The sequence below is a fragment of the Aeromonas allosaccharophila genome (assembly GCF_000819685.1).
GTDB lineage: Bacteria > Pseudomonadota > Gammaproteobacteria > Enterobacterales > Aeromonadaceae > Aeromonas > Aeromonas allosaccharophila.
Window position 1 is genome coordinate 55,609 of sequence record NZ_CDBR01000034.1, and the last position, 115,343, is coordinate 170,951.

The following is a 115,343-nucleotide window of genomic DNA, read 5'->3' on the forward strand; positions in this document are numbered from 1 at the left end:
GTGGTTCAATATTTATTTTGGTGTTTTAAGTGGTCTGATTAGCGGTGTGCTTTGGGGGCGTACGTTGAATTTATATTTTACCTATCGACAAGCCAATTCATGCGGTTAACTACTATCCCAAACTGCCTCGTTATATAGAAGGCTAGACTATATTATTAGTACAGCCTTCCATCTAGTCACTATTATGACTGTAAGTTCTGAATGTGGAGAAAAAATATGGTGATTCTATATGTTTGCTTTTTTTGGTTTCTGATATCGGCTATCGCAGCATATCGAGAGAATGGAACAAGTATCAGAATTTATTGTGAAGCCCAATGCTCGCTCGATAAGGAAACAGCTTATGCTGCATATCTTGGAATTCCGGAGTTCTATACTAGCTTAAGTAAAGCACATAAAGAATTTTGCGTTCTTGACAAAAATTGGGAAGAAGGCGGACTTATAAGGATCAAGGAAAGTGCAGGCTTTCAGGATGTAGTTCACCACTACGTTCTCAAAGAGTTGATCCCTGGCGATAAGATTTATTTGGTTTCACTGAAAAGTAAGGTGAGAGTACTTGGCGTTATTCATACGACAAATCGGACGGATGTTACTTTTTCATTTTCAAGGGGTGAAAAAGACTCCAAACTAGGTTTGGAAATTCTAATTATATTTTCCAATCGCATTAGTCAAATTATAGCATTTGCGACGGGTACTAAGATTATTTGGAATCGTCATGCAGTTGATGAAATGAAAGGTCTCATTCGTGAATTGGACAGAAGAGCATATAAATGAAATTCCTCGCAAGGCTATCAAACTCTCGTCTCCTGCGCTACTTCCGGCAACGTTATATGTAACAAGAAAATTCATCTAAAAGGTTAATTAGGAGTTCATACACGCCTACGTTAGAAGAAATGAATTGTATTATCCACAACTAGCGAAGCATATTCTGCACGTCGTGAATAATCCAGTTCCACATAAGTAATGATTGGAGATTTACTCCGCGGGCCCAGATTGGCTACCGCAGTGTGGTTCACAGCAGGGCAAGGTGGTCGCCGTTTATTGAGCAATATTGGTCTGTGCTATAGGCGTTTTTAGATGATTAAATTGGTATATGTAGTTCTAATTAGGTGATGTTTGGTCACACACTGATTTGTTGCTCAAACAAATTATGCGGATGCCCTAGTTAAGTATCTTAGTATAATAATTTTGGTCATTTTTATCGATTGGCATTTGATAATTGAAAATATTTCATTGTGCAAAAACATATCTTTATTTAATTGATGATACTCATCCATCATCAATATAAAAAACAGCAATCTCGGAAGATTGCCGTAATGCTGTTTAAATAGGCGATTTTTTTGACTGATTATTCATAAATGCGACTTTAGTTGGGGGGGCAAGGCTGTTTTCAGTCAATCTTCCTCCAGCCTTTAGACTGCGTGGCTTGCAATAGAAAGAGGGAGGCATCATGCCTCCCTCTCTTTTTAGCCCTGATACTACGTGGACTGGAACTCAAATTCGCTTAAGTGAACAGCATTGCGGCAGGTTGCCGGTGCGGGTCTTGGCAATCAGTGCGGCACGCACCGCCTGATTGCTGCGCGCCCCTAACTGGCGTGAGTGGGGCAGGGGGTGGCAATCAGGGTATCATCCTCGTAGCGCCACAGGGTGAGGCTATTGCCCCAGACGCAGCCGGTATCGAGCGCCTTGATATCGCTTTTGCCGGTGTTGCCCATCAGGGCTGCCCAGTGACCGAACACCAGGATGGGGTCGTCCACATGGTGCTCCCGCTGCTCGAACCAGGGGCGCAGCCCCGGGGTCGACTCTTTGGGCCCCTTTTTGCATTTGAAGTCGAGACGACCATCGAAGTAGCAGAAGCGCATCCGGGTGAAGGTGTTGATGATGTAGCGGTAGCGGTCGATCCCGACCAGATCATCTTTCCAGCCATCGGGCAGGTCGCCATACATGTTGTGGAGTAGCCACTGGTACTGGTCACCGCGCAGCAGGCTCTCTACCTCGCGGGCGCAGTTGCGGGCGGTGCGGGCATCCCACGCGGGGGAGATACCGGCATGCACCATCATGATGGGCAGATCCGGATGCTCGGCCAGCAGCGGGCGGTGGCGCAGCCACTCCAGCAGTTCATCCCGATCCGGGGCATCCATCAGGCTCTGCAGCTTGTCTTTCTTCTTGAGCGGCGCAACGCCATTGGCGACAGCCAGCAGGTGCAGGTCGTGGTTGCCGAGCACGGTGACGGCGCGATTGCCCAACCCTTTGACGAAACGCAGGGTATTGAGGGAGTCCGGGCCGCGGGCGACCAGGTCGCCGCAGAGCCAGAGTACGTCTTTGTCGGGATCGAATGCGGCAAGATCCAGCAGACGGCGCAAGTCGTCGTAACAGCCCTGGATGTCACCGACAAAACAGTTCGCCATGAAACCTCAGTTGATAATATTGGGGATGGCCAGCGTGAAGGGGGCGATAGGCGCCTCGAACTGCTGACCAGAGCCATCTTGCAGGGTATAGCTCCCTTCCATCACCCCGAGCGGGGTCGCCAGCGGCACGCCGCTCTGGTAGCGGTAGGTCTCACCTTCGGCAATGACGGGTTGCTCCCCGACCACGCCCGAGCCTGCCACTTCCAGCATCTTGCCATTGGCATCGGTGATGAGCCAGCGCCGGTGCAGCAGTTGCACCGGGCCGGGCCCCAGATTCTCAATCTCGATCAGATAGTGAAACTGGTAAGGGTCTTTGGAGCCCGCCACATACACGGGGTATGGGCGGATCTCGATGTGCGGGTGAGCCACAGGATCAGGCCTGTTGCTGATCTGCCAGCCAGTTGGCGATGGTGACGAACTGCTCGAGGGAGAGGTTCTCCGGGCGCAGGTTGCCATCGATACCAAGCTCGGTCAGCTGGGCGTCGGTGATGAAGTTGGAGAAGCTGTTGCGGATGGTCTTGCGACGCTGGCCAAAGCCCTCGGTGCAGACGCGGCTCAGGCAGCGCATGTCTTTCGCGACCAGTGTCGGGTTCTTGTGGGGGATCAGGCGAACCACGGCAGAGTCCACTTTCGGCGCCGGTTTGAAGGCGCCCGGGCCCACTTCCAGCACAGGCACAACCTGGCAGTAGTACTGCACCATGACGCTCAGACGACCATAGGCCTTGCTGCCCGGGCCGGCACACATCCGCAATACCACCTCTTTTTGCAGCATGAAGTGCATGTCTTCAACCCGGTCGGCAAATTCGCACAGGTGGAAGATGAGCGGGGTGGAGATGTTGTAGGGCAGGTTGCCGAAGATGCGCAGCGGCGGCTTGCCTTCACCCATCAGGGTGCCGAAGTCAAAACGCATGGCATCCGCTTCGATGACGGTCAGTTTGTCCTTGAGGGTCGGATGCTCGCGCAGGCGAGCGGCCAGGTCCCGGTCAAGTTCGACCACGGTCATCTTGTCCATCTGGGAGGCGACCGGTTCGGTCAGCGCGGCCAGACCCGGACCGATCTCCACCAGATTCTGACCCGGCTGTGGGTTGATGGCGGCGACGATCTGGTCGATCACATAACGGTCGTGCAAGAAGTTCTGACCGAAACGCTTACGGGCCGTGTGACCCATGTGCACCTTATTGCTCTGCACCTTACTGCTCATATCTTTTTTTCTCTACCATCTTGATGGCGTGGTTAATCGCGGTGATCAGGCTGCCAGGATCCGCCAGGCCCTTGCCTGCCAGATCCAGCGCGGTGCCGTGATCCACCGAAGTGCGAATGAAGGGAAGCCCCAGGGTGATATTGACCGAACTGCCGAAGCCCTTGTATTTGAGCACAGGCAGCCCCTGGTCGTGGTACATGGCGAGTACCGCATCCGCATCCTTGAGGTATTTCTCCTGGAACAGGGTGTCGGCCGGCAGGGGGCCGACCAGATCGATCCCCTCCTGGCGCAGCGTGGCCAGGGCGGGTTCGATCACGTCAATCTCTTCACGTCCGAGATGGCCACCTTCCCCGGCATGGGGATTGAGGCCGCAGACGTAAATACGGGGTTTGGCGATGCCAAATTTGGTGGCGAGATCCTCGTTGAGGATCCTGATCACCTTGCCGAGGCGATCCTCGGTGATGGCCATTGCCACATAGGCCAGCGGAATATGGGTGGTCGCCAGCGCGACCCGCAGCCCCTCGGTTGCCAGCATCATCACCACATCGGCGGTGCCCGACTGCTGGGCAAAGAACTCGGTGTGGCCGCTGAACGAGACACCGGCCTGATTGATGATCCCCTTGTGCACCGGTCCGGTCACCACGGCGGCAAATTCGCCGCTCATGTTGCCATCGCAGGCGCGTTGCAGGGTCGCCAGCACATAGGCGCCATTGCCTTCGTCGAGCATGCCCGGCACCACGGGGGCGCCGAGGGTGATCGGACAGACGGTCAGGGTGCCCGCCCGCTGCGGATGGGCAGGGGCGGTGGCATCGTAGGGCTCAAGCTCGATGCTGAGCCCCAGCAGGGCGGCCCGCTCGCGCAGCAGCGCCGGATCGGCGATCACCACCAGCTGGTGGGGCCAATCCTGTTGGGCAATCTGCAGCACCAGATCTGGGCCGATCCCGGCCGGTTCGCCCGGGGTAACGGCAAGGCGACGGCAGCTCATCAGCTACCGGCGCCTTCGATCTGGATGTAGGCCTCGTCACGCAGCTCATCCAGCCACGCCTGGGACTCTTCCACGAAGCGGCGGTTGTAGATCAGCTGGTAGGCGCGCTGCTCCTGAGCCTTGTCGGTGGCATCCTGGCTGCGGCGATCTTCCACCTGCACGATGTGCCAGCCGTGGCTGGTACGGAACGGTGCACTGATCTGGCCCGGTTGCAGGCGGTTGACCATGTCGCGGAACTCCGGCACATAGACGTTGGGATCAGACCAGCCCAGTTCGCCGCCCTGCACCGCAGAGCCCGGATCTTCGGAGTACTTCTCCGCCATGCTGGCGAAGTTGGCCTTGCCGCTCTTGATGTCGTGCAGAATGCCGTCCAGCATCCCCTTGGCCTTCTCTTCGCTCAGGATGATGGAGGGCTTGATCAGGATGTGGCGGGCTTTCACCTCGGTCTGCATCACTTGCTGCTGACCCTTGGTGTCGAACACCTTGACGATGTGCAGACCGGCGCCGGAGCGCAGCGGGCCGACGATGTCGCCCTTCTTGGCACCCTGCACCGCTTCGGCCATCAGAGTCGGCATCTCTTGCGGGCTCATCCAGCCCCAGTCTCCCCCTTCCAGCGCCTTGGGACCGTTACTCTCGGCAATGGCCAGTTTGCGGAAGTCTGCGCCCTCTTTCAGGGCGGCCAGAATGCGCTCGATCTTGCTCTTGGCGGCATCCAGCTGGGCGGCGGTGGGGTTGTCCGGCAGGGCAATCTGGATATGACCGACGTGGTATTCATCCTGCTGTTGACCCTGTTTCTTCAGGATCTCCACCACCTGCTTTACCTCCTGCTCGGAGATGTTGATACGGCGGCGTACCTGATTGCGGCGCACCTCGTTCATCAGGATCTCGCGGCGCACCTCTTCCCGATACTGGGCATAGGTCAGCCCTTCACGGGTGAGCTGGGCACGCAACTGATCCAGGGTCATCTTGTTGTCGGCAGCGATGCCCTGAATAGCCTGTTCCAGCTGGGTATCGCTGATCTTCAGCCCCTGGCGATCCGCCAGTTGCAGTTGCAGGCTCTCCTGGATCAGACGATCCAGCGCCTGTTTGCGCAGGGTGGCGTCGTCAGGCAGGGACTGGCCGCTCTCCTGGGCGGAGAGTTTTACCTTGTTGACCAGTGCGTCCTGTTGACTGGACAGCACTACGTCCTTGTTGACCACGGCCAGCACCTTGTCCATCAGCTCGGGTGCCGCCAGGGCGGCCTGGCTCATGGCGCCGAACATTCCCGCGGTCAGCAGGGCAATCAGGGTCTTTTTCATATCCATCTCTCAAGGCTGGGCCAGCATCATTGCTGGCCTTTCAGATTAAACGGGCGAACATAGGGCAACAGCTCGGTATCCAGTGTGACGCTGCGGCCACCGGTACCCACGCTGCCAAGTCCCTTCATTTCAAACTGCAGACCAATGACTTTTTCCGAAGTGGGGGTCAGGGTGACGTTGTCCGGCTGATTGTGCCACTCCAGGCTCATGTTGATGCTCCAGCAGCAGGAGTCGTATTTGACACCGATCTTGCGGTCAATGTTCACATCCTGCTTGATATCGCGGTAGTAACCGCCATACATCTGCCACTGATCGGCGATCGGTGCCATCACCACCAGCCCCGCTTGGCTCAGATCTTCCGCCAGCGCCATATTGGTCGGATTGCGGTAGTCCAGGTTGCCATCCTTGATGTAGCGGTAGTTGACCTGGGTGGTCAGCTTGCCGGTCCGGTATTCGACTGCACCGTTGCCTGCGGTAAATTCACCTTCCGAGGTGTCGTACTGGGTGCCGGCATGGGCGAACCACTCATCGGTGATCCGGGCATCCCCCTCGAACGACAGCAGGGAGCGGGCGTTGGTGCTTTCCGGATTTGAAGGGTAGAGGCGCACCTTGGGTGGCGTCATCTCGAAGGCCTGGGCCACAGCCAGACGCAACCGCTCATCACCCGCATTGTCATAGACCCGGCTGGTCAGGCCAACGGTGATCCGGTTGGCATCACTGATGCGGTCGAGACCGGCAAAGCGGCGATCGCTGAACAGGCTGTAGTAGTCTTGGCGGGTGGTGGTTGTGTCGTAGATCCCGATCTCGTCCTGATTTTTGTAAGGGATATAGAGATACTGGAATTCGGGCTCCAAAGTCTGGGTGCCCTTGCCATCATACCAGTCGAGCGGACGATCGAAGTTGACGCCCCCCTTGAGGCGGAAGGACGGTAGAGTTCGGGTAATGGTGCCGTCCTTCAGTGCTGATTCGTTCCCTTGCATATACAACAGAGCATTGCGATTTAACGCAGTGTTACCGCTTCGGTTGGGCTGTTTATAAGTATCAGGTACCTCCTGGTTATAAGAGGTAAACATCAGTTTATACTGACTGGTCAGGTAGTAACCCGGTGCATCCACCAGCGGCACTGTCAGGGTGGGGGCCAAATGCAGGCGGGTGGCGGTATAGCGTTCACCGGCCTGCTGGGTAGTGGCACTGCTGCTGTCATAGCCAAACTTGGTCAGCTCGCTGTTCCAGGCCAGATCGAACCACTTGCCCTGCTGGTAGTAGTTGTAGTCGATACGCGGCAGCATCTCGTGAGGCAGCAGCGCATAGGGACTCAGGATCTGGTAGCGGCGCACCTCGGAGGTGAGGTTCCAGTTGTGCTGGTAGTAACCGGCGGTAAAGGATTGCTGCAACTGGCTGTCGACCTGGGTGCCCACTTGCGGGCTGAAGTCGTTGAAGTAGTTGTAATCCTTGTCCCGCACCTGGGTGTAGTCGATGCCAAAACGCAGTGAACCATCCATCAGGGTTGAGCCGTGACGGATGTTCATCAGGTAGCGATGACCATCGGACAGGCCCGCCAGACTCTCATTGCTCGGGCTGTACTGCTTGTCATCCGCCAGATTTTCAAAGTAGAGAATACCGGCGTGGGCGGGGTCCGGCATATAGCGGAACTCCACCTGCTCCATCAGGCCGCGCTTGTCCATAAAACGGGAGGTGATGGTGGCATCGTAGTTGGGGGCAATGTTCCAGTAGAAGGGCTGGGTGATATCCATGCCGTTGCTGGAGCTTTGCTTGTAACCCGGGTAGAGCAAACCGGTCTTCCGCTCATCCTTGATGGGGAAGTTGATATAGGGGAAGTAGAACACCGGGTAGTCATAGAGCCAGAGGCTGGCGTTCCAGGCTTCGCCGAACACCTCTTTCTGGTCGATGTCGATGCTGCCCGCCTTGAGGGTCCACACTTCCTGACCGGGGGGGCAGGTGGTGTACTGGGCCCCCTCCATGGTGATGTTCTGGTTGTTGTTGGTCATCACCACGCGCTTGGCAAAGCCGCGCACCGGTGAACCATGCACCTGATATTTGCCCTCTTCCAGTTCGGAGTTCTTGGTATCCAGGTTGGATTTGAGGGTCTTGTCGCTGGTGACGGTCACCTGACCGTCGTTGTAATAGATGTTGCCGATGGCGATGACATCCCGGCTCTTCTGGTCGAGCTGGGCATAGTCGGAGTCAAACTTGCGAACACCCTGACGAACCTTGACGTCGCCTTCATAGACGGCGGTGCCGCCCTGTTTGGCTTCGAGACGGTCGGCATCAACCTCGACCGGCTGTGCGTTGGCCTCCTGATCCGATGCAGGCTTCTCTATCTTGGGAACATAGTCATAGCAGAGACTATCGAGAATGCCGGTGGCTGACGGCGTTTCGAACGGGGCTGCCTGCACCACCATTGGGGCGAGTGCGGGGGCCAGGCTGATAGTCAGGGCGATGGGATAGCGGTACCCCAGTGTCCATTTGGTCATGTGAAAGACTCGTGCAATCCGTGATAGATACGGTTGATCCAAGGCATGCATTTTACGACAGGTTTCATCGAGTTGACATTGCATGTCATTGCTTTATGTTAGCCGGCAATGATAAAGCATTATTGCGGCCAGGGCTAACAGCCAAGTGCTGCTTCCACCTTGGTCTTCTTAATTATGCACGATCGCGATTCCCTGCTATTGCAGTGGGCACGCCGTATTTCCGGTGATGCCACTCTCACGCTTACCCTCATTTCCGGTGATGCCAGTTTCCGCCGCTACTACCGTGGCGGTGGTCTGGTGTGGGTGGATGCCAATCCGAAAACAGAAAAAAATCATGAGTTTGTTCGTAACGCGGCCGCCTTGCAGGCGCGTCAGTTGCTGGCGCCAGAGGTCAAGGCGGTGGACTACGAACAGGGACTGCTGGCGGTCAGTGACCTGGGCGATACCCAGCTGATCAGCTGCCTGAACGAGCACAACGTGCTGGCCTGGTATGGCAAAGCCATTGATCTGCTGCCCCGACTGGGGGCGGTCGAACTTGCGCTTGAGCCCTTCGATACGGCTTTTATGGCGCGGGAGAACAGCATTTTCCCCGAGTGGCTGCTTGGTCATCATCTGCAACTGACCCTGAGCTATGAAGAACAGCAGTTGCTGGACGAGACCTTTGCCTGCCTCAACGCCTGTAATCTGGCCCAGCCGCAAGGGGTGATGCACCGGGATTTTCACAGTCGCAACCTGATGGTGTGTGGCGGTGATACCCCCGAGAGCAGCACCCTTGCCATCATCGATTTTCAGGATATGGTCATCGGGCCGCTTACTTATGATCTGGTTTCCCTGCTGAAAGATTGCTACGTGCGCTGGCCGGACGAGGTGATCGATGAAGGGATGCGCCACGGCTTTGCCACCCTGCAACAGGCGGGGCTGCTTGGCGAACTCGATTATGCCAGTTTCCGTCGTGGTGCCGACCTGACCGGCATGCAGCGCCACCTGAAAGCGGCGGGGATCTTCACCCGGCTCTATCATCGCGACGGCAAGTCCGGTTATCTCAAGGATATTCCCCGTACCCTCGGCTACGTGGTGGATGTCTGCCGCATTCACGGTAGCGCCTATCCGGTACTGGCCCGTTTTGGTCAGTGGCTGGAGCAGGTGGTGTTGCCCGGGATGGCCAAGGTTGGAGTGAAACCATGAAGGCGATGATCCTGGCCGCTGGCCGTGGCGAGCGGATGCGCCCGCTGACCGACCTGTTGCCCAAGCCGCTGCTGGCGGTGGGGGGCAAGCCGCTCATCGTCCACCATATCGAAAAGTTGAAGTCTGCTGGCGTGACCGAGCTGGTGATTAACCACGCCTGGCTCGGCCACAAGCTGGTCGAAGTGCTCGGTGATGGCAGTGCGCTTGGGGTGACCATCCACTGGTCGGCCGAGGAGAGTGCGCTGGAGACCGCGGGCGGCATCGTGCAGGCGCTGCCACTGCTGGGTGCAGACCCTTTTCTGGTGATCAACGGCGATACCTGGCTCGATCTCGATTATCACACCCTGGTCAGCCAGCCCCTTGGCGATGATCTGGCCCACCTCTGGCTGGTGCCCAACCCGCCCCAGCATCCGAGCGGGGACTTTGCCCTGCAAGGGGGGCGAGTCATAGATACGCCAGCGTTTACCTTTAGCGGGGTCGGACTATATGATCCGGCGGCCTTTGCCGGTCTCGCGGGCGGCGCCCGCAAGCTGGCGCCGCTGCTGCGTGACTGGATGGCGCAAGGGCGGGTGGGCGGCAGCCTGCTCGCTGGCGAGTGGCGCGATATCGGCACGGTCGATCGACTGCGTGAGCTGGATGACCAGCTCCAGGCCCGCACTCATTAACTTCAAGAGGTCTTGAACCATGCGTATTTGGGGTAAGGTGCTGGGCGCCTTCTTCGGTTTTCTGCTCGGCAATATCATCGGTGCCCTGATTGGCCTGTGGATTGGCCACCGTTTTGACCGTGGCATGGGGTTGCAGGGGGCATTTCGTCGCGGCCCGAGTCAGGAACAGCAAGCCGTCTTTTTCCACGCCACCTTCTCGGTGATGGGTCACATCGCCAAGTCCAGCGGTCAGGTGACCGAACAGGAGATCCGGGTTGCCTCCAACCTGATGGATCGGATGCGGCTGGCGGGCGAACAGCGTGCCCGGGCGCAGGAGTCGTTTCGTCTCGGTAAAGAGGCCGATTTTCCGCTGCGTGAGACCCTGGCCGAGTTTCGCCGTGCCAGTCTGGGCCAGCGCGATATCCTGCGCTTCTTCCTCGAGGTGCAGTTGCAGGCGGCCTTTGCCGACGGGCGGGTAGAGGAGGGCGAGCGTGCCATTCTGCACACCATTGCCGACGAGCTGGGGTTCAGCCGCATCGAGCTGGCCCGCATTCTGGCGATGGCCGAGGCGCAGATGAACTTCTTCAATCAGGCCCATGGCCAGTATCAGGGGGGCCATTCCGGTGGCCAGCAGTATCGGCAGGAAGCACCTTCTGCGGATCGTCTCAAAAATGCCTACCAGCTGCTGGGGGTGAGCGAGAGCGACAGCGATCAGGATATCAAGCGTGCCTACCGCAAGGAGATGAGCAAGCATCACCCGGACAAGCTGGCCGCCAAGGGGTTGCCGCCAGAGATGATGGAGATGGCCAAGGAGAAGACCCAGGAGATCCAGCAAGCCTGGGAGTGGATCCGCGAGGCACGCGGCATTCGTTAAGCGCTGCAGCCTGATAGACCTGAACAGCAGACAATAAAAAGCCCCGCAGCAGTGCGGGGCTTTGTTTTGTTGTTTTATCCGGGCTGGCTTACTTGGCCGGAATGGCTTCCAGCACGTGCACCAGCAGTTGCCAGAAACGCTCGACTGCCGGGATGTGCACCTTCTCGTCAGGGGAGTGAGCACCACGGATGGTCGGGCCGAAGGAGACCATATCCCACTCCGGATAAGCGCTCTTGAACAGACCACACTCGAGACCGGCGTGGATCACCATCACGTTGGGCATGGTGCCAAACAGGGTCTGGTAGCTGTTACGTACCAGCGCCATGACGGGGGAGTCCACGTTCGGCGCCCAACCCGGGTAGGCACCGGTGAATTCGCAGCTGGCACCCGCCAGGGTGAACAGGGAGCGGGTCATCTGCTCGATGCTCTCGCGGCCGGAATCGATCAGGGAGCGGATCAGGCACTGGACATACACTTCGCCATCTTGGGTCTTGATGACCCCCAGGTTGGTCGAGGTTTCGGTCACGCCGGGCATGGCATCGCTCATGCGCATCACGCCGTTCGGGCAGGCCAGCAGGGCATCCAGCAGGCGTTGCTGCAGGGAGACGCTCATCAGCTTGGCCGGTTTGGTGGCGCTGTTGACCAGCAGGGTCAGGTTCGGCTCGGTGGCGGCCAGTTCGGTCTGGTAGATACCGGTATAGCGGTCAACCAGCGCCTTGAACTCGTTCACGCTGGCGGCGGGCACCAGCAGGGTGGCGCGGGCTTCGCGCGGGATGGCGTTGCGCAGGGTGCCGCCGTGGATCTCGACCAGACGGATACCCAGCGGCTCGGCTGCTTTGAGCAGACGCACCAGCAGCTTGTTGGCGTTGCCACGACCGCGATGAATGTCGCAACCTGAATGACCGCCACGCAGCCCTTTGACCGCCAGCTCGAACGCTTCGCCTTCGCTGGCATCAACCAGCTCGAGCGGGAAGCGGATATTGGCATCCACACCGCCAGCGCAGCCCATGTAGACCTCGCCATCCTCTTCGGAGTCGGTGTTGAGCAGGATTTCGCCTTCCAGCCAGCCCGCTTCCAGACCGAAAGCGCCGGTCATGCCGGTCTCTTCGTCGGTGGTCAGCAGCACTTCCAGCGGGCCGTGCTTGATGGTCTTGTCAGCCAGCACTGCCAGGCAACCGGCCATGCCGATGCCGTTGTCGGCACCCAGAGTGGTGCCACGGGCAGTGACCCACTCGCCATCCACATAGGCATCGATGGGATCGGTCGCGAAGTCGTGCTGGGTGTCGGCGTTGGCCTGCGGCACCATGTCGATGTGGGCTTGCAGCACCACTGCTTTGCGGTTTTCCATCCCCGGGGTGGCCGGTTTCTTGATGATGATGTTGCCGACCTTGTCCTGCTTGACTGCCAGACCTTCTTCCTGTGCCCACTGGATGATCCAGGCGCTCAGTTTGGCTTCATGCTTGGAAGGGTGGGGAATGGAGCAGATCTGTTCGAAGAAATGCCAAATCAGTTTGGGAGAGAGAGAGCTAAGCTGTGCCACGTCGGGACTCCTTACCAGCACGGAATAAACAGGGCCCCATCAGCGGGCCGGGGAAGAGGGTAACGATAATACAGTCAATCACACAAAAATGTGAGCAATCAGCGCAAATCGCAGGCAGCTTGTGCTGGCCCATGGCAACCAGGCAGTACGATCGTCAGGTTTGGACGACGCTGACCGGTAGAAAAGAAATTATGTGACCGATCTCACAAAAAAGTTGAATTTAACGCGCCGACTGGTAAATTAGCTCCCGTGGTTCGCCACCCGTCAGGATGACGATGAAAGCCTCCAGGGAACCGAAGCAAAGCAAGTGCGCCTCCATGGAACCGAGTGTTCGTTCAAGGATTTGAGCCCGCATTAAAGGTACGTAACTTGTTAAGCAATCAGGAGTTTCAATATGCCAGGCAGCAACTCAACCTATTGGTTTGCCCCGTCTTTGTATACCCAGGGTTTCAGCTACCCTAACCCCTTCGTCACTCGTCGCTAAGACGAGCTGCCTGACAGGGCAGAGGCGAGAAAGCAGCAGGTGCGTGAGGTCAAACCTCCCCCTGCTATTTTTTTATCTGCGATTTGCCGCTACGCCCATTTTGGTGTCATCAGCAGCGGCGACAGGTTGGTCGTTTGGCTCTCTGGATGTGCCAAATGGAGAGGGTGATGCCGATTTTTCCTAAATTTGGCATACGTTTGCCAGGCATTTTCTCTGTAAACGGTGCTATCATATCGGCCCAACAGCCTGTCCGCGGTTTGGACACATCATCGAACCGATCGCCGGATACGCCCATCTTGCTTCCATTGTTATCAGATTTGCTGCCGAGGCTCAGCCCTGAGGCAGCCGAAGTGCAATCTGAATTCAGTCGGGCAAGGGCCGCCATTTGCTGACATCCGCAGGGAAATCTGCGGGTGTCATTATTTTAAGTGATTGTTTTTATATAACTATTTGAGATCGATAACATGCCGAAAAAGTTCTATGTGTCGTGGGACAACCTGCAACGTGAAGCTCGCCGTCTGGCCCGTCGTCAGCTGCCTGTCAGCCAGTGGAAAGGTATCATCGCAGTCAGCCGTGGTGGTCTGGTGCCCGCTGCCCTGATGGCCCGTGAACTTGGCATTCGTAATGTGGAAACCCTCTGCATCTCCAGCTATGACCACGACAACCAGCGCGAGCTGGTGGTTGTGAAGGCCGCCACCACCGCTGGTGACGGCGAAGGCTGGCTGGTGGTGGAAGATCTGGTAGACACCGGCACCACCGCCAAGGCGATCCGCGAGCTCTACCCGAAAGCCAAGTTCATCGCGATCTTTGCCAAGCCGATGGGCGAAGCGCTGCTGGACGATTTCGAAGTGGCGATCCCGCAGGATACCTGGATCGAACAGCCGTGGGATATGGCGCTGGAGTTCGCCACACCGATCTGCGACGAAAAGTAACAGGATCGGAATTTGACGTTCACTGCGTCAATTGGCCGCACGCGGCAAGAATGGTTTCACAGGGCTCCAATTAGGAGCCCTGTTTTTTTGTCTATCAATCTGTTGCGGGGTGGCTGAGTGGCGCTAAAAGTGGTTAAGATGGGCCATTGCCTGATATGAATGAGACACTATCTTGGACTTGAACGACGACCTAAACCTGACCGAACAGCTCTTTACCCGCGTCAAGAAGGTATTGGAAACATCCGAGATCTCCAACTCCAGCCCGGCTGATCTGGCGGAGGCCGCGTCAGACGAGATGTTTATCGACGGCTCCATGTCAAAGAGCTGGTATCGCCTGCTGCGCCGACCCTCCTGGGCCTGGCAGGGGGCTGATCCGATCGAGGTGGAGCAGACCCTGGCCCGCATCGCCATGGCGACGGGTGAGCGCACTCACGACTGCTATCTCGATACCATCAAGGGCTATGTGCCCGGCAACTGGATCTACGAATGGAGCCAGGTGGCTGGCAACTACTTCAAACAGGGCCGCGAGCTGCGCGAGCAGGGGGATGCCTCGGGCGCGCTGAAACAGCTGCTCAAGGCGGTGCGCTACTACTCCATCGCCAGCTATCCCCATCTCAAAGACGACGAACTGGCGGATCAGGCCCAACTGCTTGGCAACATGGCCTATCGCGAGGCTGGCCGCCTGTTCAAGGTGCCGCTCAAAGAGATCCAGGTGCCCTTTCGCGGCAAGAATATTCAGGGTTATCTCCACCTGCCGACCACCGACAAACCGGTGCCGCTGGTGATCATCAGCGGCGGGATCGACTCACTGCAGCTCGATTTCCTCAACTTCTATCTCAAGCGACTCGAACCCCATGGCATCGGCATGCTCTCTCTCGACATGCCGGGCATCGGCTATGCCGAGCATTGGCCGCTGGTGCAGGATACCAGCCGACTCCATCAGGCGGTGCTGCATTACCTCTCCGAGGTGGCCTGGGTCGATCATCAGCGTATCGCCATGGTGGGGATGCGTCTGGCGGGGAATGTCGCCGCCAGATTGGCCTTTATCGAACCGTTCAAGCTGCGTACCGTGGTCTGTGTCGGGGCCGGGGTCAATCAGGTGTTTACCAATCAGGAGCTGTTTGCCAAGTGCCCGCGCATGATGCGGGACAGTCTGGCCAACCGGTTGGGGGCCGATGCGGCGCAGTGGGATGCCATGCGCACCAAGTGCCAGGTATTTTCACTGAAAACGCAAGGATTACTGGGGACTCGCACCTCTGTGCCGATATTGAGTATTGGACACAAGCGAGATTTTATTTGTCCCGAGCAGGATGTTCGGGCATTGGCGGCGGCCAGTCGTAATGGCAAGGCTATCGTCTTCGACAAGCAGCCTTTGCTGGAGGTGTATGACAAGGCGCTGGACGAAATCGTCGAGTGGCTGAAACAGCATTTGTGTACCTGATATTGCGCTAAAAAACTGACGCCATCCCGAGGTGGCGCGGCTTGTTTAACAGGGAGGTTAACATGTCTGAAAAAGTGACCTACAAGCGACTGCTGCGGCAGTTCGCTGCCATTGGCCCCTATTTGCGCGAAGATCTCTGCGAAGAGGGGCGTTATCGTTTCGACTGCCTGTCGGTCTGCGTCAGCGCCAAGCCGGCGCCGGACAAACGGGAGTTCTGGGGCTGGTGGCTGGTGCTGGAGCAGGACGATCACCATTTTCGTTATCACTATCAGCTCGGTTTCTACAATGCTGATGGCGAGTGGCTGGACAAGCCGATCCCCAAGAAGCACCAGGTCGAGGTGGAGCGAACCCTCAACCGTTTCTACAAGCTCATCAGCGACAAACTGACGGCACTGGAGTGCCAGTTGGTGCCTGCCGAGCAGGTCACCAACGAATTGAGCGTCACCGCTGCCTGAGCCCTGATGCCCGGCAAGCCGCGTTACGCTGCTTGCCGGGCCATCAGTCAGTTATTTTCCACTCCGCTCGCAACAATCAAGGCCTTTTCCCCCATCTCCTCACCCCCGACGTTAATTGCCTTGCAGGGCTCCATGGCCGTGGGTATAAAGATATTCCTTACTTTTTTAGCCTTTATGCTCCCATGGAAAACAGAACCATAGTCGTCAAGTTGGGCACCAGCGTGCTCACAGGGGGGTCTTCCCAGCTCAATCGTGCCCATATGGTCGAGCTGGTCAGACAGTGTGCGGCCTTGCACCGTCACGGCCATCGGGTCGTGGTCGTCACCTCGGGGGCTATCGCCGCCGGGCGTGAACATCTGGGCCACCCGCCACTGGCGCCAACCCTGCCCAACAAGCAGATGCTGGCGGCCGTTGGTCAGACCCAGCTTATTCGGGTATGGCAGGATCTGTTCAACCTCTATGGCTTGCATATCGGCCAGATGCTGCTGACCCGTGCCGATCTGGAAGATCGCGAACGCTACCTCAACGCCCGCGACACCCTGCGTACCCTGCTTGATCACCGGATCATTCCGGTGATCAACGAAAACGACGCGGTGGCGACCGCCGAGATCAAGGTGGGCGACAACGACAACCTCTCCGCTCGTGCCGCCATCCTGGCGGATGCGGATCTGCTGATCCTGCTGACCGACCAGAAGGGGCTGTTTACCGCCGATCCGCGCACCAATCCGGATGCCCAGCTGATCGAAGAGGTGCAGACCATCGACGATACCCTGCGCTCGCTGGCGGGTGACAGCGTCAGTGGCCTTGGCACCGGCGGCATGGCTACCAAGCTGCAGGCGGCCGATGTGGCGCGCCGTGCCGGGGTCAACGTGGTGATCGCCACCGGCCAGATGCCGGAGGTGATCGGTCGTCTCGCCAAGGGCGAGCGGATCGGCACCCTGTTCCCGGCGCTGGCTTCCCCGCTGGAGGGGCGCAAGAGCTGGATTTTGGCAGGCCCACCCCCTCACGGCGAAGTGCAGGTGGATCAGGGGGCTGTCGCCGCCATGAAGGATAAAGGTTCCAGCCTGCTGCCCAAGGGGATCGTCGCGGTCAGGGGCGACTTCATCCGGGGCGATGTGGTGCGCATTCTCGATCCCAAGGGGGTTGAGCTGGCGCGCGGCATCTGCCGTTACGACCATCTGGAGCTGGAGAAGCTGCGCGGTGTTCACTCGGATCAGATTGAGCAGGTACTGGGCTATGGATATGGTTCAGTAGCCATCCATCGAGACGATATGGTGCTGCTCTGAGTGGATCGGTGTTAGCAGCCCAGAGCCAACGATGGCTACGGGATCTGTGGGCTATCCACCGAGATAATAGGGTGCTGCTCTAATCAGGGCGGCACAGCATGAATAAAAGGGAACCGAGATGAGTCTGGAGAAAATGGGGCAGGCGGCCCGTGAAGCCGCCTATCAGCTGGCCACCATCAGCACGGCGCAGAAGAATCGGGCGCTGGCCGCCATCGCCGACGAGCTGGAGGCGCGAAGCGAGCAGATCCTCGCGGCCAACGACAAGGATATCGCGGCTGGCCGTGAGGCTGGCTTGTCAGAGGCCATGCTGGATCGCCTGCTGCTCAATCCGGCTCGTCTGGCCGGGATCGTGGCCGATGTGCGCAAGGTGATCACGCTGGATGATCCGGTCGGTGCCGAAATGGATAGCCGGGTGCTGGAGAATGGCTTGCGGCTCTCCCGTCGGCGGGTGCCCATCGGCGTTATCGGCGTCATCTATGAGGCGCGCCCCAACGTCACCATCGACATCGCCAGCCTCTGCCTCAAGACCGGCAATGCCAGCATACTGCGTGGCGGGCGCGAGACCTTCCACTCCAATCTGGAGCTGGTGCAGGTGATCCAGCATGCGCTGGTCGCCTCCGGCTTGCCGCAGGCGGCGGTGCAGTACATCGACAATCCGGATCGGGCGCTGGTCGGCGAGTTGCTGCGCCTCGATCGTTATGTGGACATGATCATTCCCCGCGGTGGTGCCGGGCTGCACAAGATGTGCAAGGAGAACAGCTCCATCCCGGTCATTATCGGCGGGTTTGGCATCAGCCATATCTTTGTCGACGAGAGCGCCGATCTGGATCGCTCCCTGGCGGTTATCGACAACGCCAAGGTGCAGCGCCCCTCCGCCTGCAATGCCCTCGATACCTTGCTGGTACACGAGAAGGTGGCTGCCACCTTCCTGCCGCAGCTGGTGACGCTGATGAACGAGCGCAAGGTGACTATGGTGGCCGCGGCCAACGCCATGGCGCTGCTGGCGGGGGCCGACAACCTGTGCGAGGCGGGGCCGGAGGATTTCGATACCGAGTGGCTCGGGCTGACCCTGGGGGTCAAGCTGGTGGCGGATGTGAACGAAGCGCTGGCCCATATGCGCGAGCACAACGCCGGCCACTCCGATGCCATCCTCACCAACGATCTGGCCAATGCCGAGCGTTTCGTCAATGGCGCCGGTTCGGCGGCGGTCTACGTCAACGCCTCCACCCGCTTCACCGATGGCGGCCAGTTTGGTCTGGGCGCTGAAGTGGCGGTCTCGACCCAGATGCTGCACGCCCGTGGCCCCATGGGGCTGACCGAGCTTACCAGCTACAAGTGGGTAGGGCAGGCCGATTACCTCAGCCGTGCCTGATAACCTGTTGTGTCAGATACAAAAATGCCGACTCTTGGGTCGGCATTTTATTTGGTGGATATCGGGAAGATATCAGGCGATCGGGTTATTCCCCGTGATAGAGCGCCTTGTCACCGGACTTGAGCACATAACCCTTCCAGATAAAGAGGGTGTAGCCGCTGCCCTGCCACGACCAGTTGCCCTCCGCACCTTGACGGGTCAGCAGGTGCTGCTCGCCGCTTGGTAGATGCAGTTCGGCCTGCGTCTGGTCGGTGTTGAACAGCACGAAGGCGCTGCTGGTCTGGCTGGCATCGGTCGGATTGAGCCGGATACCCTGCTCAAACAGGCGCACACATTTGCCAGTCAGTGCTGACCACTGATAGCCCGCACTGCCGATACAGCCGTGACTGTCGCGATCGCTGCCCACCAGATGTTGTTCCTGTGTACTGCATGCCGCCAGCAGCAGAGAAGCGGCCATCAGAGTCAAGGTGCGCATGGTTACTCCTGAAGATCCCGTTCGATGACGATGTTGGAGAATCCCAACTCTTTGAAGTAGTTCTCCTGATAATCCTTCACGCTCTTTTTGTCACGGCGACAAACCTGAGCCAGCTGGGCCTCCATGGCGTGAAAACTGGTGAGATCCAGCCCTTCGGCAGCGGCGATGGCGTCGTAGATGCTGCGGAACTTGTCGTTCGCGTAGCCGATCTCTTTGGCCTGTTTTTTATAGGTGTAGGTAATCTTAAAGGCCATCTTGCCCTTCCTTCTTCGATTTGGCTTGCTTGCGCTGGACGTAGAGGTAGAGGCTTTCGACCTTCTCCCGAGCCCAGGGGGTCTTGCGCAAGAACTTCAGGCTGGACTTGATGCTGGGATTATCGGTGAAGCAGCGGATATTGATCTGCTGCCCCAGCTCTTCCCAGCCGTAGTATTCGACCAGCGCGGTGACGATGGCTTCCAGCGTCAGCCCGTGCAGCGGGTTGTTCTTCTGCGAGGCGTTCGGTTGCTCGCTCATGCCTGCTCCGCCAGCTTGGCAAAGGGCTGACCCATGCGGGTGGTGACGCCATTGGCCAGATGGGGTTCGAAACCGGCCAGCATGCCCGGGCCAAACAGGCAGACCACGGTGCTGCCCAGCTTGAACAGGCCCATCTCGGCGCCTTTCTGCAGGGTAATGGCCTCATCGCCGGTGTAGTCCCAGCGCACCACCTTCTTCTCTTTGGTTGGCGCAATGCTGCCGGCCCAGATGGTTTCGATGCTGGCCACGATAGTGGCACCGACCAGCACCAGCGCCATGGGGCCGTGCGGGGTGCGGAAGGTGGCCACCACCCGCTCGTTGCGGGCAAACAGGTTGGGCACGTTCTCGGCGGTGAGCGGGTTGACGGAGAAGAGATCCCCCGGCACGAACACCATGCTCTCCAGCACGCCGTCCAGCGGCATATGGATGCGGTGGTAATCCTTGGGCGCCAGATAGATGGTGGCGAAGTCGCCATCCTTGAACGGCGCCACCAGATCCTCATAGCCACCCAGCAGCTCGCGGGCGCTGTAGTCGTGGCCCTTGGCCTGAATGATGCGGCCCTGCTGGATCGGACCGAGCTGGCTGACGGTGCCATCCACCGGCAGCGCCAGAGTCATGGCATCGTCAACCACCGGGCGGATACCGGGCTTGAGCTCGCGGGTGAAGAAGGCGTTGAAGCTCTTGTAGTGGGCCGGACTCTCGTGCAGCGCCTCGCCCATGTCGACCTGATACTGCTTGATAAAAGCCTCGATCACTTTGGTCGTGAGGTTGCCCGCTTCGGCTGCGGCAAACTTGCCGATCAGACGGGAGAGGGCGTGCTTGGGCAGACAGTATTGACCGGCAATTTTCAGGTTGTCAGTAATGCTCATGTTCATCATCAACGTAGGTTTATTAGGGTCACAGGCGCGCCTGTTGGCGACCGTGACGGGCTTCCTGCATGGTTTCCAGGATGCGGTGATAGTTGTGGAAGCGATCGGCGCTGATGGCGCCACTGTCGACTGCCGCCCGCAGGGCACAGCCGGGATCGTCCTTGTGGGTGCAGTCGCGGAACTTGCAGCCACCCAGATAGTCACGGAACTCGATAAAGCACCAGGTGATGCGATCGGCTTCCAGATGCCAGAGGGCGAACTCTCGGATCCCCGGGGAGTCGATCAGATCGCCGCCGCTCGGGAAGTGGTAGAGTCGCGCCGTGGTAGTGGTGTGCGTACCGAGTCCCGAGTTTTCGGAGATCTCGCCGGTGAGCACATCCAGCCCCGGCATCAGGGCGTTGGTCAGGGACGATTTGCCTACCCCGGACTGGCCGACGAAGATGCTGATCTTGCCTTCAAACTGGGCCTTGAGCTCATCGAGCCCTTCGCCGCTCTCGCAGCTCACCAGGATCACCTTGTAGCCAAGCTTGCGATAGGGTTCGAGCTGGCGCTCGATGCGCTTGCGCGCCGCGTCATCCAGCATATCGACCTTGTTCAGCACGATGAGCGGCTGGATCTCCACATCCTCGGCGGCCACCAGATAGCGGTCGACGATGTTGGTGGAGAACTCGGGCATCACCGCCGAGACGATGATGATCTGGTCGATATTGGCGGCGATGGGTTTGACCCCGTCGTAGAAGTCCGGCCGGGTCAGTACCGAGTGGCGCGGATGTACCGCCTCGATGACGCCCGCTGTCGCGGCATTGAGGCCAGGACGCCACACCACCTTGTCGCCGCACACCAGACTGCTGATGCTGCTGCGGCGCAGGTTGCTGCGGTGGATGGTGCCATCGACCGCTTCCACGTCTGCGTGTTGACCAAAACGACTGATCACCACCCCTTCGATGGCCGGGCCAAACAGGGTGTCATCCACCACAGTGGTGTGATCTTTTTGCAGCCGCCGTTCGCGGTTGGCCTGGACGCGCCTTTGTTGACCCAGATTGAGTTTTGCTTTCTTTGCCACTCGATTCGCCAGTTTATGAACAGATCCAAAGCCAGTATGATACATGCAAATTGGCAAAATTCCGCCATTCCTCCCAATAGAGAGAGCAATCATGACAGTCAGCGCGCAGAACCTGGTATGGATCGACATGGAGATGACGGGTCTGGACCCCGAACAGAACGTGGTACTGGAGATCGCCACCATCGTCACCGACAAGGATCTGAACGTACTGGCCGAAGGGCCGGTCATCGCCATTCATCAGAGTGATGAAGAGCTTGCCAAGATGGACGACTGGAACGTCAACACCCACACCAAGAGCGGTCTGGTGGCCCGGGTCAAGGCGAGCCAGCACGACGAGGCGAAAGCCATTGCCGAGACCCTCGACTTTATCCGCCAGTGGGTGCCGGAGCGCACCAGCCCGCTGTGTGGCAACAGCATCGGTCAGGATCGCCGCTTCATGGTCAAGCACATGGCCGAACTGGAAGCCTTCTTCCACTACCGCAACGTCGATGTCAGCACCATCAAGGAGCTGGTCCGTCGCTGGCAGCCGGAATTGCTGGATCAGTTCACCAAGAGCGGCACCCATCAGGCACTGGATGACATCCGCGAATCGATCGCCGAACTGCGCTTCTATCGCAGCCACGTCTTCAAGATCTGAGTCACTGGCAAGGAGTTGCCCCGGTTTGGTTGCTAAAATCGACAGTTCGGCCAGCTTTTGAGCGAACGCGCGCAACCAGACAAAAAAGCCCTTGCAATTGGAATGTCTGCTCTTATAATTCGGCTCCCGTACAGTAGCGCAAGCAACCAAATGCTGTACGGCCTGTTTTAAGGTAGTTGCGGGAATAGCTCAGTTGGTAGAGCACGACCTTGCCAAGGTCGGGGTCGCGAGTTCGAGTCTCGTTTCCCGCTCCAATAAGTGATGATGAAACTGGTTCAGTCCAGCCCGATGCGGGAATAGCTCAGTTGGTAGAGCACGACCTTGCCAAGGTCGGGGTCGCGAGTTCGAGTCTCGTTTCCCGCTCCAATCATCATTGCACCTTCGAACACAATTTGTTGCGGGAATAGCTCAGTTGGTAGAGCACGACCTTGCCAAGGTCGGGGTCGCGAGTTCGAGTCTCGTTTCCCGCTCCAATCTATTTGCAAATGACATTCCGTTGCGGGAATAGCTCAGTTGGTAGAGCACGACCTTGCCAAGGTCGGGGTCGCGAGTTCGAGTCTCGTTTCCCGCTCCAATCATTTGCAAATGACAATCTGTTGCGGGAATAGCTCAGTTGGTAGAGCACGACCTTGCCAAGGTCGGGGTCGCGAGTTCGAGTCTCGTTTCCCGCTCCAAACAGTTTCTGGTAGATATATGTAAGTGATATTCCGTTGCGGGAATAGCTCAGTTGGTAGAGCACGACCTTGCCAAGGTCGGGGTCGCGAGTTCGAGTCTCGTTTCCCGCTCCAATCACTTGCAAATGACATTCTGTTGCGGGAATAGCTCAGTTGGTAGAGCACGACCTTGCCAAGGTCGGGGTCGCGAGTTCGAGTCTCGTTTCCCGCTCCAAATCTCTCTCCTCGAAGTACGTCAATCCAATCTCTCAAGACACTCACAGCAACACCTAGTTGGTAGAGCATGATCCGTGCTTGCCAAGGCTGGGGTCGCGAGTTCGAGTCTCGTTTCCCGCTCCAAATATCTCTCCTCGAAGTACACCAATCCATATTCGAAATTGCCCATCACATCGCGCTGCGATGCTTTGTCGTATCTGGCGTTTACTCCGCGCGTTTCAGCCAAACAGGAAGGGCATGCGGGGGCTCACTCTGTGGGCTGAACGAGACAAGCGGTGGTGACCGGAGAGGGTAAATTGCGGGCAAAAAAAGAGGAGGGGCCTTGGCTCCTCCTGCATGATTCACTGGCGCGGGTTTAGACCAGAGTAACGTTCTCAGCCTGGGGGCCTTTTTGGCCCTGGGTCACAGTGAACTGGACTTTTTGACCTTCAGCCAGGGTTTTGAAACCGGTGCTCTGGATGGAGGAGAAGTGAACGAAAACGTCCGGACCCTGAGATTGCTCAATAAAGCCAAAACCCTTGGTTTCGTTGAACCATTTTACTTGGCCGGTGCGAATGTCAGACATGTGCTAAATCCTATCAATAACAAAATGAAACTAAGCCCGTGCTGGGCTGCATTTGCCTTGCAAGCAGGGGTTGGCTCATGACTGACCACGTCTATTTGTCCCAGTAGCACGTAGAACAATCCCTGTCTAAAGCACAAACGATTGTACGTTAGCGCCGATCCTTGTCAATTTGACCCCTTTCGTTTTTTGAACAAGCTAAAAATATTGTGAAGTCAGTAGCTTATTTGAAGAGATTTGACCGAAAAAAACGGGAGGCCAGCGCCTCCCGTGTTGTTATTCCTTGAGGGCGAACCCTTCACCCTGCCGGTCGTAGCGGTAGACCGCCTGACCGTAGGAGCGGATCTCCACCCGCTGGATGCGGCTGGTGTCGTCTACCAGAATAAAGACCGATCGGCCCGATTGCAGACGGGTCAGGGGGCGATCCGGCCCCTCGATGGCGATCAGGCGGCTCAGCTCGGCACCCGGCAACTCGAATTTACGCCAGATGGAGTAGAGGGTCTCACCCGCCTGCACATCGTGTTGCAGCCAGGTGCCGTTGACCTTCTCTTCGACCGGTTTGGTTGCCGCAGGCGCACTGCCTGCCGTGCCGTTACCGACGGTGAGGGCCTGAGCAGGCACGGCCAGCGGCACTTCCAGCGAGCCGGAAGGGGCGGCTTTGGGGGCGGACGGTGCCGGCTCCCAGGCCAACACCAGCAGCCAGAGCGGGACCAGGATCAGCAGACCTATGGTGTTTTTGCGGGGCAGCGGGCTGGACAGCTTGAATTTGCCTGCTTTGGCATCCTGGCGGCGTTGGCCAAGGTTGCTCATCCCTTGGCCAAAACGTTGGCGCAGGGACAGGGTCGCGGCATTGATGCGATGGAGCAGGGATCCTTGTGATTCGTCTTGGCGACGCTGCTGGGCTCGTCTGTTATGGCCTCGTGGGCGACGGTCCGGGGTGGGCACGGCATTTACCTCTCACTACATTGCCTGCCATCAGGCAAATTCGTTGCCTATGGTAAACGGACTCGCCCCCGAGGGGGAGAGTCCGCGAGAGGAAAATTATCAGCTGAGACGAAATTGACCCAATAATTGCTGCAATTTGTCGGCCGCCTGACGCAATGCCTGACTGGCTTTGGCCGTTTCGGTCGCATCCTGAGCAATGTCGTTGGCCAATGCGTTGGTTTTTGACAGGTTGCCGGAGACGGTTTCGGAGACCGAGCTCTGCTCTTCGGCGGCGGAGGCAATCTGATAGGTCATGTCGTTGATGGTGGAGATAGCCTTGTAGATGCTGCCGAGCGCCTCTTCCGCCAGATCCGCTTCGCTCACCGCCTGATGAGTCAGCTGCTGGCTCTGGGTGATGGCGTTGACCGCATTGCTGGAACTCTGGCGGATCTTCTCGATCAACTCCTGGGTGTTCTGCACCGCTTGCTGGGTATTACCCGCCAGTTTGCGCACCTCGTCGGCGACCACCGCAAAGCCACGTCCCTGTTCACCAGCCCGTGCTGCCTCGATGGCTGCGTTGAGGGCGAGCAGGTTGGTCTGATCGGCAATCCCCTGAATGACGGTAAGGATGCTGGTGATCTGGGCGCTGTCGTGAGCCAGCCCTTCGACCACTTCGGCCCCTTTCCCTGCTTCTGCCGCGACTTTGTGCATCGACTGGATCACCTGCTGGAAGCGCTCCTTGCCCTGATCCGCCGCGCCTTGCGCCTGTTTGGCCGAGTCGGCGGTGTTGTTGGCGTGGGTGGCGACCTCCTGACTGACATAGGACATCTCCTGTACCGCGGTCAGCATCTGCTCCATCTCCGCCTGATGATGTTGCAGGTTGGTGTCGGTCTGACCGGCGATGCGATCGGTGTCGCAGGCGTGACGGTTCACCTCGCTGGCGGTTTTCAGCACATCCCCGAGCAGCCCTTGCAGCTTGTCGATAAAGCGGTTGATCCCCTTGGCAAGATCCCCCAGCTCATCCACCGAGCGGGTCGCGAGGCGTTTGGTGAGATCCCCCTCGCCATCGGCGATGTCATCCACCAGGCTGACCATCTGACGGATGGGGCCTGTGATGCTGCGGGCAATCACCAGCATGGTGGCCAGCGCCAGTACCAGCACGATAAAGGCGCCGACCAGTTGCTGGGTCACGGCGGCCCGGTTCATCTCGTTGAGTTGGCTCTCCAGCTGATCGGCCCCAGCTAGCACCACCTTGTAGGGCAGGGTGACGATGATGGCCCAGTTGCGGCTCATCCCCGGCACCATGATGGGGACTGAAATACGGAATGATTCGTCCAGCTCCTGACGCTGTACTTCCGGTTTCAGGTACTGCTGCCACTGATTGCCGAGCAATTTGTCGGCGCGGCTGCCAAGCAGGCTGGCATCACCGCTGGTGCCGGTAATGACGCCAGCGGCGCTGACGATCAGGGTTTCCCCCTGGCCGTCATAAATGTTGCTGTTGAGGCTCTTGGCCTGACGGCTGATGGAGTCCACCGCCAGGTCCAGCGCAGCGATCCCCTTGAACTGACCGCCCACCAGAATGGGGGTAGTGATAGTGCTCACCAGCACCTGCTGGCCGTTGATGTCCACCTTGAAGGGGTCGATCAGGCAAGAGCGACCTTCCCGTTTCGGGCAGGCGTAGTAGTCGTTGGCGGGATTGCCGAATTCGTCCGGGTTGGTTTTTTCGATGGAGAGCAGCAGATCGGTGCCAATTTGCTCCTTGTCGCGATAGAAGTAGGGCACGAAGCGCCCCTTGTCGTCACTGCCCAGCGCCGTCTGGCCAGCGAAGGCGGCATCCTGACCGTCGAAACCGTTGGGCTCGAAGCCGGCGAAGGCGCCATAGAGCTGTGGTTCCAGGTTGAGCTGTGCCTTGAGCAGGTCGGTCGCCTGCTGGCGATCCAGCGGCAGTTTGCCCTGTTGTTGCAGGGCGAGGGCGCTCGCCATCTGCTGGGTATAGGAGAGCCCCTTTTGCAACAGTTGGGTGATGGTGGCCGCTTCGGCGCGGGCGTTGGCGCTGACCTTCTGCCATGCCTCCTGCTGCAGCGCTTCACGGCTGGAGCTGATGGTCAGTTGTTGGGTTTGTTGGCCGGAGTATTGGTTGAGCAGGATCAGGATGACCAGGGCTGCGGTCATGGCGATCCCGGCCATCACTAGAATGCGATTCTGGATAGAACGGAACTGCATCGTCTCTTCCTTGTGCGTGAGAAGTGTGGTGAGCGTTATCTGAGTATCGACCGGAGGAGGCAGCTCTCCAGCATTGTGCATAGCAAATCGGAAACGGGGCTTCTGTTTTGCGATCCTCTTCAAATATCGGGCTACAGATGAAAATGGTGACAGATTTAATCCCCTACTTTAGCCCGCAATGGCGTCATGGTTTTCCCATCCGTGATGGTCGGTGCTAAAATACGACGGTTTTTTCTAACGAATTGGCCCAAGGCCCTCTACACAAGGCTTAAAGATGAAAGTCAAAACCCGTTTTGCTCCCAGCCCGACCGGCTTTTTGCATGTCGGCGGTGCCCGTACCGCACTCTATTCCTGGTTGTTTGCAAAGAACCAGGGCGGTGAGTTCGTGCTGCGTATTGAGGATACCGACCTGGAACGTTCCACTCAGGAGGCGATCGACGCCATCATTGAGGGCATGGAATGGCTGGAGCTGAACTGGGATGAGGGCCCCTACTACCAGACCAAGCGCTTCGATCGCTACAACGGCATCATCGACGAGATGCTGGCCGATGGCCGCGCCTACAAGTGCTACTGCTCCAAGGAGCGTCTGGAAGCGCTACGCGAAGGCCAGATGGCCAACGGCGAGAAGCCCCGTTATGACGGCAAATGCCGCGATCACGCCCACGATCACCCGGCCGATGCGCCGCACGTCATCCGCTTCCGCAACCCGACCGAAGGCTCAGTGGTGTTCGATGACCACGTTCGTGGCCGCATCGAGTTTGCCAACACCGAGCTGGACGATCTGATCATTCGCCGTACCGACGGCGCGCCGACCTACAACTTCTGCGTAGTGGTCGATGACTGGGATATGGAGATCACCCACGTGGTGCGTGGTGAAGACCACATCAACAACACCCCGCGCCAGATCAACATCTACAAGGCGTTGAACGCGCCGGTACCGGAGTTTGCCCACGTCTCCATGATCCTGGGTGACGACGGCGCCAAGCTCTCCAAGCGCCACGGTGCGGTTTCCGTGATGCAGTACCGCGATGACGGCTACCTGCCGGAAGCTCTGCTGAACTATCTGGTGCGTCTGGGTTGGTCCCACGGCGATCAGGAGATCTTCACTCTTGATGAGATGATCAAGCTGTTCAGCCTGGATGCCATCTCCAAGTCCGCTTCAGCCTTCAATACCGACAAGCTGCTGTGGCTGAACAACCACTACATGCGCAGCCTGGATCCGGTCTATGTGGCCAAGCATCTGGCCTGGCACATGGCCGACCAGAAGATCGACACCAGCAAGGGCCCGTCGCTGCCAGAGGTTGTGACCCTGCTGGCCGAGCGCTGCAACACCCTGGTCGAGATGGCCGCCCAGAGCCGCTATCTGTTCGAAGATTTTGAGGCGATCGACGAAGCCGCTGCCAAGAAGCATCTGCGCGGCGTTGCTGCCGAGCCGCTGACACTGGCCAAGGCCAAGCTGGCTGCACTGGATAGCTGGACCACCGAAGCGTTGCACGAGCTGATTGAAGCCACTGCCGCCGAGCTGGGTCAGGGCATGGGCAAGGTCGGCATGCCGCTGCGCGTAGCCGTGACCGGTCTGGGTCAGTCCCCCGGCATCGACGCCGTGATGGCGCTGGTGGGTAAAGAGCGGGTACTGGCTCGTATCGACCGCGCCCTGGCTTACATCGAAGCCCGCATGGCTGCCGAGTAAGCTCTGCCGAGGTGGCAGGTGAGGGGATCACCCTGCTCTGCCACATGCTGAATAGCAAAAATCCGAAACCACTGGTTTCGGATTTTTTTATGGCCAGCGCACAGGTTGATAGCAACGCCGGAATGAAAAAATGCCGGTCAGTTGACTGGCATTTTTTTGGCAGAAGCCGGAGTTAGTGGCTGTCGACCCAGACAAACTTGAGCACGAACAGCAGGGCGACCACCAGCACGCAGGGGTTGATTTCGCGCCAGCGGCCGGTGCCTGCCTTCATCACGCAGTAGGAGATAAAGCCGACAGCGATCCCCTCGGTGATGGAGAAGCTGAACGGCATCATCACTGCGGTCATGAAGGCCGGGACCGCTTCGGTCAGATCTTCCCACTTGACCCGGGTCAGCTCGGAGCACATCAGCACGCCCACATAGATGAGAGCGCCAGCGGCGGCATAGGCCGGTACCATGGCGGCAACCGGGGAGAAGAAGATGGCCAGCAGGAACAGGATACCCGCGATGATGGCGGTCAGACCGGTGCGGCCGCCGACGGCGACGCCGGAGCTGCTCTCGATAAAGGCGGTGACCGAGGAGGTGCCCATGAAAGCGCCGCCGACGGAGCTGACGCTATCGACCATCAGCGCCTGTTTCATGCGCGGGAAGTGGCCGCGATCATCGGCCAGCTTGGCGCGGTTGGTGACGCCAATCAGGGTGCCGGAGGAGTCGAACAGGTTGACCAGCATAAAAGAGAAGATGATCCCGGCGAGACTGATGTCGAGCGAACCCATCAGATCTAGCTGACCGAATACCGGTGCGATGCTGGGGGGCATGGAGACAAAGCCCTTGAAGGTGACATCACCAAACAGCCAGCCGAGGGTGGTGGTGACCACAATGGCGATCAGCACGGCGGAGTGAACGCCACGGGCAGAGAAGATGCAGATCAGGAAGAAACCGAGCAGACCCAGCAGGCAGGGCAGGGAGGTGAGGTTGCCCACGGTCACCATAGTCGCGGGGCTCGCGACCACGATACCGGCGTTGTGCAGGCCGAGCAGGGCGATCAGCAGACCGATACCGGCGGTGATGCCGACTCGCAGGGTGAGCGGGATGTTGCCGATCAACCAGTAGCGCACCCGGAGCAGGGTGAGGATCAACAGACCCATGGCGCCCCAGAAGATGGTGCCCATGCCCACTTGCCAGGAGTAGCCCATACCCGCGACCACCACGAAGGCGAAGAAGGCGTTGAGGCCCATGGCGGGGGCCAGGGCGATCGGCAGGTTGGCCAACAGACCCATCAGGATGCTGCCGATACCGGCGATCAGGCAGGTGGTGACGAACACGGCCTGGGTGTCCATGCCAGCCGCAGAGAGGATCTGCGGGTTGACGAACACGATGTAGACCATGGTCAGGAAGGTGGTGATGCCAGCGATCACTTCGGTGCGGGCGGTAGTGCCATGGCCTTGCAGGGCAAACAGACGCTCAAGCAATCCTTGCCCGGCGGCCTGATTGGCCGCTTGGTGTTGTTGATTCATGTTGGATTCCAATAGGTGACGTGAAATAAGCAGCAGGGGAACGGGCTATCCCATCCATGCGGGGTAAATTGCCCTGTTTCTGGCGGTTAAGTAACCAGACTCGTCCTGATACCGTGACAGCGCGCACATTTTTACACAGGCGGCGCCGTTTACAAACCCTGGATCTGCGAAGCAGATCAATGAATAGAGCAAAAATTCAAACGTTTGCTTTTTGAGCATAAAAAAAGGTTCTCAGCAGAGAACCTTTTATCGGAAAAGGGGGCTTAAAGGGTCTTGAAGTAGCGCTCGACCAGTTGGGCCAGCACGGAGTCGAGCCGGTCTTGAACCTCACCGAGTTCGCGGCCGAAGCGGCGCAGAAAGAGACTGGCCTGCTCTTCGGTCAGCTTGCGCCCCTCGATAAAGAACTCTTGCTCCGGCAGCTGCTTGTCGTAGCGGGGGATCAGCACCCAGCTCACGAGATCAGGGTAGATAGCGGCGAAGATCTTGGCGGCAGCGGCACAGAAGGTCTCTATGTGCGCCTTGCCATCCGGTCCGAGGCAACCCGGTTCAACCCGGATCTGGATGGTGAGTTTTTTCTCTATGGGGGTCGTCATCGTGCTACATCCATGCAAAGGCATCTGTCTTGGATTGTAAGCTAAAAGGAAATAGAAAGGGGAGCCGAAGCTCCCCTCAACACGCAGTCAGCCTTATTTGGTGATGCGCTTGTCGTAATTGGAACGGTGCGGCTGGATTGCCACTCGCGCCGCACAGCCAAGTTACTTGGTGATGCGCTTGTATTTGGCGCGATGGGGCTGGATCGCCTCGGCGCCGTAGGTTTTCTTCTTCCACTCTTCGTATTCGGTAAAGTTACCTTCGAAGAACTCGATCTTGCCCTCGTCCTGATAATCCAGGATGTGGGTGGCGATACGGTCGAGGAACCAGCGGTCGTGGGAGATGACCATGGCACAACCCGGGAACTCCAGCAGGGCGTTCTCGAGGGCGCGCAGGGTTTCGATGTCCAGATCGTTGGTCGGTTCATCCAGCAGCAGCACGTTGCCGCCGGTCTGCAGCAGCTTGGCCAGGTGCAGACGACCGCGTTCACCACCGGAGAGTTCGCCAACCCGCTTCTGCTGGTCGGAACCCTTGAAGTTGAAGCGGCCGATATAGGCGCGGCTCGGGAACTCGTAGTTGCCGATGCGCAGGATATCCTGACCGTCAGCGACCTCTTCGAATACCGTCTTCTTGTCATCCATGCTGTCGCGGAACTGATCGACAGAGGCCAGCACTACTGTGTCACCCAGGGTGATGGCGCCGGAATCCGGCTGCTCCTGACCCGACATCATGCGGAACAGGGTCGACTTACCGGCACCGTTCGGGCCGATGATGCCGACGATGGCCCCCTTCGGAATGGCAAACGACAGATCGTCGATCAGCACCCGATCACCGTAGGATTTGCGCAGGTTGGCCACTTCCACCACCTTGTCGCCGAGGCGCGGTCCGGGCGGAATGAACAGCTCGTTGGTCTCGTTGCGCTTCTGGTAGTCGTTGGTGTTGAGCTCTTCGAAACGAGCCATACGGGCCTTGGACTTGGCCTGACGTCCTTTCGGGTTTTGACGAACCCACTCCAGCTCTTTCTCGATGGACTTGCGACGGGCCGCTTCGGAGCTGGCTTCCTGAGCCAGACGGGCGTCCTTCTGCTCCAGCCAGGAGGAGTAGTTGCCTTCCCACGGGATACCTTCGCCGCGGTCCAGCTCGAGGATCCAGCCCGCCACGTTGTCGAGGAAGTAACGGTCGTGGGTGATCGCCACCACAGTGCCTTCGTAGTCGTGCAGGAAGCGCTCCAGCCAGGCCACGGATTCCGCATCCAGGTGGTTGGTTGGTTCGTCCAGCAGCAGCATGTCCGGCTTTTCCAGCAGCAGACGGCACAGTGCCACACGGCGACGCTCACCACCGGAGAGGTGTTTGATCTGGGCATCCCAGGCTGGCAGGCGCAGGGCATCGGCCGCACGCTCCAGCTGGTTTTCCATGTTGTGGCCACCCTGAGCCTGGATGATGGCTTCCAGCTCGCCCTGTTCGCGGGCCAGCTTGTCAAAGTCGGCATCCGGGTCGGCGTAGGCCGCATAGACCTCGTCGAGACGGGCCATGGCGCGCTTCACCTCGCCAACGGCCTCTTCGACCGCTTCGCGCACGGTCTGCTCCGGATCCAGCTTCGGCTCCTGGGGCAGGTAGCCGATCTTGATGCCGGGTTGCGGGCGGGCTTCCCCTTCAATATCGGTATCGATGCCCGCCATGATGCGCAGCAGGGTGGATTTACCGGCGCCGTTCAGACCCAGCACGCCGATCTTGGCGCCCGGGAAGAAGCTCAAGGAGATGTTCTTGAGGATATGACGCTTGGGCGGCACGACCTTGCCGACCCTGTTCATGGTGTAAATAAATTGAGCCATTGGCTAATTCTCTTCCTTTTCAGCAGGTTAATGTCTTGGCACTAACAGACTGATGTCGTGGTGGGGCCAGGTCGACACAGGTCAACCGGGTTCCAAAAAACCCGTCGATTGTAAACCAATGGGCAAGGGTGGGCAAAGGTGGCGCCCGGTTGACGCCCCCCTTTGCCGATGCGGTCACGTCTTGCTGCATCAGCCGTGTAATTTGGGCATGATGTGGGCTGCCGTTTTGTGCCGGAGCCCTCATGATCTCATCGCCTCAAGTTCCCTCACTGGCCGCCTTTCTGTGCACAATGGGGTTGGATACCGCCTTGAGCGAAGCCCTCTGCCAGCGCTTGCCCCGGCTGACGTTGCGCGCCGGTCAGGCGCTGCTGGCGCAGGGGGCGATGCAGGAGGTCGCCTTCTATATCGAAGCGGGCATCGCCCGTGCCTGCCACTACACCCGGGACGGGCAGGAGCGCTGTAAGGAGTTCTACTTCGAAGGGGAGCTCTGCCTGCTCTATGACAGCTGGCTCACGGGGTCGCCCGCCCGCTACCAGCTGGAGGCGCTGACGGAACTGCAGGTGGTGAGGGTGCCGCTCGCCCTGCTGGATGAGCCCGCCTGGCGGCCGGTCTGCATGGCACTGTTGCGCCAGCAGCTCGGCTACAAGGAGCGCAAGGAGGCGTTTTTGCTGCTGCACTCTCCCGAAGCGCGTTATCGGGAGCTCTGCCATACCTTCCCTCACTGGCCTGCGCGGCTCACTCAGGTGCAGCTTGCCAACTACATCGGTATCAGCCCGGTCACCCTGTCGCGGATCCGCCGCCGCATTAACACAGGTTAATGCCACCTGCTGGTTGCCACTTCATGCTGCGCCATTCAAATGATGGACGAGGGGTGGATGATGTCGCTGTTTCTGTGGTCGCAACTGGTGGTGAGCCTGGCCTGTCTGGCCCTCTCCTGTGCGCTCAATGCCGGTCACTTTGCCCTGCTCGGGCAGTGGTCGGCCGCCAGCCTGTTGCTGCTAGCCAGCGTGCGCTTTCTGGTCAGTATCTGGCTGGTTCACCGCATCTTGATGTGGTTTTTCATGGGGTTGGCCTGTGCGGCGGCGCTGGCGACCTATCAGGGCCTGCTCTCATGGATTGGGCTGCTGGCGAGCCTGTTGCAAACCCGAGCTGCGTTTTGCCCTGACGATCGCCAGCTGCGGCGCTGGATGCTGCTCGGCACCCTCTGCTGGCTGGGCAACAACCTGCTGGTGGGCTCACCGGTGGCGGCGCTGATGGAGGGGCTGTTTCTGGTCAGCAATCTGGTGGGGTATTACCGTCACTACGGGCGCAAGGTGGCGGTCTACTGATGATTGTTGCTGACCGACTTGAGAGGCATATGGAGGATGGCAGTCTGGTTGGGGCTGGAGGGTGACAAGACAGAGAGGCCGCCATTGCGGCGGCCTCTCTGACACTATCAAGCCTTGTTAAAGCTGTTGATCAGGGCTTTGGTGTAGTCGATGACAAATTGCTGGCAGTGGATAGCTGTTTTCGGATCGAACTCCTCACCATGGAGGTCGGTGTTGGAGAGCACCCGGATCCCGACAAAGGGCACCTTGTAGGCTTCGGCCACCAGGGCGGCGGAGGAGGTTTCCATCTCTTCGGCCGCCGTGTTGTAAGTCTGGTGGAGCCAGTTAATGCGGGCGACCTGACGGTTCCACTCGTCGGCAGTGCCTATGATGCCTGCCACCACGCGACCATGCTGATAACGGTCGGCCATGCCAAGGGCGCGACCAACCAGCTCGGGGTCACCGGCAAACGAGGAGTGTTCCACCAGCTTGCCGTTTTCCCGCAGACGCATGGTCACCTCGAAGTTGTGCCATTTGCGCGGATCAATGCCCTGATCTGCCGGAGTAAAGTCACTGCGATAAGCGCCCATGTTGAAGCTCTTGGTGGCGATCACGATATCACCGCGATGAAGCGCCGGATCATGGCCGCCCGAGGTGCCCTGGTTGATGATGAGACGCGGCTTGAAGCGCTCGATGGCCAGGGTGGTGGCGGCTGCTGCATTGGCCAGACCCACCTCGGTACGGGAGATAACCACTGGATAGCCCGCCAGCGTGCCCTGCCAGAATGTCCATGCGCCGATAGTCAGCGCCTGCTTCTCTTGCAGGGCGGCGACCAGGGTATCGACCTCAACGCCCATCGCCCCCTGGATCAGGATGGGAGCGGACGCGGGGTTGGATGCGTGGGTGAAGGGGGCGCAAAACAGTGCGATCAGACACATCAACCGTTTAAAGAAATTCATGTTTTACCTGTCAGGACTGCGGGAAAGCGCCGGATTCTACCTGCGAGCAAACGATTGCGCAATTTATTGATCGTTTTATAAGTAGAGCGGTTTATCTGGAGCCCGCTCTGGTGATAGGGATCAGGGTTGTTTATGTCCTGCGAAGTAGTGCACCCGTTTCACATACTCCTGCGTCTCGTCATAGGGGGGGATCCCGCCATAGCGCTCCACCGCTTTTTCCCCGGCATTGTAGGCTGCCGAGATCAGTACCCAGTCGCCATCGAAGCGGCGATCCAGCCACTTGAGATAGGTGACGCCGCCCTTGATGTTCTGGGCCGGATCGAATGGACGGGTCACCCCGAACCGCAGTTGGGTCTCGGGGATCAACTGCATCAGCCCCTGGGCATTCTTCGGTGAAACGGCGCGGCTGTTGAGATTGGATTCGGCGATGGCAATCGCCAGCACCAGCCGGGCATCCACCTTATGGTGTTTGGCTGCGTGGCGCAGCATGGTGACCAGTTTTTGCTTGGCGGGTGGCTGGCGCGCAACCCAGGAGTCGACATTGAAGGGGGTGGAGGGGAGTTGCGCCAGATAGCCGCCCTGACCACCACGGATCCCGATGCCGCACTGATCACCCATGGGGGCATTGCCGATGCGGGCGTTGTAGTAACGGGCGGCCTGCTGGTTGCCAAGGCGCATCGCCATGGCGAGATAGCTGTTGGCCAGCTTGGCGCTGCGCACCGAGGCGGGACCGGTGGCGAGCAGGCGGCCGATCCGGAAGTATCCTTCGGGGTTGCCGGTGCTGGCCGCGACACAGTAGAGGGCGATGGCCTTGTGCAGATTGCCGTGTTGCTGGGCTGCCTGGCCCTGCTTAATCGCCGTCAGCGCCCTGGGAGCTTGCCTGAAATCCCTGCCCTGTGCCATCGCCCACGGCATTCCTGCCAGTAACAACGACAAAAAAAGCAGCAAAAACAGTCCGTTTTCGCTGATGTTCCTCATGGGTTATCTCCTACTTGAGTACAGAAGATATAGAGGAACATGGCTGCTATCGCCACGAATCCAGTGGATCCTGTTGTTATAGCCGGTTGGTTTCAGAGAGCAAAACGGTATGGAACCAATGGCGATCGAGCCGTTTATCTAGGCTTTTCGGTCGCTTAGAAGTCGTGGTGATACTCCTGCGCATCGGTGTTGGCATCGGGGAGGTCACGGTAGAATTGGCCAATTTCGCTGGCAACCCAGAGTGAAAGCAGGGCCAGCAGGCTGAGCAGGGGAAGCAGAGCGTGGCTCTGTTGCAGAGCATAGGCCGCGATGGCGGCGCCGCTCAAAAGCAGGGTTCGGATCATGGGTGGCTCCTTGTCGTCATGGGGGTGTTGCGTGGCCACGGACAGAGCGCCTGGGGTCGGGAGTTGTTCCCGGGTGGCACAGAGCGCCTGGGGTCGGGAGTTGTTCCCGGGGGGCACAGAGCGCGCTGAGTATATCGCGCTGCGCCGTTGCCAATCCGTGGTGTTATCACACTTTTCATCGTTATCTCCGTCCTCTGGGCAGGCTGTTGCCGCTGGCGATTGAACATCCGGTGCCGTCTTTCGACGCCCCTCACTGCATTCGTTCGCCCCACAAGCCCATGCCGCCAGTGCTTTCAGCCATCCTAAAACCCATGGCAAACCAGTGATACCGGATTAACTCATCAATGACCGAGGGGCTGCCTGGTATCGTCAGGGAGCGGGCCGGTAGTAGTCGAGATACCAGCGGACAAACTCGGTGATCCCCTGCTTGAGGGGCGTGGCGGGCCGCAGGCCGGTGAGGGTGTGCAGCGGCTCGCTGTCGGCCCAGGTGGCGTGCATGTCGCCCGCCTGCATCGGCAGCATCCGCTTGATGGCGGGCTTGTCCAGCGCCTGTTCCAGCTCCTCGATAAAATCGAGCAGTCGTACCGGCTGGCTGTTGCCGATATTGAGGATGCGGTAGGGGGCAGCGCTTTCGGCCGCGCTCTGCTCGCTGGCATGCCAGTCAGGATTGGGTCGGGGCGGCTGATCGGCCACGGCGAGGATCCCCGCGACGATGTCGTCGATAAAGGTGAAGTCGCGGCTGAGATCGCCGTGGTTGTACACATCGATGGGCTCCCCCGCCAGGATGGCGCGGGTGAACTTGATGATGGCCATATCGGGGCGACCCCAGGGGCCGTAGACGGTAAAAAAGCGCAGCCCTGTGGTGGGCAAGCCATAGAGCGCCGAGTAGGCGTGGGCCATCAGCTCGCCGCTCTTCTTGGTGGCGGCGTAGAGGGAGACGGGGTGATCCACCTGCTGCGCGGTGGAGTAGGGCATCTGATCCCCCATGCCATAGACCGAACTGGAGGAGGCGTAGATGAGGTGCTGGATCCCGTGGTGACGGCAGCCTTCCAGCACCGTCAGCATGCCGGTGAGGTTGCTGTCGGCGTAGGCAAACGGGTTCTCCAGCGAGTAGCGTACCCCCGCCTGCGCCCCCAGATGGATCACCCGCTCGAAACGGTGGCTGGCAAACAGGGTCGCCATGGCTTCGCGATCCGCCAGATCCAGCCGCTCGAAGTGAAAACGGGGGAGGGCTTTGAGCCGGGCCAGCCGCGCCTCTTTGAGGCTCACCTCGTAGTAGTCGTTGAGGTTGTCGATCCCCACCACCCGATGACCGGCGGCGCACAGCTGGCTGGCCACATGAAAACCGATAAAACCGGCAACGCCGGTGACCAGATAGATCATGGTTGGGGCTCCGGGTTGCAATCCGCGTTGGCTGGCTGCTTTTTGGCGGGTAGATGTGGCCGCCCGATGGCGTGATAGTCAAAGCCGAGCTCGCTGAGCTGGCGCGGATCATAGAGGTTGCGGCCATCGATGATGACGTGCTGGTTGAGCAGTGCTTTCATCTGCTGGAGATCGGGGGCGCGAAACGCCTGCCACTCGGTGCAGATCAGCAGGGCATCGGCCCCTTCCAGTGCCGTCTCCTGAGTCGGGCAGAGCTGCAGATCCGGCCGCTGGCCGTAGAGCTGGCGGGCACGCTCCATCGCCTTGGGATCAAAGGCCTGTACCCGGCCACCGGCAGCCCAGATGGCGGCCAGCAGCGGGCGGCTCGGCGCATCGCGCATGTCGTCGGTACCGGGTTTGAACGCCAGCCCCCACAAGGCGAAGGTACGGCCGCGCAGATCCGGCCCGAAGCGGGTCAGCAGGGTTTGCGCCATCTTCTGTTGCTGGCGCTGATTGACCTGCTCGACCGCGGCGAGCAGCGGGGTGTCGTAGCCGACGCGGCGGGCGGTGTGCAGCAGGGACTGGATATCCTTGGGGAAGCAGGAGCCGCCATAGCCGCAGCCCGGGTAGAGGAAGTGGTAACCGATGCGGGGATCTGCCCCCATCCCCTGACGCACCGCCTCGATATCGGCCCCCAGCTCTTCGGCGAGCGCTGCCATCTCGTTCATGAAGGAGATGCGGGTAGCCAGCATGGCGTTGGCGGCGTACTTGGTGAGCTCGGCACTGCGCAGATCCATCACTACGATCCGATCGTGGTTGCGGTTGAAGGGGGCGTAGAGGACGCGCAACTGCTCCAGCACCGCCTCGCTGTCACAGCCGATGATGATGCGATCCGGCCGCATGCAGTCGTTGACTGCTGCCCCCTCCTTGAGAAACTCGGGGTTGGCCGCCACGTCGCACTCGAGGGCTACGCCACGCTCAAGTAGCTGCGCCTGAATGTGCTGCCGCACCTGCTGCGCCGTGCCGACCGGCACAGTGCTCTTGGTCACCACCAGCTTGGGGCGGCTCATCAGCCTGCCTATGGTATCGGCCACCGCCAGCACATGTTGCAGATCGGCAGAGCCATCCTCATCTGCGGGTGTGCCTACTGCGATCAGCAGCAGGTCGGCGTGCTCGACTCCGACGGCGGGGTCGGCAGAAAAGTGCAGACGACCACTGGCCAGATGGCTCTCGACCAGCGGGGCCAGCCCCGGCTCGTAGAAGGGGATCAGGCCCTGCCGAAGCGCGGCGATCCGCGCCTCATCCACATCGATGCAGCAGATCTGATGGCCCACCTCGGCCAGAACGGCGGCCTGGACCAGTCCGACATAGCCTGTGCCAAAAATGGTGACCTTCATGAAAAGTGCCTCGTGCTGTGAATGGGGGGATGGCGCGGTTAAACCGCGGCATGCTGCATCTTGGTGCAGCGAGTGTCAATGCCAGATGACAGGCACCAGAATGGGGCGTTCAGCCTGACTGTTGTGATCCTTTTCACAAAAAATAGACTGGACCCCATAACGAAGCCCTGTGGACAGGGCTCGCAGCCCGCCCGCAACGGCAGGCGACAGACACTCTCTCTTTACTTCGCTTGGATACAGGTTATGGACAACACCTCGATTCGCACTGCCCATCCTATTTATGAGGATGTGCTGGCCCTGCTGACGGCGGCCGGCTTTGTTTCCCTCGGCATCTTTCTGTTTCATCAGGTTGGCCTGCTCACTGGCGGCACCGCCGGGCTGGCGCTGCTGCTGCAAAAGGTGACCGGCATCAGCTTCGGCCTGCTGTTTTTCGGCATCAACCTGCCCTTCTATGCGCTGGCATGGCTGCGGATGGGACCACGTTTTACCTTCAACACCTTTGTCTCGGTGGCGGCGGTCTCCTACATGACCGATCACCTCAACGGCGTGCTGCAGATCGGCAAGATAGAGCCGCTCTATGCGGCGCTGATCGGCGGCACCCTGATTGGTATGGGGCTGCTCATCATGTTTCGCCACAAGTCGAGTCTGGGGGGCTTCAACATACTGGCGCTCTTTATTCAGGATCGCTTTGGCATCCGGGCGGGCAAGCTACAGATGGGGCTCGATTGCGCCATTGTCGTCGCCTCGTTTTTCGTGGTGCAGCCCTGGATTCTGGCGCTCTCCATCGTGGCGGCGGTTATCTGTAATCTGGTGTTGACACTTAACCACAAGCCGGGCCGCTACCAGATTGCCTGACGGGCGGCAGCCGTGGCTCGATAAGACAAGAGTGACCCGATAGCACGAGGCGGCCTGATGGCCGCCTCGTCTGTTTCTACCCTGATGCTTGAACGTCGCCCCTAGCTCGCCTGCTCCAGCCTGTTGCCGCCGCTCATGTTGCCACTGATGGAGTTGCCACTGATGGTGCTGCCGCTGATGGCGTGACCACCAACGGAGAGCGGGGTGTGGCAGGCCACCTGATGATGGGCCTCATCACACGCCTCAAGTCTTGGCGCCTTGCTCTTGCACAGCTCGGTCGCATGGGGGCAGCGCTGGTGGAAGTGGCAGCCGCTTGGCGGCGAGATGGGGGAGGGCACATCGCCGATCAGCAGAATGCGCTGGCTGCGCCTGCGCGGATCCGGCACCGGAATGGCGGAGATCAGCGCCTGGGTATAGGGATGACGGGGCGCCAGATAGAGCGACTGGGCATCCGCCAGTTCGACGATCCGTCCCAGATACATCACCGCAATCCGATCCGAGATGTGTTTGACCACCGACAGATCGTGGGCGATGAAGATGATGGAGAGGTTCATCTCCCGCTGCAGGCTGAGCAGCAGGTTGACGATCTGCGACTGCACCGAGACATCGAGGGCCGAGACCGCCTCGTCGCATACCAGCAGCTTGGGTTTGAGGGCGATGGCGCGGGCGATGCCGATCCGCTGGCGCTGACCGCCAGAAAACTCGTGGGGGTAGCGATCCACCGCACTACCCGGCAGGCCCACTTTTGCCAGCAGCTCCTGCACCCAGCCGCGCCGCTGCTCAGTGTTGCCTTTACCGTGGATGATAAAAGGCTCCTCCAGGATCTGGCCCACTGTGTGGCGGCTGTTGAGGGATTCTGCAGGATCCTGAAACACCATCTGCATCTCTTGGCGCAGGGATCGCATCTCCTTCGGGCTGAGGGCGGTGATGTCGCGCCCCTCGAAGGTGATGGTGCCCGCGGTCGGCTCGAACAGCTTGAGCAGGCTGCGTCCGAGGGTGGACTTGCCGCAGCCCGACTCACCCACCAGCCCCAGCGTCTCCCCCTGTTTCAGGTCGAAGCTGATGCCATCCACCGCGTGAACCGTATATTGCTTGCGCAGGAACCCGCCTCCCAGCCGGAAGTGCTGTTTCAGGTCCCTGACCGATAACAGAGTGCTCATACGGTCAACTCCTTCCAGTAGTGACAGGCGACATGGTGGCTCGGATTGAGTTGCTCCACCGCCGGAATAGCGCTGATACAGAGATCGGTCGCGTGGGGGCAGCGGTTGGAGAAGCGACAGCCTGCGGGCATCTCGTGCAGGGCCGGCACCTGTCCCTTGATGGTCTTGAGCAGGCTCTTGGGCTCATCCTCAAGGCGCGGGATCGAGCTCATCAAGCCGTGGGTATAGGGGTGACGGGGGTGGTCAAACAGCTCGAACACGTCGGCCTGCTCTACCGCCCGCCCGGCATACATCACCACCACTTCGTCACACAGCTCCGCCACCACCCCCAGATCGTGGGTAATAAAGATGATGGCCATCCCGGTCTGGGCCTGCAGCTCTTTCATCAGTTCGAGGATCTGGGCTTGAATGGTGACATCCAGCGCCGTGGTCGGTTCGTCACAAATCAGCAGATCTGGCTCGCAGGAGAGGGCCATGGCGATCATCACCCGCTGGCGCATACCGCCGGAGAGGTTGTGGGGATAGACCGCAAAGCGCTGGGCCGGTTCCGGGATCCCCACCTTCTGCAGCATGGCGATGGCCGCGGCTTTGCGCTGGGCCTTGTCATACTCGGGTCGATGGAGGCGAAACACCTCCATCAGCTGCTCCCCCACCGTCTGCACCGGGTTGAGGGCCGTCATCGGCTCCTGAAAGATCATCGAGATGCGGTTGCCGCGCACCTTGTACATCTGATCCGGCGCAAGGGACAGTAGCTCTTCCCCCTGAAAGCGGATGGAACCGGCTACCACCTGACCGTGGGGTTTGGGCAAGAGCCCCATGATGGCGAGTGAAGTGACACTCTTGCCACAGCCGGACTCGCCGACGATCCCCAGCGTCTGACCCGGGGCCACCTTGAAGCTGACCCCGTCGAGCACCTTGATCTTGCCGTCATCGACGGCGAACTCCACCTCGAGATCGCTTACCTCAAGGATGGGGGCCTGGTGCTGGCCGTTATCAGCGGCGAACTCCACCCCGTTATCCGGTACGTCAAGAATGGGGGCCTGGGTGTTGGGCATAACAGCTGCTCCCTTCGCAATGGCCTGAATATCAATGACGTGCATAGGTCTTGTCGAGCAGGTTGATGGGCGCCAGCGCCGCCCCTGCCTCCTTGGCGTTGCGGGTCTCTTCCTTCACCTTGGGATCGAGCCAGAGCAGACCGCCACTGCTGTGAGGATAACCGTCCATTGGCCAGTAGAGCAGATCCGGCGTGTTCTTGGTGGCAGGTACGTCCGGCAGCATCACATAACGCCAGCTGCTGGCCCGCACATAGTTGAGCTGCACGCCGGGCACGAAGATGGCGAGATCATAGATACGCTGCTGGATCTGTTGGGAGATCTTGGCCCGTTTTGTCATGTCGAATTCGACGTTGTAGGCATCGATCAGCGCGTCCAGCTCCTTGTCTGCCACGTTGAACAGGTTGTTGGTCTGCGGCTTGTTGGCGTTGGCGGAGTGGAAAAACTCCCAATATTGCGGATAGAGACCGCCGCCGCCCCAGCCGAGCCAGGCTGCTTCGTGTTTTTTCTCCAGCATTACCTTGAAGCCGGTGGCGCCATCCACCAGATTGAGCTCCAAGTCCAGACCCGCCTTCTTGGCCTCTTCTTTCAGCACGGTCAGTCGCTTGGAGTGCTCCTGACTGGTGTAGGTGAGCGCCAGGGTCAGCCGCTCCCCCTTCTCATTTTGCAGGATGCCGTCCGGCCCAGGCTTGTTGTAGCCGCCCTTGGCAAAGTATTCGCGCGCCTTGCCTATGTCATAGGCCCGCTCCGGCAGCTTGATGTCGGTGAACTCGCCAAAGCCCGAGTCGAAGGTGGTGGCTCTGTCGTAGTCGCCGCGCAGCACGGTCTCGATCATCTTGTCGATATTGAAGGCGTGCTGGATGCCGAGGCGCACGTTCACGTCTGCCAGTTTGGGGTTGGCCACATTGAGGTGAACCCCCTGACCGCCCTGTTTGGTGTCGGTCATGGCCATTACCTTCTGCACGTACCCCTTCTTGTACTCCGGGGTGACCGCTTTTTCATGCCACCAGTTGGGCAGGATCATCTCGAAGGTATCGATCTCCCCCTTCAGGAAGTGGCGGAAGGCGATGTTGTGGTCGCGGATCACCTGCACCTTGATGGTGTCGATGTTGAATCTGTGCTGGTTGTAGCGATCACTCTTTGCCCACCAATCCTTCTGTTTGCTGAAGGTGACCGACTTGCCCTTCTTGACGTCGCTGATCACGTAGGGACCTGTGGTGGGCACCACGGCCCAGTTGTACTGCTTCACCCAGTTGGGGGTCAGCTTGTAGTAGTGCTTGGGCTGGGGCCACAGCTCTGTGGTGTTGAGCAGATCCAGCTTGGCCTTGCGGTTGCCCGCTTTGACCAGAATGGTGTGATCATCGATCTTCTCTACCGCTACCACTTCAGTGGTGTAGTAGTTGTTGAACCAGGGCCCCTTGATGTGTTTGGAGCGCATCATCTCGTAGCCGAAGGTGTAGTCGTCGGCATTGACCGGCTTGCCATCCGACCATTTGGCTCGCGGATCCAGCTTGAAGTAGACGGTCTGGCTGTCTGGCGCGATGGCCCAATGGGTCGCGAGCGACGGAATGGGGTTGCCGGTATTGGGGTGGAAGCTGATGAGCCGCAACTGGTTATCGAGAATAAAGGAACGAAACGAACCGTTGGAGTCAGGCCCCACGGTGCGGAACGTCAGCGGAAAGCTGTCGACAAACATATTGAGGCTGCCACCCGGTAGCGCCTTGGGAGAGGCGAATACCGGATCCGTGTCGTTGGTCTCCCATTTGAGATCCGCGGGCAGGCTGGCCGCCCAGACCCAGGATCCGTTCACCAGCACAAAGAGAGCACCTATCCATTTGATTTTATTTTTCATGTTTGACTTCCAGGTCTGGCCCCTGCACTGGGGGTCTTGATTGATAACGGGATTATCCCTTGCTCCCGGGGCCGCCGATGGCGGCGGCCCGTCCTTCATTTATCACTGTTCGTTACCCGGCGCCTGCCGATGCGCGCTGGTACCGGCTGGCTTATTGGTAACGGGTAAATTTGCGCGGGTCGAACGCCTCGCGGATCGCCTCGCCGATAAAAGAGACCATGATCAGCACCAGACTCACCGCCGCCACCACCGAGCTGACGATCCAGATGGCATCCAGATTGTTGATGCCTTGGGAGAGCAGCTCCCCCCAGCTCGGGGTCGGCGGAGCCAGCCCGAAGCCCAGATAGTCGAGCGCCGTCAGGGTGGAGATATTGCCCACCACGGCGAATGGCGCCAGGGTGACGATCATCATCAGGGTGTTGGGCAGGATGTGGTTGAAGATGATCCGACCGGTGGTGGCTCCTTGCGCCCGCGCCGCCATCACATAGTCACGCGCCCGCTCCTTGTAGGTGAGGGTGCGCATATACCAGGTGATCCCCATCCAGCCGAACAGCACGTTGATGCCGACAAACAGGCCGAAGTTGGGCTTGGCCAGCGACACCAGGATCATGATGACGTAGAGAAACGGCACCTGGGACCAGATCTCGATAAAGCGTTGCAGGATGAGGTCAAAGCGGCCGCCGAGAAAACCCATCAGGCAGCCGATAGTGACCCCGATGGCATAACTGGCCGCCAGTGCGATAAAGGCAAAGCCGATGGCAATGCGAAAGCCGTAGACCAGCCGCGCCAGCACGTCGCGGCCGCTGGTGTCGGTGCCGAGGAAGTGGCGCTCAGCCACGTTGGGGGCGTAAGGCGGGTAGGCATCCTCTTTGAAATCCTGCTCGTAGGGATTCCAGGGGACTGGCGGCAGCAGCACCCAGTCGCCCTGGCCCTCTGCGGCAAACTTGGCCTTGAGCTGGCGGTAGTTGGTTTCGTACTCGTAATCGAGCCCGAACTGCTGACCGGGGATCACATCGCCATAGGTGGGGAAATGCAGCTGGCCCTGATAGCTCACCATCAGCGCCCGGCTGTTGACCAGCAGCTCCGCCAGCAGGGAGAGCAGCACCAGGGTGGTGAAGATGATGAAAGAGTAGTAACCGCGCTTGATCGACTTGAAGCGCTTGAGTTTTTTCAAGGTAACCGGATTGAGCTTCATGGTCAGTCTCCAAACCGCATGCGGGGGTCAACAGGAGGTGCAACGCAGATATCGGAGACGATAGAACGTGATGTCAGCATCGGCATAGCAAGAGGGATCTGGTTCATGGTCACTCTCCAAACCGTACGCGGGGATCAACAAGAGCCACGCAGATATCGGAGACGATAGGACGTGATATCAGCATCGGCATGGCAAGAGAGTTCTGGTTCATGTTCACTCTCCAAACCGTACGCGGGGATCAACAAGGGCCACGCAGATATCGGAGACGATATTGCCGATCAGCATCAGCATGGAGGTGATGGCCAGAATGCCCATGACGGTGGGGTAATCCCGCTCGACGATCGCCTCGTAACCGAGCAGGCCGATACCGTCGATGTTGAAGATGGTCTCGATGAGGAAGGAGCCGCCAAAGAAGACGGTGAGCACAGACCCCAGGTGACTGGCGATGGGGATCAGGCTGTTGCGCATGGCATGGTCGGTGACCGCCTTGCGAAACGGCAACCCCTTGGCCACGGCGGTACGCACATAATCCGCCGACAGATTCTCCATCAGGCTGTTTTTCATGGTCATGGTCAGGATGGCGAAATCCCCGATGGCGTAGGCGATGAGCGGCAGCAGGGCATGGGCAAAGACGGTGCGGATCTGATCCCAGCTGCTCTCCATGTACTCAAAGTCATCCCCCGGAAAACCGCCCATGGGCAGCCACTCCAGATGGAAGGCGAAGACGGTGATGAGGAAGATCCCTACCACGTAGGCGGGCAGGGCATAGGCCATGTAGATAAGCATGGAGCTTAACGAGTCGAAGCGGCTGTTGTGCCTGAGCGCCTTGGCCACCCCGAGCGGGATGGAGACCGCATAGCTCAGCAGAAAGGTCGCCAGTCCGAAAAAGGCGGTGACGGGCAGCCGATCCTTGATGAGGTCCCACACCGGCTCGTAATAGCGGGTCGATTCGCCCAGATCCAGCACCGCCAGCTTCTGCAGCCACTCCCAATAGGCGACCAGCATCGGCTTGTCGAGGCCATAGAAGGCCTTGAGCTCCTCGATCTGTTCATCGGAGAGGGCCTGCGCCCCCTTGCTGCCGCTGGAGCGGCCAGATTCATTCTGGGAAACCTGGGCTTGCAGCAGCATGCGTTCGACCGGACCGCCCGGCACGAAACGGGTGATGGTGAAGACGAGCAGGGTGATACCGAGAAACGTCGGGATGATCAAAAGCATCCGGCGTAGGAAATACGACAGCATGGTGGAACCTCGTCCTTGTTGTTCTTTTTTGCGGCCAGTCAAATCCGGTGACGGGCCTGTCCTTCCTGGCATTACGCGCTGGATTGGTTGCCAAACAGCAGACAATCCGCTTGGCCACTGTAAAAGCTCTGCAACAAAAATCAAGTACAAGGAAATGGAAAACTGGGACAAATGACCCGCTGAGACCAAAAGCGCCGAAAAATGATGTTTTTTATCTGAAAAGTGAAAATCAAAACAAAACGCTACTGCTCAACATTATTTTAAAAAATATAAACGGCTGTTTGTTTAAGTTTTAAATGTCTTTAAGTTGTTGATTATTAATGTTTTTGTTTGGGCTGCAAAATTAAAGGAAAACGATATCATCTCGACAATTTTATCTGTTACCCCCATGAGAACGGTCAGGTTCAATCCTCATGAAGTTAGTGTTTTATTCTTATTAAGGCCGATAAATCAAAATAAGATATAAACGGACAGCACGTTAACTAATAAGTTCATCAAATTTTAATTCAGCGCCATTTACGTCATTTAACAATATTTTTACATTGCGAGGGTTGTTTTTGGTAGAATTATTCACTAATTATGCCGGTCAAAATTAATACACTCCGCTTATTCTACGCCCGACCTCGCCGCCCCCCAGCTCCATTGACGCCGCTAGTCAAAGATTGATAAGCCTTACACATCGCTCCAAAGAGGGCGGTATCAGGAAGCAAACAATAAACAACCAGGAAGGATATAAGCGATGCTTAGGAAGAGCAGAATCTCTGCTGCGATTGCGTTCGCCTTGGCGAGCCTTGCGGCGGCCCCATCCGTATCTGCCGAAGAAGGGCAGAACGTCGAAAAACTGCAGAAAATCAAAGTCACTGGCTCCCGTATCTCTCGTGTTGAAGTTGAGACCGCGCAACCTGTACAGGTGATGAGCAAGGCCGATATCGAACGAAGTGGTTTAACGTCTGTTGGCGATATTCTGCAGCGCATTCCAGCTATTTCTGGTCAGGCGCAAAGTACATCTGTGAACAACGGTGGCAATGGTACAGTTACCGTAAACCTTCGAGGTTTGGGCACTCAAAGAACGTTGGTGTTGGTGAATGGCAGAAGAATGGTCTATGGCGGGTCGGGCGCGAACTCATCGGTTGATCTGAATACTATTCCTGTTGCGATTATCGAGCGTGTTGAGATCCTTAAAAATGGAGCATCTTCCATTTATGGTGCTGATGCTGTGGGCGGTGTGGTGAACATTATCACCAAGACTGGATTTGATGGATTTGAGCTGAATGGTCAAATTGGTCAAACCAGTAAGTCAGATGCAGAAGCGCACGATGTGAATATGGTCGCAGGTGGCTCAACTGATGTTTCCAACTATGTTTTCTCAGCGGGTCTCGTTGAAGAGAAAGAAGCGATGGCCGGAGCTCGCTCTTTTTCCAATGTCGATTATGAGCATGATGGTGCAGGAGGCCAGTATATTGGTGGTAGTAGTCGTGTGCCTTGGGGCTACTTCAAAACAAGTCAGGGGGTTCTGACAAAGGGGCCTGAAGGTAGCACTAACCTTCGGCCATATGATTCTGTCGCGGATGCCTACAATTATGCTCCGGAGAATTATTTAAAAACGCCAAGCAAGCGTTGGTACACATCTTTCTTCGGAGATCGTTCTCTGGGACAATTGGGTGTACTGGGTGAAACAAGATTTTTCTCTGAGGCATCATATTTAAATCGTCAGTCAGATTATTTGTTGGCCGCGACACCATTGGCTTCTGGCACTGATGGTTTGAATCCAATCTCGAAAGATAATGCATTCAATACAACTGGTGAAGATATAGCTGATTGGCGGTATCGCACTATTGAAGCCGGTGGTCGAAATCGGATGTTTGACTCATCGACTAGCCGATTGGTATTAGGTTTTGATGGGCAACTTGAAAACTCCTGGACTTGGGATACCGCGTTTGTGTATGGCAAGACCAAAACCACCGAGTCTGAACAAAATGTATTCATGAAGGACCGCATTAATAATGCCATCGGTGCAACATCTGCGGATGGCAAGCAGTGCCTTGACTCTGGTGGAAAAGTGATTGCTGGTTGTGTGCCCTGGAACTTGTTTGGGGGTGGTGGCCTAAGTCAAGACGCGATCAAGTATGCGAGTTTTACCCGTAATGACAATGGTTCAAATGAGCAGCAGTCATTGGAGTTTAACTTGTCTGGTGATTTGCTCGAGTGGCAAGCCGGCACTATCGGGTTTGCTACCGGCTATCAGGTACGCAAGGAAAGTGGTGAAACTAATCCAGATGCATTGGTATCCCTGGGTAATGCAACTGGTAATGCAGAAACCGCCACCAAGGGGAGCTATGATGTTAACTCTTTGTATGGCGAGTTGATCGTTCCACTGTTGTCAGATAAGCCGTTTGTAGAGTCCTTGGAAGCGAGTGTCTCTTCACGCTATGATAATTACAGCTCATTTGGTGACAATATCGCAATGGGTTATAGCATTACCTATCGTCCATATAGTGACCTGATGTTGCGTGGTACTTATTCTGATGTGTTCAGAGCGCCGACAATCTCTGATCTGTATAGCGGTAAATCACAGAGCTTTGATCCATTAACTGATCCTACAGGGCAAGATGATGACCCGCAAAAACCAGTTTACTACGGTGGTAATAGCGAGCTAAAACCAGAACAAGGATATAGTACCTCTTTGGGGGCGGTATATTCCCCTTCGTATATAGAAAATGCATCTCTGACAGTCGATCTCTGGTCGGTTAAACTGGATGACGTCATTGATGTTGTTAATCCTCAGTATATGTTGGATCAGTGTTTTTCTAGTGGCCAGTTCTGCGACAAGATAGATCGCGCGCCAGATGGAAAAATAATGGGAATCGATGCCACCTATGCAAATTTGAATTCGTTGGAAACCAATGGCGTAGATTTTAATGTTAAATATGCCTACGACTTCGATTTTGCAATGCTTGCCGCTAACTGGGAAAACTCATATTTAAAGAAATATGAGGTGACTCAGCCAAATGGTGAAACACTGGATTATGCGGGCACGTTTGTGAGCGACCAAATTGGCAATTATTCAAAGTGGCGCTCAACAATGTCACTGGATCTGTTTAATGAAAAAGTGGGAGGAAGTTGGTCTGCTCGTTATATTAAAGGTGTTACTTATACGGCAGATGACATAGATTTTAATGTCCCTAGTATGGTTTACCATGATTTGAATGCGCGTTATCAGGTGACTAAAGCCTTGCGTTTGACCACCGGGATTAATAACGTGTTTGACAAAACACCACCACTTATCTTGAATGCGCTGTCAGCGAATACAGATACCGTTACTTATGATGTGCTCGGTAGAACTTATTACCTGAGAGCGAACTACAAGTTCTAATCAACCCCGTTGATATACAACCTCAGCCGGCCCGGTCGGGTCGGCTGTGCCCAACGTCCAAGGAAGTTACGGAGATAGGGTAATCCTATGAAGACAAGGACCATTACAATGAAGAAAGCGCTCCTTGGCAGCCTGGTTTCGGCCGCCTTGTTGACCAGCTTCAATCTGAGTGCCGCTACTGCCGGTCAGGCTGTGGACGCTCAAGCCGCCACCAATAATGCATCCAAAGTTTCCCAGCAGAAGATCGACAGCTATGCCGAATCTGCCGAATCTGCACTGGCCCAGTACAAGGCCGCCCTGCGGCAGGTCGACAGTCTGCGCACCTACAACGAGCAGGTGAGCAAGATGGTCGAGTCCCAGAGCGCCGAGCTGGCGTCGATGCAAAAGCAGATCGCCCAGATCGATCAGACCAGCACCGAAGTGGTGCCCCTGATGCTCAAGATGATCGACTCCCTCGAACAGTTTGTGTCACTGGATCTGCCGTTCCAGAAGGTCGAGCGGGAGGACCGCGTAGCGGCCCTGACCGACTTGATGAACCGGGCCGATGTCACCATCTCCGAGAAGTACCGCAAGATCCTGGAGGCCTACCAGATCGAGGAGGGCTTCAGCCGCACCATCGAGTCCTACAAGGCGAGCCTGGACAAGGATGGCAGCGAGAAGACCTACGAGTTCCTGCGCGTCGGCCGTATCGCCCTGCTCTACCAGTCCCCGGATGGCAATGAGACCGGCATGTGGAACAAGAAGACCCGCCAGTGGGAAGAGTTGCCCCAGGAGTATCGCAGTGCGGTTGAACAGGGCCTTCGCATCGCCAAGAAGCAGGCGCCTCCTGCGCTGATCAAGCTGCCGGTTCAAACTGCGGAGAAAGCATCATGAAAGGAATCAAACTTGCTATTGCCTCCCTGATTGCGGGAGCAACCCTGGTCACCCTGCCGGTGACCGCCGCCGAAAAACCGGTGGATCTCAATGCGCTGCTGAACCAGGTCAAGGCCTCTAGCCTGAGTGAATCCCAACTCAACAAGGAGCGGGAAGCCCGCTTCCTGGCTGACAAGAACGAGCAGGGGGCGCTGCTGGCCAAGGCCAAGGCCGAGCTGGCTGCCGAAACCTCCAAGGGCGAGCAGCTCAAGGCGACCTTTGATGCCAACGACAAGCAGCTGACCGAGCTGACTGAAACTCTGCGCCAGCGTTCCGGCAACATGGGCGAGATGTTTGGTGTGCTGCGTCAGTTTGCCGGGGAGTTCAAGGGGATCTTCAACGCCTCCGCTCGTCGGGTCGAGCATCCGGAGCAATCCGCCCTGTTGACCCGTTTGGCCGAGAGTAAAGAGCTCCCCTCCAGCGATGATCTGGAAGCGTTCTGGACCACTACCCTCAGCCGCATGGTGGACGGTGGCAAGGTGAGCCAGATCCCGGCGACCGTGGTCTACGGCGAAGGCAACCAGGCCGAGAAGACCGTCACCCAAATCGGCGAGTTCAACACTGTCTCCGAAGGCAAGTACCTCACCTTTGTGCCGGAGACCGGTAAATTCGAGCAGCTCTCCCGTCAACCGGAGAAGAGCGTGCTGGCTCCCATCGCCGAGTTTGAACAGGGCGGTGACGGGGTCAAGCCCATCTTTATCGACCCGTCTCGCGGCGTGATCCTCTCCCTGCTGGTGCAGTCACCGACCCTCAAGGAGCGTATCGATCAGGGTGGTTCCGTGGGTTATGTGATCCTGGCATTGGGGGTAATCGGTACCCTGCTGGCCATCTTCTGCGGTATCCGCCTGTCGCTGATCGGCTCGTCCATGCGCAAGCAGCTGAAATCCGATCAGATCATCAAGGGCAACCCCATTGGTGACATGCTGGGGGCCTACCAGAACCATCGCGGTGACAACATCGAGGATCTGGAGTCCAAGCTCGACGAGATCATCCTGCGCAACGTGCCCAAGTTCGAGAAAGGCATCAGCCTCATCAAGCTGATCGCCTCCGTCGCGCCGCTGCTGGGTCTGCTCGGTACCGTGGTGGGGATGATCGCCACCTTCCAGGCCATTACCCTGTTCGGTACCGGCGATCCCAAGCTGATGGCGGGCGGTATCTCCGAGGCGCTGGTGACCACCATGCAGGGTTTGGTCGTCGCGGTGCCCATGCTGTTCCTCTACACCATTGTACAGACCCAGAGCCGTCGTCTGATCCAGGTGCTGGAAGAGCAGAGTGCCGGTTTCGTCGCCCGTTATCAGGAACGTCTGCACGCCTCCAAAGCCGCAGCGTAAGGAGTCACCCATGTGGTTCTGGTTGATTGAAGAAGTCGAGTCGGTCCGCCGGTTTTTGGGATTGGGGGGTGATGTACTGGTCGCCCTGTTCTTCCTGACCCTGATGATGTGGGCCCTGTTGCTGGAGCGCTGGTTCTACTTCATGGCGGTCTACCCCAAGCAGGTGAAGCAGACCAAGGCCACCTGGCTGGCCCGTACCGATCATCTCTCCTGGTCTGCCAGGCAGATCCGGCGCGAGCTGGTCTCACGGGTCGCCATGGCGGTGGACAAGGGGATGCCGGTCATCAAGGTGCTGATCGCTCTCTGCCCGTTGATGGGGTTGCTCGGTACCGTGGTGGGGATGGTGCAGGTGTTTGACACCCTGGCCATCACCGGCACCGGTTCGCCGCGGGCGATGGCATCGGGGATCTCCAAGGCAACGGTACCGACCATGGCGGGCATGATCGCCGCCCTTTCCGGCCTGTTTTTTGTCAACCAGCTCGATCACAAGGCCAAACTGGCGGTGCAAAAGCTGGAAGACAACCTGAAACACGGTTGATGCAGGATGCATACCCCCGGCGAGGCATGGCCTGCCGGGGGCACAGAACAAGCAAGGAGTTTCTGCTATGAGAAAACGTTACAGCGACAGCGGTGCTGACGAGGCGGCTATCGATTTGACCCCCATGCTGGACATAGTGTTCATCATGCTGATCTTCTTCATCGTCACCACCTCCTTCGTCAAGGAGTCCGGTGTCGAGATCAACCGTCCGAGTGCCAGCACGGCCGAGACGGTGAAGAAGGGCAATATCATGGTCGCGGTGCGCGAAAACGGTCAGGTCTGGGTCGACAAGCGGGTGGTCGAGGTGGGGGCGGTACGCGCCAACATCGAGCGGCTGCGGGCCGAAAACCCGGAGAGTGCCGTGGTGATCCAGGCCGATAACGAATCCCGTTCCGGTCTGGTGGTGCAGGTCATGGATCAGATCCGCATGGCCGGTGTCCAGAACATCTCCATCGCGGCAGACAAGAGCAGCTGATGCCGGAGAGAGACCTATGAGATACCTGATATCGTTGGCGGTCTCCTGTGTGGTGGTGTTCTTTCTGTTTCTGGGAATGAACAAGCTGATCACACCGGATCACCGGGAGCTGGTGGAGAAGGATGACGTCACCATGACCGATTTCATCCGCCTCAAGCCCCAGGAGACCCTGCAAGAGAAACAGCGGGAGCTGCCCAAACCGCCGCCGCCCAAGCGTCCGCCGCCTCCTCCCGAGATGGAAGTGGCCAGCACGGATCGGCCGAAGATGGATAGCGCGCCGATGGACATGCCCAAGCTCGACATCCCGGTCAACATCGGTGGTGGCAACGCGCTGGGGGCCTACAGCACCGGCGGCGGTGGTGGCGGCGTCGGTGGCAACAACGGCGCCATTCCGCTGGCAACCTTCGAGCCCATGATGCCCCGCAAGGCGGCACTGGCGGGGCTGGCCTCCGGCAAGGTGCTGGTGGAGTTCACCGTCACCGAGCGCGGCACCGTCAGCAACGTGCGGATCGTCAAGGAAGAGCCGCGCAGCTATGACCTCGGCAAAGAGGCGCGCAAAACCATCGCCAAGTGGACGTTCAAACCGGCCATGGTGGATGGCAAGCCGCAGGCGAGCCGGATGCAGCAAGAGATCGAGTTTGCGGTCAACTAAGGAAGGTGGCGATGAACAAGTTACAGAAGATGATCCTCGCCCCGGTCGCCATGGCGGTGCTGCTCAGCACCGCCAGTTGGGCTGCCGAGCAGCCGACCCTGTCGGATCGGGCCTATCGGGCGGTCAACAAGGCGCAGGAGCTGATCACTGAGAAGAAATACGGCGAGGCCAATGCCAAGCTGCAAGATGCGCTCTCCGGCGCGGGCGAGCGGGTCTACGACAAGGGGGTCATATTGCAGACTCTCGGTTTCGTAGCCGCCCAGCAGGAGAAATACGGTCAGGCGACCAAGTACTTTGCCGAGGCCATCGCGACAGGCGGCCTGCCGCCACCGGTGGCCCAGCAGGTACGATACAACCTGGCCCAGCTCTATATGGCAGAGGGCAATTACCAGGGGTCGATCAAGACCATGAAGGAGTGGTTTGCCAACCAGGGCAAGGATGACAAGCCCAACTCCCATGCCTTTATCACGCTGGCCAACGCCCACGTGCAGCTCAAGCAGTACCGTGACGCGATCCCGGCGGTGGATCAGGCGATCAAGCTCTCGGCAGGTAAAGCGCCGGAGTCCTGGTATCTGCTGAAAATGGGCGCTCACTACGAGCTGAAACAGTACAAACCGGCGACCGAGGTGCTGACCTCTCTGGTCAACATGTTCCCGGAGAAGAAGAAGTACTGGACCCAGCTGTCGGCCATGCATATGCAGGCAGGCAACGATGGCAAGGCACTAGCGGCGCTGGAGTCGGCCTACAACCTCGGCATGTTGACCGAGGCCGCCGAGCTGCAGCGGTTGGCCAACTACCTCGCCTTCAGCGGCATTCCCCATCGCGCGGCACGGGTGATGGAGAAGGGGATGAAGGACGGGGTGATTGAGCAGAGCGCCAGCAACTACAAGACCCTGGCCAATTACTGGCATCAGGCCAAGGAGCTGGATCCGGCCATCGACACCCTGGCCAAGTCCTATCAGCTGGCCCCGAGCGCCGAATTGCAGTTGAAAATGGCGCGCATGATGATCCAGAGCAAGCGCTATCAGGATCTGGTGGCGCTGGCAGCCAAACCGGCAGCCAATGCCAATGGTGAGCAGCGTGCGGATCTCAAGTTCCTGACCGGGGTCGCCTATTTTGAGCAACAAAAGCCGAAGGAGGCGCTCAACGCCTTCACCCAGGCGGCTCAGAATGGCAACGTCAGCGGTCGGGCATCCCCGTGGATCAGCTTCCTCAAGGAGCAGAATGGCGCGGGGGAGGCAGCCGTCCAGTAATGCCAATGACAACTACCTGTAGTCCCTTTTATGGTTGCCTGGTGGCTCCATTAACCGCTCTTCGGAGCGGTTTTTTTATGGCGGCAGCCTGCACCTGCTGGTGGCCGAAGCGCTGTTTTATCCCTTTTCATGCCAATAAAGAGCTTTTGTCGACATTGGTCTATCTCCCCGGATGTGACAAACGTTTTGGCCACTGATTCAACCGTGACACCAGGTGGCGCAGCGCCATGGTTAATGGGGGCGCGGGTGGCACGCTGGCAGGGCACCAGTACCGTTCATCTTTCTCTCAGCTGCGACTTGCTAGGGTGGCTTTTGCCCTGTTGATAAGCGTCACACCGAAAACGGCCACTTTTAACAAGAAAAGCAACATATCGAAGTTGAAATTTTGGCCGACTCAGGAAAGAATGCGCGCTCGGTTATTGGCGCCGTGGTGCAGGTTGACCCGCCACCGGCAGACCGAGGATAAGACGGCCTCCGGCCCATTTGGTACAGGAAACCACACAGGAATTTTATGAATCCCCTTCGCACTGCCGCTTCGGCCCTTTTATGCACATTTGCGCTGGTCAGCCAGCAGGCTGCCGCCGTCGAGTACCGTCTGCCTGCGGCCAACAGCCGCCTGATCGGTGAAAACCAGCAATACGTGGTGCCTGCGGACAACCGTCCGCTGGAGCAGATCGCCTCCGACTTCCAGCTGGGTCTGACCAACATCATGGAAGCCAACCCGGGCGTTGATCCCTATCTGCCGAAGGCGGGTAGCACCCTGATCATCCCCCATCAGCTGATCCTGCCCAACGCGCCGCGCGAAGGGATCGTTATCAACGTTGCCGAGATGCGTCTCTACTACTACCCGAAAGGGAAGAACGTGGTAGAAGTGCTGCCCATCGGGATCGGTCAGTTGGGGGTCAACACCCCGGAGAACTGGATCACCAAGGTAGAGCGCAAGCGCGCCAACCCGACCTGGACCCCAACCGAGAACATCCGTCGCCGCTATGCCGCCCAGGGCAAGACCCTGCCAGCAGTATGGCCAGCGGGTCCGGATAACCCCATGGGTCTGCACGCCCTCTACATCGGCAACCTCTATGCCATCCACGGCACCAACGCCACCTTCGGCATCGGTCTGCGGGTGAGCAGCGGTTGTGTGCGTCTGCGCGCTGACGACATCAAGTATCTGTTCGACAACGTGCCGGTCGGCACCCGCGTCCAGTTCGTCAACCAGCCGGTCAAGACCACGGTCGAGCCGGATGGCGGTCGCTACATGGAAGTGCACGAGCCACTGTCGCGCAATGAAGAAGAGTTCAACTCCACCGCCTCCGTGCCGCTCCCGATGACCCCGGCCATTACCCGCTTCATCGCTCACGCCGAGTCTGACTCCAACGTGGTCAAGCAGGTACTGGAACAGCGTACCGGTATGCCGACCCGTCTCAATCCCTGATTGACGCTGCTGGCAGTGCAAGTTGCGCTGCCAGAGCAATAACAAACCCTTCTGCTCTGGCGGATGGTGAATATGAAAACGGCTGGAATGGTGATGGTGTTGTGGCTACACAAACACTGTCTCCGCCAGCCGTTTTCAATGTCGAAGATGGATTTCCCTGCCACTCCCGGTTCAGCCCCCAGTATGGGCTGGTGTCAAATCAATACACTCATCGTCCAACACACTCCGTCACGGCAGCATGGCGCCGCAGTGACACTGCTGTTTTTCCCACACTTGACATACTCTTCCATCACCTGCGTGTGCCGATGTCACATTGGCTGGCGATTGTGATGAGTAATAATGCTCGTTGCTAGCTCAGTAGTGTGGCGGCGGGGTCTCTTCGGCCATGCTGGCAATCTGGCTGGGTTGTACGGTTTGCAGTTTGTCGATCAGCAGCTGGATCTGGTATTTGAGTCGATCGAGTTCACGGCCCTGGGTGGTCACCTCGTCGTTGAGCTGCTCTATGGTGTACTCCGCATAGGCGAGACGGGTTTCCAGGGTTTCGATTCGTTCGTTTAAATGCTGACTCATGGGCCTTCGGGTCCTTACTTGATTGTCCAGATTTCGGCCAGACCACTGGAGCTGGCACTGACAAGGTGGCTATTGTCGCGCAAAGCGACGCCGTAGACCACTGCGCTGGGCGGTTTCACCTTGGGTTGCGGCGAGACGCGCCAGCTCTGCAGCAGGGCGCCATCGCTCACTTGCCACAAGGAAAGCTGACGGGAAGGGGCACCGGTGATGAGCCACTTGCCGTCGTTGGCAAAGCGGGCGCTGGTGTAGACCTCGAAGCGGTGATCATATTGCAGCTGACTCACCTGTTTGCCGGTTTTCAGATCCCAGATACTGGCCCGGCTGCTGTCGGCGGTGAAGGCGTAGCGGCCGCTCGGCTCCAGTCTGGCCATGATCACCCGGCCACCATGGTTGAACCGCCAGATCACCTGCCCGCTGCGGGTATCCCACAGATAGGCACTGTAGTCGTTGCCGCCGGTCAGGGCGTAGCGACCGTTGGCGGAGAGATCCACGGTATTGACCTGTTCGGTGTGACCGAGAAACTGCAGGCGCCGACCGCTTCGGGTATCGAGCCACTCGGCCTTGCCATCTTCCCGGCCTATCAGCACATAACGGCCGTCGGCAGAGAGCGCGATGTCCCTCAGCCTAGATTCAGGAAGTGAGTAGTAGCCTTGTGATTGCCCGTCGTTCAGCCGCCAGGTGGCAAAGGTGTCTGGGGTGGCGGTGACGGCATGGCTGTTTCCTTCGGAAAAACGGGTGATGAATACCAGATCATCCGCCGAGTCGGATTGTTTCCAGCGCCAGCGTTGACGGTTCGGTTCCAGATCCCAGACGATGATGCCCTGGCTGATACTGGAGACGATGGCCTGCTTGCCATCACTGGAGAGATCAGCGGTCAGCAGACCCGTGCTGGCGAGGGTCATTTGCTGGCTGGGTTGGGAGCTCTGCTCGCAACCGGTGAGCATTAAACAGAGGCTCACCAGATAAATGGCACTTTTTATCATTTTTGCGGTCTCACGCTTTTGTTACCTGCGATCACGGCGTTAGTATAAGGCGCTTATCACGATAAACCTCTCATTTCACGATGGAACCGAGAGCGGTATTTGGAGTTTGGAGAAACTGATGAACAAATTTCTGAAGGTGTCCCTGTTGGCGGCGGCGGTTGCCGTCGGTCTGACTGCTTGCCAAAAAGACGAGAAGCCTGCTGCGGCCAATACCGCCGAAGTGAAGGCAGAAGCCAGCAAGCCGGCAGAGGCGACCAAGGCCGAAGCCAAGAGCTTTGAAGAGCAATCCGGCTACGCAATTGGCCTCTCCATGGGTCGTTACATCGCGAACACCCTCGAGCGTCAGCAGGAACTGGGCATCAAACTGGACAACGCCGTGATCCTGAAAGGGGTCACCGACGGTCTGGGCAAAGAAGCCAAGATGACTGATGAAGAGATCCAGAAGGTACTGCAGGATTACGACGCCAAGATCAACGAGCTGACCAAGGCCAAGGCCGAGAAAGACGCAGTTGAGAATCTGAAGAAAGGCGAAGAGTACCTGGCTGCCAACGCCAAGAAAGAGGGTGTGAAGAGCACCGAATCCGGCCTGCAATATCAGGTCGAGAAGATGGGTGACGGCGCCAAGCCGAAGTCTACCGACATCGTCAAGGTTCACTATACCGGGACCCTGACCGACGGCACCAAGTTCGACAGCTCCGTCGATCGCGGTGAGCCGGCCACCTTCCCGCTCAACCAGGTTATCCCGGGTTGGACCGAAGGCGTGCAGCTGATGCCGGTTGGCTCCAAGTTCAAGTTCTTCCTGCCGTCCAAGCTGGCCTATGGCGAGCACGGTGCAGGCTCCATCCCGGCGAATGCCGTGCTGGTGTTTGACGTTGAGCTGCTGGCTATCGAGAAGCCGACTGCTGACGACGCCAAGAAGTAATCCCTTCTTGTAGTGAAAAACGGCTCCTTAAGGAGCCGTTTTTACTTGTACATCTCCTATAATCGCGGGATAACAGAGCTGTCTTGGCGTTGGGTTTGTGCGCGAAAAAAGGCAAAATAGATCGCAGAATCAAATACAAGGATGAGTCCGGTGGCTGAAAATAAATCGCGTGTCCTGCTGGTGGAAGATACCCGAAGTCTGGCGGTGGTCTATGAACAGTACCTGCGCCAGGAGGGGTACGAGGTGGTGCTGGCCGACTGCGGGCAGCAGGCGCTGGCGCAGTTGCTGGAAAGTCCTCCCCCCGTGGTGCTGCTGGATCTGGAGCTGCCGGATATGTCCGGCATGGATATTCTGCAAATGATCACCGAACAGCAGTTGCCTTGCTCGGTGGTGGTGATCACCGCCCACGGCTCGGTGGATGTGGCGGTGGAGGCGATGCGCCTCGGTGCCTTCGATTTTCTGACCAAGCCGTTTGACAGCAAGCGGCTCTGCGCCACTGTGCGCAATGCGTTGAAACACCAGCAGTTGAGCTCGCTGGTTGCCCACTATCGGGAGAATTTCGAGCGCAGCTCGTTCTTCGGATTTATCGGCGCTTCCATGGCGATGCAGGCGGTCTATCGCATCATCGAGAGTGCGGCGCCCAGCAAGGCGACCGTCTTTATCACTGGCGAGAGCGGCACCGGCAAAGAGGTGTGTGCCGAGGCGATTCATCAGTGCAGCCCTCGCAGCGAACAGCCCTTTATTGCCCTCAACTGCGCCGCCATTCCCCACGATTTGATGGAGAGCGAGATCTTCGGCCATGTGAAGGGCTCCTTTACCGGCGCCCAGGGGGATCGCAAGGGGGCGGCCAGCCTGGCCGATGGCGGTACCCTGTTTCTCGACGAGATCTGCGAGATGGACCTGGATCTGCAGAGCAAGCTGCTGCGCTTTATCCAGACTGGCACCGTACAGCGGGTCGGCAGCGGCAAGCTCGAGACGGTGGATGTGCGCTTTATCTGCGCCACCAACCGGGATCCGCTGGTGGAGGTGAAAGCGGGGCGTTTTCGCGAGGATCTCTACTATCGGCTCCACGTCATTCCGCTCACCCTGCCGCCGCTGCGGGAGCGGGGCGAGGATATCCTGCTGCTGGCGCGTACCCTGCTGCAGAGCTACGCCAAGGAGGAGAACAAACGCTTCAAGGATTTCGATGTCGAGGCGGCACGAGTGCTGCTCGACTACCCCTGGCCCGGCAACGTACGCGAGCTGCAAAACGTGGTGCGCAATATCGTGGTGCTCAACGACAAGGAGCTGGTGAGCCCGGATATTCTGCCGCCACCGCTCAATGGGGTTCGTCCCCAGCTGCCGGCTGCGATTGCGGCATCGGTGGCATCGGCTCCTGCCGCCACCGGAGCGGCCAACGGGCCGATCCGACCGCTCTGGCTGGTGGAAAAAGAGGTGATCGAACAGGCCATCGCCAGCTGTGACGGCAATATTCCCAAGGCGGCGGCACTGCTCGAGATCAGCCCCTCCACCATTTACCGCAAGAAGCAGAGCTGGGAAGAGGTGAGCGTGACGTGAGTCGTGACGTGTGCTGGCTGAACGCCCGCAAGATGTAAGAGGGGAAACGGTTCAACCGAGTGACGGGCGGCATTGGCCGCCCTCTCTTTTGGGGGGCGAAATCAGAGTTTGGCGAGTTGCTTGAGGCGGGCCAGGCGCTCCCCCTCGTTGGCGCTGAACCAGCGATCCTGCGACAGCAAAAACCAGGCGCGGGAGAAGTATTCCGCAGCCAGCGGATCGTCCAGCACTAGGGCATTCTCCCCCAGCTCTTCATACAGATAACCATCCTCCGGCTCACCCGCCTCGGCCATATCGGCCTTGAGCTGGAGCAGCTCTTCCAGTGCCTGCTGGTGCTGACCCTGGGCTCGGGTCAGCCGAGCCAGACTCCAGCGGGCGATAAATGCCTTGGCCGGATGGTTATGCTGCAGATGCCAAGCCAGGCACTTCTGCTGCTGGGTTTTGGCCTCCTCGAAGCGGCCCAGTTCGAACAGGGTCCAGCCCTGATTGTTGTAAAGGGGGGCCAGCCAGCCGCGCACCTTCTCGTCACTGCTGCGCTCCGCCAGCTCCATCGCCAGTTGATTCCAGCGGCTTTGCTCTTCCAGCGGAGCCGCGATGGCGATCATGTGGGCAGCGTCGATGGCGAGATAGGTCTCCTTCTCCTTGAGACCCCACTGCCAGGCTTGTTCAAACAGGGTTTTGGCATTGGCCTTGTCGCCCGCCGAGTTAAAGGTGCGGCCTCGCTCCAGCAGGGCACGGATCCGTGCTCTGGGGGTTGTGTCGTTGAGGCGCGGTGCTATCTCGTCGAGCAGCTGGTGGGCTTCGGCAAACTGGCGTTGCAGCGAATGGGTGCGGGCTATCTGGGTCAGCAACTCCAGTTCGAGTTGCAGGTCGGCGGCAGCGCGTGCTTCGGGAAGGAGCGCATGAAAACGCAGGGCGGTGGCGGCGGGATCCTGATAATCCCACTGCGCCATGAAATCGGGCGGATTCTCCATTTGGCCTCCTTGCTGGTTATCCTGTCACCAAGATGCCTGCAGGCCATTGTTTGTACAAGGGGTGCCCGTCACAGAGCGCCCCCTTGATTCATGCCAACGGCTGTGGTCAGCCGATCAGTAGACCATCGCCAGGCTCATCAGCATCAGACCGAGTGCGGCGAAGGCACCCTCCTTGATGGCGAGCCGCGGTACCAGCGCCTTGGGCAGGGCCGGAAACAGGCTCAGGGCAAAGCCAAGCCCCGGCATCAGCCAGTGGAACGCCGGATTGCGCAGGGCGGGATCAGCGGCGCCGTTGATGATGATCAGCAAAATAAACAGGGTAAAAGAGGGGAGGATAAACCAGCGAACCCCACCGGCGGCGACCGCCCGCAGCGGTGAAATGCGATAGAGCAGCATGGTCACAAGAAACAGCACAAAAGGGGCCAGCAGATAGAGCGGAGCGGGGTTCATAACATCTTTCCTGAAAACTGATCGTTAAAAAACGGGTGTCTTAAGCAAGAGGCGCGGGATTTAATCACTCTTCGCAGGTAATCACCAGCAGCCCGGGGCCGGGCTGTGAAGAGGATCGCGGATAAAGGTTTGCTACCGCTAGCCTTAGCGCAACCAGAACCAGGCGGCGGCAAAACCCAGCCAGCTCAGCACCAGCAAGATCCAGGGCAGGGGATGCTGATGGCTTACTTCAACCAGCTCGAGCTGACCGTCTTGCTCTTCGGTTTGCGGCTCGCCCTGTGGTTGCCGGGCTTTGGCCTGTAATTTTTTCTGGCGGCTCGCTTCGCGGGCCCGCGCCTTCATCTGTTTCTTGTATTCATCGATGCCTTTCTGGATCCCTTGCGCGATCAGCTGGGTCTGCTCCTTGGTCTGCCCCGGCTTCTGGTTGGCACGGGCAATTTTCATCGCCTCCTGCTGGGTCTCGGGGGAAATCTTGTCGTACTTGGTCATCAAATCATCTCCTCTGGCATGGCTGGCTGGGGAGTATGCCATAAAGGCAGATCGGCGTGGCGTTTCCTTGGGACCGGGTGATGCAAGTGAGTGAAAGCTCAATAAAAGTTGTGATAAATCAGCAGGAAGCCGGATGTTGGGTCGAAGATCACAATTAGCAGAATTTGTGAGTCATCGATGAAAAACGGTCATCTGTTGTTTGTTATATTGGCGCCCGACCCGCTGGACAGGGTTACTAAATAACAAAACAATCAAGGTGATATGGAAATGAATAATAACTTCATCAAAGGCGGCGTGGCACTGGCCGTGCTTGCTGCACTGACTGGCTGTAATACCTCGAGCAATGACACCGTTGCACCCTGCACCGAAAATGTCTGCAAACTGACCATACTGCACACCAACGATACCCACGGACGTTTCTGGCACAACGCCGAAAATGAGTACGGTATGGCTGCCCAGAAGACCCTGGTCGAGCAGCTGCGTGCGGATGCCAAGGCTGCTGGCAGCGACGTGCTGGTGCTCTCCGGTGGTGATGTGAATACCGGGGTGCCGGAATCCGATCTGCAGGATGCCGAGCCTGACTTCATGGCGATGAACAACATTCGCTACGATGCCATGGCGGTGGGCAACCATGAATTCGACAACCCCCTCAGCGTACTGGAGAAGCAGCGCAAGTGGGCCCAGTTCCCGATGCTCTCGGCCAACATCTATGACAAGGCGAGCGGTAAACACTACTTTGACCCCTACAAGGTGTTCAAGCTGGAGAGCGGTCTCAAGGTCGCCGTACTGGGCCTGACCACCGAGGATACCGCGCAGCTGGTGGATCCCAACAACGTGCAAACCCTGGAGTTCCGCGATCCGACCAGCGAAGCGGCCAAACTGGGCCAGCAGATCCGCAGCAACAAGGAAGCCAATCTGGTCTTCGCCATCACTCACATGGGCCATTACGAGAATGGCCAGCACGGCAGCAATGCGCCGGGTGATGTCGAAATGGCTCGCGCGTTACCAGCGGGTACCCTTGATGGCATCATCGGTGGCCACTCCCAGAATCCGGTCTGCATGGAGCCGGGCACCGCGAACAAGTACGCCAATTTCAAACCGGGTGATAACTGCCAGCCAGATCAGCAAAATGGCACCTGGATCATGCAGGCTCACGAGTGGGGCAAGTATGTGGGTCGCGCCCAGTTTGACTATCAGAATGGCAAGCTGACCCTGACCAGCTATGAGCTGATCCCGGTTAACCTGATCAAGCGCAACGCCAAGGGTGAGGCGATCGATGCCACCGGCGCCGTGACCAAAGATACCACTAAGATGCAGTTCGTACAGGACGAGATCACCAAGGATCCCGAGCTGTATAACACCCTGCAGGGCTATCAGGAAAAAGGTCAGCAAGAGCTCAACGTTGTGATCGGTTCTACCGATGGGGTATTGGTTGGTGATCGCAATACTGTACGCAACAAGCAAACCAATCTGGGTCGTCTGATCACTTCAGCCACCTCTGCCAAGCTGGCCGTCGATTTTGGTATCGTCAACTCCGGTGGCGTGCGTGACAGCATCCCGACCGGGGATATTACCTACCGCAGCGTGCTGCTGGTGCACCCGTTTGGCAACACGGTCAACAAGGCTGTGATGAAAGGCAGCGATCTGGCGACCTACCTGGGTCAGGTAGCAACCAAAACCCGCAATACCGGGGGTTATGCCCAGTTTGGCGGCATCAACATGGCTGTGGATTGCCAGGCCAAGAGCGTCAATATCACCAGCGTCGGTGGCAAGGCGTTTGATCCGGCAGCAACTTACAGCTTCGCGATCCCGAGCTTCAGCGCCTCCGGTGGTGACGGCTATCCGAAGATCGATACCATCAACGCCGGATTGGTGGATGCTGCCGTGCTGAAGGAGTACATCGAGATCAAGAAGACCATCAATATTGCCGACTATCAGCCGGCCAACGAAGTGAGCTACCTGAACTCCACTTCTACCGAAGGGTGTAACTGATCGCGGGGGAGGGGATAAATACCTCCTGGTAATCTCAGTGTTGTTTGATATATGTCTCTTGGTCACCATGTTTTGTGGTCAAGAGACATTGACGATTGGTATCGTTGCAGTATGACTTCGTACATTGATGCGGCATTGTGTCTCACCTATTCCTCCTCCCCAGTTGCTGCATTATTTACTTGATGCGCAGTCTTTTAATCATTAGCCCTCATATTGCCAATTAATCACTTCAAGAGCGTGTTTTACGGCTTTTACCGGTTTTGGATGGCCGTGCTACACTGGCCGACCTAGATCCTGGCCCGGTGGGCCGGTCCCTGTTCCATTAACGCCGGAGGTCCGATGCATTGCCCATTCTGTAGTGCGGTTGATACCAAGGTGATCGATTCCCGTCTGGTGGCAGAAGGCCATCAGGTGCGCCGCCGTCGTGAGTGTCTGCTCTGTCATGAGCGTTTTACCACCTTCGAGATGGCCGAGCTGGTGATGCCCCGCGTCATCAAGTCCAACGGTTCCCGCGAGCCGTTCAATGAAGACAAGCTGCGCTCCGGCATCCTGCGGGCGCTGGAGAAGCGGCCGGTGAGCATGGAGGCCATCGAAAAGGCGGTCAACCATATCAAATCCCGCCTGCGTGCCACCGGTGAGCGCGAAGTCGCCTCCGAGCTGGTGGGCAATCTGGTGATGGATGAGCTCAAGAGTCTCGACAAGGTGGCCTATATCCGCTTTGCCTCCGTCTATCGCAGCTTCGAAGATATTCGCGAGTTCGGCGAAGAGATCGCCAAATTGGAGAAATGATGGTATCGGATGGGCAAGCGGATATCTGCTTTGCCCCTTTCTACCTCAGGACACGCAGATATCCGCGAATTTGGTGAAGAGATCGCCAAGCTGGAGAAGTAAACCGCCATTCTCACCCATGTTGCCGCGTCCGATTACGCTGCGCTAATCGAACCTACTTTACTGCGTAAAGTCGAGATGTGTTGTCAAAGGAGCCCGAATGTTTAGTCAAGATGATTACCAATGGATGAGTCGGGCCCTCGAACTGGCCCGCCGCGGCCGCTACACCACGGCCCCCAACCCCTGCGTCGGCGCCGTGCTGGTCAAAGATGGCGTGGTGGTTGGCGAAGGGTGGCATCAAAAGGCGGGCGAGCCCCATGCCGAGGTCTACGCCCTGCGCGCCGCCGGTGACAACGCCCGTGGTGCCACAGCCTATGTGACCCTCGAACCCTGCTCCCACCACGGTCGTACCCCCCCCTGCGCCGAGGCGCTGATCAAGGCCGGCGTAGCCCGGGTGGTGGCGGCCATGGTCGATCCCAACCCCGAGGTGGGCGGGCGCGGCCTGCGGATGCTCTCCGAGGCGGGCATCAAGACCGATTTCGGCCTGCTGGCGAGCGAAGCCGAGGCGCTCAACCCGGGCTTTTTCAAGCGGATGCGTACCGCCTTCCCGCGGGTGACGGTCAAGCTGGGGGCCAGTCTCGATGGCCGCACCGCCATGGCGAGTGGCGAGAGCCAGTGGATCACCTCCCCCGATGCGCGCCGCGACGTGCAGCGGCTGCGGGCCCGTCACGATGCGGTGCTCTCCAGCGCCGAAACCGTGCTGGCTGACGGCGCCTCCCTGACCGTGCGCTGGGACGAGCTGCCCCCCTCGGTCAAGACGAGCTACCCCAAGGAGACCCTGCGCCAGCCGCTGCGGGTCATCGTCGATTCGCAAAACCGGCTCACCCCCGATTTGCCGCTGTTCCAGAGCGAGAGCCCGGTGCTGTTGGCCCGCCACAAAGCCGCTGGCGAGTGGCCCGAGTGGGTGCAGCAGCTGGAGTTGCCACTGCTGGATGGCAAGCTGGATCTGGTCAGCCTGTTTATGCTGCTGGCCAAGCAGAATATCAACTCGGTGTTGATAGAGGCGGGGCCACGGCTGTGCGGTGCTCTGCTGGATAAGGGGTTGGTGGATGAGCTGGTGCTCTATCAGGCGCCGAAACTGATGGGGGATGAGGGGCGTGGTCTGTTCCATCTGCCCGGTCTGACCCGCTTGTTCCAGGCTCCCAAGCTCAACATCAAGGATGTGCGCATGGTCGGCCAGGATATTCGCATTACCGCCAAAATAGCCTGATTTATCAATGTTCAAGGGGGCAGAGCCTGCCCCCGTCATCAGCAAGGTGATCTGCATGTTTACCGGAATTATCGAAGCGGTGGGAACCCTGGCCGAACTGCGCCGTCAGGGCGACGATATGGCCCTCACCGTCCATGCGCCGAGCCTGGATTTTAGCGACGTCAAGCTGGGCGACTCCATCGCCACCAACGGCGTCTGCCTTACTGTTGTGGCGCTGGGCGACAAGAGCTATACCGCCGACGTGTCGCTGGAAACCCTCTCGCGCACCGGCTTTGCCGCCGCCAGGGTGGGTGATCGGGTCAACCTCGAGAAGGCGCTGATGCCCACCTCCCGCCTCGGCGGCCATCTGGTCTCCGGCCATGTGGACGGGGTAGGGGAGGTGAAAAGCGTCTCCAGCAGCGGCCGCGCCATCGAGTACTGGATCAAGGCACCGGGGGAGCTCTCCCGCTACATCGCCGAGAAGGGCTCCATTGCGGTGGATGGCATCAGCCTTACCGTCAACGCGGTGCAGGGTGACCTTTTCCGCCTGACGATCGTGCCCCACACCGCCCAGGAGACCACCATCGCCAGCTGGAAGCCGGGCCACAAGGTCAACCTCGAGGTGGATCAGATCGCCCGCTATCTGGAGCGGCTGCTGATGGGCAAGAGTCAGGAGAGCAGTGCCTCGACCCTGACCATGGAGACGTTGGCCAAGGCCGGTTTTCTCTGACGGTGTACGCTAAATCCGGCCACCAAAACGATTTTCTGTGATCCCGCTCTGATTGAAATGGGGCCGCTCGCCCCAATCTAGAGCAACATACACTCGCATTTGCGTTGAGCCTGCTGGCTCAACCCCCAAGCACACTGATGGAGTAGCCCATGGCGCTGAGCACAACCCAGGAAATCATTGCCGATATCAAGGCGGGCAAGATGGTGATCCTGATGGATGACGAAGACAGGGAGAACGAAGGCGACCTTATCATGGCCGCCTCCTGCGTCCGTCCTGAGGATATCAACTTCATGGCCCGCTATGGCCGTGGCCTCATCTGCCTGACGCTGACCCGGGATCGCTGCAAGCAGCTGGCGCTGCCGCTGATGGTTGATCGCAACAATGCCCAGTTCTCCACCGCCTTCACCGTGACTATCGAAGCGGCCGAAGGGGTGACCACAGGTATCTCCGCCGCCGATCGCGCGGTGACCGTGCAAGCGGCGGTGGCCCCCAATGCCAAGGCCGCCGATCTGGTGCAGCCTGGCCACATCTTCCCGCTGATGGCGCAGGATGGCGGCGTGCTGACCCGTGCCGGCCATACCGAAGCAGGCTGCGATCTGGCCCGTCTGGCCGGTTACGAGGCGGCCTCCGTCATCGTCGAGATCCTCAACGAAGATGGCACCATGGCGCGCCGTCCGGATCTGGAGATCTTCGCCGAGCAGCACGGCATCAAGCTCGGCACCATCGCCGACCTTATCGAGTACCGCAATCAGCATGAGACCACGGTCGAGAAAGTGGCCGAGTGCAAGCTGCCCACCGAGTTTGGCGAGTTCGACCTCATCACCTTCCGCGACACCATCGACAATCAGGTTCACTTCGCCCTGAAAAAGGGTGAGGTACAGGCCGATCAGCCAACCCTGGTGCGGGTACACCTGCACGACGTGCTGAGCGATCTGCTGCTGACCGACCGTCATGCCGCCCGCAGCTGGCCGCTGCCCAAATCCATGGCGCGTATCGCCAGCGAAGGCGGGGTACTGGTGATTTTGGGGGCGGAATCCCATGGTGAGGAGCTGATGGCCCGGGTCAAGGGCTTTGAAGCGGCCGACAAGGGGCTGGCACCGGAAGGGGCCAAGTGGCAGGGCACCTCACGTCGGGTCGGCGTGGGCTCCCAGATCCTCAAGGCGCTGGGCGTGAGCAAGATGCGCCTCTTGAGCTCGCCGAAGAAGTACCACGCCCTCGGCGGTTTCGGGCTGGAAGTCGTGGAATACGTCGGCGAGTAAAGGACTCAAGGTTCTACCAGAGAAGTACCATCCCCTTCCGGGTGGCTTCGATCTGGAAGTGGTTGAGTACGTCGGAGAGTAAAGTTCCACCAGAGAAGTACCATCCCCTTCCGGGTGGTTTCGGTCTGGAAGTGGTTGAGTACGTCGGCGAGTAAAGTTCCACCAGAGAAGTACCATCCCCTTTTGGGCGGTTTCGGTCTGAAAGTCATGGAATAGGTCGGCGAGTCAGCTCGCCGGACTGGTTAAATCGTGATCATGGCTGTCTATTGCGGCCATGGTTTTTGTCGTGGGTCTGTTGTGCTAGAATGTGCGCACTTTTGACTCCGGCCCTTTTGATTGCACAGATACAGGATTTCCAATGAAGGTTATCGAAGGAAATATCGCCGCTCCTGAGGCGCGCGTTGCTATTGTTGTTGCCCGTTTCAACAGCTTCATCAACGACAGTCTGGTGAACGGTGCGGTGGACGTACTGAAGCGTCAAGGTCAAGTGCAGGACAGCAACCTGACACTGGTAAAAGTGCCGGGTGCGGTTGAAATGCCATTGGTCATCAAGAAGCTGGCCAAGAGTGGTCAATATGACGCCATCGTGGCGGTCGGTACTGTCATCCGTGGCGGCACCTACCACTTCGACCTGGTGGCAAACGAGAACAGCAAGGGCATGGCTCAGGTAATGATGGAATATGAAATTCCCGTTGCCTTCGGGGTGCTGACCACTGAAAACATTGAACAAGCCATCGAGCGTGCAGGTACCAAGGCGGGTAACAAGGGTGCAGAGGCTGCACTGGCAGCGCTCGAAATGATCAACGTCCTGAAAGAACTGGACGTGTAACGAGGAGAAGTACATTGAAACCGTCTGAGCGCCGTAAAGCCCGCCATTGCGCCACCCAGGCCATCTACCAGTGGCAGATGACCAAGGCTAACGTGGGTGACATCGAAGAGCAGTTCAAGATCGATCAGGACACCAAGGGTGTAGACCTGAGCTATTTCCGCGATCTGCTGTTCGGGGTAGCCCTCCACTGCAACGAGCTGGACAAGGTGTTTGCACCTTACCTCTCACGTCCGCTGGAAGAAGTGGACATGGTGGACAAGGCGATCCTGCGTCTGGCGACCTATGAGCTGACCCGTCGTGATGATGTACCGCCGCGCGTGGTCATCAACGAAGCGATCGAGCTGGCCAAAGCCTTCGCCGCCGATGACAGCCACAAGTTTGTCAACGGTGTACTGGACAAGGTGATCAAATCGCTGAACAAGCGTTGATCCTGCTGTCCGTCAGCATCTAAGAGAGGAGCCAGCTTATTGCTGGCTTTTTACTGTATGGGTGAATTTGAGCTGATTGATAAGTACTTCAAGGTTCCCCACGCCCGCAAGGACGTGGTGATGGGCCCTGGAGATGACTGTGCCCTGCTGACCCTGCCCCCCGATACCCAACTGGCGGTGAGCACCGACACTCTGGTGAGCGGCGTACACTTCTTTCCCGACATGGATCCGGTGGATCTCGGCTACAAGGCGCTGGCGGTCAATCTCTCCGATCTCGCCGCCATGGGTGCCGAACCGCGCTGGGTGTCGCTGGCGCTGACCCTGCCGGCCATCAACGAAGGCTGGGTTGCCGGTTTTGCCGAAGGGTTTCTGGAGCTGGCCGAGTATTACAACGTGGCGCTGGTGGGCGGGGATATGACCCGCGGGCCGCTCTCCATCACCATTTCGGTGAAGGGATCGGTGCCTGCCGGACGTGCCCTGATGCGCAGCGGTGCCAAAGCCGGTGACGGCATCTATGTGACCGGCACTCTGGGAGATGCCGCGCTGGCGCTCTCCCACCTGCTGGGCAAACGCACCCTCAACGAGAACCAGCTGGCCGCGGTGCTGCCACGGCTCGACCACCCCCATCCCCGCATTCTGGCCGGACAGGCGCTGCGCGGGCTGGCGGGCAGTGCACTGGATCTCTCCGACGGGCTGGCATCGGATCTCGGCCATATCCTCAAGGCCTCCGGTGTGCGGGCCCAGATCGATCTCGATCTGCTGCCGCTCTCGCCGGTGCTGCAGGATGCGGTGAGCGAGCAGGAGGCGTGGCAACTGGCGCTGGCCGGTGGCGATGACTACGAGCTCTGCTTTACCGTGCCGGAAGAGCATCGCGGTGCGCTCGATACGGCGCTGGCCCACAGCGGGGTCAAGTTCAGCCGCATCGGTCGCATCGTGGCGGGCGAGCCGGGTATCGACTACCTGCGTGGCGAACAAGCGGTGACGTTGCAACTGAAAGGGTGGGATCACTTCGCATGAGCCTGTTCACGATAAAACCCGAGCTGAAACGACTGGATCTGAAAAATCCGCTTCATTTTTTAGCGGTGGGGTTTGGTTCCGGTCTCAGCCCCAAGGCGCCGGGCTCCATGGGTACGTTGGCGGCCATTCCGCTCTACCTGCTGGTGAGCGGGCTGCCGACCCACTGGTTCATCGCCTTGCTGGCGGTGGGCTTTGTGGTGGGGATCCGTATCTGCCAGAGCGCTACCGATGCCATCGGTATGGCAGATCACGGCGCCATCGTCTGGGACGAGGTGATCGGTTTTGGCGTCACCATGATCGCCGCGCCAGCCGGTTGGGAGTGGGTGGTGGCGGGCTTCGCGCTGTTCCGGCTGTTTGATGTGCTCAAACCCTGGCCCATCTCCTGGTTTGATCGCCGCATTCACGGCGGATTCGGCATCATGCTGGACGATCTGATCGCCGGCCTGTTCGCCCTGTTTTGTATGCAATTACTGGCGTTCTGGCTCGGCTGAATGCCCCCTTCCGGGGGATGACCGTTCTGGCATCCCCCGATTTATCTCTGCTTAATTTTCATTCATCGGCATATGCTGCCGTTTATCATCCATTTCACATAAATATTCACTACTCATTCGGGGCTTGTGACCATTTTCGAAATAGTGATAAATGCTGCTTGTTGCGTTGTTGTTGAAATTAAAGTAATGATACCAATAGATGTACGGACGCACCGGCCATTTGTGTGATGAAAATCATCATTTAACGCTGCCGAATTGGTGGTTATCTGCACAAAACATTGCGGAATTGTATAACTCAATCATTTACACCCGTGGTCAAACCGTCTAAGTTACTCGCGGGTTATTCCAAAAAAATGCAAAAAACCCGCCCGGATCGCTGGTTTCGCTGCCTCATGGATTGAGCAAATATTGCCCAAGGTAACAACCGGCATCTGCGGCTGATTTACGGACGAATTATTTGGGACGGATGTCCCCCGCAGAGGTAAACATGTCCTTGCTCGAAGTAAAGAACTTGCGGATCGAGTACCCCTCCCGCTACGGGGTGCTGGCCGCGGTGAAGGATCTCTCTTTCTCTATCGAAAAGGGTGAGATAGTCGGGGTAGTCGGAGAATCCGGCGCCGGCAAGTCCACCATCGGCAACGCCGTTATCGATCTGCTGAGCCCGCCGGGGCACATTGCCCGTGGCGATATCTATCTCAATGGCGAGCTTATCTCCGGCAAGAGCCAGAACGAGATGCGGGCCATTCGTGGCTCCCGTATCGGGTTCATCTTCCAGGATCCCATGACCTCCCTCAACCCGCTGTTCACCGTTGAGCATCAGCTGGTCGAGACTATTCTGGCCAATACCAAGCTCTCCCGCGAGGCGGCCTTTGCCAAGGCGCTGGAGCTGATGGGGGCGGTGGGTATTCCGCAGCCGGAGCTGCGCATCAAGCAGTATCCGCACCAGTTCTCCGGCGGTATGCGTCAGCGGGTGGTCATTGCCATCGCCCTGTCGTGTGATCCGGAGCTGATCATCGCCGACGAGCCGACCACGGCCCTCGACGTCTCTATTCAGGATCAGATCCTCCAGCTTATCCGCGCCCTTTGCAAAGAGCGTCAGGTGGGCTGCATGCTGGTGACCCATGACATGGGGGTGGTCTCCAACGTCACCGACAAGGTGGCGGTGATGTATCGCGGCGATCTGGTGGAGTTCGGCCTGACCGAACAGGTGCTGGGCTGCCCTAACCACCCCTATACCCGCAGCCTCATCTCGGCGGTCCCGCGCTCCGACGTGAAGCTGGTGCGCTTCCCGCTGGTCTCTTATATCGAGGATGCCAGTGCGCCGGATACCAATATCGACCTCAAGACCCACTGGCTCGGCCAGAGTCAGGACGAGCGTGCCTATGAAGGGGCGCTGTTGCGGGTGGAGAACGTCGATCTGAGGTTCGTCACCAAGGACTCCATCTTCCCGAGCCGCCGCCAGTATGTGCGCGCCTGCAACAACATCAGCTTCGAGATCTTCGAGGGTGAAACCTTCGGTCTGGTGGGGGAGTCGGGCTCCGGCAAATCGACCATTGCCCGTGCCATCACCGGCCTCTATCCGCCTGATACCGGCAAGATCTTCTTCGAGGGGATCGATCTCACCGCCCTCAAGAGCGAGCGCGAGCGCCGCCCGCTGCGTCGCCAGATGCAGATGGTGTTCCAGAACCCCTATTCGTCGATGAACCCGCGGATGAAGGTGCGCGACATCATTGCCGAGCCGATCCGTTTCCACCAGCTGGCGAGCAGTGAGAGCCAGATCGAGGGGATCGTCAACGATCTGCTGGATCATGTCGGGCTCGGCCGTGGTGCCGGGGTCAAGTATCCCCACGAGTTCTCCGGCGGTCAGCGCCAGCGCATCTCCATCGCCCGCGCCCTGGCGACCCGGCCTCGCTTCCTCATCTGTGACGAGCCGACCTCGGCGCTGGATGTGTCGGTGCAGGCCCAGATCCTCAATCTGCTCAAGGATCTGCAGCAGGAGCTCAAGCTCACCATGCTGTTTATCAGCCACGATCTGCCGGTGATCCGCCAGATGTGCGACCGCATCGGGGTGATGCAGCACGGTCATCTGGTGGAAGTGGCCGAGACCGAGAAACTCTTTACCAATGCCGAGCATGAGTACAGCCGCAAGCTGATCTCCCTCATGCCGGAGTTCAAGGGAATGTCCCGCGAGGGGCTGGAAATCGCAAGCTAGGATAGCGCCGGTGCGCCGGTCTGCTTGTCAAAAAAAGTGTCATAAGAAAGCCAAAAGCATGGAGAACAAGATGAAGAAAGGATTGTCCAAGATTGCCCTGGCGCTGTTTGCCGCCGGTTTCGCCTTCAGTGTCTCAGCCGCTGACATCAAGGTAGGCGTTGCTTCTGACGCCACGTCGCTGGATCCGCAGGAGCAGCTCTCCGGTCAGACCCTGGAGATGTCGCACCTGGTATTCGATCCCCTGATGCGTTACACCCAGGATCTGAAATTCGAGCCCCGTCTGGCCGAGAAGTTCGAGCGTGTCGATGACAAGACCGTCCGCTTCCACCTGCGCAAAGGGGTCAAGTTCCACTCCGGCAACGACTTCACCGCTGACGACGTGGTGTGGACCGTCAACCGCCTGAAAGCCTCCGTCGACTTCAAGGCGATCTTCGATCCTATCGCCGAAGTGAAGAAGGTCGATGACTACACCGTCGATCTCGTCACCGCCAAGCCGTTCCCGCTGGTGCTGCAGACCGTCACCTACATCTTCCCGATGGACTCCAAGTTCTACACCGGCAAGACCGAAGCAGGCAAAGACAAGGCCGAGATCGTCAAAAACGGCGACTCCTATGCCTCTACCCACGTTTCCGGTACCGGCCCGTTCACCGTCAAGTTCCGCGAGCAGGGTGTGAAGCTGGACTATGCCCGCAACGCCAACTACTGGGACAAAGCTTCCAAGGGTAACGTCGAGAACCTGACCGTGGTGCCGATCAAGGAAGATGCGACCCGTGTTGCAGCCCTGCTGGGTGGCGACGTGGACATGATCTATCCGGTTGCGCCGAACGATCTGGAGCGCGTGAAGAATGGCAAGGACTCCCAGCTGGTCACCCTGTCCGGTACCCGCGCCATCATCATCGAGCTGAACCAGAACACCAACCCGGCGCTGAAAGACAAGCGCGTGCGTCAGGCGATCAACTACGCCATCAACCAGGTGGGCATCGTCGAGAAGATCAACAAGGGCTTCGGTACCCCTGCTGGCCAGCTGAGCCCGAAAGGCTATGCCGGTCACAACGAGGCGCTGGTGCCCCAGTATGATCTGGCCAAGGCCAAGGAGCTGATGAAAGAGGCCGGTTACGAGAAAGGCTTCAAGATGACCTTCATCTCCCCGGCAGCCCGCTACGTCAACGACGTCAAGATTGCCCAGGCGGTCTCCGCCATGCTGGCCAAGATCAACATCAAGGTGGATCTGAAGACCATGCCGGTGGCCCAGTACTGGCCTGAGTTTGACAAGTGCGCCGCGGACATGCAGCTGATTGGTTGGCACTCCGATACTGAAGATACCGCGAACTTCTTCGAGTTCCTGACCTTCACCAAGGACGCCAAGACCGGTATGGGTCAGTACAACTGCGCCGGTTATGCCAACGCCGAAGCTGACAAGCTGGTGATGGATGCCAACGCCGAGACCGATCCGGCCAAGCGTGCCGAGATGCTGAAGAAGGTAGAAGCCATGCTGATCGAAGATGCTGCCTACGTGCCGTTGCACTGGGAAGATCTGGCCTATGGCGCCAAGAAGAACGTCGACATCAAGCCGGTGGTCAACGTGATGAACTTCCCTTACCTGGGTGACCTGGTGGTCAGCAAGTAAGAGAACGTCGCAAGGAAGGACGGGGCGGGGTGGTCAGCTGGCCACTCCGCCCACTAACAGAAGCCTGTGCCACGACACAGGCCACGTAGAAGGACAAGCATGTTTACATTCCTGCTGAAACGGTTCTATCAGGCCGTGATAGTGATGTTCGTCATCAGCCTGGTCGCCTTCTCCATCCAGGACAACCTGGGTGACCCGTTGCGCGAGCTGGTGGGACAATCCGTCTCCGAAGCCCAGCGTCACGAGTTGCGCGAGAAGATGGGCCTTAACGATCCCTTCCTCATCAAATACAGCCGCTTTTTGAAAAATGCGGTGCATGGGGATTTGGGCACCTCCTATTTCTTCAAGCGACCCGCTCTCGAGGTGATCCTCGACAAGCTGGTGGCTACCCTTGAGCTGGTGCTTGCTGCCGCGCTCATCATCGTGGTGGTCTCCATTCCACTCGGTGTCTATTCGGCGATCCGCCCGCGCAGCATTCCCACCAAGATCATCATGGCGGGGAGCAGTATCGGCATCTCGATCCCGGTATTTTTGACCGCCATCATGCTGATGTACCTCTTCTCCATCCAGCTGGGCTGGCTGCCGGCCTATGGCCGTGGCGAGACCCGTAACCTGCTGGGCTGGGAGTCGGGCTTCTTCACCTGGGATGGTATCAAGCACCTGATCCTGCCTGCGGTGTCGCTCTCCTCCATCATGCTGCCGCTGTTTATCCGCTTGGTGCGCTCCGAGATGCTGGAGCAGCTCTCCTCCGAGTACGTCAAATTCGCCCGCGCCAAGGGGCTGGACAACAACAAGGTCTACTATCAGCACGCCCTCAAAAACACCATGCTGCCGGTCATTACCGTTGGCGGGGTGCAGATCGGCACCATGGTGGCCTACACCATCCTGACCGAGAGCGTGTTCCAGTGGCCGGGCACCGGCTTCCTGTTCCTTGAGGCGATCCACCGGGTCGATACCCCGCTGATCACCGCCTACGTCATCTTCGTGGGACTGATCTTCGTGGTGACCAATACCCTGGTCGACCTGCTCTACGGGTTGATTAACCCGACCGTTAACCTGACCGCCAAGGGGTAACAGATGACTAATGCTGTAACTGCAAGCCCAAGCCGTTGGGCACGATTCAAGAACTCTGACATCGTCTACTACTTCCTGCGGGACAAGGTAGCCATGTTCAGCTTTGCGGTGTTCGTGGTGTTTGTGCTGGCGGCGCTGCTGGCCCCCTGGCTGGCACCGCACAACGTCTATGATCAGACCAGCTTTGATCTGATGGATGCCGAGTTGCCCCCCTCCTGGCTGGAAGGGGGTGAGGAGCGCTTCTGGCTCGGTACCGACAACCAGGGACGCGATATCTGGAGCACAATCCTCTATGGTGCCCGCATTTCGCTCTCAATCGGCCTGTTTGCGGTGGCGCTGCAGCTGGTGCTTGGCATCGTCATCGGTCTGATTGCCGGTTACTTCGGTGGCCGCATCGACAACCTGCTGATGCGCTTTGCCGACGTGCAGCTGTCGTTCTCCACCATGATGGTGGCGATCATCATCTCCGCCATCTTTCAGGCAACCTTTGGCTCCGAGTTCTACTCGAAGTTCGCCATCATGATGCTGGTGGTGATCATCGGTATCGCCGAGTGGCCACAGTATGCCCGTACCGTGCGCGCCTCGGTGCTGGCGGAGAAGAAGAAGGAGTATGTGGAAGCTGCCAAGGTGATGGGGTTCCGTGCCCCGCGCATCATGTTCCGCCATATTCTGCCCAACTGCCTGTCGCCGATCCTGGTTATCTCCACCGTGCAGGTGGCCAACGCCATCATGAGCGAGGCGGCTCTCTCCTTCCTCGGTCTGGGGATGCCGGTAGACCAGCCGTCACTGGGGTCGCTTATCAGCGTCGGTTTCAACTATATCTTCTCCGGTTCCTGGTGGATCACCGCCTTCCCGGGCATCTGTCTGGTAGTGCTGGTGCTGGTCATCAACCTGCTGGGCGACTGGCTGCGAGATGTGTTTAACCCCAAGATCTACAAAGGGTAATCCGGGTCAGATACGCAGAAAACAAGAAGGGCGCCAATGTGGCGCCCTTCTTTTGCTTGATAGCTTTAAGCCTTATCAGGCTTGCAGCCAGGTTTCGATGCTGCGCTGGATGCCTGTGTCGTCCAGACCGAGCAGAGCATAGATCTCCTGCTGGGTGCCCTGTTCCACGAAGCGATCCGGCAGGCCGAGGTTGAGCACCGGCTTGCACAGTTTGCTGCGCATCAGCAGTTCGTTCACTGCTGAACCGGCGCCGCCCATGATGGCGTTGTCTTCGATGGTGACGAAGTGATCGTGGCTGGCTGCCAGCGACAGCACCAGCGCCTCATCCATCGGTTTGACGAAGCGCATGTCCACCAGGGTGGCATCAAGCGCCTCGGTGGCCGCTTTCGCGTGGTGCAGCAGGGTACCAAAGGCCAGAATGGCGGTGCCCTTGCCCTCTCGCAGGATACGTCCCTTGCCAAGCGCCAGCGCCTGCATCTCTGACGAGATGGGGGCATCGCTCAGGCTGCTGCCGCGCGGGTAACGCACGGCGGCGGGGCCCTGATGGAGATAGCCGGTATAGAGCATCTGGCGGCATTCGCTCTCGTCAGATGGCGTCATCACCACCATGTTGGGCACGGTGCGGAGGAAGCTGATATCGAACGCCCCCTGATGGGTCGGGCCATCGGCGCCCACCAGACCGGCCCGGTCGATGGCGAACAGCACCGGCAGATCTTGCAGCGCCACGTCGTGGATCACCTGATCGTAGGCACGCTGCAGGAAGCTCGAATAGATGGCGACCACCGGTTTCTTGTCAGCGATGGCAAGACCGGCGGCGAAAGTGACTGCATGCTGCTCGGCAATAGCCACATCGAAGTAGCGATCCGGATATTGCTGACTGAATTTCACCAGCCCTGAGCCTTCACGCATGGCAGGTGTGATACCGACCAGCTTCTCGTCTTTGGCGGCCATGTCGCACAGCCATTGGCCAAAGATGGCGGAGAAGGTGGGTTTGGCACCGCTCGCCTTGGGCAGGGAGCACTCGTCCGGATTGAACTTGGGCACGGCGTGATAACCGATGGGGTCTTTCTCTGCCGGCTCGTAACCCTTGCCCTTCTTGGTCTTGACGTGCAGCAATTGCGGGCCCTTGAGGTTGCGCATGTTGCGCAGGGTCTCGACCAGTGCCTCGATATCGTGACCGTCGATGGGGCCGATGTAGTTGAAGCCGAACTCCTCGAACAGGGTGCCGGGTACCACCATCCCCTTGAGGTGCTCTTCGGCCCGCTTGGCCAGCTCCTTGACCGGTGGCAGTCCCGCCAGCACCTTCTTGCCGCCTTCGCGGATGGTGGTGTAGAGCTTGCCGGACATGACCCGGGCCAGATGGTTGTTGAGCGCGCCGACATTCTCGGAGATGGACATCTCGTTGTCGTTGAGGATCACCAGCATGTCCTTGTGCACATCGCCGGCGTGGTTGAGCGCTTCAAAGGCCATCCCTGCGGTAATGGCACCGTCACCGATCACCGCCACCACCTTGCGACCCAGCCCTTCGCTCTCGGCGGCGACCGCCATGCCGAGCGCCGCACCGATGGAGGTGCTGGAGTGGCCGACGGAGAGGACGTCATACTCGCTCTCGCCACGCCAGGGGAAGGGGTGCAGACCATCTTTCTGACGGATGGTGTGGATCTGATCACGGCGCCCGGTCAGGATCTTGTGGGGATAGGCCTGATGGCCCACGTCCCAGATCAGCCGATCGAACGGGGTGTTGTAGACGTAGTGCAGGGCCACGGTCAGTTCGACCGTGCCGAGACCGGAGGCAAAGTGTCCGCTGGAGCGGCTGACAGAGCGCAGCAGATATTCGCGCAGCTCGTTGCACAGCACCGGCAGCCGATCTTTGGGTAAGGAACGCAGCTCGACCGGAGTGTCCGCGAGGGCCAGGTTGGGGAAATTGCTAATATCAACGCTCATATTGTTACTGTTATCCAGCGTTTAGTGGGTTCGCTCGATGATGTAATCGGCAAACGCTTCCAGAATGTCGGTATTGTAGGGCAAGGATTGCAGGGCTGTTAAGGCTTTCCCATGCAGTTCGCGAGCCAGCTCACGGGCATTTTCGAGTCCGAGCAGGGCCGGATAGGTACTTTTCTCCAGCGCCAGGTCAGAACCTTGTGGCTTGCCCAGGGTGGCGGTATCACCTGTGATGTCGAGGATGTCATCCTGCACCTGGAAGGCCAGCCCGATGGCCGCGGCGTAGGTTTGCAGGGCCGCCAGCGTGGCGTCATCGACATCGGCTTTGCACAGAGCTCCGAGCGCCACGGCGCACTCAATCAGCGCCCCGGTCTTGTGACGGTGTACCTGCTCCAGCTCGGCGAGCGAGATCTGGCGCCCTTCGGCCTGCAGATCCAGCGCCTGACCACCACACATACCAAGATAGCCGGAGGCTCGGGCGAGGGTACTCAGCATCCGCACCCGGTTGGCCATCAAGGTATCGGGCATGGGGTGATCGGCCAGAATGGAGAATGCCAGGGTCTGCAGCGCATCACCGGCCAGAATCGCGGTTCCTTCGTCAAACGCCTTGTGAACGGTTGGCTGGCCGCGACGCAGGTCGTCGTTATCCATGGCGGGCAGGTCATCGTGCAGCAGGGAGTAGGCGTGGATGCACTCCACTGCAGCCGCAGGGCCATCCAGCAGCTCGCTCTTGACGCCCAGCATTTCGCCGACCGCGTAGACCAGAAACGGGCGAACCCGCTTGCCGCCCAGCAGCAGGCCGTAGCTCATAGCATCGCGCAGACGCGGCGCCATGGCGGGCAAGGATTCAAGTTGTGCTGACAGACAGTCGTCAATACGCTGACGATGCAGACGGGAAAAATGGTCCAGCGCCACTCACTCCTCTCCTTGTTCTGGCTGGAAGGGGGCGAGCTGGTCACTGCCATCGGCTTGACTGAGCAGGATCTGGATCTTCTGTTCGGCCAGTTCCAGCTTCTGCTGACCGGCCCGTACCAGATGAACGCCTTGCTCGAACTGCTTGAGCGCCTCTTCCAGGGGTAGGGAACCTTGTTCCAGCTGATGAACGATGGTTTCCAGCTCTTCCAGAGTGGCATCAAAACTCAGGCGGTCGATTTTTTTACTGGCCATGTCCATCCTCGGGGATTGAAAAAAACGGCTTATATTAACATCGACCGTCCACAGGGGGGAGGCAGAAAAGCACTGCCCCCTCAAACTCTCGCTAAACTGGCCGATAATGAGCCATCATTCTCAGTAGATGCATGCTTGCCGCATGGGCCGCAATAGCAGAAAATTCAACAAACTATAAATAGACATAAGAACCGGTGACAGGAGTAGGGACGTGGATCTAGGCAGTCTTATAGGGATAGTGCTGGGTTTCGGGGTGGTGGTGTACGGCATGCTGCTGGGCGGACCCATGAGCATGTACGTGGATATGCCATCGGTCTACATCACCATATTGGGCTCCATCTTCATCGCCATGATGAAGTTCAACATTGGCCAGTTTCTGATGGCATTCAAGGTGGCGGGTAAAGCCTTTATGTACAAGGGTGACAAGCTCGAAGACCTGATCGCCAAGGCGGTCGAGCTGGCTGATGCGGCCCGTAAAGGGGGCTTTCTGGCACTGGAGGCTGCAGAGATCCCCAATCCCTTTATGAAAAAAGGGATCGACATGCTGGTGGATGGTCACGATGCCGATGTGGTGCGTGCCGTGATGGAAAAGGATATTGACCTGACAGCAGAGCGTCATGTCATTGCCATCAAGGTCTTCCGTACCCTTGGGGATCTGGGCCCGGCTATGGGGATGATCGGTACGCTGGTGGGCTTGGTGGCCATGTTGGCCAACATGAGTGACCCCAAGTCGATCGGTCCGGCGATGGCGGTGGCCTTGCTCACCACCCTCTACGGTGCGATTGAGGCCAACATGATAGCGATTCCCATCGCCGACAAGCTGGAGCTGCGCAGCGGGGAGGAGAAACTCAGTCGTACCCTGATCCTCGATGCGATTATGGGGATTCAGGATGGCCAGAATCCGCGGGTGATCCAGTCCATGCTGCAGAACTACCTGAACCAGTCAAAACGTAATACCGGCACCGAATAGGGGGCGCTATGTCTGATTGCAAGTGCCCGCCACCTGGGCTGCCAGGTTATATGGGCACCTTTGCCGACCTGATGTCGCTGCTCATGTGCTTCTTCGTGTTGCTGCTCTCTTTTGCCGAGATGGATGTGCAGAAGTTCAAGCAGATAGCCGGCTCCATGGACAAGGCATTCGGGGTACAGAACATCCTCGAAGTGAAAGATATTCCCAAGGGAACCTCGGTGATTGCTCAGGAGTTCAGGCCCGGCCGCCCGGAGCCCACGCCCATTGATACCGTAATGCAGCAGACCATCGATATGACCCAGACCGAGCTGGAATTTCTGCCCGGCGAGTCGGATCAGGCTGGTGGTCAGGACAAGAGTGATGGCAAGCAGACGGGGGGCGATACCGCTCAGGATGCACAAAAGGCGCAGCAGCAGTCCAATACCCTGGCCAAAGCCCTCGCTGAACAGATGAAAGATCAGATCCAAGATGGCGCTATCGAGATCGAGGCGCTGGGCCAGCAGATCATTATCCGGATCAGGGAAAAAGCGTCGTTCCCGGCCGGTTCGGCGTTTCTGCAGCCCCAGTTCTGGCCAGTGATCCGCAAGGTGGCGACCCTGCTCAAGGATGTGCCGGGGGAAATCACCATCTCCGGCCATACCGATAATGTGGCGACCGAAGATGAGCTGTTCCAGTCCAACTGGGAGCTATCTTCGCAACGGGCGGTGGCGGTGGCGCACCAGATGATCAAGGTCCCCGGTTTTGATCAGGGGCGGCTGGTGGTGCAGGGCATGGCGGATTCCCAGCCACTGGTGCCCAACACCACCCCGGAAAATCGACGGATGAACCGGCGGGTGGAGATCGCCATCATGCAGGGTAAACCGACCGTTTCGGCTCCCATTTCAGTACCGGAAGGGAAGTAAGCGAGGGGAATGTCGATGACGCAAGTGGGATCTGCATCAGGGGGCTGACGTGGATTTTGTGTTGGCTTCATATTAAGATGCCTCATCCGAACCGATTGCTGCGGCCTCCTTGCAGATAGCCGCAGCTTCTATTTTCAAGCAACCCAGGTTTCGACTATGAATCATACTCCGATGACTGTTCGCGGCGCTGAGAAGCTGCGCGAAGAGCTCGATTATCTCAAGACCGAGCTTCGTCCCCAGATTATCGAAGCGATTGCCGATGCCCGTGAGCACGGCGATCTGAAGGAAAACGCCGAATACCATGCCGCTCGCGAGCAGCAGGGGTTCTGTGAAGGCCGCATCCAGGAGATTGAAGCCAAGCTCTCCAATGCCCAGGTGATCGACGTCACCAAGATGACCAACAACGGCCGCGTGATTTTTGGCGCGACCGTAACTCTGCTCAAGAGCGAGACAGAGGAAGAGGTGGTCTACCGCATCGTGGGTGACGATGAGGCTGATATCAAACAGAATCTTATCTCCGTCAACTCACCCATTGCCCGCGCTCTGATTGGCAAGGAAGTGGACGATGTCGCTATCGTCAAGACGCCGGGTGGTGATGTGGAGTACGAAGTGCTGGAAGTCGCTTATATCTAAGCGAATGCCACAGATGATGAAACAGGGGGGCTGGCGCTCCCCTGTTTGTCTTTATTGGTATCACTACTGATCAGGACAGATACGCCTCGGTAAAGGCGTCCTGATGACGCTGGAACAACCAGTGGCGCAGCCGCTCTATGTCGCTCTCGCTCATCTGAAAGCTCAGCGCCCAGGTGGCATGATCGGCATTGGTCTTGATTCGCCTTACCAGTCGTCCCTGCAGTGGAAAAGGGGCCTCTTGCTCGATGCAGAGCTCGCCGTTGATGCGCGCATCGGCCACCATGTCGATGGGCAAATTTTCCACGATGAGGCCATTGAGGGAGAGACTGAGCACCTGAAACAGGCCCTGTTCGCTGCAAAGCTTGGCTTTTTGGGTGAGACGCCAGGCGCGCGGTTGCGCAAACCCCAGCTCCCTGATGACCGGTGCAGATAGCCGAGGCTCGACAAAGCCGTCTTCCCCTTGGGTAAACGTCAGAGGAAAACGCAGCTGATGGCCTGCGAAGCGGGCTTCGAGTACAAGGTGTTCGGCTTTTTGCAGCAAGCCAAGCATCGGGGCGTCGAGGTGACCACTCAGAACATGGGTGTCCTGATTGCTCCCCAAGTCCCGCAGCATGGCCAGCTCATCGTCGGTCAAAATGGGATGGTGAGCCATAATGCGTGTCCGGAAGTATTCATCGCAGGTTAAGGGCTTTGCGACTACTTTGGCAAGCGACTCGGGAAGAAGTGGAATAAGGAAAGAGCGATGCTCTTTCCTTTTACTTGCGGGGCAGCTGGATTTTGGGTTCGTTGGCTTGACGATAAATGGTCAGCACATGACCCATGCTTTGCACCTTGATTGAACCGGTTTCACGGACGATAGCATCCATAACCAGTTGTTTCATTTCGCGATCTTCAGAGGCAACCTTAACCTTGATCAGCTCGTGATGGTTCAGTGCCAGATCGATCTCGGCCAGTACACCTTCGGTCAGACCATGCTGACCCAGCAGGACGACAGGCTTGAGGCTATGGGCAAGGCCCTTGAGGTACTGTTTCTGTTTATTGTTGAGAATCATCGCAATTTCTTCATAAGTCAGGGTTGAAAGGGGCGTATTCTACCCCCACTTAGCCCTTAATACTAATAACCCTTGTGGTTTTTTAAAGTCGATTATCATGACCCAGAAAAAACGTTCCCCCAGTTCAACTCGCTGGTTAAAAGAACATTTCGACGATCAATACGTCAAAAAAGCCCAGAAAATGGGCCTGCGTTCTCGTGCTGTTTTCAAGATTGACGAGATCCAGGGCAAGGATCGCTTGCTGAAAAATGGCATGACCGTAGTGGATTTGGGGGCAGCCCCCGGTGGTTGGTCCCAGTTCGCGGTTGAACAGGTTGGTGATTCGGGTCGCGTCATCGCATGTGACATTTTGCCGATGGATCCCATTGCCGGTGTCGATTTCCTGCAAGGGGACTTTCGGGAGGAAACTGTGCTTGGCGCCTTGCTGGAGCGAGTGGGTCCTGACAAGGTCGATGTGGTGATGTCTGATATGGCGCCCAACATGAGCGGTACCCAGCAGGTGGATCAGGCTCGCGCCATGTATCTGGTCGAGCTGGCGCTTGACATGTGCAATCAGGTATTGCGCAGTGACGGCAGTTTCGTGGTGAAGGTGTTTCAGGGAGAGGGGTTTGATGCCTATCTCAATGAAATTCGTAAACTTTTCTCCGCCGTCAAAATTCGTAAACCAGACTCATCCCGCGCCAGATCACGGGAAGTCTACATTGTGGCTACCGGTTTTAAACTGTAGTACCCTAACCTTCATCGTTAACTGTCAGTCTGCGAGGTTACTGATTTGAGTGACATGGCGAAAAACTTAATCCTGTGGCTGGTCATCGCCGTCGTTTTGATGTCGGTGTTCAATAGCTTCAGCCCCAGCGATACCACCAGTCGCCAGCTGGACTATTCCAGCTTCGTTAAAGAGGTGACCCAAGAGCAGATCCGTGAAGTGCGGATGGACGGTAAGGTCATTAATGGCGTCAAGCGTACTGGTGAACGATTCACCACCATCATCCCGGCGCCGGATCCCCAGCTGCTCAACGACATGCTCAATCACAATGTCAAAGTGATGGGCGAGAAGCCGGAAGAGCCGTCTCTGTTGACCTCTATCTTCATCTCCTGGTTCCCGATGCTGCTGCTGATCGGTGTCTGGGTCTTCTTCATGCGTCAGATGCAGGGCGGCGGTGGCAAAGGTGCCATGTCGTTTGGCAAGAGCAAGGCTCGCCTGATGAGCGAAGATCAGATCAAGACCACCTTTGCTGACGTTGCAGGTTGCGATGAAGCCAAGGAAGAGGTGAAGGAGCTGGTCGACTATCTGCGCGACCCGAGCAAATTCCAGAAATTGGGTGGCAAGATCCCGACCGGTGTGCTGCTGGTTGGTCCTCCCGGTACCGGTAAAACCCTGCTGGCCAAGGCCATCGCGGGCGAGGCCAAGGTGCCGTTCTTCACCATCTCAGGTTCCGATTTCGTGGAGATGTTCGTCGGTGTCGGTGCCTCCCGGGTGCGTGACATGTTCGAACAGGCCAAGAAATCCTCCCCCTGCATCATCTTCATCGATGAAATTGATGCGGTCGGTCGCCAGCGTGGCGCCGGTCTGGGTGGTGGTCATGATGAACGCGAGCAGACCCTTAACCAGATGCTGGTCGAGATGGATGGTTTTGAAGGCAATGAAGGCATCATCGTTATCGCTGCCACCAACCGTCCTGACGTACTGGATCCGGCTCTGCTGCGTCCGGGCCGTTTCGACCGTCAGGTGGTGGTCGGTCTGCCGGATGTCCGTGGTCGCGAGCAGATCCTGAAAGTGCACATGCGCAAAGTTCCGTTGGCGGATGACGTCAATCCGGCGCTGATTGCCCGTGGTACCCCCGGTTTCTCCGGTGCGGATTTGGCCAACCTGGTCAACGAAGCTGCCCTCTTCTCTGCCCGTGAGAGCCGCCGAGTGGTCTCCATGGCCGAGTTCGAGAAGGCCAAGGACAAGATCATGATGGGTGCAGAACGTCGCTCCATGGTGATGAAAGAGTCCGAAAAAGAGATGACTGCGTATCACGAAGCGGGTCACGCCATCATTGGTCGTCTGGTTCCGGATCATGACCCGGTGTACAAGGTCTCCATCATTCCGCGCGGTCGTGCGCTGGGTGTGACCATGTATCTGCCGGAGCAGGATCGCTGGAGCCACTCCAAGCAGCATCTGGAGTCAATGATCTCCAGCCTGTATGGTGGTCGTCTGGCAGAAGAGCTGATCTACGGTGCCGAGAAGGTTTCTACTGGCGCTTCCAACGACATCGAGCGAGCGACTGAAATTGCACGCAAGATGGTGACCCAGTGGGGTATGTCCGAGCGTCTCGGCCCAATGCTCTACGCGGAAGAAGATGGTGAGGTGTTCCTCGGTCGCAGCATGGCCAAGGCCAAGCATATGTCCGACGATACAGCTCGCGTCATTGATGCCGAGGTCAAGCAGGTCATCGACCGCAACTACGCCCGTTCCAAGCAGATCCTGCTGGATAACATGGACGTGTTGCACAGCATGAAAGATGCGCTGATGAAGTACGAAACCATCGACGCCAAACAGATCGATGATCTGATGGCGCGTCGCGAGGTACGTGCTCCGAGCAACTGGCATGACGAGCACGGTGATACCCCGCAAGGCGGTTCCACTGTGGCTGCCGAGGCCAAGCCTGCCGATGAGGCAGCACCGGTGGCGGATGTCACTATCGACAAAGCCAACGACGCGCCGGCCAAATAATCGTGACTCTCCAAACCCCGGGCTTGCCCGGGGTTTTTCTTTATCAGATGGACGTGAAAATGCAGTTAACCAGCAAGGGGCTCAGCCTCTCTCTCGATCGTCCCCATGTGATGGGGATCCTCAATGTAACGCCCGACTCCTTCTCCGATGGTGGCAATTTCAACCAGTTTGAACGGGCCATGGCCCATGCGCGGCAGATGGTCTCTGACGGTGCGACCCTCATCGACATCGGTGGCGAGTCTACCCGCCCTGGTGCGCCCGATGTGAGCGAGCAGGAGGAGCTGGACAGGGTCATTCCTGTCGTGGAGCAGATGGTCCGTGAGCTGGACGTGATGATCTCCCTCGATACCTCCAAAGCGGCTGTAATGCGGGAGGGTTGCAAGGTCGGCGCCCATCTGATCAACGATGTGCGTGCGTTGCAAGAGCCGGGAGCACTGCAGGCAGCTGCCGAGGCTGCTGTTCCTGTCTGCCTGATGCATATGCAGGGGCAGCCGCGAACCATGCAGGTCGAGCCCCACTATGACGATCTGATCGGAGAGGTACGCGCCTTTTTTGATGAGCGCATTGCGGCTTGTCTGGCCGCCGGGATCAGACGCGAAGATCTGGTGCTGGATCCGGGATATGGCTTTGGCAAGACCCTTGCGCACAACTATCAGCTGTTGGCGGCTCAAAAGGAACTGCTTGATTATGGCTTGCCGCTATTGGTGGGGATGTCGCGAAAGTCTATGATAGGCAACCTGCTGGGCCGTCCGGTGGATGAGCGTCTGGCGGGCAGTCTGGCATGCGCCCTTATCGGCATGCAGCATGGGGCTCGCATCATCAGGGTACATGATGTACGGGAGACCATGGACGCATTGCGCGTCGGTTGGCTGGCAATGACGGGACAAGATTTTATTTTCAGATAATAAAGAGAACAGACAATGGCAAGAAAGTATTTCGGTACCGATGGTGTGCGCGGCAAGGTTGGCGAATTCCCGATCACTCCTGATTTCGTGATGAAATTAGGTTGGGCTGCTGGCAAGGTGCTCTCCAAGAAGGGCACCAAAAAGGTGCTGATTGGTAAAGATACCCGCATCTCTGGCTATATGCTGGAGTCTGCGCTGGAAGCGGGGCTCTCCGCGGCAGGCCTTAAAGCCATTCTGATGGGGCCCATGCCCACACCAGCGGTTGCCTACCTGACTCGCACCTTCCGTGCCGAAGCCGGCATCGTCATCAGCGCCTCACACAACCCCTTCTATGACAACGGCATCAAGTTCTTCTCCGCCGATGGCACCAAGCTGCCCGATGATGTCGAACTGGCTATCGAAGCCGAGCTGGATAACGAGCTCAAGTGCGTCGAGTCTGCCGAGCTCGGCAAAGCGGTGCGCATTGATGATGCCGCCGGTCGCTATATCGAATTCTGCAAGAGCACCTTCCCCTCCCACATGAATCTGGACGGGGTGAAGATGGTGGTCGACTGCGGCCACGGTGCCACTTATCACATTGCGCCGTCGGTTTTCCGCGAGCTGGGTGCCGAGGTGATCACCATGGGCTGTGCTCCGGACGGCCTCAACATCAACGATGGCGTCGGTTCGACCGCGCCTGACGCTCTGGTTGCCAAGGTGCTGGAGTGCAAGGCTGATCTGGGGGTTGCCTTTGATGGTGATGGCGACCGTCTGATCATGGTTGACCATACCGGCTATCTCATCGACGGTGACGAAGTGCTCTATATCATCGCGCGTGATGCCTTGCGCAATGGGCGCCTCAAAGGCGGTGTCGTCGGCACCCTGATGGCCAACATGGGCCTGGAGCTGGCACTGCAGACCCTGGGCATTCCGTTTGCCCGTGCCAAGGTGGGTGACCGCTACGTGCTGGAGATGATGGAAGAGAAGGGGTGGCGCATCGGTGGCGAGAACTCCGGCCACATTATCTGTCTGGATCAGACCACCACAGGTGATGGCATCGTGGCCGCCTTGCAGGTGCTTACCGCCATGCGCAGTGCCGAGATGCCGCTGGCCAAGCTGCGCTCCGGCATGAGCAAGTTCCCGCAGGTGCTGGTCAATGTTCGCTTTGCCGAAGGCAAGGATCCGCTGGCTGCTGATGCTGTCATGGCTGAGGTTGCCAAGGTGGAACAGGAGCTGGCTGGTCGTGGCCGCGTGCTGTTGCGTAAATCAGGTACCGAACCGCTGATCCGGGTCATGGTAGAAGGTGAGCATGAACAGCAGGTGCGTGACATGGCTCAACGCATCGCCAAACAGGTCGAATCGGCGTTTTAATGAACAGCCAGGGCGGCTTTTTAGCCGCTCTGGTTGTATCTTGTTCAAACGATTCGAAAATTTAAAAATAGCACTTGTCAGCTGAGCATCCTCTGGATATTATCAGCCCCGCTTTCGCAAGGGAGTTGCCGATGGGACATCGCAAGCCGTTTGTAGCAGCCAACTGGAAGTTGCACGGTAGTAGGTCGCAGTTAGAGCAGTTTACGAGTCAGTGTCTGAAAGGCGTTGACGGAAAAGTAGATGTGGTTCTCTGTCCTTCCCATGTGCATCTCGACTTTACCGCTTCACTGCTCAATGAGCAGAAAGTAATAAAGTTGGGGGCTCAGAATGTGAGTCAGCACGAAATTGGCGCTTACACAGGAGAAATCTCGTGTCAGATGCTGATTGAGGCAGGGTGTCGTTACGTATTGGTAGGACACTCCGAGCGCAGGCGTCTCTTTGGTGAGACCAGTTTTATCGTCGCAGAGAAGTTTGCGGCAGCCAGAGCGGCAGGCTTGATTCCCATCCTCTGTTTAGGTGAGTCAGGTGCAGCGAGGCAGGCGAGAAGAGCCTTCGAGGTGATCGCCGAAGAACTGGATATCGTCATAGAGAAAAATGGCGCGATGGCTTTCGATAATGCTATCATCGCCTACGAGCCGATTTGGGCTGTAGGTACAGGTAAATGCGCCACACCCGAGCAGGCACAAGAGGTTCATTCCTTTATACGTGGTCGCTTGGCGGAGGATACTCCGGTAATAGGTGAGAAAGTTAGAATCATCTATGGTGGGAGCGTAACGCCGACCAATGCGAGAGATTTGTTTGCCCAGCCCGACATTGATGGCGGACTGATTGGCGGAGCAAGCCTCGATAGCGATGCGTTTTTAGGAATTGTTGAAGCGGCAAAGGGTGCAAGTTAAATGTACGAGATTCTTTTAGTCGTTTATCTGTTGGTGTCACTGGCTTTGATTGGTCTGGTGATGATTCAGCAAGGTAAAGGGGCTGATATGGGCGCCTCCTTCGGCGCAGGGGCATCGAACACAGTATTCGGCTCCGGTGGTTCAGGCAGTTTCCTGACCCGAACAACAGCAATTTTGGCTACTCTGTTTTTCGTTATCAGCCTGGTGCTCGGATCTATGTCAAGCAACAAGGTAAAACAGGGTAGTGAGTGGGAAAATCTGCAACAAACCCAACAGGTTGAGCAGACCAAAGCGCCAGTGAACAAAGATACTGACGTTCCCCAGTAAGTGAGTTTTGCCGTGGTGGTGGAATTGGTAGACACGCTATCTTGAGGGGGTAGTGCTCTAGGGTGTGCGGGTTCGAGTCCCGCCCACGGCACCAATTAAGTAGTGAGCTCGGGTAACCGAGTGTATTATAGTCAGTCACCCTTGTATGAATAGATTGAACTGGCTATAATCTCGCACGATTTCGGACGCGGGGTGGAGCAGCATGGTAGCTCGTCGGGCTCATAACCCGAAGGTCGTCGGTTCAAATCCGGCCCCCGCAACCAAATTTCACGCATTTCCTACGCTCAGGAAGGCGGTCGCTGCGAGGCGACAATCAGGGTAAAGCGCCAAGCCCCGATTTGACATCGGGGCTTTTTGTTATGTGCAATTTACTCTGTATCGATCTCTATCTGGGCTTTATGCCCTTTTTTTGTTTTTCGGAGGGTGACTTTGGCTACGTTGGAACAACGTTTGACCGATCTGCTCGAGGCTCCGGTCGTTGCCTTGGGTTTTGAACTTTGGGGTATTGAGTTTATCCGTGCGGGTAAACACTCCACCTTGCGTGTCTATATCGACGGCGAGCAGGGTGTGACTGTCGAGAACTGTGCTGAGGTCAGCCATCAGGTTGGCGCCATCATGGACGTCGAAGATCCCATCACCGAGGAGTACTACCTCGAGGTGTCCTCCCCCGGCATGGATCGTCCGCTGTTCAAGGTTGCCCATTTCGAAAAATACGTTGGCCAAGAGGCGGCGGTAACGCTTCGGATGGCAACAAATAACCGCCGCAAGTTCAAAGGCGTAATCAAAGCTGTGCAAGGCGACATGATCACCCTGACAGTAGATGGTAAGGACGACGTGTTGGCTTTCACCAATATCCAAAAAGCGAACATAGTGCCGAACTTTGGTTAACGAGGCTATCGGATATGAATAAAGAGATTTTGCTGGTCGTTGACGCAGTATCCAACGAGAAGGCGGTACCCCGCGAGAAGATTTTCCAGGCTCTGGAAACCGCGCTGGCGACTGCGACCAAGAAGAAATATGAAGGCGAGATTGAAGTTCGGGTCGAGATCGATCGCAAGACCGGTGACTACGACACTTATCGTCGCTGGGTCGTCATTGCGGATCAAGCCGCGATGGAGAACCCTTACGCTGAAATCACCCTGGAAGCGGCGCAGATTGATCAGCCGGAAATCCAGATCGGTGAGTATGTTGAAGACCAGATCGACTCTGTGACTTTCGACCGTATCACTACCCAGACCGCCAAGCAGGTTATCGTGCAGAAAGTGCGCGAAGCCGAGCGTTCACAAGTAGTTGATCAGTTTAAAGATAAAGAAGGCACCATCATCAGTGGTGTGGTCAAGAAGAGCAACCGCGACAACGTCATCCTGGATCTGGGCAGCAATGCTGAAGCCGTGATCTTCCGTGATGACATGCTGCCGCGTGAAACCTTCCGTCCGGGCGACCGTGTCCGTGGCCTGCTCTACGCAGTTCGTCCGGAAGCCCGTGGTTCCCAGCTGTTTGTCAGCCGTTCCAGCCCGGACTTCCTGAAAGAGCTGTTCCGTATCGAAGTACCGGAAATCGGTGAAGAGATGATCGAAATCATGGGCGCTGCCCGTGATCCGGGTTCCCGCGCCAAGATCGCGGTGAAGACCAATGATCGTCGTATCGACCCGATCGGTGCCTGTATCGGTATGCGTGGTGCCCGTGTGCAAGCTGTCTCCGCCGAGCTGAGCGGTGAGCGTGCCGACATCGTGCTGTACGATGACAACCCGGCCCAGTACGTGATCAATGCCATGGCACCTGCCGATGTGGCCTCCATCATCGTTGATGAAGACAACCACACCATGGATATCGCCGTGGAAGCTGCCAACCTGGCGCAGGCCATCGGTCGCAATGGTCAGAACGTGCGTCTGGCCTCCCAGCTGACCGGTTGGGAGCTGAACGTGATGACCGTTGAGGACATGCGTGCCAAGCACCAGGCCGAAAACGACCGCATCATGAACCTGTTCACCAGCACCCTGGATATCGACGACGATTTCGCCGGTCTGCTGATGGAAGAGGGCTTCTCTACCCTGGAAGAGATCGCCTTTGTACCGGTCAACGAGCTGCTGGCTATCGACGGTCTGGATGAAGACATGGTCGAAGAGCTGCGCAAGCGCGCCAAAGATGCCCTGACCACCAAGGCGCTGGCCAAAGAAGAGTCTTTCGATGGCGTCGAGCCGTCCGAAGAGCTGCTCAATCTGAACGGTCTGAGCCGCGAACTGGCTTACGCTCTGGCGGGCCGTGGCGTGGGCACCCTGGAAGATTTGGCTGAGCAAGGTATCGATGACCTTGCTGATATTGAAGGGCTGACTGCCGAGAAGGCAGGTGAGCTCATTATGGCTGCTCGCAATATCTGTTGGTTCGGAGAAGAGCAGTCCGAGTAAGATCAAACGGAGGAAAATGAATGGCAGAAGTATCAGTCAAACAACTTGCCACTGACATCGACACACCGGTTGATCGTCTTCTCCAGCAGTTTGTCGATGCCGGTATCAGCAAGAGCAAGGCCGACGACATGGTTAGCGAGTCTGAGAAACAGGCTCTGCTGGCACACCTGAAGAAACAGCATGGAGGTGACGAGGTCGCCGCTCCTGCCCGCATGACCTTGCAGCGCAAGACCAAGAGCACCATCAGTGTTCAGGGGACTGGCGGCAAGAACAAGGAAGTGCAGGTAGAAGTACGTAAATCTCGCACCTATGTAAGACGTTCGGCGCTGGAAGATGAACAGCGTCAGGCGGAAGCCGAGGAAACAGCGCGTTTGGAAGCAGAAGAAAAAGCTCGTCGCGAGGCCGAAGACAAGGCTCGCCTCGACGCTGAAGAGAAGGCTCGCCGTGAGGCTGAGCAGGCTCGTCGTGAAGCTGAGGAAAAGGCGCGGATCGAGGCACAATCAAAGGCTCGACAGGCTTCACAGCCCGCCAAAGCAGCCAGTAGCACAGCTCAGCAAGAGGCAGAAAAGATGGCCAAGCGCGAAGCAGAAGAACTGAAGCGCCAACAGGAACAAACAGCTTTGCAAAAAGCTGAAGAACTCGCCGCGAAGAAAGCCGAAGAGGCTCGTCTCATGGCGGAACAGAACTCGGCCCGCTGGGCTGAAGAAGAGGCCGCTCGCGCCAAAGAGAGCAGCGACTACCATCTGACCACCAACAAGCATGCGCAAGCCGCAGAAGACGAGTTGGATCGGAAGGAAGAGACCAGTCGTCGTACCGCTGCCGCCGCTGTCAAAGCCCCGAAAAAGGCTGGTCGTCGTGAAGATGACCGCGACTCGCGCAACCCGCGTGCCCGCAAAGGCAAGCGTGGCAAGGTCGCCATGCCGAACGCCATGAAGCACGGCTTCAACAAGCCGGCTGCCGTGGTGAACCGTGACGTCGTCATCGGCGAAACCATCACTGTGGCCGAGCTGGCCAACAAGATGGCCGTCAAAGGTGTTGAAGTCATCAAGGCGATGATGAAGATGGGCGCCATGGCCACCATCAACCAGGTGATCGACCAGGAGACCGCTCAGCTGGTCGCCGAGGAGATGGGTCACAAGGTTGTGCTGCGTCGTGAGAACGAGCTGGAAGAGGCGGTACTGTCCGATCGTGACGAGACCTCCGAAGCCAAGCCGCGCGCACCGGTCGTGACCATCATGGGTCACGTTGACCACGGTAAGACCTCGCTGCTCGACTACATTCGTAAAGCCAAGGTTGCTGCTGGCGAAGCCGGTGGTATTACCCAGCATATCGGTGCTTACCACGTTGAAACCGACAGTGGCATGATCACCTTCCTGGATACTCCGGGTCACGCGGCGTTTACCTCCATGCGTGCTCGTGGTGCCAAGGCCACCGATATCGTGGTACTGGTTGTTGCTGCCGATGACGGCGTCATGCCGCAAACCATCGAAGCAATCCAGCACGCCAAGGCAGCCGCTGTGCCGCTGGTTGTTGCGGTCAACAAGATCGACAAGCCGGAAGCGGATCCGGATCGCGTCAAGACCGAGCTGGCCCGTTACAACGTCATGTCCGAAGATTGGGGTGGAGACTGCCAGTTTGTGCACGTGTCTGCCAAGTCTGGCGAAGGCATCGACGATCTGCTGGAAGCCATCCTGATCCAGTCTGAAGTGCTGGAACTGAAAGCGGTGGTTGACGGCATGGCCAACGGCGTCGTGATCGAATCCTTCCTGGATAAAGGTCGTGGTCCGGTTGCTACCGTACTGGTACAAGAAGGTACCCTGCGTCAGGGTGACATCGTGCTGTGTGGTCTCGAGTACGGCCGTGTTCGCGCCATGCGTGACGAACTGGGTCGCGAGATCAAGGAAGCGGGTCCGTCCCTGCCAGTGGAAATCCTCGGTCTGTCCGGTGTTCCCTCTGCCGGTGACGAAGCCACCGTTGTCCGTGACGAGAAGAAAGCCCGTGAAGTGGCGCTCTACCGTCAGGGCAAGTTCCGCGAAGTCAAGCTGGCTCGCCAGCAGAAGGCCAAGCTGGAAAACATGTTCGCCAACATGACCGAGGGCGAAGTGTCCGAAGTGAACGTGGTGATCAAGGCCGACGTACAGGGTTCTGTGGAAGCGATCTGCGATGCGCTGGTCAAACTCTCCACCGACGAAGTGAAGGTGAAGATCGTGGGTTCCGGCGTAGGTGGTATCACCGAAACCGACGCAACCCTGGCTGCTGCTTCCAGCGCCATCCTGGTGGGTTTCAACGTCCGTGCCGACGCTTCTGCGCGCAAGGTCATTGAATCCGAGAGCCTGGATCTGCGTTACTACTCCGTCATCTATGACCTGATCGACGAAGTGAAGCAGGCCATGAGCGGCAAGCTGGCTCCTGAGTATCGTCAGGAGATCATCGGTCTGGCTGAAGTGCGTAGCGTCTTCAAGTCTCCGAAGTTCGGCGCGGTTGCCGGCTGTATGGTTACCGAAGGTGTGGTCAAGCGTTCCAACCGTATCCGCGTTCTGCGTGACAACGTGGTTATCTATGAAGGCGAGCTGGAATCCCTGCGCCGCTTCAAGGATGACGTCAACGAAGTTCGCAACGGCTACGAGTGTGGTATCGCGGTCAAGAACTACAACGACGTGCGCGAAGGCGACCAGATCGAAGTTTACGAGACTGTTGAAATTCAACGGACTCTGTAAGCCAAGAGTCAGACAAAATAGGGGGCCGCGGCCCCCTTTTATCGCAGGATAGAATATGGCCAGAGAATTCAGCCGGACCCGTCGGGTCGGACAGCAGATCCAGCGTGAAATCGCGCTGATCCTGCAGCGCGAGGTGAAAGACCCGCGTATCGGCATGGTGACCGTTTCCGATGTGGAAGTGTCCCGTGACCTCAACTATGCCAAGATTTACGTCACCTTCTTGCAGCTGGAAAATGATGCCGAGCGCATCAAGGAAGGCTTGCTGGGTCTGACCGAAGCAGCCGGATATATCCGTAGCCTGCTGGGCAGCGCCATGCGTCTGCGCGTGGTGCCCGAGCTGCGTTTCTACTACGACCAGACCTTGGTCGAGGGGATGCGTCTCTCCAACCTGGTGACCAACACTGTGCGTGAAGACAAGCGTCGCATGGCCGAATCCGGCCGTGACGAAGAAGCTGAATCCGCACCGGATGACACGACTGAGGATAAAGCCTGAGATGACCCGAAGACGTCGTTTCAAGGGCCGTGATGTGCACGGCATTCTGCTGCTGGACAAGCCGACCGGCCTGACCTCCAACGATGTGTTGCAGAAGGTCAAGCGCATCTACAACGCCGCCAAGGCCGGTCACACCGGCGCCCTGGACCCGCTGGCGACCGGCATGCTGCCGATCTGCCTCGGTGAGGCCACCAAGTTCTCCCAGTATCTGCTGGAAGCGGACAAGCGCTATGAGGTGACCGCCAAGCTGGGCGAGCGCACCAACACTAGCGACTCCGATGGCGAGGTGGTCTCCACCCGTCCGGTGAACGTGGCAGTCGGTACCCTGATCGAGGCGCTGGACCAGTTCCGCGGCCCGATCATGCAGGTACCGTCCATGTACTCGGCGCTCAAGCACAACGGTCGTCCGCTCTACGAATATGCCCGCGAAGGCATCGAAATCGAGCGCGAAGCCCGTCCCATCACCGTCTTCGAGCTCAAACTGCTGAGCTTTGAAGGTGATGAAGTGCGCCTCGAAGTGCACTGCAGCAAGGGCACCTACATCCGCTCTCTGGTGGATGATCTGGGCGAAGTGCTGGGTTGTGGTGCTCACGTCTCCCAACTGCGTCGTACCCAGGTTGCCAGCTATCCGTATGATCGGATGCTGACGCTTGAGCAGCTTGAGTGCATCTTCGAGCAGGCCAAGGCCGAGAGCATCCCGCCGCGTGAGCAGCTGGATCCGCTGTTGCTGCCGATGGACACCGCCGTGGCTTCCCTGCCCGAGGTGAACATGCTGGCCGTTGTGGCTGCCTATGTGAATCAGGGCCAGGCCGTGCAGGTGGCCGGTGCGCCGCAAAGCGGTCAGGTTCGCATGACGGTCGGCCCGGAGCGCGAGTTCATCGGGGTTGGCGAGATTGATGATGATGGCCGCGTCGCGCCCAAGCGACTGGTGCGTTATCACGACGATAACAACGAGGAGTGATCCTCCTCGGGCGGTATCGGCCTCACTTTGCCTGCGCGCGTCTTTATCGTTGCGAAAAGGGGCGGGGACGATTATGATACCGCCCTCATTTCACGGCTGAATTAGAGATTGGCTGTGAACCTTTAAACACTCTACCGGAGTAATACCATGTCTCTAAATGCTGAGATCAAAGCTTCCATCGTTGCTGACAACGCTCGTTGCGCCAACGACACTGGCTCCCCCGAAGTGCAAGTTGCCCTGCTGACTGCCCAGATCAACCATCTGCAAGGTCACTTCAAAGAGCACTCCAAGGACCACCACGGTCGTCGCGGTCTGCTGCGCATGGTTTCCCAGCGTCGTAAGCTGCTGGACTACCTGAAGCGTAAAGACGTTCAGCGTTACGCTGCTCTGATCGCCAAGCTGGGTCTGCGTCGTTAATCGACCATCAGATTTCGCGAAAAAGGGGAACCATCAGGTTCCCCTTTTTTTATTGCTCTTCAAGCCGTTGCCTGCCTCACAGAATTCGCGTCGCCGCTTACCTTTTGCATCGAATCAAGTATACTTGTGCGCGAATTTAAAGAGCCAAATTGTAAAAAGGAAATTCACGTGAATCCTATTGTAAAGTCATTCCAGTACGGTCAACACACCGTCACTCTGGAAACCGGTGTGATGGCCCGTCAAGCCACTGCGGCCGTAATGGTCAGCATGGACGATACCTGCGTATTTGTGACCGTAGTTGGCAAGAAAGAGGCCGATCACGGCCGTGATTTCTTCCCGCTGACCGTCAACTATCAGGAGCGTACCTATGCTGCTGGTCGTATCCCGGGTGGTTTCTTCCGTCGTGAAGGCCGTCCGAGCGAAGGCGAGACCCTTATCTCCCGTCTGATCGACCGTCCTATTCGCCCGCTGTTCCCGGAAGGCTTCCTCAATGAGGTTCAGGTCGTTGCGACCGTTATGTCCGTGAATCCGGCCGTATCCCCTGACATCGTTGCCATGATCGGTGCCTCTGCTGCACTGGCCATCTCCGGTATCCCGTTTGGCGGCCCGATTGCGGCGGCCCGCGTGGGTTACATGAACGGTCAGTATGTGCTGAACCCGACCACCACCGAACTGCCGCAGAGCGATCTGGATCTGGTGGTTGCCGGTACTGCCAACGCGGTACTGATGGTTGAGTCCGAAGCGGCCATCCTCTCCGAAGAGGTGATGCTGGGCGCCGTGGTATTTGGTCACGACCAGATGCAGACCGTGATCAATGCGATCAACGAGTTTGCCGCTGCCGTCGGCACCAAGCCGTGGGACTGGACTCCGCCTGCCGTCAACGAAGCGCTGAAAGCCAAGGTTGCCGAGCTGGCGACTGCCGAGCTGGGTGAAGCCTACCGCATCACCGAGAAGGCTGTTCGTTACGAAACCATCGCTGCCATCAAGGGCCGTGTGGTTGAGCAAGTTATCGCTTCCGGCGTGGAAGAAGATGCCAAGAAGATCGGCGAAGAGTTCCACAGCCTGGAAAGCCGCATCGTTCGTGGTCGCGTCGTACGTGGCGAGCCGCGTATCGATGGTCGCGATCCGGAAATGATCCGCGCCCTGAGCGTAGGTACCGGCATTCTGCCCCGTGCTCACGGTTCTGCCCTGTTCACCCGTGGTGAAACTCAGGCCATCGTGGTTGCCACTCTGGGTACCGAGCGTGACGCGCAGAACATCGACGAGCTGACCGGCAACCGTGCCGATCGCTTCATGCTGCACTACAACTTCCCGCCATACTGCGTCGGTGAGACCGGCATGATGGGTAGCCCGAAGCGTCGTGAAATCGGTCACGGCCGTCTGGCCAAGCGCGGCGTTGCTGCCGTGATGCCGAGCGCCGCCGAGTTCCCGTACGTGGTGCGCGTGGTGTCTGAAATCACCGAATCCAACGGTTCCTCCTCCATGGCCTCTGTCTGTGGTTCCTCCCTGGCGCTGATGGATGCCGGTGTGCCGATCAAGGCCTCCGTTGCCGGTATCGCCATGGGTCTGGTGAAGGAAGAAGAAGGTTTCGTGGTGCTGTCCGACATCCTGGGTGACGAAGATCACCTGGGTGACATGGACTTCAAAGTGGCCGGTACTACCGAAGGTATCACCGCGCTGCAGATGGACATCAAGATCGAAGGCATCACCAAAGAGATCATGGAGATTGCGCTGAAGCAAGCTCGTGGCGCTCGTCTGCACATCCTGAAAGTGATGGATGAAGCTATCCAGGCTCCGCGTGCCCAGATCTCCGATTTCGCACCGCGTATCCACACCATCAAGATCAATCCCGAGAAGATCAAGGATGTGATTGGTAAGGGTGGTTCCGTGATCCGTGCACTGACCGAAGAGACCGGCACCAACATCGAGCTGGATGATGACGGTACTGTACGTATCTCCGCCGTGGCTAACGAAGCCGCCATGGAAGCGATCCGTCGCATCGAAGCTATCACCGCCGAGATCGAAGTGAACCGCATCTATGAAGGTAAAGTTGTCCGTCTGGCCGATTTCGGCGCATTCGTCAACATCCTGCCGGGCAAAGATGGTCTGGTACACATCTCCCAGATCACCGACGCTCGCGTACAGAACGTGGCTGACCACCTGACCATCGGTGACGTGGTCAAGGTGAAGGTACTGGAAGTGGACCGTCAGGGCCGCGTACGTCTCTCCATCAAGGAAGCGAACGCCCCGACCGAAGCGGCTGCACCTGCTGAGGCTGCTCCGGCCGCTGAAGAAGCGCCTGCTGCAGAGTAATCTGCTCGCCTGATACCGGACCTGTTCCGGTTGATGTAAAAAGTCCGGCTCCCCTTGGGGAGCCGGACTTTTTTATGGTCAACACGCGCAATCAGGGATTACCTGCCGAGGATGGCGTACTGCATCTCTTGCAAGGGAAGCACATGGCGAGCAGCCCCCAGCTTGATCGCCTCCTTGGGCATGCCGAACACCACGCAGGAGGCCTCATCCTGGGCATAGGTATTGGCACCAGCCTCCAGCATCTCGCGCAATCCCCGTGCGCCATCATCCCCCATGCCGGTCATGATGATGCCGGTGGCGTTCTTGCCGGCATATTTGGCGACAGAGCGAAACAGCACATCCACCGAGGGACGATGGCGGTTGATAAGCGGCCCGTCGACCACCTCGACGTGATAGTAGGCCCCGCTGCGCTTGAGCAGCATATGCTTGCCGCCGGGGGCAATCAGCGCCAGCCCGGGGATCACCCGGTCATTGTTTCTCGCCTCCCGCACTTCTATCTGGCAGACCCCGTTCAGCCGCTCGGCAAACATGGCGGTAAATTTCTCCGGCATGTGCTGCACGATGACAATGCCGGGGCTGACCCGGGGCAGGGCCGTCAGTACTGCCTCAAGGGCCTGGGTGCCACCGGTCGAGGTACCGATGGCGATGAGCCGTTCAGTGGTTTGTGCCATGGCGTGCTGGTTGGGGGCCAGCATGGCATCGGCGTTCAGCTTGGCGCTAACCGGCACTGAAGATGGCTTGCCCACGCGCTTGAGATTGGCTTGGGCCGCAGCCCGCACCGCCATAGCCAAGTCGTGGGCAGATTCTTGCAGAAAGCTTTTTATCCCTATGGTCGGCTTGGTGATGATGTCCACCGCGCCGGCAGCCATCGCCTGCAAGGTGGTCTCGGCACCCTTCTCGGTGAGGGAGGAGCAGATCACTACTGGCGTCGGGTGCTCCGCCATGATTTTGGTGAGAAAGGTGATGCCATCCATACGGGGCATCTCTACATCGAGCACGATGACGTCAGGCCACTCTTTCTTCAGTTTTTCCTGCGCAAACAGGGGATCCGATGCCGTGGCGATCACCCGGATATCGGGCTCCTGCTCCAGCACCGCTTGTAATACCTGTCTGACCACGGCGGAATCATCCACCAGCATGACCCGGATCTGCTTCATTCTCGCGACTCCCGTTGATGTGGCAGACGATGATGGCGGAGCCAGACACTACCGTTGCTGAGTTCAAAAATCAGGCTTCGGTGGCCGCTATGGCCAAGATGGTGGGCTTTGATATCAAGTCCAAGGTGTCGGGTCAGCTGCCAGGCTGCCTCAATATTTCTGGTGGCCACATTGTTATCGCGTTTGGCGTATTGTGGCTGGTTGAACATATTGCCGCCTCCGAACAATTTGATCTCGTATTCGTCGAGAGGGGGCGGATATTGCGCAACAGCTTGTAATAGCAAGGTGATGGCTTCATCGGCATAGCGGCCATCCAGCAAGGTGGTCGGCCGCCCTCGAGTTGGCAGCATGTAGTGGCACATACCGCCCATCTTTTGTTCCGGATGCCACAGGGTGATGGCAATGCAGGAGCCCAGCACGGTTTTGAGGACAACATCCTCCTTGCCAAAGAAGAGTTCACCGGGTTGCAGAATCACCTCCCGTGCCATGATTTATCTCTTCTGATAAATGGAGGGAGATACCAGCTGCAGTCCATGATGCAAGCCATGCAAACTCTCTGCATGGCTGACCAGCAGATAGCCACCGGGTTTGAGTTTGGGCACCAGCCGCTGCAACACTTGCCCCTTGATCTCCTTGTTGAAGTAGATCATCACGTTTCTGATAAAGATGACGTCAAACAAGCCGATGTCCGGCAGATCCTGATTGAGGTTGATCTGCATGAACTGCACCTTGTCCCGCAACTTGCGATCGATGATGAAGATCCCCTCCTGCAGGCCCACGCCCTTGAGGCAGTATTTCATTAAAAAGGGCAGGGGAATGTTGTGCGCCCGCTCGATGGGGTAACGGCCGCTCGTCGCCTGTTCCAGCACCCGAGACGAGATATCGGAGGCCAGGATCTCCCAGTTGAGGGTGCCACGTTTCTCTGCGAGGGTCATGGCCAGACTGTAGGGCTCCTCTCCGGATGAACTGGCTGCGCTCCAGATCCGCAAGGTGCGTTCACTCGGGAAGTGTGCAAGCACCCCCCGGGTCAGAAACTCGAAGTGTTTTGGCTCTCTGAAAAAGTAGGTTTCGTTGGTGGTGAGCAGATCGAGCGCCAGCTGCAGTTCGCTGCTGCGATCGTTCATGATGAGCTGGAAGTAGTCGTCATAGCTGTCCAGCTCATAGTGGCACAGGCGTTTTGCCAAGCGGCTGGCAACCAGCGCCTTCTTGGCTGGAGACAGCTCTATTCCCGCCGTTTGATGAAGCCAGCGTTGGAAACGGGAGAACTCATCATCATGCAGCTGGGTTTGATACAAAACCCTGTCCCTCTACCTGTGTTGTCGGATGCGGGAGAGGCAATGCCTCTCCCGTGACTAGAACCGGACAAAATCGCCGTCGTTGATGGGGCGTTGTGTGGTGGTGGCCCGCTCCCGACTGTTGGCATTGTTCTCGTTCATAAAGCGCCCCCGGGTAGTGGGGTGAAGGTGCGAGGTGGCTTTGCCTTCTTTGGTGTGGGCCTCCAGGGTAAAGAACTCCATGGCCAGCTGCAGTTGCTCGGCCTGGCTGCTCATCTCTTCCGCTGTGGCAGCCAACTCTTCGCTGCAAGAGGCGTTCTGCTGGGTAACCTGACTCAATTGATTCATGGCCAGGTTGATCTGGCTGACGCCGGTGGACTGTTCATTGGAGGCGGCGCTGATCTCCTGCACCAGATCCGAGGTCTTGTTGATGGAGGGCACCATTTGATCCAGCAGGCGACCGGCTTTTTCCGCCATCTCGACGCTGCTTGACGCCAGTTCGCCAATCTCCTGTGCTGCAACCTGGCTGCGTTCGGCCAGTTTGCGCACCTCCGCCGCCACTACGGCAAAGCCCTTGCCGTGATCGCCGGCGCGCGCCGCTTCGATGGCGGCGTTGAGCGCCAGCAGATTGGTCTGGTAGGCAATATCGTCGATGATGCCAATCCGTCTGGCGATCTGTTTCATGGCATCGACGGTCAGTTTGACCGCTTCACCTCCCTCGACGGCTTCTTTGGCTGCCTTGCTGGCCATGCCATCGGTAACCTGGGCGTTGTCGGTATTCTGGTTGATGCTGGCGCTCATCTGTTCGATGGAGGCGCTGGTCTCTTCCATGCTGGAGGCTTGTTCACTGCTGGATTGGCTGATCGACTGGGCCGTCGCGCTGACTTGCTCGGCGGCACTGGAGAGATTGTCAGAGGCGCCGCGCACTTCGGTGACAATCTTGGTCAGCGAGGCGATAGTGGTGTTTAGCGAATCTTTGGTGGTACCAAAAATACCGGGATCATCAGCCTCTATCTGTTGGGTCAGATCCCCTTTCGCCAGACACTGTACGACCCGGATAACATTGTTGAGGGTGCTGTCGATCACTTCGGCAATCTGGTTTATCCCTTCCCCCATTGCCTGAAAGAAGCCGCTTTTACCCGTCAGCTCCATCCGGCGGTGCAGCTCGCCATTGATCACGGCCTGCACGATGTCGGACATCTCTTTCTCTATCATCACCTCCTTGGTACGGTCTGCCCACTCGACCACGGAGCCTAGTCGCTCGCCGCTATCGTTGAAGACCGGATTGGCAATCAGGGAGAAGGTGCGTCCCCCCAGCTGGATCTGGGTGCGGTAGGTGCTGTTGAGTTTGGCCAGCATGGCGCGCTGATGGCCCGGATTTTTATGAAAGCTGTCGATATTGGCGCCCATCAGCTGATTGGCATTGAAGCTGTAGAGCTCTTTCTTGATGTCGCTTTCAGCCTGATTGAGCATGCCGGTCACCGCCTCGTTCATATAGATAATGTCGAGGTTGGTATCGGCGATCATCACGTTGGTACTGGCGCAATCGAGCGCCTTGCGAACCAGCCGGTTTTCATGAAGCTGCACCTGGCTATTCCTGATCTCGTGCCGGCTTTGCTCCAGCTTGCCGTTCAACAGGGCAATCACGTCGTTGACCGCGACGGCCACTTCACGCAGCGGGTTATCCAGTCCGGAAAGTTCGATTGCAGCCGGAGCCTGATCGTCTTCAATGGTGCGCTGTACTTGCCCGATAGCGTCGAGTAGTTGGGCCTGCTGTCTTGCTTCAGCCGCGCTGTTTCCGAAGAGTTTGCCAAAGAGTGAATGGGTCATGAGCGTTTCCTTATGCTGCATGTCGTGGTGTATGGGGGGGCCTGTTCAGGAGGGTTGCAGGTTGCCTTGCGGCAATCTTGCCTGTGGCTGGGCCAGTTCACTGAGTTGAGCCATCTCATCGAGTGACAACACTTTTTCGGTATCGATGAGGATGACGAATTTGCCGTTGACCTTGCCCATACCGCTGATGAAGTCGGCCCGGATGCGGGCACCAAAACTGGGCGGGGGCTCGATATCTGCTTGTGGGATACCCAGCACTTCCGATACGGAATCCACCACGACGCCAATATCCTGACCCACTGGTTCATCGCCCTGTGGAGCTATCCCTTCAATGATGACGATGCAACTGCGGCGAGTGATGAGCGAAGGGGCATTGCCAAAGCGGGCGTTCAAGTCGACGACCGACACGACCGCTCCCCTGAGATTGATTACGCCGCGAATAAAACCGGGCATCATCGGGATCGGAGTGATATTGCCGTATTCGATGATCTCTTTGACCCCCAGAATATTGATGGCGAACATCTCGTTGTTGATCAGAAATGTCAGATACTGGGCATCGCCACAGCTCTCGTCAGCGGCTGCCGATGGCACCGTGATGTCGGTGGATGTATGCATGGTCGCCTCCGGTTAGAAACGGACAAAATCCGCTTCATCAATGGCATGGGATGATGGTTGATTGGGCTGGCTGGCCCGTTGTGGCGGTGCGATGAAACTGCCTCTGGGAGGCACCCCCTTGTGGTTGGCCTCATGAACTCTGGCATTAACCTGGGGGCGTTTTTCCAGTGCAAAAAAGGCCATGGTTTGCTGCAGTTCACTGGCTTGCGAGCTCATCTCTTCCGCAGTGGCAGCGAGCTCCTCGCTACTGGCGGCATTTTGCTGCGTGACCTGATTGAGCTGGCTCATGGCCAGGCTGATCTGGTTGGCCGCGCTGGCCTGTTCCCCGGAAGCCGCATTGATCTCTTGTACCAGATCAGAGGTTTTGCGAATGGAGGGGACGATCTTCTCCAGCAGGCTGCCGGCCCGCTCTGCCTTGCTGACGCTGTCGGAGGAGAGCTCGCCAATCTCTTGCGCTGCGATCTGGCTGCGTTCCGCCAGTTTCCTCACCTCGGCTGCAACTACCGCGAAGCCTTTGCCATGTTCTCCGGCGCGAGCCGCCTCGATGGCCGCATTGAGGGCCAGCAGGTTGGTTTGATAGGCGATGTCATCGATGATGCTGACTTTCCTGGCGATTTGTTGCATGGCCGTCACCGTCTGTTGCACGGATTGACCCCCTTCGGTGGCCTCCAGCACCGAGTTGCTGGCCATGCTGTCGGTGATCCTGGCGTTCTCGGTGTTCTGGTTGATGCTGGCGCTCATCTGTTCGATAGAGGCGCTGGTCTCCTCCACACTGGCCGCCTGCTCGCTGGTGGCCTGACTTAATGCCTGCGCCGTATTGCTCACCTGATTGGAGGCATTGGTCAGGTTGTCGGCGGCGTTACGAACCTCTTCGATGATATTGGTTAGCGCAGTGATGGTCTGGTTGAGGCCGTCTTTGGTCTGGCCAAAAATACCGGGGTAGGGTTCATCGATCCGCTGGGTCAGATCCCCTTTGGAGAGTGCGGTGGCGATGCGCATCACATCTTCCAGGCTGGTATCTGTGACATGGGAGAGGCGATTTAGCAGCTCGGATACCCGTTTGATGTAGCCCTGGCGATCCTCCAGTGCAATCTTGTGGCTGAAGTCTCCCTGTTCGACGGCGGCGGTGACCAAGGTCTCGATATCCGTGATCAAGGCCCCCAGCTTCTTGACCATGTTGTCCATCGCCATCAAGAGCTGACCCGCTTCATCGTTGGACTCTATCTTGATCGATACATCCAGATTGCCATCGGCCAGACTATTGGCCACACGCAGGGCCTGCTCAATGGGAGTGATGATGCTTTTGATCAGCAGGGTGCCAAACCAGGCTGCGAGCACGATGCCGACCGCGATAACCACCGCCATGGTTATCAGCATCACGTCATACCAGGATTGTGCAGCGGTATATTCCGACTTGGCCACATTGAGCTGCAGGTTGACCAGCTCGGTAATCTTGTTGCCTATCGGGTCGATGGAGCCGTAGAGGGTACCGTCAAAATTGTTCAGCATGCCGGCAATCATGCCGTGCTGGGTGGCGAGGAATTTCTCCAGTTTGCCAATATCGGTATCGGCCGCGTTGAACAGAGTGCTCGCCTCGGCTGACAAGCGCTGCTCCTCCGGGGTGAGAGTGGTGGATTGGTAGTGCTGCCACTCGCTCTTGATGGTCTGCTGGGCCTGTTTTATCTGATTCAACGCCTCTTCTGCCGGGATCAGCCCCGCATTAGCCTTGTTGAGGTTGTCGATGATCGAGACGGCATAGCTGTCGGAGATGGTCTTCAGCTGCTTGAGGGGAACCACCCTGTCGTTGTAGACGCGCTGTAGCCCGGTATTGCTGCTCTGCATGTTGTATAACCCGAGGCCGCCAACGGCCAGCAGCAGCAGGCAGAGCAGGCAGAGCAGCACGATGAGGCGCAATTTGATGGTGGAGTTTTTAAACATGATGGCCCCCTCAGTTGAGGCTGGATTGAGGTTGGTTGCGCGACACCGTCAAGTTGTTGAGCTGACAGGATTCCAGGGTGATCGCGTGCTGGATGAGCGAGGGAATGTCGAGGATCAGGGCGACCTCTCCTCCCCCCAGAATGGTTGAGCCACTGATGCCCTGCAGGCGCTGGAACAATTTCCCCAACGGTTTGATGACGGTCTGGAATTCTCCCAGCAGTTCATCCACCACCAGTCCGGATTTTTTGCCTGCATGGCTGACCACGACAATGTTCTCACGCCGCCCCTTGCTGCCATTGGTATCGAAGTAGTGTTGCAGGCGGATAAAGGGCAGCACCTCGCCACGCAAATTGATGTAATTGCGCCCTTGGGTGTCGGCCAGTGAACTCTGGGTCAATTCAACGCACTCGATCACCATATCGAGCGGAATGACGTAATGGGTGTCGCAGACTCGCACCAGGAAGCCGTCGATGATGGCGAGGGTAAGCGGCAGGCGGATCTGCACACGGGTTCCTTTTCCCGGGATGCTGTCGAGATCGACCGTACCACGCAGGGCAGTTATGTTGCGTTTGACGACATCCATGCCCACCCCGCGACCGGAGAGGTTGGTGATCGACTCTGCGGTGGAGAACCCCGGCTCGAAGATCAGGTTGTATATCTCCTGATCCGTCAGCGTGGTGGTTGCGCTGATCAGACCGCGTTCGATGGCTTTTTGCTGGATCCTGGCTTTGTTGAGACCGGCGCCGTCATCCCGAATTTCGATGACGATACTGTTGGAGTCGTGATAGGCGTTGAGATTCAGGGTGCCGCGGGGGGATTTGCCTGCCAGCAGCCGTTGTTCTGCCGATTCGATGCCGTGATCCATCGAGTTTCTGACCAGATGCATCAGCGGATCGCCGATCTTCTCTACCACCGACTTGTCCAGTTCGGTCTCGGCTCCGGAGATCACCAGAGTGATATCCTTATTCAGCTCTTGGCTGACATCGCGCACTACCCGCTGGAAGCGGTTGAAGGTATCGCCGATAGGCACCATTCGCAGGCGCAGCGCGCTGTCACGGATCTCTTCCACCAGCATGGCAATGACCGAGGTGGCTTCCTGTAGCTGGCTTTCTCGGGTGCGTTTGGCCAGCAGATTGGCCCCTGAACTGGCGACCACCAGCTCACCGACCAGATTGATCAGGTCGTCCAGCTTGTCGGCATGCACCCTGACGTAACGACCTTCTTTGCTCTTGCTCTCCTTGGTCTGGTTCTGCTTTTTCAGGGCGGCATCGACTACGGCTTCATTGACGGCACCCTGCGCAATCAGGATCTCCCCGAGTTTGGGCGCTTGCTCAGCCGGGGTCGCTTGCTGTGCCTGCAGACCGTTTGCCAACTCCTCTGCGGTTAACGCGCCGGTGTTGACCAGCAACTGCCCCAGCATGGAGCTATCTTCCGGCAGCGACTCGATCAGGTTGATGAACTCGGCGATCTTGCTGTGGGGCGGCAAAATGGTGATCTGGCAGTCATCTCTAACAAATTCAAAGACATCGCTGATGGCTGCCTTGTCTGCCTGCGAGTCGAAGTCTATCTCGTATCCGAGGTAGCAATTCTCAGGATCGAACTGCTCCCAATCCGGTAGTCCTTGATGGATGGTTTCCACTGAGCAGAGGGTTCCGAGTGTGCCGAGATAGCGCAGAAATGCGGCGGGATCCATGCCGTTGCGCAGTACATCTGGACCAAAACGCAGGGAGATATGCCACAAGGAGGCTGCGCTAGTAATCCCTCCCTCTTTTTCGATTTTTGGTTCAGGTGTATGCACCGTATCTGGCAGCGTGGCATGGGGGGCGCACTGATGACGGGTGAGGGTGAGCCTCAGCAGTTCATCCTGGCTGGCATCGCCATCGCTTAACGAGCTGCCCTGTTCCGCAACGACACTGATGAGCGTCTGGATGTGGTCACAGCTCTCCAGCAGATCCTTGATCAGAGAAGAGGTGACGGTGATCTGCTGATTGCGGATCTGGTCGAGCAGATCCTCGACGATATGGGTAAACCCGACGATGGGCTGCAGACCGAACAGGCCAGCAGACCCCTTGATGGTATGAGCTGCACGGAAGATTGCGCCAATCAGCTCGCTATTGTCTGGGTCAGCCTCCAGTGAGAGCAGCGCTGACTCCATCTCTTCAAGCAACTCGCGTGCCTCGGCGATATAGGTTTGTAAAGCCTGATCAAGATCGATGCTCACGGTGACTCCTTGTCATGCTGGCTCAGGGCCGTTCGCCATGGGTGATGAGGGTGGGGTCGCCAAAAAAAGCCGAGAGCTGGCACAGCTCCAGCAGTTCAAGCACAACATGGCTATGCCAGACCAGCGCCAGGGAGGAGCCTTGCTGCAGCGCGGTTTTCTTTGCCGCCAGCAGCAGTTGCAGCCCGGCGCTGTCTATCTCGGATACCGCCGCCAGATTCAGCTCCAGTTCGCGCCCCTGATGCAATAAGGGCGAAAGGGCCTCTTTCAGCTCGCTGACCGTATAGATGGTGATCTCGTCCGGCAGGGTCACCACCACCTTGTTGTCGAGCCGCTCACTCTGTAGTTGCATGATGCGCTCCGGATCACGGCATGATGAGCTTGGCGACAGCGGCCAGCATCTGCTCGGGCTGGAAGGGCTTAACCACCCAGGCTTTGGCTCCTGCAGCTTGTCCTTCCTGCTTCTTGCTGTCTTGCGATTCGGTGGTCAGCATGATGATGGGGGTGAATTTATAGCTGGCCAGCTTTTTGGCCTCTTTGACGAAGGTGATGCCATCCATGTTTGGCATGTTGACGTCACTGATGATCAGGTTGATCTTCTTGCCATCAAGCTTCTTGAGCGCATCCTTGCCATCGCTCGCCTCCATCACTTCATAACCGGCCCCCTTGAGGGTCATGCCTACGACTTGGCGAATGGTTGCCGAGTCATCCACGATCAGGATCGTTTTACCCATATCTCTCTCCTAGAAAAATGTGATGTCGGCGCTGCTTGGTTGCGCTTTGGTAGAACGGGTGGTGCGACCATGGTGAATATTGCGCTGCTCGTCGGTGGCGTATGAGAGCTCCATCTCTGCCAGCCAGCGATTGGCATCGATCTGTATTGGTCCGGATGAATTGCTGTTTTGCTCGGAAGCAATCAGGTGGCTGGAGAGGCTCTCCATGTTTTGTCTGACGTGGCTGAGGATCTGGCTGACCCTGTCTTGAAATTGCAGCGAGACAATGACGCTGGAGATCTCCCGGTGGATATCGGTGCTCTCGTTTTGCAACAGGGAGGCGGATTCCGCCAGGCTGTCGGTGGCATGGCGGAAACGGGCCAGCACCTGTTCAATGGTCTGCTCCGAATTGAGCGCCGAGGCGTGATCCCGTGCGGCAGCATTTTCGGCAATCTGGAAGGCGCGACCGATAGCAGTATTGATGGTGTCGACCTTGTCGGTCATCTTCTGGGCGGTTTCGCTGGAGAGGCGGGAGAGGTTGCGCACTTCATCAGCAACCACAGCAAAGCCACGGCCTGCTTCCCCAGCGCGAGCCGCTTCAATGGCGGCGTTGAGGGCCAGCAGGTTGGTCTGGGAGGCGATCTTGGCCACATCCATGGCCATGGTGTTGAGCTCTATGGTGTAGGTGGTCAGGCTTTTTATCTCACCCAGCATGGCGTCCCGATTGGCCTGGGCGGAATGCAGGATGGCAACCACCTCATTGAGTTGCCGCTGGCTCTCGCTCAAGACTCCGGCCATGCCACGGGAATTGGCATCACCCAGTTCACCGGCTGCCAGATGGGAGGCATTGACTGCTTCTTCCAGTTTGTTGGCCAAGCCGCTGAAGCGCTGGGTCAGGTCAATCATCGCCGCTTCGGTTTGTTGACGAGAGTTTTCAATTTGCTGAGACCAGATGGGTAGTGCCTTCTCGCACACCTGTTCCAGCCCGACGATGGAGTGGGCGATGGCATCCGTGGCGGCGGGTTCTATCTGTTCGGTACGATTGCGGTGTATGTGCTGATGGAAGTGACTCGATGTCCAGAGGGCGGCGGCAATGGCAACCAGCACATTGAGCAGCAGGTAGAGAGGTGACAGCGCATCGGCGAGTTGCAGCAACAGGTAGCTCAGCAGACCGAGCCCGATGCAGCAAATCCAGCAAACCGGTTCCCAAAGCGGTGTGTTCACGCCACTTTTGTGTTGTGCCATACGTAGCTTATCCCTGTGCAATTATTTGGTAAGAGGTAAAGGAGCGGGACTGCAACAGTCATGGTGCCCCTTGAAGCTCTTTTCTTTATTTATAGTTGGCACAATAAGGTTAGCGGAAAAAAATAAATTGGCTGCAAATCGGATTTGTTTGTATCAGCGATTGCTGTATCGAGAGAATTGCGAAGGGGGAGCAGAGAGAGGTGGTGGAAAAAGGAGAGCAGGAGCCTGATGATTCAGGCTCCTGATGAGGATCAAACCTCGTTGGCGTGGGCCTTCTGGCACCCTTCGACGGCGTGGGCAATCAGCTCCAGCGCGCTCTTGTCGCACGGGGGCAGTTCGGCATCGCACGCCTTGATGGGGGTGACGCGATCGCCCCACTTGATGATGGCGGCACCCCAGGTCAGACCAGCACCGAAGGCGGCGGTCAGCAGATAGGAGTTCGGCTTGACGCGACCCTGCTCCAGCGCTTCGCACAGGGCGATGGGCACGGTGGCGGCGGAGGTGTTGCCGTAGTTTTCGATGTTGACCATTACCTTCTCCATCGGCGCGTTCATCCGCTTGGCGAGGGTTTCGATGATGCGGATGTTGGCCTGATGGGGGACGATCAGGTCGACCTGCTCCGGCGCAATGCCAGCCTGCGCCAATACAGTGCTGGTGGCTTCACCCATGCCGCGCACAGCACGTTTGAAGATCTCCGGCCCTTCGAAGTTGAAGGTGAACAGGCCGTCGACATCGGCAAAACGCACCCGATCGGTACCGAAGTTCGGTACGTGCAGGATCTCCCGCGCTTCGCTGTCACAGCCCAGCTTGTTGGCAATCAGGCCGCATTCCTGCTCGCTTGCCTCGATCACCACGGCACCGGCACCATCGCCAAACAGTACGGCGGTATCGCGGCGTGCCCAGTCCAGCAGGTAGGTGAGGCGTTCGGCGCCAATCACCAGCACCTTCTTCATCATGCCGGTCTGCACCAGCGAGGTGGCGACGGAGAGGGAGTAGACGAAACCGGTACAGGCTGCGTTGAGGTCAAACACGGCGGCGTTGACGGCCCCGAGCTTCTTCTGCACCGCAGAGGCGGCGCTTGGCAGCAGGTTGTCCGGGGTGGCGGTCGCCAGGATGATGCCATCGAGATCGCTGGCTTCCAGACCGGCGCAAGCCAGCGCGCGGCGACCGGCCAGGGTAGCGAGATCCGAGGTGCTGACGTGGGAGATCCGGCGAGCCTTGATGCCGGTGCGCGGATAGATCCACTCGTCTGACGTATCCATGATGGTGCTGAGGTCATCGTTGGTCAGCACGGAGGGAGGCAGGCATTTGCCCCAGCCGGTGATATTGGCGTATTTCATCTTGTTACCGCTTCTCAAAGTGGATCGCCCGCGGGCGGAAAATCGTGCAATTATGCCGTACGAGACAACCACTGTCATCTTGTGGTCATGGTTATGTGCAGGGCGAGCAGCTGCGCCAGCTGGCCGCAAAGGGCGGCAACGTGCTGAACATGGCAGGAAATTTTGCTTAAAACGCGGGGCTCGTCTGCCCTAAGATAGGCGTTTCCCCACCGATGAGGGTATCCCTTGCTCAGAGCCAATCTCAACCTGCTGCCGACCCTCAAGGTGCTGCTGGAGACCCGAAATATCAGCCGCGCCGCCGAGCTGCTGCACCTGAGCCAACCCTCCATCAGCAAGCAACTTGCCCAGTTGCGTAGCGAGTTTGACGATGAGTTGCTGGTGCGGGAGGGGCAACGCTGGCTGCTGACGCCGCGTGCCGAACTGCTGGCCGCTCAACTGGCGGATTCTCTCGGTGCGCTGGAGCGGCTCTACGAGGCGCCCGGGTTTGACCCGAGTCGTTGCGAGCGGGTATTTCGGCTCGCCTCTTCTGATTATGTGGCCCAGCATATCCTGCCCGATATCTGCGCCGCGCTCGCCAAAGAGGCGCCGTTGGCGGCGCTGGAGTACAGCCTGTGGGACAAGCGTCAGCTGCCGCAGTTGTGGCAGTCGGAGCTTGATCTGGTCTCTACCATCACCGAACAGGTGCCGGATCAGATCCGCGGTCTGCATCAGGGTGAAGATCGGCTGGCGGTGTTGATGGGACGTCATCACCCGCTGGCGGGCAAGACGCTTAATCTCGATGACTATCTCGCCTGGCCTCATTTGCAGGTGAGCGGAGGAGGGGACAAGGACAGCCCGGTGGAACAGGTGTTGGCGCCGCAGGGACTGAGTCGGCGCTGGTTTGCCAGAGTCCCCTTCTTTCAGGCGGCGGTGGAGGTGTTGCTGCGCACCGATTGCCTGATGACCACCCCGGCTCATATCGCCTGGCAGCTCTCCTGCGGCCATGGGCTCACCTTTGTCGATCTGCCCTTTGCTACCCGCGACCAGCAGTATCATCTGCTGTGGCATCAGCGTCACCATCAGGATCCAGCCCACCGCTGGTTTCGCGAGCTGGCCTACCCCTTCCTGCGGGATCACCTGCAACGCACCGTCGGCGAGAGTCGCAAGCTGCTCGAGCTCGGTGGTTAGCCCCAGTCAGTTATGTGGCGCTATAGCCATTAGTTATGGGCTCTATTCATAACTTTCACTACTAGCATAATGGCTCAGCCCGTACTCTGAGTGCAGGTCATCATATCGAGCACAAAAGAGGAAAAGTATGGAACTGACGAGTTGGCTGGCACTGGCCGCAATCTGCGTGATGGGCGCCATCAGCCCCGGTCCGAGTCTGGCGCTGATCATCCGCAACACGGTGCAGGGAGGGCAGGGTCACGGCGTCGCCACCGCGCTCGGTCACGGCTTCGGGGTTGGTATCTATGCGCTGGTGACCGCACTTGGCCTCTCCATTCTGATCACCCAGACCCCGATCCTGTTTGATCTGATCCGCTACGGCGGCGCCGCATTTCTTGCCTGGCTCGGGGTGAAAGCCCTGCTTGCCAAACCTGCCAGTGGCGAAGCGAGTGAAGAGGTGCATCAGTTGCGTGGTCGGCAGGGGGCCTTTGAAGGTTTTATGGTGGCTTTCCTCAATCCCCAGCTGGCGGTGTTCTTTATCGCCCTGTTCAGCCAGTTTGTGCGAGCCGATACCGGCTGGCGCGAGGGGGGCATCATGATGCTCACCGCGGGCGGGATCGACGCCGTCTGGTACGTGCTGGTGGCGCTGGTGCTCTCGCGTGGGCCTGTACTGGCTTGGCTTAAAGCCAAATCCTTTGTGATCGACAAGGTGAGCGGATTGGTGCTGCTGGGATTGGCTTTGAAGGTGGTGCTTTAGTCCTCTCGTGGGCGATCTGTTGCTGGCACTCAAGGTGGCTCTCTAATCCTGCATTTTGCGGATACCTTAAGCGGGATCAAGGCACGCGGGTGGTGAATGGGCTAGAGTAGCGGCCATTTGCTGTCCGCCCTGATCCCGAGACCATGCACCAGAACAAGCACCCGTTAAGCCACAACAACCGGTTGGAGCTGCTGGCTCCGGCCAAGAACCTCGCCTACGGCATCGAAGCCATCAACCATGGTGCGGATGCCGTCTACATGGGTGGCCCCGCCTTTGGCGCCCGCAGCGCGGCGGGCAACTCCCTCGAAGATATCGAAGCGCTGGCGCGTCACGCCCATCGATTCGGTGCCCAGGTCTTTGTCGCCTTCAATACCCTGCTGCACGATCACGAGCTGGAGCAGGCCCAGCGCCTGACCCACCAAATTTACGAAGCCGGTGCCGATGCGCTGATCGTGCAGGATATGGGACTGCTGGCGCTGGACCTCCCTCCCATCGCGCTCCATGCCAGTACCCAAACCGACAACCGCACCCCGGAGAAGGTGAAGTTTCTGCAGGATGCGGGTTTCTCTCAGGTGGTGCTGGCGCGCGAGCTTTCGCTGGCGCAGATCCGCGAGATCAGTGCGGCAACCAATGTGCAGCTGGAGTTTTTTATCCACGGCGCGCTCTGCGTCTCCTACAGCGGCCAGTGCAACATCAGCCACGCCCGTACCGGCCGCAGTGCCAACCGCGGTGAATGTGCCCAGCTCTGCCGTCTGCCCTGCTCGCTGCAAAAGCCGGATGGCGAAGTGCTGGTGGCCGACAGCCACCTGCTGTCGCTCAAGGATATGGATCAGACCGACAACCTGGAGGCGCTGATCGAAGCGGGCATCCGCTCCTTCAAGATCGAAGGGCGCCTCAAGGGGCTCGATTACGTCAAGAACGTCACTGCCTGGTATCGCCAGAAGCTGGACGCTATTCTGGATAGCCGCTCCGATCTGGTTGCCGCTTCGGCGGGTCGTTGCAGCTACAGCTTCACGCCTGACCCCAAGAAGAGCTTCAACCGCGGCAGCACCGACTACTTCCTGAATGGCCGCCAGCAGGGAATCGACTCCACCAAGAGCCCGAAATATGTGGGCGAGCCGCTGGGGCGCGTCACCAAGGTGACCCGTGACGGTATCGAGATCGACGGCAAGCAGGTCAGCCTCAACAACGGCGACGGTCTGGGTTTCTTCAAGCCGAATAACGAGCTGGTGGGGATGCGCCTCAACAAAGTCGAAGGTAAGCAGTTACTCCTGTCAGAACGCATGCCGGGGCTGAAGGTTGGCACCGAGCTCTACCGCAACCATGATCAGGCGTTCAGCAAGATGCTGGAGAAGGCGAGCGCGAATCGCCGCATCCGGGTCGATATGGTGCTTGCAGAGTGCGATGAGGGATTGCGCCTCACGCTCACCGACGAGCAGGGCATCAGCGCTGCGGTGATGCTGCCTTGTGACAAGCAGCCCGCCGATAACCCGGAGCGGGCGTTGCAACAGGCGCGTGACCAGCTCGGCAAACTCGGCAATACCCTGTTTGTGGCCCGCAAGATTGAGTTGGCATTCACTCACCCGCTATTCATCGCCGCATCACAGCTCAACGGCTTGCGTCGGGACGGCATCGCCGCGCTGGAGGCCGCGCGGGTGGCCAGCTACCAGCGTCCCGAGCGACGCATCGCCCTGCGGGATATCAGCTATCCCCAGCACCGTCTCTCCTATCTTGGCAATGTGCTGAACAGTGCGGCCGAGCAGTTCTTCCGCGAGCACGGGGTGGAGCGTATTGCCCCCGCCTACGAGGCAAACAAGGAGGAGGGTGAAGTGGTGTTGATGATCACCAAGCACTGTATCCGCTATAGCCAGAACCTCTGCCCGAAAGAGGTGCCCGGTCTCAAGGCCGAGCCGCTGGAGCTTAAGATGGGTAAAGACACCTTCCGCCTGCGTTTTGACTGCAATCGTTGCGAAATGCAGGTAATGGGGAGTTTGAAACGCTAGTAAATAAGTCCTCATACACTGTGCGAGGCGCATAGTGTATTGGGGAATGTTTGTAAAAGTTGTCTATTTTTGTCTCTTAATTAATAAAATCAGGCTAGGTTAATTTTTCAAGTTATTTAGCCCAAGTGTTTGTCTGACTGAGCTTTTGACTTGGCAGAATTGTGACACTAAAGACAGTTATGTAATTATTTCTCTGTAAAAATTTGGTTTTATTTCCACACAAATACATTAATGATACTCTAATGTGATCGTGTAGTAAGCATGTAAT

106 protein-coding genes and 9 tRNA genes (1 of these 115 running past the window's edge) are annotated in these 115,343 nt (G+C 58.1%); 66 read left to right on the forward strand and 49 right to left on the reverse strand.

The features are described 5' to 3' along the window. Together BN1115_RS07240 and BN1115_RS07245 are read left to right on the forward strand one after the other, a co-directional pair. On the forward strand, positions 1-109 hold the 3' end of the coding sequence (locus BN1115_RS07240; RefSeq protein WP_042656655.1) for a DUF6622 family protein. Its footprint begins 401 nt before the window's first position; 109 of the gene's 510 nt are visible here — the last part of the coding sequence; its start codon lies beyond the left edge, outside the window; its stop codon occupies positions 107-109. Positions 110-216: 107 nt separating this feature from the next. Further along, entirely contained in the window at positions 217-771 is a 555-nt protein-coding gene (locus BN1115_RS07245; RefSeq protein WP_042656656.1) for a hypothetical protein, read from the forward strand. Between the two features lie 812 nt (positions 772-1,583). Here the strand turns inward: BN1115_RS07245 and BN1115_RS07250 are convergent. The 6 genes from BN1115_RS07250 to lptD are packed head-to-tail and all read right to left on the reverse strand — an operon-like array spanning position 1,584 to position 8,384. Beyond that, positions 1,584-2,405: a symmetrical bis(5'-nucleosyl)-tetraphosphatase gene (locus BN1115_RS07250; RefSeq protein WP_042656657.1), complete on the reverse strand. Its 822-nt coding sequence runs from the start codon at positions 2,403-2,405 to the stop codon at positions 1,584-1,586. Positions 2,406-2,411: 6 nt separating this feature from the next. Continuing rightward, complete coding sequence (apaG, locus tag BN1115_RS07255) at positions 2,412-2,774, reverse strand: Co2+/Mg2+ efflux protein ApaG (protein WP_042656658.1); 363 nt, start codon at positions 2,772-2,774, stop codon at positions 2,412-2,414. 4 nt (positions 2,775-2,778) lie between these two features. Then, positions 2,779-3,606, reverse strand: a complete 828-nt coding sequence (gene rsmA, locus BN1115_RS07260; protein WP_042656659.1) for a 16S rRNA (adenine(1518)-N(6)/adenine(1519)-N(6))-dimethyltransferase RsmA — start codon at positions 3,604-3,606, stop codon at positions 2,779-2,781. Further along, entirely contained in the window at positions 3,596-4,591 is a 996-nt protein-coding gene (gene pdxA / locus BN1115_RS07265; RefSeq protein WP_042656660.1) for a 4-hydroxythreonine-4-phosphate dehydrogenase PdxA, read from the reverse strand. The genes rsmA and pdxA overlap by 11 nt, the downstream gene beginning before the upstream one ends. Beyond that, positions 4,591-5,889: a peptidylprolyl isomerase SurA gene (gene surA, locus BN1115_RS07270; RefSeq protein WP_042656745.1), complete on the reverse strand. Its 1,299-nt coding sequence runs from the start codon at positions 5,887-5,889 to the stop codon at positions 4,591-4,593. The genes pdxA and surA overlap by 1 nt, the downstream gene beginning before the upstream one ends. A gap of 26 nt (positions 5,890-5,915) precedes the next feature. Further along, positions 5,916-8,384 carry an LPS assembly protein LptD gene (gene lptD, locus BN1115_RS07275; RefSeq protein ID WP_042656661.1) on the reverse strand — a complete coding sequence of 823 codons (2,469 nt, stop codon included), beginning with the start codon at positions 8,382-8,384 and terminating at the stop codon, positions 5,916-5,918. Positions 8,385-8,558: 174 nt separating this feature from the next. On the opposite strand from lptD, the gene BN1115_RS07280 reads away from it, so the two are divergent. From BN1115_RS07280 to djlA, 3 genes are read left to right on the forward strand one after another with little or no spacing between them, the layout of a single operon-like run. Then, the gene (locus BN1115_RS07280) at positions 8,559-9,569 is read left to right on the forward strand and encodes an aminoglycoside phosphotransferase family protein (RefSeq protein ID WP_042656662.1); all 1,011 of its coding nucleotides are present in this window, start codon (positions 8,559-8,561) and stop codon (positions 9,567-9,569) included. Further along, positions 9,566-10,234, forward strand: coding sequence for an N-acetylmuramate alpha-1-phosphate uridylyltransferase MurU (murU, locus tag BN1115_RS07285; protein ID WP_042656663.1), 669 nt, complete (start codon positions 9,566-9,568; stop codon positions 10,232-10,234). Before BN1115_RS07280 ends, murU begins: the two co-directional genes overlap by 4 nt. Positions 10,235-10,253: 19 nt before the next feature. Beyond that, on the forward strand, positions 10,254-11,087 hold the full coding sequence (gene djlA / locus BN1115_RS07290) for a co-chaperone DjlA (RefSeq protein ID WP_005339010.1): 834 nt from the start codon (positions 10,254-10,256) through the stop codon (positions 11,085-11,087). An 88-nt stretch (positions 11,088-11,175) separates the two neighbouring features. On the opposite strand, the gene BN1115_RS07295 is transcribed toward djlA, so the two are convergent. Further along, entirely contained in the window at positions 11,176-12,627 is a 1,452-nt protein-coding gene (locus BN1115_RS07295; RefSeq protein ID WP_042656664.1) for an aminoacyl-histidine dipeptidase, read from the reverse strand. Positions 12,628-13,575: 948 nt separating this feature from the next. Here BN1115_RS07295 and gpt point away from each other — a divergent pair. The 5 genes from gpt to BN1115_RS07320 all read left to right on the forward strand — a co-directional run bounded on the left by gpt (position 13,576) and on the right by BN1115_RS07320 (position 18,597). After that, a complete protein-coding gene (gpt, locus tag BN1115_RS07300; RefSeq protein ID WP_042656665.1) occupies positions 13,576-14,043 on the forward strand; it encodes a xanthine phosphoribosyltransferase in 468 nt (155 codons plus the stop codon). 172 nt (positions 14,044-14,215) lie between these two features. Then, a complete protein-coding gene (gene frsA, locus BN1115_RS07305; RefSeq protein ID WP_042656666.1) occupies positions 14,216-15,484 on the forward strand; it encodes an esterase FrsA in 1,269 nt (422 codons plus the stop codon). Between the two features lie 62 nt (positions 15,485-15,546). Then, positions 15,547-15,939 (forward strand): sigma factor-binding protein Crl, encoded by a 393-nt coding sequence (crl, locus tag BN1115_RS07310; RefSeq protein ID WP_042059969.1) that lies wholly within the window; start codon positions 15,547-15,549, stop codon positions 15,937-15,939. 182 nt (positions 15,940-16,121) lie between these two features. Next, complete coding sequence (proB, locus tag BN1115_RS07315) at positions 16,122-17,225, forward strand: glutamate 5-kinase (RefSeq protein ID WP_042656667.1); 1,104 nt, start codon at positions 16,122-16,124, stop codon at positions 17,223-17,225. A 118-nt stretch (positions 17,226-17,343) separates the two neighbouring features. Further along, positions 17,344-18,597 (forward strand): glutamate-5-semialdehyde dehydrogenase, encoded by a 1,254-nt coding sequence (locus BN1115_RS07320; RefSeq protein WP_042656668.1) that lies wholly within the window; start codon positions 17,344-17,346, stop codon positions 18,595-18,597. 85 nt (positions 18,598-18,682) lie between these two features. Here BN1115_RS07320 and BN1115_RS07325 read toward each other — a convergent pair whose 3' ends face one another. From BN1115_RS07325 to rsgA, 5 genes are read right to left on the reverse strand one after another with little or no spacing between them, the layout of a single operon-like run. Continuing rightward, a complete protein-coding gene (locus BN1115_RS07325) occupies positions 18,683-19,072 on the reverse strand; it encodes a hypothetical protein (RefSeq protein ID WP_042656669.1) in 390 nt (129 codons plus the stop codon). Between the two features lie 2 nt (positions 19,073-19,074). Further along, complete coding sequence (locus BN1115_RS07330) at positions 19,075-19,326, reverse strand: DUF2960 domain-containing protein (RefSeq protein ID WP_005338984.1); 252 nt, start codon at positions 19,324-19,326, stop codon at positions 19,075-19,077. Beyond that, positions 19,316-19,585, reverse strand: coding sequence for a VF530 family protein (locus BN1115_RS07335; RefSeq protein WP_005338981.1), 270 nt, complete (start codon positions 19,583-19,585; stop codon positions 19,316-19,318). The genes BN1115_RS07330 and BN1115_RS07335 overlap by 11 nt, the downstream gene beginning before the upstream one ends. After that, positions 19,582-20,454, reverse strand: coding sequence for an archaetidylserine decarboxylase (gene asd, locus BN1115_RS07340; protein ID WP_042656670.1), 873 nt, complete (start codon positions 20,452-20,454; stop codon positions 19,582-19,584). The genes BN1115_RS07335 and asd overlap by 4 nt, the downstream gene beginning before the upstream one ends. Positions 20,455-20,482: 28 nt before the next feature. After that, entirely contained in the window at positions 20,483-21,517 is a 1,035-nt protein-coding gene (gene rsgA / locus BN1115_RS07345) for a small ribosomal subunit biogenesis GTPase RsgA (RefSeq protein ID WP_042656671.1), read from the reverse strand. 91 nt (positions 21,518-21,608) lie between these two features. Here rsgA and orn point away from each other — a divergent pair, with 91 nt between their 5' ends. From orn to BN1115_RS07385, 8 genes are all read left to right on the forward strand, one after another. After that, the gene (gene orn / locus BN1115_RS07350) at positions 21,609-22,154 is read left to right on the forward strand and encodes an oligoribonuclease (RefSeq protein ID WP_042656672.1); all 546 of its coding nucleotides are present in this window, start codon (positions 21,609-21,611) and stop codon (positions 22,152-22,154) included. A 178-nt stretch (positions 22,155-22,332) separates the two neighbouring features. Continuing rightward, positions 22,333-22,408: transfer RNA gene (locus tag BN1115_RS07355), tRNA-Gly, on the forward strand. Between the two features lie 36 nt (positions 22,409-22,444). Continuing rightward, a tRNA-Gly gene (locus BN1115_RS07360) sits at positions 22,445-22,520 on the forward strand. A gap of 31 nt (positions 22,521-22,551) precedes the next feature. Further along, a tRNA-Gly gene (locus BN1115_RS07365) sits at positions 22,552-22,627 on the forward strand. 25 nt (positions 22,628-22,652) lie between these two features. Beyond that, positions 22,653-22,728 (forward strand) — tRNA-Gly (locus tag BN1115_RS07370). 24 nt (positions 22,729-22,752) lie between these two features. After that, positions 22,753-22,828 (forward strand) — tRNA-Gly (locus BN1115_RS07375). A gap of 38 nt (positions 22,829-22,866) precedes the next feature. After that, positions 22,867-22,942: transfer RNA gene (locus BN1115_RS07380), tRNA-Gly, on the forward strand. 24 nt (positions 22,943-22,966) lie between these two features. Next, positions 22,967-23,042, forward strand: a tRNA-Gly gene (locus BN1115_RS07385). Between the two features lie 357 nt (positions 23,043-23,399). Here BN1115_RS07385 and BN1115_RS07390 read toward each other — a convergent pair. The 3 genes from BN1115_RS07390 to BN1115_RS07400 form a co-directional block, all read right to left on the reverse strand. After that, positions 23,400-23,609, reverse strand: coding sequence for a cold-shock protein (locus tag BN1115_RS07390; protein ID WP_042010507.1), 210 nt, complete (start codon positions 23,607-23,609; stop codon positions 23,400-23,402). Positions 23,610-23,882: 273 nt separating this feature from the next. Further along, positions 23,883-24,551 carry a LysM-like peptidoglycan-binding domain-containing protein gene (locus BN1115_RS07395; protein ID WP_042656673.1) on the reverse strand — a complete coding sequence of 223 codons (669 nt, stop codon included), beginning with the start codon at positions 24,549-24,551 and terminating at the stop codon, positions 23,883-23,885. Positions 24,552-24,650: 99 nt separating this feature from the next. Beyond that, a complete protein-coding gene (locus BN1115_RS07400) occupies positions 24,651-26,753 on the reverse strand; it encodes a methyl-accepting chemotaxis protein (RefSeq protein ID WP_042656674.1) in 2,103 nt (700 codons plus the stop codon). Positions 26,754-27,027: 274 nt separating this feature from the next. On the opposite strand from BN1115_RS07400, the gene gltX reads away from it, so the two are divergent. Then, complete coding sequence (gltX, locus tag BN1115_RS07405) at positions 27,028-28,443, forward strand: glutamate--tRNA ligase (protein ID WP_042656675.1); 1,416 nt, start codon at positions 27,028-27,030, stop codon at positions 28,441-28,443. Positions 28,444-28,615: 172 nt separating this feature from the next. Here the strand turns inward: gltX and BN1115_RS07410 are convergent, their stop codons facing one another. The 3 genes from BN1115_RS07410 to ettA all read right to left on the reverse strand — a co-directional run bounded on the left by BN1115_RS07410 (position 28,616) and on the right by ettA (position 32,382). Beyond that, positions 28,616-29,959 (reverse strand): NCS2 family permease, encoded by a 1,344-nt coding sequence (locus BN1115_RS07410; protein WP_042656676.1) that lies wholly within the window; start codon positions 29,957-29,959, stop codon positions 28,616-28,618. Positions 29,960-30,222: 263 nt separating this feature from the next. Next, complete coding sequence (locus tag BN1115_RS07415) at positions 30,223-30,552, reverse strand: hypothetical protein (RefSeq protein WP_042656677.1); 330 nt, start codon at positions 30,550-30,552, stop codon at positions 30,223-30,225. 162 nt (positions 30,553-30,714) lie between these two features. Then, complete coding sequence (ettA, locus tag BN1115_RS07420; RefSeq protein WP_042059996.1) at positions 30,715-32,382, reverse strand: energy-dependent translational throttle protein EttA; 1,668 nt, start codon at positions 32,380-32,382, stop codon at positions 30,715-30,717. 242 nt (positions 32,383-32,624) lie between these two features. Between ettA and BN1115_RS07425 the strand changes: the two genes are divergently transcribed. Beyond that, the gene (locus tag BN1115_RS07425; protein ID WP_042656678.1) at positions 32,625-33,200 is read left to right on the forward strand and encodes a Crp/Fnr family transcriptional regulator; all 576 of its coding nucleotides are present in this window, start codon (positions 32,625-32,627) and stop codon (positions 33,198-33,200) included. Positions 33,201-33,257: 57 nt separating this feature from the next. Then, entirely contained in the window at positions 33,258-33,710 is a 453-nt protein-coding gene (locus BN1115_RS07430) for a YgjV family protein (RefSeq protein ID WP_082034815.1), read from the forward strand. A 107-nt stretch (positions 33,711-33,817) separates the two neighbouring features. On the opposite strand, the gene mtnN is transcribed toward BN1115_RS07430, so the two are convergent. From mtnN to BN1115_RS07455, 5 genes are all read right to left on the reverse strand, one after another. Further along, a complete protein-coding gene (gene mtnN, locus BN1115_RS07435; RefSeq protein ID WP_042656680.1) occupies positions 33,818-34,648 on the reverse strand; it encodes a 5'-methylthioadenosine/S-adenosylhomocysteine nucleosidase in 831 nt (276 codons plus the stop codon). A 120-nt stretch (positions 34,649-34,768) separates the two neighbouring features. Continuing rightward, positions 34,769-35,626, reverse strand: coding sequence for a lytic transglycosylase domain-containing protein (locus BN1115_RS07440; RefSeq protein WP_042656681.1), 858 nt, complete (start codon positions 35,624-35,626; stop codon positions 34,769-34,771). 155 nt (positions 35,627-35,781) lie between these two features. Then, on the reverse strand, positions 35,782-35,970 hold the full coding sequence (locus tag BN1115_RS07445) for a hypothetical protein (RefSeq protein WP_042656682.1): 189 nt from the start codon (positions 35,968-35,970) through the stop codon (positions 35,782-35,784). A 369-nt stretch (positions 35,971-36,339) separates the two neighbouring features. Next, positions 36,340-37,353, reverse strand: coding sequence for an NAD-dependent epimerase (locus BN1115_RS07450; RefSeq protein WP_042656683.1), 1,014 nt, complete (start codon positions 37,351-37,353; stop codon positions 36,340-36,342). Then, on the reverse strand, positions 37,350-38,729 hold the full coding sequence (locus tag BN1115_RS07455; RefSeq protein ID WP_042656684.1) for a UDP-glucose dehydrogenase family protein: 1,380 nt from the start codon (positions 38,727-38,729) through the stop codon (positions 37,350-37,352). The genes BN1115_RS07450 and BN1115_RS07455 overlap by 4 nt, the downstream gene beginning before the upstream one ends. Positions 38,730-38,972: 243 nt before the next feature. Between BN1115_RS07455 and BN1115_RS07460 the strand changes: the two genes are divergently transcribed. Continuing rightward, on the forward strand, positions 38,973-39,584 hold the full coding sequence (locus tag BN1115_RS07460) for a YitT family protein (protein ID WP_005349421.1): 612 nt from the start codon (positions 38,973-38,975) through the stop codon (positions 39,582-39,584). 101 nt (positions 39,585-39,685) lie between these two features. Here BN1115_RS07460 and BN1115_RS07465 read toward each other — a convergent pair whose 3' ends face one another. From BN1115_RS07465 to BN1115_RS07485, 5 genes are all read right to left on the reverse strand, one after another. Then, positions 39,686-40,744 carry an ABC transporter ATP-binding protein gene (locus BN1115_RS07465; RefSeq protein ID WP_042656685.1) on the reverse strand — a complete coding sequence of 353 codons (1,059 nt, stop codon included), beginning with the start codon at positions 40,742-40,744 and terminating at the stop codon, positions 39,686-39,688. Next, positions 40,741-41,799, reverse strand: coding sequence for an ABC transporter ATP-binding protein (locus tag BN1115_RS07470; protein ID WP_042656686.1), 1,059 nt, complete (start codon positions 41,797-41,799; stop codon positions 40,741-40,743). The genes BN1115_RS07465 and BN1115_RS07470 overlap by 4 nt, the downstream gene beginning before the upstream one ends. A gap of 31 nt (positions 41,800-41,830) precedes the next feature. Next, positions 41,831-43,648: an extracellular solute-binding protein gene (locus BN1115_RS07475; protein WP_042656687.1), complete on the reverse strand. Its 1,818-nt coding sequence runs from the start codon at positions 43,646-43,648 to the stop codon at positions 41,831-41,833. Positions 43,649-43,799: 151 nt separating this feature from the next. Then, complete coding sequence (locus BN1115_RS07480; protein ID WP_042656688.1) at positions 43,800-44,843, reverse strand: ABC transporter permease; 1,044 nt, start codon at positions 44,841-44,843, stop codon at positions 43,800-43,802. A 213-nt stretch (positions 44,844-45,056) separates the two neighbouring features. Further along, positions 45,057-46,082, reverse strand: coding sequence for an ABC transporter permease subunit (locus tag BN1115_RS07485; RefSeq protein WP_005338940.1), 1,026 nt, complete (start codon positions 46,080-46,082; stop codon positions 45,057-45,059). A 739-nt stretch (positions 46,083-46,821) separates the two neighbouring features. Here BN1115_RS07485 and BN1115_RS07490 point away from each other — a divergent pair. The 8 genes from BN1115_RS07490 (at position 46,822) to BN1115_RS07525 (ending at position 56,048) form a co-directional block, all read left to right on the forward strand. Next, on the forward strand, positions 46,822-49,455 hold the full coding sequence (locus BN1115_RS07490) for a TonB-dependent receptor (RefSeq protein ID WP_042656689.1): 2,634 nt from the start codon (positions 46,822-46,824) through the stop codon (positions 49,453-49,455). Between the two features lie 108 nt (positions 49,456-49,563). Then, a complete protein-coding gene (locus BN1115_RS07495) occupies positions 49,564-50,328 on the forward strand; it encodes a DUF3450 domain-containing protein (protein WP_042656690.1) in 765 nt (254 codons plus the stop codon). Continuing rightward, entirely contained in the window at positions 50,325-51,698 is a 1,374-nt protein-coding gene (locus BN1115_RS07500; protein WP_042656691.1) for a MotA/TolQ/ExbB proton channel family protein, read from the forward strand. The genes BN1115_RS07495 and BN1115_RS07500 overlap by 4 nt, the downstream gene beginning before the upstream one ends. 10 nt (positions 51,699-51,708) lie before the next feature. Continuing rightward, the gene (locus BN1115_RS07505) at positions 51,709-52,236 is read left to right on the forward strand and encodes a MotA/TolQ/ExbB proton channel family protein (protein ID WP_041212455.1); all 528 of its coding nucleotides are present in this window, start codon (positions 51,709-51,711) and stop codon (positions 52,234-52,236) included. Between the two features lie 67 nt (positions 52,237-52,303). Further along, the gene (locus BN1115_RS07510; protein WP_005338933.1) at positions 52,304-52,711 is read left to right on the forward strand and encodes an ExbD/TolR family protein; all 408 of its coding nucleotides are present in this window, start codon (positions 52,304-52,306) and stop codon (positions 52,709-52,711) included. Positions 52,712-52,727: 16 nt separating this feature from the next. Beyond that, a complete protein-coding gene (locus BN1115_RS07515; protein WP_042656692.1) occupies positions 52,728-53,363 on the forward strand; it encodes an energy transducer TonB in 636 nt (211 codons plus the stop codon). 11 nt (positions 53,364-53,374) lie between these two features. Beyond that, the gene (locus BN1115_RS07520) at positions 53,375-54,616 is read left to right on the forward strand and encodes a tetratricopeptide repeat protein (RefSeq protein ID WP_042656693.1); all 1,242 of its coding nucleotides are present in this window, start codon (positions 53,375-53,377) and stop codon (positions 54,614-54,616) included. A gap of 511 nt (positions 54,617-55,127) precedes the next feature. Then, a complete protein-coding gene (locus BN1115_RS07525; RefSeq protein WP_042656694.1) occupies positions 55,128-56,048 on the forward strand; it encodes a L,D-transpeptidase family protein in 921 nt (306 codons plus the stop codon). A 354-nt stretch (positions 56,049-56,402) separates the two neighbouring features. Here BN1115_RS07525 and BN1115_RS07530 read toward each other — a convergent pair whose 3' ends face one another. Together BN1115_RS07530 and BN1115_RS07535 are read right to left on the reverse strand one after the other, a co-directional pair. Beyond that, positions 56,403-56,618 carry a SlyX family protein gene (locus BN1115_RS07530; RefSeq protein WP_042656695.1) on the reverse strand — a complete coding sequence of 72 codons (216 nt, stop codon included), beginning with the start codon at positions 56,616-56,618 and terminating at the stop codon, positions 56,403-56,405. Between the two features lie 14 nt (positions 56,619-56,632). Beyond that, on the reverse strand, positions 56,633-57,601 hold the full coding sequence (locus BN1115_RS07535; protein ID WP_042656696.1) for a WD40 repeat domain-containing protein: 969 nt from the start codon (positions 57,599-57,601) through the stop codon (positions 56,633-56,635). A 118-nt stretch (positions 57,602-57,719) separates the two neighbouring features. Here BN1115_RS07535 and fkpA point away from each other — a divergent pair, with 118 nt between their 5' ends. Continuing rightward, positions 57,720-58,523, forward strand: a complete 804-nt coding sequence (fkpA, locus tag BN1115_RS07540; protein WP_042060902.1) for an FKBP-type peptidyl-prolyl cis-trans isomerase — start codon at positions 57,720-57,722, stop codon at positions 58,521-58,523. Between the two features lie 150 nt (positions 58,524-58,673). After that, positions 58,674-60,080, forward strand: a complete 1,407-nt coding sequence (locus BN1115_RS07545) for a sigma-54-dependent transcriptional regulator (RefSeq protein ID WP_042656697.1) — start codon at positions 58,674-58,676, stop codon at positions 60,078-60,080. Positions 60,081-60,181: 101 nt separating this feature from the next. Here BN1115_RS07545 and BN1115_RS07550 read toward each other — a convergent pair whose 3' ends face one another. From BN1115_RS07550 to BN1115_RS07560, 3 genes are all read right to left on the reverse strand, one after another. After that, positions 60,182-61,051 (reverse strand): tetratricopeptide repeat protein, encoded by an 870-nt coding sequence (locus BN1115_RS07550; protein WP_042656698.1) that lies wholly within the window; start codon positions 61,049-61,051, stop codon positions 60,182-60,184. Between the two features lie 114 nt (positions 61,052-61,165). Then, positions 61,166-61,501 carry a hypothetical protein gene (locus BN1115_RS07555; protein ID WP_042060908.1) on the reverse strand — a complete coding sequence of 112 codons (336 nt, stop codon included), beginning with the start codon at positions 61,499-61,501 and terminating at the stop codon, positions 61,166-61,168. 144 nt (positions 61,502-61,645) lie between these two features. Next, on the reverse strand, positions 61,646-61,990 hold the full coding sequence (locus BN1115_RS07560) for a DUF2956 domain-containing protein (RefSeq protein WP_042656699.1): 345 nt from the start codon (positions 61,988-61,990) through the stop codon (positions 61,646-61,648). A 267-nt stretch (positions 61,991-62,257) separates the two neighbouring features. Between BN1115_RS07560 and ushA the strand changes: the two genes are divergently transcribed. The 13 genes from ushA to BN1115_RS07625 all read left to right on the forward strand — a co-directional run bounded on the left by ushA (position 62,258) and on the right by BN1115_RS07625 (position 76,671). Further along, positions 62,258-63,982, forward strand: a complete 1,725-nt coding sequence (gene ushA / locus BN1115_RS07565; protein WP_042656700.1) for a bifunctional UDP-sugar hydrolase/5'-nucleotidase UshA — start codon at positions 62,258-62,260, stop codon at positions 63,980-63,982. A 339-nt stretch (positions 63,983-64,321) separates the two neighbouring features. Further along, complete coding sequence (gene nrdR / locus BN1115_RS07570) at positions 64,322-64,771, forward strand: transcriptional regulator NrdR (protein ID WP_042656701.1); 450 nt, start codon at positions 64,322-64,324, stop codon at positions 64,769-64,771. A gap of 199 nt (positions 64,772-64,970) precedes the next feature. Further along, positions 64,971-66,080: a bifunctional diaminohydroxyphosphoribosylaminopyrimidine deaminase/5-amino-6-(5-phosphoribosylamino)uracil reductase RibD gene (gene ribD, locus BN1115_RS07575; RefSeq protein ID WP_042656702.1), complete on the forward strand. Its 1,110-nt coding sequence runs from the start codon at positions 64,971-64,973 to the stop codon at positions 66,078-66,080. Between the two features lie 55 nt (positions 66,081-66,135). Then, entirely contained in the window at positions 66,136-66,789 is a 654-nt protein-coding gene (locus tag BN1115_RS07580; protein ID WP_042656746.1) for a riboflavin synthase, read from the forward strand. Positions 66,790-66,938: 149 nt separating this feature from the next. Next, entirely contained in the window at positions 66,939-68,048 is a 1,110-nt protein-coding gene (ribBA, locus tag BN1115_RS07585; protein ID WP_042656703.1) for a bifunctional 3,4-dihydroxy-2-butanone-4-phosphate synthase/GTP cyclohydrolase II, read from the forward strand. A gap of 358 nt (positions 68,049-68,406) precedes the next feature. Beyond that, positions 68,407-68,877 (forward strand): 6,7-dimethyl-8-ribityllumazine synthase, encoded by a 471-nt coding sequence (gene ribH / locus BN1115_RS07590; protein ID WP_005338866.1) that lies wholly within the window; start codon positions 68,407-68,409, stop codon positions 68,875-68,877. A 14-nt stretch (positions 68,878-68,891) separates the two neighbouring features. Beyond that, positions 68,892-69,305 carry a transcription antitermination factor NusB gene (gene nusB, locus BN1115_RS07595; protein WP_042656704.1) on the forward strand — a complete coding sequence of 138 codons (414 nt, stop codon included), beginning with the start codon at positions 68,892-68,894 and terminating at the stop codon, positions 69,303-69,305. 57 nt (positions 69,306-69,362) lie between these two features. Next, positions 69,363-70,322 (forward strand): thiamine-phosphate kinase, encoded by a 960-nt coding sequence (gene thiL / locus BN1115_RS07600; RefSeq protein WP_042656747.1) that lies wholly within the window; start codon positions 69,363-69,365, stop codon positions 70,320-70,322. Beyond that, complete coding sequence (locus BN1115_RS07605) at positions 70,319-70,813, forward strand: phosphatidylglycerophosphatase A family protein (RefSeq protein WP_042656705.1); 495 nt, start codon at positions 70,319-70,321, stop codon at positions 70,811-70,813. Before thiL ends, BN1115_RS07605 begins: the two co-directional genes overlap by 4 nt. A gap of 487 nt (positions 70,814-71,300) precedes the next feature. Further along, positions 71,301-73,025, forward strand: coding sequence for a dipeptide ABC transporter ATP-binding protein (locus BN1115_RS07610; protein ID WP_042656706.1), 1,725 nt, complete (start codon positions 71,301-71,303; stop codon positions 73,023-73,025). 70 nt (positions 73,026-73,095) lie between these two features. Beyond that, the gene (locus BN1115_RS07615) at positions 73,096-74,652 is read left to right on the forward strand and encodes an ABC transporter substrate-binding protein (RefSeq protein ID WP_042656707.1); all 1,557 of its coding nucleotides are present in this window, start codon (positions 73,096-73,098) and stop codon (positions 74,650-74,652) included. A gap of 99 nt (positions 74,653-74,751) precedes the next feature. Then, the gene (locus BN1115_RS07620) at positions 74,752-75,726 is read left to right on the forward strand and encodes an ABC transporter permease (RefSeq protein ID WP_042656708.1); all 975 of its coding nucleotides are present in this window, start codon (positions 74,752-74,754) and stop codon (positions 75,724-75,726) included. Positions 75,727-75,729: 3 nt separating this feature from the next. Beyond that, positions 75,730-76,671 (forward strand): ABC transporter permease, encoded by a 942-nt coding sequence (locus tag BN1115_RS07625; protein WP_042656709.1) that lies wholly within the window; start codon positions 75,730-75,732, stop codon positions 76,669-76,671. A gap of 75 nt (positions 76,672-76,746) precedes the next feature. On the opposite strand, the gene dxs is transcribed toward BN1115_RS07625, so the two are convergent. The 3 genes from dxs to xseB are packed head-to-tail and all read right to left on the reverse strand — an operon-like array spanning position 76,747 to position 79,779. Next, positions 76,747-78,615 carry a 1-deoxy-D-xylulose-5-phosphate synthase gene (gene dxs / locus BN1115_RS07630; RefSeq protein WP_042656710.1) on the reverse strand — a complete coding sequence of 623 codons (1,869 nt, stop codon included), beginning with the start codon at positions 78,613-78,615 and terminating at the stop codon, positions 76,747-76,749. Between the two features lie 21 nt (positions 78,616-78,636). Then, positions 78,637-79,527 carry a (2E,6E)-farnesyl diphosphate synthase gene (gene ispA / locus BN1115_RS07635; protein WP_005343523.1) on the reverse strand — a complete coding sequence of 297 codons (891 nt, stop codon included), beginning with the start codon at positions 79,525-79,527 and terminating at the stop codon, positions 78,637-78,639. Continuing rightward, positions 79,528-79,779, reverse strand: coding sequence for an exodeoxyribonuclease VII small subunit (gene xseB / locus BN1115_RS07640; protein ID WP_005338838.1), 252 nt, complete (start codon positions 79,777-79,779; stop codon positions 79,528-79,530). Between the two features lie 211 nt (positions 79,780-79,990). On the opposite strand from xseB, the gene pomA reads away from it, so the two are divergent. From pomA to greA, 3 genes are all read left to right on the forward strand, one after another. Beyond that, entirely contained in the window at positions 79,991-80,749 is a 759-nt protein-coding gene (gene pomA / locus BN1115_RS07645) for a flagellar motor protein PomA (RefSeq protein ID WP_042656711.1), read from the forward strand. 8 nt (positions 80,750-80,757) lie between these two features. After that, positions 80,758-81,651, forward strand: a complete 894-nt coding sequence (locus BN1115_RS07650; RefSeq protein WP_042060090.1) for a flagellar motor protein MotB — start codon at positions 80,758-80,760, stop codon at positions 81,649-81,651. Positions 81,652-81,807: 156 nt separating this feature from the next. Further along, positions 81,808-82,284, forward strand: a complete 477-nt coding sequence (gene greA, locus BN1115_RS07655) for a transcription elongation factor GreA (RefSeq protein WP_005338833.1) — start codon at positions 81,808-81,810, stop codon at positions 82,282-82,284. Positions 82,285-82,354: 70 nt separating this feature from the next. Here the strand turns inward: greA and BN1115_RS07660 are convergent, their stop codons facing one another. Beyond that, a complete protein-coding gene (locus tag BN1115_RS07660; RefSeq protein WP_042656712.1) occupies positions 82,355-82,936 on the reverse strand; it encodes a hypothetical protein in 582 nt (193 codons plus the stop codon). Positions 82,937-83,039: 103 nt separating this feature from the next. Continuing rightward, positions 83,040-83,336 (reverse strand): ribosome assembly RNA-binding protein YhbY, encoded by a 297-nt coding sequence (gene yhbY / locus BN1115_RS07665; RefSeq protein ID WP_005338829.1) that lies wholly within the window; start codon positions 83,334-83,336, stop codon positions 83,040-83,042. A 97-nt stretch (positions 83,337-83,433) separates the two neighbouring features. Between yhbY and rlmE the strand changes: the two genes are divergently transcribed. The 15 genes from rlmE (at position 83,434) to pnp (ending at position 98,839) form a co-directional block, all read left to right on the forward strand. Then, the gene (gene rlmE / locus BN1115_RS07670) at positions 83,434-84,063 is read left to right on the forward strand and encodes a 23S rRNA (uridine(2552)-2'-O)-methyltransferase RlmE (RefSeq protein WP_033137773.1); all 630 of its coding nucleotides are present in this window, start codon (positions 83,434-83,436) and stop codon (positions 84,061-84,063) included. A gap of 45 nt (positions 84,064-84,108) precedes the next feature. Beyond that, positions 84,109-86,055 (forward strand): ATP-dependent zinc metalloprotease FtsH, encoded by a 1,947-nt coding sequence (ftsH, locus tag BN1115_RS07675; RefSeq protein WP_042060094.1) that lies wholly within the window; start codon positions 84,109-84,111, stop codon positions 86,053-86,055. Between the two features lie 59 nt (positions 86,056-86,114). Then, the gene (gene folP, locus BN1115_RS07680; RefSeq protein ID WP_042656713.1) at positions 86,115-86,960 is read left to right on the forward strand and encodes a dihydropteroate synthase; all 846 of its coding nucleotides are present in this window, start codon (positions 86,115-86,117) and stop codon (positions 86,958-86,960) included. Between the two features lie 15 nt (positions 86,961-86,975). Beyond that, positions 86,976-88,310, forward strand: coding sequence for a phosphoglucosamine mutase (gene glmM, locus BN1115_RS07685; protein ID WP_042656714.1), 1,335 nt, complete (start codon positions 86,976-86,978; stop codon positions 88,308-88,310). 131 nt (positions 88,311-88,441) lie between these two features. Next, positions 88,442-89,206 carry a triose-phosphate isomerase gene (tpiA, locus tag BN1115_RS07690; RefSeq protein WP_042656715.1) on the forward strand — a complete coding sequence of 255 codons (765 nt, stop codon included), beginning with the start codon at positions 88,442-88,444 and terminating at the stop codon, positions 89,204-89,206. Then, entirely contained in the window at positions 89,207-89,533 is a 327-nt protein-coding gene (secG, locus tag BN1115_RS07695; RefSeq protein ID WP_042060101.1) for a preprotein translocase subunit SecG, read from the forward strand. It begins immediately after the preceding gene. Between the two features lie 9 nt (positions 89,534-89,542). After that, positions 89,543-89,627, forward strand: a tRNA-Leu gene (locus tag BN1115_RS07700). A 92-nt stretch (positions 89,628-89,719) separates the two neighbouring features. After that, a tRNA-Met gene (locus tag BN1115_RS07705) sits at positions 89,720-89,796 on the forward strand. 166 nt (positions 89,797-89,962) lie between these two features. Continuing rightward, a complete protein-coding gene (gene rimP / locus BN1115_RS07710) occupies positions 89,963-90,421 on the forward strand; it encodes a ribosome maturation factor RimP (protein WP_042060102.1) in 459 nt (152 codons plus the stop codon). 14 nt (positions 90,422-90,435) lie between these two features. After that, the gene (gene nusA, locus BN1115_RS07715) at positions 90,436-91,938 is read left to right on the forward strand and encodes a transcription termination factor NusA (protein WP_005338808.1); all 1,503 of its coding nucleotides are present in this window, start codon (positions 90,436-90,438) and stop codon (positions 91,936-91,938) included. A gap of 20 nt (positions 91,939-91,958) precedes the next feature. Beyond that, entirely contained in the window at positions 91,959-94,655 is a 2,697-nt protein-coding gene (gene infB, locus BN1115_RS07720) for a translation initiation factor IF-2 (RefSeq protein ID WP_042656716.1), read from the forward strand. 55 nt (positions 94,656-94,710) lie between these two features. Then, positions 94,711-95,148, forward strand: coding sequence for a 30S ribosome-binding factor RbfA (rbfA, locus tag BN1115_RS07725; protein ID WP_042060105.1), 438 nt, complete (start codon positions 94,711-94,713; stop codon positions 95,146-95,148). 1 nt (position 95,149) lies between these two features. Continuing rightward, positions 95,150-96,109: a tRNA pseudouridine(55) synthase TruB gene (gene truB, locus BN1115_RS07730; RefSeq protein WP_042060107.1), complete on the forward strand. Its 960-nt coding sequence runs from the start codon at positions 95,150-95,152 to the stop codon at positions 96,107-96,109. Between the two features lie 147 nt (positions 96,110-96,256). After that, positions 96,257-96,526, forward strand: coding sequence for a 30S ribosomal protein S15 (rpsO, locus tag BN1115_RS07735; RefSeq protein ID WP_005326646.1), 270 nt, complete (start codon positions 96,257-96,259; stop codon positions 96,524-96,526). Between the two features lie 168 nt (positions 96,527-96,694). After that, positions 96,695-98,839 (forward strand): polyribonucleotide nucleotidyltransferase, encoded by a 2,145-nt coding sequence (gene pnp / locus BN1115_RS07740; protein WP_042060109.1) that lies wholly within the window; start codon positions 96,695-96,697, stop codon positions 98,837-98,839. 98 nt (positions 98,840-98,937) lie between these two features. On the opposite strand, the gene BN1115_RS07745 is transcribed toward pnp, so the two are convergent. The 11 genes from BN1115_RS07745 to BN1115_RS07795 all read right to left on the reverse strand — a co-directional run bounded on the left by BN1115_RS07745 (position 98,938) and on the right by BN1115_RS07795 (position 111,169). Next, the gene (locus BN1115_RS07745; RefSeq protein ID WP_042060111.1) at positions 98,938-99,996 is read right to left on the reverse strand and encodes a protein-glutamate methylesterase/protein-glutamine glutaminase; all 1,059 of its coding nucleotides are present in this window, start codon (positions 99,994-99,996) and stop codon (positions 98,938-98,940) included. Further along, positions 99,993-100,484, reverse strand: a complete 492-nt coding sequence (gene cheD / locus BN1115_RS07750) for a chemoreceptor glutamine deamidase CheD (RefSeq protein WP_042656717.1) — start codon at positions 100,482-100,484, stop codon at positions 99,993-99,995. Before cheD ends, BN1115_RS07745 begins: the two co-directional genes overlap by 4 nt. A gap of 3 nt (positions 100,485-100,487) precedes the next feature. Next, positions 100,488-101,291: a CheR family methyltransferase gene (locus BN1115_RS07755; protein WP_042656718.1), complete on the reverse strand. Its 804-nt coding sequence runs from the start codon at positions 101,289-101,291 to the stop codon at positions 100,488-100,490. Between the two features lie 57 nt (positions 101,292-101,348). Then, entirely contained in the window at positions 101,349-103,100 is a 1,752-nt protein-coding gene (locus BN1115_RS07760; RefSeq protein WP_042656719.1) for a methyl-accepting chemotaxis protein, read from the reverse strand. A gap of 45 nt (positions 103,101-103,145) precedes the next feature. Further along, the gene (locus BN1115_RS07765; RefSeq protein WP_042656720.1) at positions 103,146-103,715 is read right to left on the reverse strand and encodes a chemotaxis protein CheW; all 570 of its coding nucleotides are present in this window, start codon (positions 103,713-103,715) and stop codon (positions 103,146-103,148) included. 12 nt (positions 103,716-103,727) lie between these two features. Then, positions 103,728-105,653 carry a HAMP domain-containing methyl-accepting chemotaxis protein gene (locus BN1115_RS07770; protein ID WP_042656721.1) on the reverse strand — a complete coding sequence of 642 codons (1,926 nt, stop codon included), beginning with the start codon at positions 105,651-105,653 and terminating at the stop codon, positions 103,728-103,730. 10 nt (positions 105,654-105,663) lie between these two features. Further along, positions 105,664-107,874, reverse strand: coding sequence for a chemotaxis protein CheA (locus tag BN1115_RS07775; RefSeq protein WP_042656722.1), 2,211 nt, complete (start codon positions 107,872-107,874; stop codon positions 105,664-105,666). A 22-nt stretch (positions 107,875-107,896) separates the two neighbouring features. Next, positions 107,897-108,223, reverse strand: a complete 327-nt coding sequence (locus tag BN1115_RS07780; protein ID WP_042060290.1) for an STAS domain-containing protein — start codon at positions 108,221-108,223, stop codon at positions 107,897-107,899. A 13-nt stretch (positions 108,224-108,236) separates the two neighbouring features. Next, entirely contained in the window at positions 108,237-108,605 is a 369-nt protein-coding gene (locus tag BN1115_RS07785; protein WP_042060288.1) for a response regulator, read from the reverse strand. Between the two features lie 9 nt (positions 108,606-108,614). Beyond that, on the reverse strand, positions 108,615-109,829 hold the full coding sequence (locus tag BN1115_RS07790; RefSeq protein WP_042656723.1) for a methyl-accepting chemotaxis protein: 1,215 nt from the start codon (positions 109,827-109,829) through the stop codon (positions 108,615-108,617). A 251-nt stretch (positions 109,830-110,080) separates the two neighbouring features. Continuing rightward, a complete protein-coding gene (locus BN1115_RS07795; RefSeq protein ID WP_042656724.1) occupies positions 110,081-111,169 on the reverse strand; it encodes a ketoacyl-ACP synthase III in 1,089 nt (362 codons plus the stop codon). A gap of 225 nt (positions 111,170-111,394) precedes the next feature. Here BN1115_RS07795 and BN1115_RS07800 point away from each other — a divergent pair, with 225 nt between their 5' ends. The 3 genes from BN1115_RS07800 to BN1115_RS07810 all read left to right on the forward strand — a co-directional run bounded on the left by BN1115_RS07800 (position 111,395) and on the right by BN1115_RS07810 (position 115,075). After that, entirely contained in the window at positions 111,395-112,336 is a 942-nt protein-coding gene (locus BN1115_RS07800; RefSeq protein ID WP_042656725.1) for a LysR family transcriptional regulator, read from the forward strand. 127 nt (positions 112,337-112,463) lie between these two features. Continuing rightward, positions 112,464-113,072 (forward strand): LysE family translocator, encoded by a 609-nt coding sequence (locus BN1115_RS07805; protein ID WP_042656726.1) that lies wholly within the window; start codon positions 112,464-112,466, stop codon positions 113,070-113,072. Between the two features lie 143 nt (positions 113,073-113,215). After that, positions 113,216-115,075, forward strand: a complete 1,860-nt coding sequence (locus tag BN1115_RS07810) for a peptidase U32 family protein (protein WP_042656727.1) — start codon at positions 113,216-113,218, stop codon at positions 115,073-115,075. Positions 115,076-115,343: the final 268 nt, after the last annotated feature.

Coding starts and splice junctions, on each gene's coding strand:
- BN1115_RS07245 (WP_042656656.1), top strand. CDS start 217: ATGGTGATTCTATATGTTTGCTTTTTTTGGTTTCTGATATCGGCTATC.
- BN1115_RS07250 (WP_042656657.1), bottom strand. CDS start 2,405: ATGGCGAACTGTTTTGTCGGTGACATCCAGGGCTGTTACGACGACTTG.
- rsmA (WP_042656659.1), bottom strand. CDS start 3,606: ATGAGCAGTAAGGTGCAGAGCAATAAGGTGCACATGGGTCACACGGCC.
- pdxA (WP_042656660.1), bottom strand. CDS start 4,591: ATGAGCTGCCGTCGCCTTGCCGTTACCCCGGGCGAACCGGCCGGGATC.
- surA (WP_042656745.1), bottom strand. CDS start 5,889: ATGAAAAAGACCCTGATTGCCCTGCTGACCGCGGGAATGTTCGGCGCC.
- lptD (WP_042656661.1), bottom strand. CDS start 8,384: ATGACCAAATGGACACTGGGGTACCGCTATCCCATCGCCCTGACTATC.
- BN1115_RS07280 (WP_042656662.1), top strand. CDS start 8,559: ATGCACGATCGCGATTCCCTGCTATTGCAGTGGGCACGCCGTATTTCC.
- murU (WP_042656663.1), top strand. CDS start 9,566: ATGAAGGCGATGATCCTGGCCGCTGGCCGTGGCGAGCGGATGCGCCCG.
- djlA (WP_005339010.1), top strand. CDS start 10,254: ATGCGTATTTGGGGTAAGGTGCTGGGCGCCTTCTTCGGTTTTCTGCTC.
- gpt (WP_042656665.1), top strand. CDS start 13,576: ATGCCGAAAAAGTTCTATGTGTCGTGGGACAACCTGCAACGTGAAGCT.
- crl (WP_042059969.1), top strand. CDS start 15,547: ATGTCTGAAAAAGTGACCTACAAGCGACTGCTGCGGCAGTTCGCTGCC.
- proB (WP_042656667.1), top strand. CDS start 16,122: ATGGAAAACAGAACCATAGTCGTCAAGTTGGGCACCAGCGTGCTCACA.
- BN1115_RS07320 (WP_042656668.1), top strand. CDS start 17,344: ATGAGTCTGGAGAAAATGGGGCAGGCGGCCCGTGAAGCCGCCTATCAG.
- BN1115_RS07325 (WP_042656669.1), bottom strand. CDS start 19,072: ATGCGCACCTTGACTCTGATGGCCGCTTCTCTGCTGCTGGCGGCATGC.
- BN1115_RS07330 (WP_005338984.1), bottom strand. CDS start 19,326: ATGGCCTTTAAGATTACCTACACCTATAAAAAACAGGCCAAAGAGATC.
- BN1115_RS07335 (WP_005338981.1), bottom strand. CDS start 19,585: ATGAGCGAGCAACCGAACGCCTCGCAGAAGAACAACCCGCTGCACGGG.
- asd (WP_042656670.1), bottom strand. CDS start 20,454: ATGAGCATTACTGACAACCTGAAAATTGCCGGTCAATACTGTCTGCCC.
- orn (WP_042656672.1), top strand. CDS start 21,609: ATGACAGTCAGCGCGCAGAACCTGGTATGGATCGACATGGAGATGACG.
- BN1115_RS07390 (WP_042010507.1), bottom strand. CDS start 23,609: ATGTCTGACATTCGCACCGGCCAAGTAAAATGGTTCAACGAAACCAAG.
- BN1115_RS07400 (WP_042656674.1), bottom strand. CDS start 26,753: ATGCAGTTCCGTTCTATCCAGAATCGCATTCTAGTGATGGCCGGGATC.
- gltX (WP_042656675.1), top strand. CDS start 27,028: ATGAAAGTCAAAACCCGTTTTGCTCCCAGCCCGACCGGCTTTTTGCAT.
- BN1115_RS07410 (WP_042656676.1), bottom strand. CDS start 29,959: ATGAATCAACAACACCAAGCGGCCAATCAGGCCGCCGGGCAAGGATTG.
- BN1115_RS07415 (WP_042656677.1), bottom strand. CDS start 30,552: ATGACGACCCCCATAGAGAAAAAACTCACCATCCAGATCCGGGTTGAA.
- ettA (WP_042059996.1), bottom strand. CDS start 32,382: ATGGCTCAATTTATTTACACCATGAACAGGGTCGGCAAGGTCGTGCCG.
- BN1115_RS07425 (WP_042656678.1), top strand. CDS start 32,625: ATGATCTCATCGCCTCAAGTTCCCTCACTGGCCGCCTTTCTGTGCACA.
- BN1115_RS07430 (WP_082034815.1), top strand. CDS start 33,258: ATGATGTCGCTGTTTCTGTGGTCGCAACTGGTGGTGAGCCTGGCCTGT.
- mtnN (WP_042656680.1), bottom strand. CDS start 34,648: ATGAATTTCTTTAAACGGTTGATGTGTCTGATCGCACTGTTTTGCGCC.
- BN1115_RS07440 (WP_042656681.1), bottom strand. CDS start 35,626: ATGAGGAACATCAGCGAAAACGGACTGTTTTTGCTGCTTTTTTTGTCG.
- BN1115_RS07445 (WP_042656682.1), bottom strand. CDS start 35,970: ATGATCCGAACCCTGCTTTTGAGCGGCGCCGCCATCGCGGCCTATGCT.
- BN1115_RS07450 (WP_042656683.1), bottom strand. CDS start 37,353: ATGATCTATCTGGTCACCGGCGTTGCCGGTTTTATCGGTTTTCATGTG.
- BN1115_RS07455 (WP_042656684.1), bottom strand. CDS start 38,729: ATGAAGGTCACCATTTTTGGCACAGGCTATGTCGGACTGGTCCAGGCC.
- BN1115_RS07460 (WP_005349421.1), top strand. CDS start 38,973: ATGGACAACACCTCGATTCGCACTGCCCATCCTATTTATGAGGATGTG.
- BN1115_RS07465 (WP_042656685.1), bottom strand. CDS start 40,744: ATGAGCACTCTGTTATCGGTCAGGGACCTGAAACAGCACTTCCGGCTG.
- BN1115_RS07470 (WP_042656686.1), bottom strand. CDS start 41,799: ATGCCCAACACCCAGGCCCCCATTCTTGACGTACCGGATAACGGGGTG.
- BN1115_RS07475 (WP_042656687.1), bottom strand. CDS start 43,648: ATGAAAAATAAAATCAAATGGATAGGTGCTCTCTTTGTGCTGGTGAAC.
- BN1115_RS07480 (WP_042656688.1), bottom strand. CDS start 44,843: ATGAAGCTCAATCCGGTTACCTTGAAAAAACTCAAGCGCTTCAAGTCG.
- BN1115_RS07485 (WP_005338940.1), bottom strand. CDS start 46,082: ATGCTGTCGTATTTCCTACGCCGGATGCTTTTGATCATCCCGACGTTT.
- BN1115_RS07490 (WP_042656689.1), top strand. CDS start 46,822: ATGCTTAGGAAGAGCAGAATCTCTGCTGCGATTGCGTTCGCCTTGGCG.
- BN1115_RS07495 (WP_042656690.1), top strand. CDS start 49,564: ATGAAGAAAGCGCTCCTTGGCAGCCTGGTTTCGGCCGCCTTGTTGACC.
- BN1115_RS07500 (WP_042656691.1), top strand. CDS start 50,325: ATGAAAGGAATCAAACTTGCTATTGCCTCCCTGATTGCGGGAGCAACC.
- BN1115_RS07505 (WP_041212455.1), top strand. CDS start 51,709: ATGTGGTTCTGGTTGATTGAAGAAGTCGAGTCGGTCCGCCGGTTTTTG.
- BN1115_RS07510 (WP_005338933.1), top strand. CDS start 52,304: ATGAGAAAACGTTACAGCGACAGCGGTGCTGACGAGGCGGCTATCGAT.
- BN1115_RS07515 (WP_042656692.1), top strand. CDS start 52,728: ATGAGATACCTGATATCGTTGGCGGTCTCCTGTGTGGTGGTGTTCTTT.
- BN1115_RS07520 (WP_042656693.1), top strand. CDS start 53,375: ATGAACAAGTTACAGAAGATGATCCTCGCCCCGGTCGCCATGGCGGTG.
- BN1115_RS07525 (WP_042656694.1), top strand. CDS start 55,128: ATGAATCCCCTTCGCACTGCCGCTTCGGCCCTTTTATGCACATTTGCG.
- BN1115_RS07530 (WP_042656695.1), bottom strand. CDS start 56,618: ATGAGTCAGCATTTAAACGAACGAATCGAAACCCTGGAAACCCGTCTC.
- BN1115_RS07535 (WP_042656696.1), bottom strand. CDS start 57,601: ATGATAAAAAGTGCCATTTATCTGGTGAGCCTCTGTTTAATGCTCACC.
- fkpA (WP_042060902.1), top strand. CDS start 57,720: ATGAACAAATTTCTGAAGGTGTCCCTGTTGGCGGCGGCGGTTGCCGTC.
- BN1115_RS07550 (WP_042656698.1), bottom strand. CDS start 61,051: ATGGAGAATCCGCCCGATTTCATGGCGCAGTGGGATTATCAGGATCCC.
- BN1115_RS07555 (WP_042060908.1), bottom strand. CDS start 61,501: ATGAACCCCGCTCCGCTCTATCTGCTGGCCCCTTTTGTGCTGTTTCTT.
- BN1115_RS07560 (WP_042656699.1), bottom strand. CDS start 61,990: ATGACCAAGTACGACAAGATTTCCCCCGAGACCCAGCAGGAGGCGATG.
- ushA (WP_042656700.1), top strand. CDS start 62,258: ATGAATAATAACTTCATCAAAGGCGGCGTGGCACTGGCCGTGCTTGCT.
- nrdR (WP_042656701.1), top strand. CDS start 64,322: ATGCATTGCCCATTCTGTAGTGCGGTTGATACCAAGGTGATCGATTCC.
- ribD (WP_042656702.1), top strand. CDS start 64,971: ATGTTTAGTCAAGATGATTACCAATGGATGAGTCGGGCCCTCGAACTG.
- BN1115_RS07580 (WP_042656746.1), top strand. CDS start 66,136: ATGTTTACCGGAATTATCGAAGCGGTGGGAACCCTGGCCGAACTGCGC.
- ribBA (WP_042656703.1), top strand. CDS start 66,939: ATGGCGCTGAGCACAACCCAGGAAATCATTGCCGATATCAAGGCGGGC.
- ribH (WP_005338866.1), top strand. CDS start 68,407: ATGAAGGTTATCGAAGGAAATATCGCCGCTCCTGAGGCGCGCGTTGCT.
- thiL (WP_042656747.1), top strand. CDS start 69,363: ATGGGTGAATTTGAGCTGATTGATAAGTACTTCAAGGTTCCCCACGCC.
- BN1115_RS07605 (WP_042656705.1), top strand. CDS start 70,319: ATGAGCCTGTTCACGATAAAACCCGAGCTGAAACGACTGGATCTGAAA.
- BN1115_RS07610 (WP_042656706.1), top strand. CDS start 71,301: ATGTCCTTGCTCGAAGTAAAGAACTTGCGGATCGAGTACCCCTCCCGC.
- BN1115_RS07615 (WP_042656707.1), top strand. CDS start 73,096: ATGAAGAAAGGATTGTCCAAGATTGCCCTGGCGCTGTTTGCCGCCGGT.
- BN1115_RS07620 (WP_042656708.1), top strand. CDS start 74,752: ATGTTTACATTCCTGCTGAAACGGTTCTATCAGGCCGTGATAGTGATG.
- BN1115_RS07625 (WP_042656709.1), top strand. CDS start 75,730: ATGACTAATGCTGTAACTGCAAGCCCAAGCCGTTGGGCACGATTCAAG.
- dxs (WP_042656710.1), bottom strand. CDS start 78,615: ATGAGCGTTGATATTAGCAATTTCCCCAACCTGGCCCTCGCGGACACT.
- xseB (WP_005338838.1), bottom strand. CDS start 79,779: ATGGCCAGTAAAAAAATCGACCGCCTGAGTTTTGATGCCACTCTGGAA.
- BN1115_RS07650 (WP_042060090.1), top strand. CDS start 80,758: ATGTCTGATTGCAAGTGCCCGCCACCTGGGCTGCCAGGTTATATGGGC.
- greA (WP_005338833.1), top strand. CDS start 81,808: ATGAATCATACTCCGATGACTGTTCGCGGCGCTGAGAAGCTGCGCGAA.
- BN1115_RS07660 (WP_042656712.1), bottom strand. CDS start 82,936: ATGGCTCACCATCCCATTTTGACCGACGATGAGCTGGCCATGCTGCGG.
- yhbY (WP_005338829.1), bottom strand. CDS start 83,336: ATGATTCTCAACAATAAACAGAAACAGTACCTCAAGGGCCTTGCCCAT.
- rlmE (WP_033137773.1), top strand. CDS start 83,434: ATGACCCAGAAAAAACGTTCCCCCAGTTCAACTCGCTGGTTAAAAGAA.
- folP (WP_042656713.1), top strand. CDS start 86,115: ATGCAGTTAACCAGCAAGGGGCTCAGCCTCTCTCTCGATCGTCCCCAT.
- glmM (WP_042656714.1), top strand. CDS start 86,976: ATGGCAAGAAAGTATTTCGGTACCGATGGTGTGCGCGGCAAGGTTGGC.
- tpiA (WP_042656715.1), top strand. CDS start 88,442: ATGGGACATCGCAAGCCGTTTGTAGCAGCCAACTGGAAGTTGCACGGT.
- secG (WP_042060101.1), top strand. CDS start 89,207: ATGTACGAGATTCTTTTAGTCGTTTATCTGTTGGTGTCACTGGCTTTG.
- nusA (WP_005338808.1), top strand. CDS start 90,436: ATGAATAAAGAGATTTTGCTGGTCGTTGACGCAGTATCCAACGAGAAG.
- infB (WP_042656716.1), top strand. CDS start 91,959: ATGGCAGAAGTATCAGTCAAACAACTTGCCACTGACATCGACACACCG.
- rbfA (WP_042060105.1), top strand. CDS start 94,711: ATGGCCAGAGAATTCAGCCGGACCCGTCGGGTCGGACAGCAGATCCAG.
- truB (WP_042060107.1), top strand. CDS start 95,150: ATGACCCGAAGACGTCGTTTCAAGGGCCGTGATGTGCACGGCATTCTG.
- rpsO (WP_005326646.1), top strand. CDS start 96,257: ATGTCTCTAAATGCTGAGATCAAAGCTTCCATCGTTGCTGACAACGCT.
- BN1115_RS07745 (WP_042060111.1), bottom strand. CDS start 99,996: ATGAAGCAGATCCGGGTCATGCTGGTGGATGATTCCGCCGTGGTCAGA.
- cheD (WP_042656717.1), bottom strand. CDS start 100,484: ATGGCACGGGAGGTGATTCTGCAACCCGGTGAACTCTTCTTTGGCAAG.
- BN1115_RS07760 (WP_042656719.1), bottom strand. CDS start 103,100: ATGACCCATTCACTCTTTGGCAAACTCTTCGGAAACAGCGCGGCTGAA.
- BN1115_RS07765 (WP_042656720.1), bottom strand. CDS start 103,715: ATGCATACATCCACCGACATCACGGTGCCATCGGCAGCCGCTGACGAG.
- BN1115_RS07770 (WP_042656721.1), bottom strand. CDS start 105,653: ATGTTTAAAAACTCCACCATCAAATTGCGCCTCATCGTGCTGCTCTGC.
- BN1115_RS07780 (WP_042060290.1), bottom strand. CDS start 108,223: ATGCAACTACAGAGTGAGCGGCTCGACAACAAGGTGGTGGTGACCCTG.
- BN1115_RS07785 (WP_042060288.1), bottom strand. CDS start 108,605: ATGGGTAAAACGATCCTGATCGTGGATGACTCGGCAACCATTCGCCAA.
- BN1115_RS07790 (WP_042656723.1), bottom strand. CDS start 109,829: ATGGCACAACACAAAAGTGGCGTGAACACACCGCTTTGGGAACCGGTT.
- BN1115_RS07795 (WP_042656724.1), bottom strand. CDS start 111,169: ATGAAATACGCCAATATCACCGGCTGGGGCAAATGCCTGCCTCCCTCC.
- BN1115_RS07805 (WP_042656726.1), top strand. CDS start 112,464: ATGGAACTGACGAGTTGGCTGGCACTGGCCGCAATCTGCGTGATGGGC.
- BN1115_RS07810 (WP_042656727.1), top strand. CDS start 113,216: ATGCACCAGAACAAGCACCCGTTAAGCCACAACAACCGGTTGGAGCTG.